Annotated in this window: 108 protein-coding genes, 3 tRNA genes, 1 rRNA gene and 3 pseudogenes (1 of these 115 cut by a window edge); 23 read left to right on the top strand and 92 right to left on the bottom strand. The window is 71.4% G+C overall.

The features are described 5' to 3' along the window. The 6 genes and pseudogenes from ACFSJS_RS12045 to ACFSJS_RS12020 form a co-directional block, all read left to right on the top strand. Positions 1-44 carry the 3' end of a mobile element transfer protein gene (locus ACFSJS_RS12045; protein ID WP_380899346.1) on the top strand. 148 nt of this gene lie to the left of the window's left edge, so 44 of the gene's 192 nt are visible here — the last part of the coding sequence; its start codon lies beyond the left edge, outside the window; the stop codon is at positions 42-44. Positions 45-56: 12 nt separating this feature from the next. Next, positions 57-251 carry a hypothetical protein gene (locus ACFSJS_RS12040; RefSeq protein ID WP_162466063.1) on the top strand — a complete coding sequence of 65 codons (195 nt, stop codon included), beginning with the start codon at positions 57-59 and terminating at the stop codon, positions 249-251. Positions 252-267: 16 nt separating this feature from the next. Continuing rightward, on the top strand, positions 268-528 hold the full coding sequence (locus ACFSJS_RS12035) for a SpdD protein (protein WP_380899345.1): 261 nt from the start codon (positions 268-270) through the stop codon (positions 526-528). A gap of 139 nt (positions 529-667) precedes the next feature. Then, complete coding sequence (locus tag ACFSJS_RS12030; protein WP_380899344.1) at positions 668-1,993, top strand: replication initiator; 1,326 nt, start codon at positions 668-670, stop codon at positions 1,991-1,993. Next, entirely contained in the window at positions 1,986-2,168 is a 183-nt protein-coding gene (locus ACFSJS_RS12025) for a helix-turn-helix domain-containing protein (RefSeq protein ID WP_380899343.1), read from the top strand. The genes ACFSJS_RS12030 and ACFSJS_RS12025 overlap by 8 nt, the downstream gene beginning before the upstream one ends. Further along, positions 2,168-2,896, top strand: a pseudogene (locus ACFSJS_RS12020) (site-specific integrase); the annotation flags it as partial. The gene ACFSJS_RS12025 and the pseudogene ACFSJS_RS12020, both read left to right, overlap by 1 nt. A 267-nt stretch (positions 2,897-3,163) precedes the next feature. Here ACFSJS_RS12020 and ACFSJS_RS12015 read toward each other — a convergent pair. Next, on the bottom strand, positions 3,164-3,592 hold the full coding sequence (locus tag ACFSJS_RS12015) for a DUF4259 domain-containing protein (protein ID WP_380899342.1): 429 nt from the start codon (positions 3,590-3,592) through the stop codon (positions 3,164-3,166). Positions 3,593-3,611: 19 nt separating this feature from the next. Further along, positions 3,612-10,631, bottom strand: coding sequence for a polymorphic toxin-type HINT domain-containing protein (locus ACFSJS_RS12010; RefSeq protein WP_380899341.1), 7,020 nt, complete (start codon positions 10,629-10,631; stop codon positions 3,612-3,614). A 790-nt stretch (positions 10,632-11,421) separates the two neighbouring features. Between ACFSJS_RS12010 and ACFSJS_RS12005 the strand changes: the two genes are divergently transcribed. Then, positions 11,422-14,484 (top strand): DNRLRE domain-containing protein, encoded by a 3,063-nt coding sequence (locus tag ACFSJS_RS12005; RefSeq protein WP_380899340.1) that lies wholly within the window; start codon positions 11,422-11,424, stop codon positions 14,482-14,484. Positions 14,485-14,560: 76 nt separating this feature from the next. Here ACFSJS_RS12005 and ACFSJS_RS12000 read toward each other — a convergent pair whose 3' ends face one another. The 4 genes from ACFSJS_RS12000 to ACFSJS_RS11985 form a co-directional block, all read right to left on the bottom strand. Then, complete coding sequence (locus ACFSJS_RS12000; protein ID WP_380899339.1) at positions 14,561-15,670, bottom strand: GuaB3 family IMP dehydrogenase-related protein; 1,110 nt, start codon at positions 15,668-15,670, stop codon at positions 14,561-14,563. Between the two features lie 193 nt (positions 15,671-15,863). Continuing rightward, positions 15,864-17,366: an IMP dehydrogenase gene (gene guaB / locus ACFSJS_RS11995; RefSeq protein ID WP_380899338.1), complete on the bottom strand. Its 1,503-nt coding sequence runs from the start codon at positions 17,364-17,366 to the stop codon at positions 15,864-15,866. Positions 17,367-17,556: 190 nt separating this feature from the next. After that, complete coding sequence (locus tag ACFSJS_RS11990; RefSeq protein WP_380899337.1) at positions 17,557-18,153, bottom strand: sigma-70 family RNA polymerase sigma factor; 597 nt, start codon at positions 18,151-18,153, stop codon at positions 17,557-17,559. A gap of 357 nt (positions 18,154-18,510) precedes the next feature. Beyond that, a complete protein-coding gene (locus ACFSJS_RS11985) occupies positions 18,511-19,122 on the bottom strand; it encodes a response regulator transcription factor (protein ID WP_003948568.1) in 612 nt (203 codons plus the stop codon). Between the two features lie 387 nt (positions 19,123-19,509). On the opposite strand from ACFSJS_RS11985, the gene ACFSJS_RS11980 reads away from it, so the two are divergent. The 3 genes from ACFSJS_RS11980 (at position 19,510) to ACFSJS_RS11970 (ending at position 21,558) form a co-directional block, all read left to right on the top strand. Beyond that, positions 19,510-19,818 carry a WhiB family transcriptional regulator gene (locus ACFSJS_RS11980; RefSeq protein ID WP_380899336.1) on the top strand — a complete coding sequence of 103 codons (309 nt, stop codon included), beginning with the start codon at positions 19,510-19,512 and terminating at the stop codon, positions 19,816-19,818. A gap of 217 nt (positions 19,819-20,035) precedes the next feature. Continuing rightward, on the top strand, positions 20,036-20,731 hold the full coding sequence (locus ACFSJS_RS11975; protein ID WP_380899335.1) for an MOSC domain-containing protein: 696 nt from the start codon (positions 20,036-20,038) through the stop codon (positions 20,729-20,731). Positions 20,732-20,787: 56 nt separating this feature from the next. Continuing rightward, positions 20,788-21,558: an SDR family NAD(P)-dependent oxidoreductase gene (locus ACFSJS_RS11970; RefSeq protein ID WP_380899334.1), complete on the top strand. Its 771-nt coding sequence runs from the start codon at positions 20,788-20,790 to the stop codon at positions 21,556-21,558. Positions 21,559-21,744: 186 nt separating this feature from the next. Here ACFSJS_RS11970 and groL read toward each other — a convergent pair whose 3' ends face one another. Beyond that, positions 21,745-23,370 (bottom strand): chaperonin GroEL, encoded by a 1,626-nt coding sequence (gene groL, locus ACFSJS_RS11965; RefSeq protein ID WP_380899333.1) that lies wholly within the window; start codon positions 23,368-23,370, stop codon positions 21,745-21,747. Positions 23,371-23,477: 107 nt separating this feature from the next. Next, positions 23,478-23,789 (bottom strand): co-chaperone GroES, encoded by a 312-nt coding sequence (gene groES / locus ACFSJS_RS11960; protein ID WP_031510287.1) that lies wholly within the window; start codon positions 23,787-23,789, stop codon positions 23,478-23,480. 309 nt (positions 23,790-24,098) lie between these two features. Between groES and ACFSJS_RS11955 the strand changes: the two genes are divergently transcribed. From ACFSJS_RS11955 to ACFSJS_RS11935, 5 genes are all read left to right on the top strand, one after another. Then, on the top strand, positions 24,099-25,301 hold the full coding sequence (locus ACFSJS_RS11955) for a class I SAM-dependent methyltransferase (RefSeq protein WP_380899332.1): 1,203 nt from the start codon (positions 24,099-24,101) through the stop codon (positions 25,299-25,301). Positions 25,302-25,519: 218 nt separating this feature from the next. Continuing rightward, a complete protein-coding gene (locus tag ACFSJS_RS11950) occupies positions 25,520-26,779 on the top strand; it encodes an MFS transporter (RefSeq protein ID WP_380899331.1) in 1,260 nt (419 codons plus the stop codon). A gap of 50 nt (positions 26,780-26,829) precedes the next feature. After that, positions 26,830-27,387 (top strand): TetR/AcrR family transcriptional regulator, encoded by a 558-nt coding sequence (locus ACFSJS_RS11945; protein WP_380899671.1) that lies wholly within the window; start codon positions 26,830-26,832, stop codon positions 27,385-27,387. A 167-nt stretch (positions 27,388-27,554) separates the two neighbouring features. Then, positions 27,555-29,255: a phenylacetic acid degradation protein PaaN gene (gene paaN, locus ACFSJS_RS11940; RefSeq protein ID WP_380899330.1), complete on the top strand. Its 1,701-nt coding sequence runs from the start codon at positions 27,555-27,557 to the stop codon at positions 29,253-29,255. A gap of 50 nt (positions 29,256-29,305) precedes the next feature. After that, positions 29,306-30,523, top strand: coding sequence for a LuxR C-terminal-related transcriptional regulator (locus ACFSJS_RS11935; protein ID WP_380899329.1), 1,218 nt, complete (start codon positions 29,306-29,308; stop codon positions 30,521-30,523). Between the two features lie 34 nt (positions 30,524-30,557). Here ACFSJS_RS11935 and ACFSJS_RS11930 read toward each other — a convergent pair whose 3' ends face one another. From ACFSJS_RS11930 to tsaB, 7 genes are all read right to left on the bottom strand, one after another. Next, entirely contained in the window at positions 30,558-31,457 is a 900-nt protein-coding gene (locus tag ACFSJS_RS11930) for an SDR family oxidoreductase (RefSeq protein ID WP_380899328.1), read from the bottom strand. Continuing rightward, positions 31,447-32,655: an FAD-dependent monooxygenase gene (locus ACFSJS_RS11925; protein ID WP_380899327.1), complete on the bottom strand. Its 1,209-nt coding sequence runs from the start codon at positions 32,653-32,655 to the stop codon at positions 31,447-31,449. The genes ACFSJS_RS11930 and ACFSJS_RS11925 overlap by 11 nt, the downstream gene beginning before the upstream one ends. A 2-nt stretch (positions 32,656-32,657) precedes the next feature. Next, positions 32,658-39,872, bottom strand: a complete 7,215-nt coding sequence (locus ACFSJS_RS11920) for an amino acid adenylation domain-containing protein (protein WP_380899326.1) — start codon at positions 39,870-39,872, stop codon at positions 32,658-32,660. Positions 39,873-40,603: 731 nt separating this feature from the next. After that, a complete protein-coding gene (locus ACFSJS_RS11915; RefSeq protein WP_380899325.1) occupies positions 40,604-40,870 on the bottom strand; it encodes a hypothetical protein in 267 nt (88 codons plus the stop codon). Continuing rightward, entirely contained in the window at positions 40,867-41,970 is a 1,104-nt protein-coding gene (gene tsaD / locus ACFSJS_RS11910) for a tRNA (adenosine(37)-N6)-threonylcarbamoyltransferase complex transferase subunit TsaD (RefSeq protein ID WP_380899324.1), read from the bottom strand. Before tsaD ends, ACFSJS_RS11915 begins: the two co-directional genes overlap by 4 nt. Then, positions 41,963-42,466 (bottom strand): ribosomal protein S18-alanine N-acetyltransferase, encoded by a 504-nt coding sequence (gene rimI / locus ACFSJS_RS11905; protein WP_380899669.1) that lies wholly within the window; start codon positions 42,464-42,466, stop codon positions 41,963-41,965. Before rimI ends, tsaD begins: the two co-directional genes overlap by 8 nt. A gap of 68 nt (positions 42,467-42,534) precedes the next feature. Continuing rightward, on the bottom strand, positions 42,535-43,221 hold the full coding sequence (tsaB, locus tag ACFSJS_RS11900; RefSeq protein ID WP_380899323.1) for a tRNA (adenosine(37)-N6)-threonylcarbamoyltransferase complex dimerization subunit type 1 TsaB: 687 nt from the start codon (positions 43,219-43,221) through the stop codon (positions 42,535-42,537). A 200-nt stretch (positions 43,222-43,421) separates the two neighbouring features. Here tsaB and ACFSJS_RS11895 point away from each other — a divergent pair, with 200 nt between their 5' ends. Further along, the gene (locus ACFSJS_RS11895) at positions 43,422-43,994 is read left to right on the top strand and encodes a hypothetical protein (RefSeq protein ID WP_380899322.1); all 573 of its coding nucleotides are present in this window, start codon (positions 43,422-43,424) and stop codon (positions 43,992-43,994) included. A 168-nt stretch (positions 43,995-44,162) separates the two neighbouring features. Then, complete coding sequence (locus ACFSJS_RS11890) at positions 44,163-44,756, top strand: DUF6328 family protein (RefSeq protein WP_380899321.1); 594 nt, start codon at positions 44,163-44,165, stop codon at positions 44,754-44,756. Positions 44,757-44,769: 13 nt separating this feature from the next. On the opposite strand, the gene ACFSJS_RS11885 is transcribed toward ACFSJS_RS11890, so the two are convergent. From ACFSJS_RS11885 to ACFSJS_RS11850, 8 genes are all read right to left on the bottom strand, one after another. Then, entirely contained in the window at positions 44,770-44,997 is a 228-nt protein-coding gene (locus ACFSJS_RS11885) for a hypothetical protein (protein WP_380899320.1), read from the bottom strand. Positions 44,998-45,244: 247 nt separating this feature from the next. After that, the gene (gene tsaE / locus ACFSJS_RS11880; protein ID WP_380899319.1) at positions 45,245-45,838 is read right to left on the bottom strand and encodes a tRNA (adenosine(37)-N6)-threonylcarbamoyltransferase complex ATPase subunit type 1 TsaE; all 594 of its coding nucleotides are present in this window, start codon (positions 45,836-45,838) and stop codon (positions 45,245-45,247) included. Continuing rightward, positions 45,795-46,952: an alpha/beta fold hydrolase gene (locus tag ACFSJS_RS11875; protein ID WP_380899318.1), complete on the bottom strand. Its 1,158-nt coding sequence runs from the start codon at positions 46,950-46,952 to the stop codon at positions 45,795-45,797. The genes tsaE and ACFSJS_RS11875 overlap by 44 nt, the downstream gene beginning before the upstream one ends. A gap of 7 nt (positions 46,953-46,959) precedes the next feature. Next, positions 46,960-48,069: an alanine racemase gene (gene alr, locus ACFSJS_RS11870; RefSeq protein WP_380899667.1), complete on the bottom strand. Its 1,110-nt coding sequence runs from the start codon at positions 48,067-48,069 to the stop codon at positions 46,960-46,962. Between the two features lie 194 nt (positions 48,070-48,263). Then, a complete protein-coding gene (locus tag ACFSJS_RS11865; protein ID WP_380899317.1) occupies positions 48,264-49,748 on the bottom strand; it encodes an NAD(P)H-hydrate dehydratase in 1,485 nt (494 codons plus the stop codon). Between the two features lie 29 nt (positions 49,749-49,777). Continuing rightward, positions 49,778-50,146 carry a holo-ACP synthase gene (locus ACFSJS_RS11860; protein WP_380899316.1) on the bottom strand — a complete coding sequence of 123 codons (369 nt, stop codon included), beginning with the start codon at positions 50,144-50,146 and terminating at the stop codon, positions 49,778-49,780. A 40-nt stretch (positions 50,147-50,186) separates the two neighbouring features. Next, positions 50,187-52,034 (bottom strand): glutamine--fructose-6-phosphate transaminase (isomerizing), encoded by a 1,848-nt coding sequence (glmS, locus tag ACFSJS_RS11855; protein WP_380899315.1) that lies wholly within the window; start codon positions 52,032-52,034, stop codon positions 50,187-50,189. A 35-nt stretch (positions 52,035-52,069) separates the two neighbouring features. Then, entirely contained in the window at positions 52,070-52,351 is a 282-nt protein-coding gene (locus ACFSJS_RS11850; RefSeq protein ID WP_380899314.1) for a hypothetical protein, read from the bottom strand. Positions 52,352-52,582: 231 nt separating this feature from the next. Between ACFSJS_RS11850 and coaA the strand changes: the two genes are divergently transcribed. Beyond that, positions 52,583-53,647 carry a type I pantothenate kinase gene (gene coaA, locus ACFSJS_RS11845; RefSeq protein WP_380899313.1) on the top strand — a complete coding sequence of 355 codons (1,065 nt, stop codon included), beginning with the start codon at positions 52,583-52,585 and terminating at the stop codon, positions 53,645-53,647. A 232-nt stretch (positions 53,648-53,879) separates the two neighbouring features. Here coaA and glmM read toward each other — a convergent pair whose 3' ends face one another. The 4 genes from glmM to ACFSJS_RS11825 form a co-directional block, all read right to left on the bottom strand. Then, positions 53,880-55,238 (bottom strand): phosphoglucosamine mutase, encoded by a 1,359-nt coding sequence (glmM, locus tag ACFSJS_RS11840; protein WP_380899312.1) that lies wholly within the window; start codon positions 55,236-55,238, stop codon positions 53,880-53,882. 276 nt (positions 55,239-55,514) lie between these two features. Further along, on the bottom strand, positions 55,515-56,018 hold the full coding sequence (gene rpsI, locus ACFSJS_RS11835) for a 30S ribosomal protein S9 (RefSeq protein WP_380899311.1): 504 nt from the start codon (positions 56,016-56,018) through the stop codon (positions 55,515-55,517). A 39-nt stretch (positions 56,019-56,057) separates the two neighbouring features. Next, a complete protein-coding gene (gene rplM, locus ACFSJS_RS11830; RefSeq protein WP_162466266.1) occupies positions 56,058-56,501 on the bottom strand; it encodes a 50S ribosomal protein L13 in 444 nt (147 codons plus the stop codon). Between the two features lie 253 nt (positions 56,502-56,754). Continuing rightward, on the bottom strand, positions 56,755-58,374 hold the full coding sequence (locus tag ACFSJS_RS11825) for an ABC-F family ATP-binding cassette domain-containing protein (RefSeq protein ID WP_380899310.1): 1,620 nt from the start codon (positions 58,372-58,374) through the stop codon (positions 56,755-56,757). Positions 58,375-58,426: 52 nt separating this feature from the next. Here ACFSJS_RS11825 and ACFSJS_RS11820 point away from each other — a divergent pair, with 52 nt between their 5' ends. Next, a complete protein-coding gene (locus tag ACFSJS_RS11820) occupies positions 58,427-59,284 on the top strand; it encodes a hypothetical protein (protein WP_380899309.1) in 858 nt (285 codons plus the stop codon). A gap of 232 nt (positions 59,285-59,516) precedes the next feature. On the opposite strand, the gene ACFSJS_RS11815 is transcribed toward ACFSJS_RS11820, so the two are convergent. The 33 genes and pseudogenes from ACFSJS_RS11815 to rpsJ all read right to left on the bottom strand — a co-directional run bounded on the left by ACFSJS_RS11815 (position 59,517) and on the right by rpsJ (position 79,410). Further along, positions 59,517-60,458 (bottom strand): D-alanyl-D-alanine carboxypeptidase family protein, encoded by a 942-nt coding sequence (locus tag ACFSJS_RS11815; protein ID WP_380899308.1) that lies wholly within the window; start codon positions 60,456-60,458, stop codon positions 59,517-59,519. 86 nt (positions 60,459-60,544) lie between these two features. Beyond that, positions 60,545-61,414: a tRNA pseudouridine(38-40) synthase TruA gene (truA, locus tag ACFSJS_RS11810; RefSeq protein WP_380899307.1), complete on the bottom strand. Its 870-nt coding sequence runs from the start codon at positions 61,412-61,414 to the stop codon at positions 60,545-60,547. A gap of 171 nt (positions 61,415-61,585) precedes the next feature. After that, positions 61,586-62,131 carry a 50S ribosomal protein L17 gene (gene rplQ, locus ACFSJS_RS11805; RefSeq protein ID WP_380899306.1) on the bottom strand — a complete coding sequence of 182 codons (546 nt, stop codon included), beginning with the start codon at positions 62,129-62,131 and terminating at the stop codon, positions 61,586-61,588. A 211-nt stretch (positions 62,132-62,342) separates the two neighbouring features. Continuing rightward, positions 62,343-63,365 (bottom strand): DNA-directed RNA polymerase subunit alpha, encoded by a 1,023-nt coding sequence (locus tag ACFSJS_RS11800; protein WP_380899305.1) that lies wholly within the window; start codon positions 63,363-63,365, stop codon positions 62,343-62,345. 136 nt (positions 63,366-63,501) lie between these two features. Next, positions 63,502-64,128 carry a 30S ribosomal protein S4 gene (gene rpsD / locus ACFSJS_RS11795; protein WP_380899304.1) on the bottom strand — a complete coding sequence of 209 codons (627 nt, stop codon included), beginning with the start codon at positions 64,126-64,128 and terminating at the stop codon, positions 63,502-63,504. Positions 64,129-64,156: 28 nt separating this feature from the next. Then, positions 64,157-64,561 (bottom strand): 30S ribosomal protein S11, encoded by a 405-nt coding sequence (rpsK, locus tag ACFSJS_RS11790; RefSeq protein WP_004571845.1) that lies wholly within the window; start codon positions 64,559-64,561, stop codon positions 64,157-64,159. A gap of 64 nt (positions 64,562-64,625) precedes the next feature. Continuing rightward, entirely contained in the window at positions 64,626-65,006 is a 381-nt protein-coding gene (gene rpsM / locus ACFSJS_RS11785) for a 30S ribosomal protein S13 (protein WP_380899303.1), read from the bottom strand. Between the two features lie 204 nt (positions 65,007-65,210). Further along, a complete protein-coding gene (gene rpmJ, locus ACFSJS_RS11780; protein WP_009740505.1) occupies positions 65,211-65,324 on the bottom strand; it encodes a 50S ribosomal protein L36 in 114 nt (37 codons plus the stop codon). A 61-nt stretch (positions 65,325-65,385) separates the two neighbouring features. Beyond that, positions 65,386-65,607 (bottom strand): translation initiation factor IF-1, encoded by a 222-nt coding sequence (infA, locus tag ACFSJS_RS11775; protein WP_003948620.1) that lies wholly within the window; start codon positions 65,605-65,607, stop codon positions 65,386-65,388. Between the two features lie 217 nt (positions 65,608-65,824). Then, positions 65,825-66,661, bottom strand: coding sequence for a type I methionyl aminopeptidase (gene map, locus ACFSJS_RS11770; protein ID WP_380899302.1), 837 nt, complete (start codon positions 66,659-66,661; stop codon positions 65,825-65,827). Between the two features lie 165 nt (positions 66,662-66,826). After that, positions 66,827-67,501 (bottom strand): adenylate kinase, encoded by a 675-nt coding sequence (locus ACFSJS_RS11765; protein ID WP_380899301.1) that lies wholly within the window; start codon positions 67,499-67,501, stop codon positions 66,827-66,829. Beyond that, complete coding sequence (gene secY, locus ACFSJS_RS11760) at positions 67,501-68,817, bottom strand: preprotein translocase subunit SecY (RefSeq protein ID WP_380899300.1); 1,317 nt, start codon at positions 68,815-68,817, stop codon at positions 67,501-67,503. The genes ACFSJS_RS11765 and secY overlap by 1 nt, the downstream gene beginning before the upstream one ends. A 905-nt stretch (positions 68,818-69,722) precedes the next feature. Continuing rightward, entirely contained in the window at positions 69,723-70,178 is a 456-nt protein-coding gene (rplO, locus tag ACFSJS_RS11755) for a 50S ribosomal protein L15 (RefSeq protein WP_155071600.1), read from the bottom strand. Position 70,179: 1 nt separating this feature from the next. Then, positions 70,180-70,362: a 50S ribosomal protein L30 gene (gene rpmD / locus ACFSJS_RS11750; protein ID WP_380899299.1), complete on the bottom strand. Its 183-nt coding sequence runs from the start codon at positions 70,360-70,362 to the stop codon at positions 70,180-70,182. Continuing rightward, complete coding sequence (rpsE, locus tag ACFSJS_RS11745) at positions 70,362-70,967, bottom strand: 30S ribosomal protein S5 (protein ID WP_279557039.1); 606 nt, start codon at positions 70,965-70,967, stop codon at positions 70,362-70,364. The genes rpmD and rpsE overlap by 1 nt, the downstream gene beginning before the upstream one ends. Positions 70,968-71,010: 43 nt before the next feature. Beyond that, positions 71,011-71,394: a 50S ribosomal protein L18 gene (gene rplR / locus ACFSJS_RS11740; protein ID WP_380899298.1), complete on the bottom strand. Its 384-nt coding sequence runs from the start codon at positions 71,392-71,394 to the stop codon at positions 71,011-71,013. 3 nt (positions 71,395-71,397) lie between these two features. Continuing rightward, a complete protein-coding gene (gene rplF / locus ACFSJS_RS11735) occupies positions 71,398-71,937 on the bottom strand; it encodes a 50S ribosomal protein L6 (RefSeq protein ID WP_380899297.1) in 540 nt (179 codons plus the stop codon). A gap of 24 nt (positions 71,938-71,961) precedes the next feature. Next, positions 71,962-72,360 (bottom strand): 30S ribosomal protein S8, encoded by a 399-nt coding sequence (rpsH, locus tag ACFSJS_RS11730; protein WP_155071596.1) that lies wholly within the window; start codon positions 72,358-72,360, stop codon positions 71,962-71,964. Positions 72,361-72,585: 225 nt separating this feature from the next. Further along, a complete protein-coding gene (locus tag ACFSJS_RS11725; RefSeq protein ID WP_004571834.1) occupies positions 72,586-72,771 on the bottom strand; it encodes a type Z 30S ribosomal protein S14 in 186 nt (61 codons plus the stop codon). Positions 72,772-72,774: 3 nt separating this feature from the next. Then, positions 72,775-73,338: a 50S ribosomal protein L5 gene (gene rplE / locus ACFSJS_RS11720; RefSeq protein WP_380899296.1), complete on the bottom strand. Its 564-nt coding sequence runs from the start codon at positions 73,336-73,338 to the stop codon at positions 72,775-72,777. Beyond that, positions 73,338-73,661, bottom strand: a complete 324-nt coding sequence (rplX, locus tag ACFSJS_RS11715) for a 50S ribosomal protein L24 (RefSeq protein WP_155071594.1) — start codon at positions 73,659-73,661, stop codon at positions 73,338-73,340. The genes rplE and rplX overlap by 1 nt, the downstream gene beginning before the upstream one ends. Positions 73,662-73,664: 3 nt before the next feature. After that, positions 73,665-74,033 carry a 50S ribosomal protein L14 gene (gene rplN / locus ACFSJS_RS11710; RefSeq protein WP_055718836.1) on the bottom strand — a complete coding sequence of 123 codons (369 nt, stop codon included), beginning with the start codon at positions 74,031-74,033 and terminating at the stop codon, positions 73,665-73,667. Positions 74,034-74,134: 101 nt separating this feature from the next. Beyond that, positions 74,135-74,422: a 30S ribosomal protein S17 gene (rpsQ, locus tag ACFSJS_RS11705; RefSeq protein ID WP_380899295.1), complete on the bottom strand. Its 288-nt coding sequence runs from the start codon at positions 74,420-74,422 to the stop codon at positions 74,135-74,137. After that, positions 74,422-74,646, bottom strand: coding sequence for a 50S ribosomal protein L29 (gene rpmC / locus ACFSJS_RS11700; RefSeq protein ID WP_155071592.1), 225 nt, complete (start codon positions 74,644-74,646; stop codon positions 74,422-74,424). Before rpmC ends, rpsQ begins: the two co-directional genes overlap by 1 nt. Continuing rightward, on the bottom strand, positions 74,646-75,065 hold the full coding sequence (gene rplP, locus ACFSJS_RS11695) for a 50S ribosomal protein L16 (protein ID WP_031510592.1): 420 nt from the start codon (positions 75,063-75,065) through the stop codon (positions 74,646-74,648). The genes rpmC and rplP overlap by 1 nt, the downstream gene beginning before the upstream one ends. Before the next feature lie 5 nt (positions 75,066-75,070). Continuing rightward, the gene (gene rpsC / locus ACFSJS_RS11690) at positions 75,071-75,889 is read right to left on the bottom strand and encodes a 30S ribosomal protein S3 (protein WP_380899294.1); all 819 of its coding nucleotides are present in this window, start codon (positions 75,887-75,889) and stop codon (positions 75,071-75,073) included. After that, positions 75,889-76,236 carry a 50S ribosomal protein L22 gene (gene rplV, locus ACFSJS_RS11685; RefSeq protein WP_159668538.1) on the bottom strand — a complete coding sequence of 116 codons (348 nt, stop codon included), beginning with the start codon at positions 76,234-76,236 and terminating at the stop codon, positions 75,889-75,891. The genes rpsC and rplV overlap by 1 nt, the downstream gene beginning before the upstream one ends. Positions 76,237-76,282: 46 nt before the next feature. Next, a complete protein-coding gene (gene rpsS / locus ACFSJS_RS11680) occupies positions 76,283-76,564 on the bottom strand; it encodes a 30S ribosomal protein S19 (RefSeq protein ID WP_093660601.1) in 282 nt (93 codons plus the stop codon). A 14-nt stretch (positions 76,565-76,578) separates the two neighbouring features. Further along, entirely contained in the window at positions 76,579-77,415 is an 837-nt protein-coding gene (gene rplB / locus ACFSJS_RS11675) for a 50S ribosomal protein L2 (RefSeq protein ID WP_380899293.1), read from the bottom strand. Between the two features lie 39 nt (positions 77,416-77,454). Further along, a pseudogene (gene rplW / locus ACFSJS_RS11670) lies at positions 77,455-77,766 on the bottom strand (50S ribosomal protein L23); the annotation flags it as partial. Positions 77,767-77,777: 11 nt separating this feature from the next. Beyond that, positions 77,778-78,431 (bottom strand): 50S ribosomal protein L4, encoded by a 654-nt coding sequence (gene rplD, locus ACFSJS_RS11665; RefSeq protein ID WP_380899292.1) that lies wholly within the window; start codon positions 78,429-78,431, stop codon positions 77,778-77,780. Between the two features lie 8 nt (positions 78,432-78,439). Beyond that, a complete protein-coding gene (gene rplC / locus ACFSJS_RS11660) occupies positions 78,440-79,087 on the bottom strand; it encodes a 50S ribosomal protein L3 (RefSeq protein ID WP_380899291.1) in 648 nt (215 codons plus the stop codon). A gap of 14 nt (positions 79,088-79,101) precedes the next feature. After that, positions 79,102-79,410: a 30S ribosomal protein S10 gene (rpsJ, locus tag ACFSJS_RS11655; RefSeq protein ID WP_279557032.1), complete on the bottom strand. Its 309-nt coding sequence runs from the start codon at positions 79,408-79,410 to the stop codon at positions 79,102-79,104. 840 nt (positions 79,411-80,250) lie between these two features. Here rpsJ and ACFSJS_RS11650 point away from each other — a divergent pair. Further along, positions 80,251-80,751 (top strand): SUKH-3 domain-containing protein, encoded by a 501-nt coding sequence (locus ACFSJS_RS11650; protein ID WP_380899290.1) that lies wholly within the window; start codon positions 80,251-80,253, stop codon positions 80,749-80,751. Positions 80,752-80,824: 73 nt separating this feature from the next. Here ACFSJS_RS11650 and ACFSJS_RS11645 read toward each other — a convergent pair whose 3' ends face one another. Continuing rightward, positions 80,825-82,051: a hypothetical protein gene (locus ACFSJS_RS11645; protein WP_380899289.1), complete on the bottom strand. Its 1,227-nt coding sequence runs from the start codon at positions 82,049-82,051 to the stop codon at positions 80,825-80,827. A gap of 456 nt (positions 82,052-82,507) precedes the next feature. Here ACFSJS_RS11645 and ACFSJS_RS11640 point away from each other — a divergent pair, with 456 nt between their 5' ends. After that, positions 82,508-82,690: a hypothetical protein gene (locus ACFSJS_RS11640; protein WP_380899288.1), complete on the top strand. Its 183-nt coding sequence runs from the start codon at positions 82,508-82,510 to the stop codon at positions 82,688-82,690. Positions 82,691-83,028: 338 nt separating this feature from the next. Here ACFSJS_RS11640 and ACFSJS_RS11635 read toward each other — a convergent pair whose 3' ends face one another. The 23 genes and pseudogenes from ACFSJS_RS11635 to ACFSJS_RS11525 form a co-directional block, all read right to left on the bottom strand. Beyond that, entirely contained in the window at positions 83,029-83,262 is a 234-nt protein-coding gene (locus tag ACFSJS_RS11635; RefSeq protein ID WP_380899287.1) for a hypothetical protein, read from the bottom strand. Between the two features lie 16 nt (positions 83,263-83,278). Further along, on the bottom strand, positions 83,279-84,004 hold the full coding sequence (locus tag ACFSJS_RS11630; RefSeq protein ID WP_380899286.1) for a contact-dependent growth inhibition system immunity protein: 726 nt from the start codon (positions 84,002-84,004) through the stop codon (positions 83,279-83,281). 394 nt (positions 84,005-84,398) lie between these two features. Next, positions 84,399-84,710 (bottom strand): hypothetical protein, encoded by a 312-nt coding sequence (locus ACFSJS_RS11625; RefSeq protein WP_380899285.1) that lies wholly within the window; start codon positions 84,708-84,710, stop codon positions 84,399-84,401. A 147-nt stretch (positions 84,711-84,857) separates the two neighbouring features. Continuing rightward, positions 84,858-85,070, bottom strand: coding sequence for a hypothetical protein (locus ACFSJS_RS11620; RefSeq protein ID WP_380899711.1), 213 nt, complete (start codon positions 85,068-85,070; stop codon positions 84,858-84,860). Between the two features lie 44 nt (positions 85,071-85,114). Continuing rightward, positions 85,115-85,468 (bottom strand): annotated as a pseudogene (locus tag ACFSJS_RS11615) (SUKH-3 domain-containing protein); the annotation flags it as partial. Positions 85,469-85,549: 81 nt separating this feature from the next. Further along, on the bottom strand, positions 85,550-85,936 hold the full coding sequence (locus tag ACFSJS_RS11610) for a YwqJ-related putative deaminase (RefSeq protein ID WP_380899284.1): 387 nt from the start codon (positions 85,934-85,936) through the stop codon (positions 85,550-85,552). Further along, positions 85,929-86,402: an SUKH-3 domain-containing protein gene (locus tag ACFSJS_RS11605; protein WP_380899283.1), complete on the bottom strand. Its 474-nt coding sequence runs from the start codon at positions 86,400-86,402 to the stop codon at positions 85,929-85,931. Before ACFSJS_RS11605 ends, ACFSJS_RS11610 begins: the two co-directional genes overlap by 8 nt. A 552-nt stretch (positions 86,403-86,954) precedes the next feature. Further along, positions 86,955-87,290, bottom strand: a complete 336-nt coding sequence (locus ACFSJS_RS11600; protein WP_380899282.1) for an STAS domain-containing protein — start codon at positions 87,288-87,290, stop codon at positions 86,955-86,957. Positions 87,291-87,555: 265 nt separating this feature from the next. Beyond that, entirely contained in the window at positions 87,556-88,113 is a 558-nt protein-coding gene (locus tag ACFSJS_RS11595; RefSeq protein WP_380899281.1) for a hypothetical protein, read from the bottom strand. A 278-nt stretch (positions 88,114-88,391) separates the two neighbouring features. Then, positions 88,392-89,585 carry an elongation factor Tu gene (gene tuf, locus ACFSJS_RS11590; protein ID WP_380899280.1) on the bottom strand — a complete coding sequence of 398 codons (1,194 nt, stop codon included), beginning with the start codon at positions 89,583-89,585 and terminating at the stop codon, positions 88,392-88,394. A gap of 226 nt (positions 89,586-89,811) precedes the next feature. Further along, a complete protein-coding gene (gene fusA, locus ACFSJS_RS11585; RefSeq protein WP_380899279.1) occupies positions 89,812-91,932 on the bottom strand; it encodes an elongation factor G in 2,121 nt (706 codons plus the stop codon). Between the two features lie 39 nt (positions 91,933-91,971). Then, the gene (gene rpsG, locus ACFSJS_RS11580; protein WP_031510640.1) at positions 91,972-92,442 is read right to left on the bottom strand and encodes a 30S ribosomal protein S7; all 471 of its coding nucleotides are present in this window, start codon (positions 92,440-92,442) and stop codon (positions 91,972-91,974) included. Positions 92,443-92,444: 2 nt separating this feature from the next. After that, the gene (gene rpsL / locus ACFSJS_RS11575; RefSeq protein ID WP_003948652.1) at positions 92,445-92,816 is read right to left on the bottom strand and encodes a 30S ribosomal protein S12; all 372 of its coding nucleotides are present in this window, start codon (positions 92,814-92,816) and stop codon (positions 92,445-92,447) included. Positions 92,817-93,212: 396 nt separating this feature from the next. Continuing rightward, positions 93,213-93,713 carry a DUF1707 and DUF4190 domain-containing protein gene (locus tag ACFSJS_RS11570; RefSeq protein WP_380899665.1) on the bottom strand — a complete coding sequence of 167 codons (501 nt, stop codon included), beginning with the start codon at positions 93,711-93,713 and terminating at the stop codon, positions 93,213-93,215. A gap of 379 nt (positions 93,714-94,092) precedes the next feature. Then, a complete protein-coding gene (locus ACFSJS_RS11565; protein ID WP_380899278.1) occupies positions 94,093-97,992 on the bottom strand; it encodes a DNA-directed RNA polymerase subunit beta' in 3,900 nt (1,299 codons plus the stop codon). Between the two features lie 141 nt (positions 97,993-98,133). After that, a complete protein-coding gene (gene rpoB, locus ACFSJS_RS11560) occupies positions 98,134-101,619 on the bottom strand; it encodes a DNA-directed RNA polymerase subunit beta (protein WP_380899277.1) in 3,486 nt (1,161 codons plus the stop codon). Positions 101,620-102,094: 475 nt separating this feature from the next. Continuing rightward, entirely contained in the window at positions 102,095-102,487 is a 393-nt protein-coding gene (rplL, locus tag ACFSJS_RS11555; protein ID WP_380899276.1) for a 50S ribosomal protein L7/L12, read from the bottom strand. Between the two features lie 91 nt (positions 102,488-102,578). Beyond that, positions 102,579-103,133 (bottom strand): 50S ribosomal protein L10, encoded by a 555-nt coding sequence (rplJ, locus tag ACFSJS_RS11550; protein WP_380899275.1) that lies wholly within the window; start codon positions 103,131-103,133, stop codon positions 102,579-102,581. Between the two features lie 697 nt (positions 103,134-103,830). Continuing rightward, complete coding sequence (rplA, locus tag ACFSJS_RS11545) at positions 103,831-104,550, bottom strand: 50S ribosomal protein L1 (RefSeq protein WP_380899274.1); 720 nt, start codon at positions 104,548-104,550, stop codon at positions 103,831-103,833. A 275-nt stretch (positions 104,551-104,825) separates the two neighbouring features. Further along, positions 104,826-105,260: a 50S ribosomal protein L11 gene (rplK, locus tag ACFSJS_RS11540; RefSeq protein WP_330118307.1), complete on the bottom strand. Its 435-nt coding sequence runs from the start codon at positions 105,258-105,260 to the stop codon at positions 104,826-104,828. 174 nt (positions 105,261-105,434) lie between these two features. Continuing rightward, positions 105,435-106,268, bottom strand: a complete 834-nt coding sequence (gene nusG / locus ACFSJS_RS11535; RefSeq protein WP_380899273.1) for a transcription termination/antitermination protein NusG — start codon at positions 106,266-106,268, stop codon at positions 105,435-105,437. Between the two features lie 73 nt (positions 106,269-106,341). Next, the gene (gene secE, locus ACFSJS_RS11530; RefSeq protein WP_380899663.1) at positions 106,342-106,611 is read right to left on the bottom strand and encodes a preprotein translocase subunit SecE; all 270 of its coding nucleotides are present in this window, start codon (positions 106,609-106,611) and stop codon (positions 106,342-106,344) included. Positions 106,612-106,732: 121 nt separating this feature from the next. Then, positions 106,733-106,805: transfer RNA gene (locus tag ACFSJS_RS11525), tRNA-Trp, on the bottom strand. Positions 106,806-107,046: 241 nt separating this feature from the next. Here ACFSJS_RS11525 and ACFSJS_RS11520 point away from each other — a divergent pair. Together ACFSJS_RS11520 and ACFSJS_RS11515 are read left to right on the top strand one after the other, a co-directional pair. Then, positions 107,047-108,285, top strand: coding sequence for a pyridoxal phosphate-dependent aminotransferase (locus tag ACFSJS_RS11520; RefSeq protein WP_380899272.1), 1,239 nt, complete (start codon positions 107,047-107,049; stop codon positions 108,283-108,285). Between the two features lie 136 nt (positions 108,286-108,421). Then, complete coding sequence (locus ACFSJS_RS11515) at positions 108,422-109,471, top strand: adenosine deaminase (RefSeq protein ID WP_380899271.1); 1,050 nt, start codon at positions 108,422-108,424, stop codon at positions 109,469-109,471. A 25-nt stretch (positions 109,472-109,496) separates the two neighbouring features. On the opposite strand, the gene ACFSJS_RS11510 is transcribed toward ACFSJS_RS11515, so the two are convergent. The 8 genes from ACFSJS_RS11510 to rrf form a co-directional block, all read right to left on the bottom strand. Continuing rightward, on the bottom strand, positions 109,497-110,552 hold the full coding sequence (locus ACFSJS_RS11510) for a UDP-N-acetylmuramate dehydrogenase (RefSeq protein WP_380899270.1): 1,056 nt from the start codon (positions 110,550-110,552) through the stop codon (positions 109,497-109,499). Between the two features lie 79 nt (positions 110,553-110,631). Further along, complete coding sequence (locus ACFSJS_RS11505) at positions 110,632-111,066, bottom strand: MaoC family dehydratase (protein ID WP_380899269.1); 435 nt, start codon at positions 111,064-111,066, stop codon at positions 110,632-110,634. 5 nt (positions 111,067-111,071) lie between these two features. Beyond that, complete coding sequence (locus ACFSJS_RS11500) at positions 111,072-111,545, bottom strand: FAS1-like dehydratase domain-containing protein (protein WP_380899268.1); 474 nt, start codon at positions 111,543-111,545, stop codon at positions 111,072-111,074. 174 nt (positions 111,546-111,719) lie between these two features. Next, on the bottom strand, positions 111,720-111,884 hold the full coding sequence (rpmG, locus tag ACFSJS_RS11495) for a 50S ribosomal protein L33 (protein ID WP_003948671.1): 165 nt from the start codon (positions 111,882-111,884) through the stop codon (positions 111,720-111,722). 92 nt (positions 111,885-111,976) lie between these two features. Next, positions 111,977-112,049, bottom strand: a tRNA-Met gene (locus ACFSJS_RS11490). Positions 112,050-112,096: 47 nt separating this feature from the next. After that, positions 112,097-112,169 (bottom strand) — tRNA-Thr (locus ACFSJS_RS11485). 73 nt (positions 112,170-112,242) lie between these two features. Continuing rightward, positions 112,243-112,953, bottom strand: a complete 711-nt coding sequence (locus ACFSJS_RS11480; protein WP_380899661.1) for a DegT/DnrJ/EryC1/StrS family aminotransferase — start codon at positions 112,951-112,953, stop codon at positions 112,243-112,245. Positions 112,954-113,057: 104 nt separating this feature from the next. Continuing rightward, positions 113,058-113,134, bottom strand: a 5S ribosomal RNA gene (rrf, locus tag ACFSJS_RS11475); the annotation flags it as partial.

The following is a 113,134-nucleotide window of genomic DNA, read 5'->3' as shown; positions in this document are numbered from 1 at the left end:
CCGCCGAGCTGGCCGCCCGTACCCACCGCTGCCCCGTCCGCTGACCGGAGGTTCCCGTGACCGTCTCCCTGCCCCTGGTGGCCGTCCTGGGCGTCATCGCCTGGGCCGCGATCAAGTTCCTCGGCATCCGCTTGTGGGTCGTCGTCGTGATCGCCCTCTTCGGCTTCTACCTCTCCCAGACCTTCCTCGCCCCCGCCATCGACACCGGCACCCGCACCGGGGTCGAGGTCGTCAACGGCACCACCGACTGACCAAGGAGAACCCGCCATGTTCCTGCGCCCGCAGTTCCCCACCACACCGCACCTCCCGGCCGCCGCCGAGCACGGCCAGCCGCCGGCCTGCTCCTGCCACCCCGCCCCGGCCCGGCGGCCCGTGCTGCCCCCGGCCACGACCGGCGCGGTGGCCGCCGTGCTCGTGGGCGGCGTGGTGCTGACCGCGCTGTTGGCGGCCGTCGCCGTGACGGCAGTGTCCGTGGCCGCCGCGGCCCTCGTCCTGCGCTCCCTGCTCGCCTCCGGGCACCGCCGCTGAACGGCCGGTCGGGGCGGCCTCGATACCGCCAAGCATCCCGCCGCCCCGACCGGCCTCACTCCCTCGTCCGACCCGCAAGCCAGACAAGGAGAAGCCCATCATCCCCCGCACCACCGCACCGCCGCCGAAAGAACTCGGCATGCTCGCTTCCTGGGGCAGCCTGCCCGGCCTGGTCCGGCAACTGACCGGGCTGGGCGGCTGCGCGCGCCCGATCCGGCTGTCCGGCTACCGCGCCGAACACGCCCTCAACACCACCACCGGCGAGATCGGCCCCGAACTGCACCGCCTGGACTCCACCGACCTCCCGGCCGGTCACCTGCTGGTGCGCTGCAACAACCGCCGCACCACCCGGTGCGCCACCTGCGCCGAGACCTACCGCCGCGACACCTACCACCTGATCACCGCCGGACTGCGCGGCGGCAAGGGCACCCCGGAGCAGGTCGCCGCGCACCCGCGCGTGTTCGCCACCTTCACCGCACCCAGCTTCGGCCCGGTCCACAACCGCCCCGACTCCGGCCGCTGCCGCAGCGACGCCCGCCACCCGGCCGACGATCCCGCCCTCGGCACCCCGCTCGACCCCGAGCGGTACGACTACGAAGCGGCCGTGCTGTGGAACGCGCACGCTGGGGCCATCTGGCGGCGCTTCTCCATCTACCTGCGCCGGGAGATCGCCAAGCGCGCCGGACTCACCCAACGCGCCTTCCGCCAGTACGCGCGGGTGTCCTTCGCCAAGGTCGCCGAGTACCAGAAGCGCGGCGCGGTCCACTTCCACGCCGTCATCCGCCTCGACGGCCCCACCGGCGGTGACACTCCGCCGCCCTCCTGGGCCAGTGCCGAGCTGCTGACCGACGCCATCCGCGCCGCCGCCTCCGCCGCCCGGATCACCGGCCCGTCTCTCGACGGACGCGAGCACACCTTCGCCTTCGGCCGCCAGCTCGACATCCGCCCGATCCGCTCCGCCGACCTCGACGGCGGCACCGAGCTGACCGGCCGGGCCGTCGCGGCCTACATCGCCAAGTACGCCACCAAGGGCGCCGAGACCGCCACCGGCACCCTGGACCGGCCGCTGAAGTTCCTCGCCGAGCTGGCCGCCCTCGACCTCACCGACCACGCCCGGCGCATGATCCGCACCGCCTGGACCCTCGGCGCCCGCAAGGACCTGGAACATCTGCGGCTGCGGGCCTGGGCCCACATGCTCGGCTTCCGCGGCCACTTCTCCACCAAGACCCGCCGCTACTCCACCACCCTCGGCGCACTCCGCACCGCCCGCGCCGAATGGCAGCGCCTCCAAGCCGCCATCGCACGCGGCGAGACACCCCACGACCCGGCCGCCGAGCCGGAGGAGACCACCCTCGTCCTCGCTCACTGGGCCTTCGCCGGCACCGGCCTCACCGCGGGCGAGCAATGGCTGACCGACGCCCTCACTCCCAACACCAGCACGGAAGGAGAGAACGCCCATGCCTGACGAGGAACTGCTGACCGTGCCGGAGGGGATGGCCCGGCTCCGGCTCGGCCGGTCCACGGTCTACGACCTGATCCGCTCACGCCGCCTGCCCTCCGTCACCATCGGCCGGTCCCGGCGCATCCCCGCCTCGGCGCTGCGGGAGTTCATCTCGCACCGACTGGCGGAGGCCGCCTGATGGCTACTTCGAAGAGAAAGACCCGGGCGAACGGTGACGGAACCATCTACCAGCGCAAGGACGGCCGCTGGGAAGCCGCCGGCCACGTCCTCGCCCCCGGAAACACCCGCAAGCGCGTCCGCGTCTACGGCACCACCCGCAAGGAAGCCCTGGCCAAGCTCACCGAGAAGATCACCGCCAGCAACCGCGGCCTCCCCATCCCCTCCGCACAGGGCAGCGTGGCCGCGTACCTGACCTACTGGCTGGAGAACGTCGCCTTCCACCAACTCCGCGAGAACACCCACACTCGCTACACCGCCTGCGTCAACCGGTACCTGATCCCCGGCCTGGGCAAGAAGAAGCTCACCAAGCTCACCGCCAAGGACATCCGCACCTGGCTCAACCAGCTCCGCACCACCTGCCAGTGCTGCACCCGCCGCATCGACGCCCGGCGCGACCAGCCCCGCTGCTGCGCAATCGGCCAGTGCTGCTCCAAGCTGCTCTCTCCGCTGACGCTCACCTACATCCACTCCGTACTCAAGTCCGCCCTGGAGCACGCCGTCCGCGAGGAGGAGATCCCACGCAACGTCGCCCGCAACGTCCGCACCGGCACCCCACAGCCCCGGCGCTTCGAACCCCTCACCGCCGACGAAGCCCGCCAGTTCCTCGCGGCCACGGGCGGACACCGGTTGCACGCCCTGTTCGAACTCGCCCTCCACACCGGACTCCGCAAAGGCGAACTCCTCGGCCACGCCCACATCGGCGTCACCGCCACCGTCTACGCCCACGTACGCCTCCGCCTCCAACGCGAAGCCATGACCGCCCTAGGCGACGCCCTCAACCGCCCCTGACTCCACGCACGGGCGCACGGCAACGGCGGCGAACACCCCCGGTGTTCGCCGCCGTTGCCGTCAACTACTGCCGTCAGCGCGGAGCGATCCGGTCAAACCGGATAACCCTTGCCGCCGGGATTCGCGAACGTGAATTCACCTGCCTGGTCCGTAGGGGGCCGAGACCTATCGCGACCCACCACCGTGGGCGGATCGCAACAGCGCCTTCACGCGATCCAACTCTGCTCGCGCCTCTTCCCTTTCTTCCTCATTCACCCAACTCCGCCAGAATGATTCATTCTCCGAGAAGACGCTTTCCAGTGCCCGCATCGCAGAAGAAGCGAGGGCCGAGTCGATTGGCTTTGGTAGCCAATCAGTAACTCCCGAGTAATCCTCACTCCATTCCAGGGAAGCGCCGGCCGGAAGGTTGGCTGCAACGACCGCAGCGGCCGCCATTACCTCTTCTGGAAGAGCATCGGAAGAACCGCCTTCGGATGCTGCGCAGAATGTTGTCGTGACGGCCGCGAGCCGCCCGGACGCAGGCTTTTCCTCCAGTTCGTCCAGGTAGTCTTCCGCAGTATCGCTATCAAACGGACCCGGTCCCCAGGTTCCCATCGCAGACTCCAGTCGAGTGCTACGGCAAGTAGCCGCCTATTGGTACGTCGATTTCAGGGTCTCTTCGATTAAGCAGAGTTCCCCCTCTGGCCTTCACGCCTTCCATCATAGTCTGCTCCATCCGACGGATCGCCGTCTTGCTCGTTCCGCTAGGCAGAGTGAAATAGGTGACGTTGGCTATGTCGTCCGCCTTGTATCCAGCTTTCCGAACCGCATGCTTGGAACGCATCGACTTATTCACTCGCTCCCGAATGCTTGTCGTGGAGCTTCCGACGTAGGTTGTCCCGTCCTTAAGATGGATCGAGTACACGCCCGGCGCGGTCGGCACGCCAAACTTGGTTCCCGGACCGCAGTTTGCATTGTGAACGAGGACCGGCGTATCACCCGCCAGCACATAGTACGTGTGGAGGTCGGCAACGGTGAGGTTGTGGACGGTGACGTGCCGGGTCCGGCGTTCGACGGCGGTGATCTCGACTCGGGTGCCGGCGCCGGTTTCCAGCCACTGGCCGACCTTCAGGTCGGTGGCGTCGATCCATTCGCCGAGTTCGGGGAGCCAGAACGGGTGACCGTCGGTGGCGGTGAGAGCGGAACTCTTGTTCCCCTCTTCTCCGTCGGTGTCGACGGTGACACGAACGAGCTTTTTCTCCCCTTCGCCGCTTATCTCGGCCGTAACGGCCTTGGCCGTGGTCTCGCCGGTTTCGGGGTCGGTGGCGAGGACCAGGTCACCGGTCTCCAGTTCCTCGATGGATTTGGTGCTGCCATCGGCCATGAGGACCGCCGTCCCGGGAACGAAGCTGTTGCAGGTCCCCTTGCCCAGCCCCTTCCTCGTGGTGACGAGTGAGGCGACCAGGATGGCGAGGTCGGCGGTGGACTCGGCACTCCGCCCGCTGGTGAATCCGACGGCTATCTCCTTGCCACTCCCCGCCATCGCAGAGAGCTGGCCGATGATGTTGCGCAGGTTCAGCGGGTGGTACTTGATGAATTTGTCCCATACCGCCTGGCACTTCAGGTCGGTCAGGCAGCTCCAGCCGTCGGCGATGTTGCCGCCGACGAACTGGAGTCCGCCGACCACGAACTCCGCCGCACGTCCCTTGCCGTGGGAGAGGAGCCTTTCGAACCAGTTCCGACCTCCGCTGTCCCCCTTGATGGGCGACGCCGTGTGTTCGGCCGTGTAGTAAGTGGTGCTGTTACCGGTCCCCAGGCCGCGACTGACGGTCACCGTGGTGACGCTGCCGTTCTTGTCCTTCGTCCTGGTGGTGTGCTCCCAGAGCCAGCCGTCCTCGTTCTTCGTCCAGCTTTCGATCCCACCATTGCAGTAGGGGGTGCCACCACAGGCGCCATCGGGGTGAAGGCCGGTGGGATCGGAGAGGGTGACCGGACTGTTGTTGGCGTAGGCGTAGCCGTTCATCTGCATCGGATCGGCGATGTCGATGAGCGGATCGGCCGAGATGAAGCGGCCGACGACGGGGTCGTACTCGCGGGCGCCGATGTGGGTCAGGCCGGTGGCCGGGTCGTCGATGCCGGTGCCGAGGAAGGAGCGGCGGCCGGGCCAGTCGGCGGATTCGGTGCCGCGGGGATTGCCGAACGGGTCGAACTTGCGCCGCTGGACGGTCATCGCCGCGTCCAGGGTGACGGAGGTCGTGGCGGTACCGTGGTGGTCGCTCAGCAGCACCGTCAGCTCGTGGTCGTCCGGGTCGGAACTGCCACCGGTGGAGCGCACCACGGTGGGGGCTCCGGGGTGGCTGTAGTAGCGGCGCGCCTCGATCGCGTTGCCGGTTGCGCCCACGGTGACCTCGGCGTCGCCGAGGAAGAGGGTCGCACCGGTGGCGGTCTTCTCGACCAGCCGGTTGCCGTCGGCGTCGTGGAGGTAGGAGATATCCGCCGCGCCGTCGCCACTGGTGTCGACGGCGGTGAGCTTGTTGTCCGCGTTCCAGACGAGAGTCTGAGTGTCGCCTCCGACGGTGCGTTCGATGGTGTTGCCCGCGTTGTCGTAGGCGTAGGTCGACATCGACTCGACCGTGCTGCCGGCGGCCTTGGTCACCGCGTCGACGCGGGTGAGGGTGTGGGGCTGAACCTCGACCGGCCCGGTCGTCCCGGTCGCGGGAAGGGTGGTGCCGTAGGTGTAGGTGTAGGTGTCGTCCAGCGCCGGGTCGGTCAGGTCGTGGTCGACCATCGAGGTGCGGTTGCCGATGGCGTCGTAGGCGTAGGTGTGCCAGTAGCCGTCCCCGTCCGGCCCGGTGGCCGTGTCGCCGGCGGCCGGCCCGGAGTCCACCGCGGAGGTCTCGCGCGGGCAGGTACCGGACGCGGCGGTCCATGCGTGGCGGAGCCGGCCGAGCGCGTCGTAGGTGAAGCACTGCCGGTCCGTGGTCACGCCCGGCCGGGTGTCGGTGACGGAGGTGACGTTGCCCACGGTGTCGTAGCCGTACCGCGTGTCGGTCAGCCGGTGGGGGCCGGCCTTCTCCCGGTCGGTGACGGTGCGGGACAGGCGGCCGGTGTCCGGGTCGTACTCGGCGGTCGACCACACCCGGTTCGGGGCCTCACCACTGACCGTGCGCAGCACCTCGCCGAACGGGCTGTGGATGGTGTCGGCGGTGTACCAGGAGTGTCCGGAGGTGGAGACCGGCGAACCCTCGCCGTCGTACCGGGTGACGACCTTCTCCTCGGACAGACCACCGGGGGTCGCGGGAAGCGTGGTGGTGAGTGGCCGGCCGGTCGCCGTGTAGGTCTGCCGGTAGGCGTAGGTGCCCGCCAGCCCCCGGGTGTCAGGGGTGTCGGGGATGACGATCTCGGTGCCGGTGGGCCGGTACTCGGAGTCGTAGCCGGTGACGGCGGTGACGACGGCCGCGCCGCCGGTGTACCGGGTCGCGGCCACCGGCAGCCCCTTGCCGCCCGGCAGCGTGTCGTACGTCCACTCGGCCACCAGCGGACCTGCAGCCGTGCCCTCGCGGACGGCAGTCGCGCGGCCGAGCACGTCGTAAGTGGTGACGCGCACGTTGCCACGGGAGTCCTCGGAGCGGACCCGTCGATCCAGGGTGTCGTAGGTGAAGGAGGACGTACCCATGTCGGGGTCGCGGGTGGAGGTCACCCGACCGCGGGCGTCGTAGACGTGGGTCCACTCGTTGCCGTCGTGGTCGGCGACCCCGGTGTGGTTGCCCCGGGCGTCGTAGGTGTGGCGGGTGTCTGTCCACTCCGTCAGGCCCGGGTCGGTGAAGTGCCGGACGAGTTCGGTGCGGCCCAGGGCGTCGGTCCAGGTCTTGACGGCTTCGCTGCCCCGCAGGGCGGTCAGGCCGTCGGCGGACATGCCGGTCCGGACCAGCGTCCACTCCCCGCCGTACGCGGTGGTGGCCGAGTGCTGTGGTGTGCCACGGTGGAGGGTGGTGGCCTTCACCGGGCGGCCCAGGCCGTCGTACGCGGTTTCGGTGGAGTGAGGAACGCGGAAGACGGATTCGGGGATGAACGGTTCGGTCTCCGGCTCGCCCCCGGCGAGGTAGCCGTTGCGGGTCTCGGCGACCACGCCGAGGGAGTTGTATCGGGTGTCGGCGACGATCCGCCCTCCGCCCAGCGCCTCGGTCTGCACCTGGAGCGGGCGCAGCAGGCCGTCGTAGAGGGTGACGGAGTCGGCGTAGGTACCGTTGTCCCGCAGGGTGCGGGTGGTCACCGCCGGCGGAGCGTCCTCGTCGATCTGGTAATCGAAGGTGTGGGCGGCCCTGTCCGAGGCGGGGTCCTGGGAGGCCGTCCACACGGCGGTGGTACGTCCCAACGGGTCGTACGTGGTGGTGACCGTGCGTCCGTTGGCGTCGGTGGCCTCCAGCGTCGTGCCGCGCCCGGGGTCGACGGTGGCGGTGGTGATGTGCCCGGCGGGGTTCGTCGTGGTGGTGGTGAAGGGCACTCCGGTGCCCGGGCCGAAGGAGGTCGCCGCCTGGTTGCCCTGGGCATCGGTCACCGTCAGCAGGCGACCCATGAAGTCGAAGGTGTTGCGGGCGCTGGTGATCCAGCCGGTACCGTCCCCGTTCACGGTGTCCACCTGGTGCGGCAGGCCCTTCACCGGTGCCCGGCCGAAGGCGTCGGGAGCGTCGTAGGAGGTGCGGGTGTCGGAGATGATCCGGCCGCCGCCGACGGAGGCGGCCTGCTCACAGGTACCGACCGTCGTCCGGCTCCGGGAGGGCAGTCCGATCAGGTGCCTGCCGGTGTTGTGCACGTAGGAGTGGACGGTGCACTGCCGGTCGCCGACGGTGTGGCCGCCTTCGCCGTCGGGGGTGAGGGTGTGCCGGTGGACGGTCTCGGTCAGGCCGTGGACGTCGTCGACGGTGGTCACCGTGCGTACGGTGCGTTCGCGTCCCCCGCTGATCGTTTCGGTCTTGTCGGTGCGTCCGGTACCGGTGCGCCAGGCGTCCAGGGCCGGAAGCCCGTCGCCGAGTGCGCGGGTTGCGAGCTTTTTCGCCCACGGCCACGACACCGTGCGGGAGACGATTTCGCCGCCCGCCCTGTCGTAGGTGATGGTCTCGGCCACCCGTCCCTGGTAGGGGAAGAGGTCTTCGGCGATGACCTCGCCGGCGGAGTCGGTGACGGTGACGGCCGTGCGGCCCGCATCCTTGGACATGCCCCGGAAGTAGCGGGTACGGGTCTGGGTTCGCTCGGTGGCGTCCAGCTCACCGGTGCGTTCGGTCAGCCCCCTGCTGACGACCACCGAGGCGTAGCCCCGCCACTGGCTGAAAGTACGCAGCTCCGGCTTGGAGAACTCGTCGCGGTCCTTGGCCCAGGCGGCGCCGCCCTCATAGGTGTAGGTGGTGACGACGTCGGGTTGGCGGGCGACACGGTCGCGCTCCGCCACCTTGGTGACGACGTACTTGTTGAACCACTCGATCTCCGGTTCCTCCAGTTCCGAGTCCGGGGACCAGTGGACGGGAAAGCAGCGGGTGTCGTTGGTCTTCGGGTCGGGCGCGGCACCGACGGGACACGGCCGGGAGTAGGTGATCTTGATTTCCCCGCCGGTCTCGGTGCGGATGGTCTCCACCCGCAGCCGGTCGAAGTCGGGGGTCGGGTCGGCGGTGGAGCGCGCGACCCGGTTGGGCATGTCGGCGACGTTGGGGAGGAACGTCACCGGCGGCAGCGTGATGCTCTCGCCGTCGGGCCCGTGGCCGGTGCGGGTGATCGACTCCAACCACAGCGGCGGGTGGGTGTCGGTGCGCTGCTTGGGGAAGGAGTGCTCCAGCGTCCAGTGGTCCACCTTCGCCAGGCTCGTGGAGCCCTCGGTGCGCTGAGCGTAGGTGGTCACGGCCTTCAGCCGATGGCGGGTCCAGAAGGTCGGCGAGGAGACGTAGCAGTTCTTGGTGTCGGCCTTGCAATGCAGGGTGGAGGGGGTGTCCCACCAGGGTTGCTTGTCCCCGTGGTTGTCGGAGTCGAAGTCGGCGTCGGAGCAGTCGACCTCGCCCTCGGTGATACAGCGCTCGGCGGTGGAGAACACCACCCGCCCGGCGGGGGCGCCGGTCAGGGCGCCGGCGCGCAGACCGTACTCGATCTTCTCGGGATGGCCGCCGCGGACGTAGGAGACGTGCTTCTTGTATCTGCCGTTCTGGGCGTAGCGGTTGGTCTCCCTGGCCCAGTCGACGACCATGGCGTTGCCGTGCACGTCCTCGACGTAGTCCAGGTTCCAACGCCAGGCCTGGGTGCAGGAGGAGTCGGCGAAGGAGGTGGCGTGGCAGGGCTCCCCGGCGTGGTTGCCGAAGACGGGAACGGTGAAGACGGAGTCGGTGCCGGGGCGGGTGCCGTCCCCGTCCACATCATGACGGCCGAACCAGTAGCGGGTGCCGTCCCGGGTGGTGACCACCCAGTACTCGCCGTCGTCGTCGCCGTTGCCGAGCGCGGAGTTCTTCCTCAGTTCCACCCTGGATCCGTCGTCGGTGGCCGGGATCCACCTCTCCTCGGGGCCGCCGTCACCCTGGACGACCTCACGGACCAGTTCGGTGGTGGTGCCGCCCATCGACATCACCACGCTGGGACCGGCCCAGCACAGGTCGGACTTCTCCTCGTGATCGGCGTTGTCGTTGTTCGGGGTGCCGTCGAGATCGTCGGAGCAGGGCCGGTAACGGCGCTCGATGAACCCGGGGTGGTAGTCCCAGCCGTCCCCTACCCAGGAGGCCTGGCCGTTGGCCACCGACGTCTTTCCGTCCACCGCCTGGGACGAGTAGGAGAAGGCGATGGCAGGCGCCGGTCCGGCCGGGGTGGGCGGGACGGTCAGCGGGTACGTCCAGGAGAAGCCGCCCCCGGATCCACCAGCGGTCCAGGTCCCGCTCGGGGAGAGGCTCGTGGCCCTGTAGGTGCCGCCCGCGCCCTCGCCCGAGTCGGTGGCGGCCAGCACGACCGGGCCGCCGCCGGACTGGGTGGACAATCCCGGTGCTCGGGCCGTGGCCGGGTCGATGGTGGCGCGTACGGTGTCCGTACTGGGGTCGTTGGTGCTGGGCACCTCCACGGGAGTGGTGCACTCCTCCAACTCCGGCGTGGTGAGGAAGCACTCGGGCAGTTGCTCCAGCTTCAGCCGCGTCGCCCACTCGGTGCCGTACAGGTCCTCGAACCGCGAGTAGTCCAGCGCCACGTCCACGGGTGTGGCACCGGTGTCCGGCGGGGTGACGGTGATGACGGCTCCGTCCACCCCCGCGGTCTCGGTGGTGGTACGCGACTCCAACTCCACGTTCCAAACGCCCGAGGGCTCAGGCGGGGTGGGTTCGGTCCCCGTGGGAGTCGCCCTGCCCAGACTGACCGGCAGGTCGCCGGCCGGTACCAGTTCCCCGCCGGCCGTGTCGAGTGCGACGTCCGCAGTCCCGCCGGGTGGTACGTCCGTTTTCGTCGGCTCGTATTCCACCGGCGGTTCCATCCCGCCCGCCCACTCCCCGTACTCGGCGGCCGCCGCCTCGTCCAGTCCCGCCTCGGCGTCCTGCTGGAGAGCCGTCAACGCCGGCCCGTTGCGCAGGTTGCCGTCCGGGGGGATGGCCCACGCCTCGACAGGCAGCAGGGTGACGGTCATCAGTGCCGCGACGGACACGCCCGCGCCCTGCACCACGCGGTGCCCGCGCGCCGGGCGTCGTTGCCCCCATCCCGTACGGCGCAGCCGATCCCGCATCAGGAACGTGAACACAGCGGACCCCCCACGACGGCCGCGCAGGCCTTCGGGGCGCCCACACAGAGAAAACACAAAGAACGGCGAGCACTATGCACGTCCGCCTCATATGGAATCCACCCTCGCATATCTCTTGTGACATCAATCACTCAGGGAGCGAGGGGTGGCCGCAGGCTCCGCTTTCGATTCATCCACCGATATTCCTGTTGACACCGGACCGAATAGTTTACTCCGGACCAAAAGCCAAGGAAAGTGATTATCGGCGATAAAACGCCCCTACATAAATCAAGACATTCCCTGTATTGGCGATCCTGTCTTGCCGGCGGATGGAACCGGTTCCCTCTCGGGCTCCCCGCGCGGCATCCGAAGCCACTTGCCGCTGCCGTTGCCCGCCTCCTTTCCGTCGCGTGACGAAAGTGTGGAGATGAGTCATGCTCTGCGTCGCACATCACCGCGCGCGGAGTGTTACCGGGCGCACGGATCGGCATCACCGAGGGCATCGTGGACTCCCGGCGCCCACGGGGGGAGTAGGGAAACCATGGCCACCGTGGAAGGCGCACGAGAGACAGGGGCGGAAGGAAACAGGAAACGGGCCGGAGAAAAACTCCGAAGCGGTTCCGAGGACTCGTTCCGGCGAAGGCTCGCTCGTTCCCGGAACCGCGGCACGGCGATCGTCGCCACCCTGCTGGCCGCCGCCGTAGCCGTTCCTCTGGCCGTGAACCGACCCGACCGGGGAAACGACATCCCCGTGCCCCGCGTCGCCCACAAGGACGGCGGCGCTCCCATGGGCGCGGCCGAGGCCGTGCGTCGGGCCGAGGAGACCGGCAAGGAGGTGGAGGTGACCGCGGAACGCACCGCCGACTCCACCACCTGGGCGCGCCCGGACGGCCTGATGCGCACCCGTATCCACAGCGACACCTTTCGTGCAGAGGTGAACGGCGAGTGGAAGGCGATCGACACCACACTGGAGAGGGTGAGGGACGGTTTCTCGCCCAGGGCTGTCAACGACCCCCTCGTCTTCAGCGCGGGCAGCGCCGCCGGCACGCGCACCCAGTTGACGGCCGCGGGCGAGGACTCCGCGGTTCAATGGAGCGAGTTGGTCCGTTTCATCACCGCCGACCACGAGATCACCGTCGACTGGCCGGGTCCGCTGCCCGCACCGGTGGTCGACGGGCCGCGCGCGCTCTACCGGGACGTCCGGCCCGGCATCGACCTGCTGCTGACCGCCCGTGACAGCGGCTACTCCCAGCTGCTGGTCGTTCATGACCGCGAGGCGGCCGGCGACCCGCTCCTGGAGACGATGCGGCACCGACTGGCCTCCCCCGACCTCGACTTCCGCCTCGACCATGGGTCCGGCGTTCTCAGCGCGGTCGACGAGGACGGCGAGGAGATGGCCACGGCCCCCACCCCGTACGTCTGGGACTCCGCAGGAGAGCCCGCCGTCACCATCGGTGAGGAGACACCGGAAGGAGGCACCGAAGGCGACAGGGACGGCAACGGGGCATCACAAGACACCCTGGCCCTGCCGGGAGTCTGGGGCCCGCAGCCCGGCAGCCACGACGCGGTGCTGGGCACCGACCTCGACGACGACGGCGTCCTGACCGTCTTCTCCGACCGGGAGTTCATGGCGTCCGAGGAGACGGTCTACCCGGTCTTCATCGACCCCTCCCTGACGGGGCGGAAGAAGAACTGGACGCTGTTGTACCAGCCGTACCCCGACTCCAGCTTCTGGAACGGCCAGAACTTCAACGACGGTACCAACGAGGCCCGCGTCGGCTACGAATCCACCACCAGGGGTCTGTCCCGTTCGGTGTTCACCTTCGAGCTCCCCGGGAACCTGCACGGGGCGACCGTCAAGTCCGCCCACTTCCGGGTCCTGCAGACCTACTCATGGGGCTGCACCGGGCACAAGTACAACCTCTGGCTCACCAGGTCCATCTCCAGCTCCAGCACCTGGAACAGGCAACCGAGCTGGACACGTGTCCTGTCCAGCGCCACCACCGGGCACGGCTACAAGAGCTCCAGCTGTCCCGACTCCTGGGTGAAGATGGACATCAGATCCGCCGCCCAGGACGCCTCCGACGGGAAGTGGAGCACCGTCACCCTCGGCCTGCGCGCCGCCAGTGAGACCGATGCCCACCACTGGAAGAAGTTCCGTGCCAACGGTGAGAACTCCCCTTTCATCGAGGCCGTCTACAACCGCAAGCCCAACCAGCCCACCGCCCTGACGATGACGCCCGGCCCGGACTGCGACCTCACCAGGCCCTACTCGACGGTCGGCAAGTCCGATCTGACCTTCCGGGCCAGAGGGTCGGACCCCGACGGCCGCCTGAGCTCCCTCCACTTCCTGGTCTGGCCCAGCGGGGAGTACGACACGAAGATCGTCGACTCCGTCATGGCCGTCGACAGCGACGGTTACGCCAACACCGCCCCCATCCCCTGGGAGAAGTTCACCCATGGGACCACCTACTCCTGGGGCGTCCGCTCCCAGGACCCCGAGAACGCCGTCTCCGCCTATGCCCCCAGCGGCAGTGAACCCTGCCGCTTCACCGTCGACCACAAGGGGCCGCCCTCCCCCACCGTGACGTCGACCGACTTTCCGTCCGCGGACGGTACCGACGACACCTGGTCCACAGTCCGCTTCGGCACCGGCGGCACCTTCACCTTCGGCTCCGACGGGGCGAGCGACGCCACGAGGTACGAGTACAGCTTCAACTGGACCGGCTTCGGCTCCACGGCCACCCCCGCCGTCCGCGGGGGCGACGTCACCATCGCCGTCGAACCGCCCCAGGCCGGCCCGAACATCCTCTACGTACGGGCCGTGGACCCTGTGGGCAATACCTCCGGGCAGACCGCCCACCGCTTCTACGTCACCCCCCGCACTGGCCTCGACGCCCCGGGAGACACCACCGGCGACGGCTATCCCGACCTGTTGGCCGTCACCGACACCGGCCGGCTGAAGGCGTACCCGGGCAGCCCCAGCGGTGACCTGCACTCGGGCATGGACGCCTCGTACAGCACCAGCGGCGGCAACCCGACGCCCACCCCGGACAGCTACTGGACCGGCGCCCTGATCACCCACCACGGCGACTGGTTCCCCGGCGACGGCATCCAGGACCTCGTCGCCCGCGTCGACGGGGAGCTGTACGTCTACCCGGGGGACGGCTACAGCGGCTTCGACGTCACCCGGCGCCAGAAGATCCTGCTGCCGCCGGGCGCCCCCTCCTCCGACCGACTCACCCAGATCCTCTCGGTGGGCGACGTCGACGGCGACGGACACCCGGATCTGTTCGCCAACGCCGGTCCCCAGCTGTGGATCTTCACCGGCTACAGCGGCGGCGCCTTCGCCGCCGCCCATCAGGCGGCCCACAGCACCTGGGACGGCCGCGACCTCGTCCTCGTCGGCGACGTCACCGGCGACGAGGCGGCGGATCTGGTCTACCGCTCCCGCAGCACCGGACGGCTCTACCTCCGCGAGGGGAAGCCGGACACCGACGGCACCGGTACCGACCTGCTCTCCCTGGGACTGGCCGCCTCCTCCCGCACGGGCGACGACACCGTCTACGGGCAGGCCGAGTGGGACCCGGACTCCGTACCGCTTCTCGTCGGCACCCCCGACGCCGACGGTGACCGGACCCCCGACCTCTGGGCGCTGTCCGCCCCCAGCGGCGACGTCCACCTCCACCCCGGCGGCCCCACCGCCTACGGCACGCCCCGCAAGGTCATCAGCGCGCCCGCGGAAGGCACCGACTGGACCCGGCCCGTGAGCATCGGCTGACGGATCCCGGGCGGGGAGACGGGAAGGGGCCGGGCCGGTGGTGCGCACCACCGGCCCGGCCCCGCCGCGTGCCGTGTCAGCGGGAGACGGTGACCTCCACGCGCTGGAACTCCTTGAGCTCCGAGTAGCCGGTGGTGGCCATCGCGCGGCGCAGCGCGCCGAAGAAGTTCATGTGGCCCTCGGGGCTGTGCGAGGGGCCCAGCAGGATCTCCTCGGTGGTGCCGACCGTGCCCAGGTCCACGCGCTTGCCGCGCGGCACGTCCTCGTGGACGGCCTCCATGCCCCAGTGGTGGCCCCGGCCGGGCGAGTCGGTGGCCCGGGCCAGCGGGGAGCCCATCATCACCGCGTCCGCACCGCAGGCGATCGCCTTGGGCAGGTCGCCGGACCAGCCCACGCCGCCGTCGGCGATGACGTGGACGTACCGGCCGCCGGACTCGTCCAGGTAGTCGCGGCGGGCGGCGGCCACGTCGGCCACCGCGGTGGCCATCGGCACCTGGATGCCCAGCACGTTGCGGGTGGTGTGCGCGGCACCGCCGCCGAAGCCGACCAGCACGCCCGCGGCACCGGTGCGCATCAGGTGCAGCGCGGCGGTGTAGGTGGCGCAGCCGCCGACGATGACGGGGACGTCCAGCTCGTAGATGAACTGCTTGAGGTTGAGCGGCTCCGCGGCCGAGGAGACGTGCTCGGCGGAGACCGTCGTGCCGCGGATGACGAAGATGTCGACGCCCGCGTCCACGACCGCCTTGGAGAACTGCACGGTGCGCTGCGGCGACAGCGCGGCGGCCGTCACCACGCCCGAGTCGCGGACCTCCTTGATCCGCTGCCCGATCAGCTCCTCCTTGATCGGCTCGGCGTAGATCTCCTGGAGCCGGCGGGTCGCGTTCGCCCCGTCCAGCTCCCTGATCTCCGCCAGGAGCGGCTCGGGGTCCTCGTAGCGCGTCCACAGGCCCTCGAGGTTGAGCACCCCCAGGCCGCCCATCTCCCCTATGCGGATCGCGGTGCCCGGCGAGACGACCGAGTCCATCGGCGCCGCCAGGAACGGCAGCTCGAAGCGGTAGGCGTCGATCTGCCAGGCGATCGAGACCTCCTTCGGGTCCCGGGTGCGGCGGCTGGGCACCACGGCGATGTCGTCGAAGGCGTACGCGCGCCTTCCGCGCTTGCCGCGGCCGATCTCGATCTCAGTCACGTGCTGTGCCCTTCCTACGGTCTACGTCACCAGTATCCCCGAGCGGGGTTCCGGTACCGCACGCCGGGGCCGTCCCGGCCCCGGGCACACCCCCGGGCCGCCGTCCTCGTCCGGGCGGTCGCGCGACCGGGGCGCCCCGGGGGGGGGCGGACGGGTGTCGGCCTCCCCCGGGGCGCCCCGGTGCGGCTGCGGCTCAGCGCCGCGAGTAGTTCGGTGCCTCGGTCGTCATCTGGACGTCGTGCGGGTGGCTCTCCTTGAGCCCGGCCGCGGTGATCCGCACGAAGCGGCCCTTGGCCTTCAGCTCCGGGACGGTGCGGCCGCCGACGTAGAACATCGACTGCCGCAGGCCGCCGACCAGCTGGTGCACCACGGCGCCCAGCGGGCCGCGGTAGGGCACCTGGCCCTCGACGCCCTCGGGGATGAGCTTGTCGTCGGTGCCGACCGCCTCCTGGAAGTAGCGGTCCTTGGAGTACGACTTGGCCTGGCCGCGCGACTGCATCGCGCCCAGCGAGCCCATGCCCCGGTAGGACTTGAACTGCTTGCCGTTGATGAACAGCAGCTCGCCCGGCGACTCCTCGCAGCCCGCCAGCAGGCTGCCGAGCATCACGGTGTCGGCGCCGGCGACCAGGGCCTTGGCGATGTCGCCGCTGTACTGCAGGCCGCCGTCGCCGATGACCGGGATGCCGTGCTCCCGCGCGGCGAGCGCGGCCTCGTAGATGGCGGTGACCTGCGGGACGCCGATGCCGGCGACCACGCGGGTGGTGCAGATCGAACCGGGGCCGACCCCGACCTTGACGCCGTCGGCTCCGGAGTCGATCAGGGCCCGGGCCCCGTCGCGGGTGGCGACGTTGCCACCGACCACGTCGACCGAGGAGTTGGACTTGATCTTGGCGACCATCTCGCCGACCAGCCTGGAGTGGCCGTGCGCGGTGTCCACGACGATGAAGTCGGCACCCGCCTCGATCAGGGCCTGGGCCCGCTCGAAGGCGTCGCCGGCGACGCCGACCGCCGCGCCGACGATGAGGCGGCCCTCCGCGTCCTTGGCGGCGTTCGGGTACTTCTCGGCCTTGACGAAGTCCTTGACGGTGATCAGGCCCTTGAGGACGCCCTCGCCGTCGACCAGCGGCAGCTTCTCGATCTTGTGGCGGCGCAGCAGCTCCATGGCGTCCGCCCGGGAGATGCCGACGCCGCCGGTGACCAGCGGCATCGGCGTCATGACCTCGCGGACCTCGCGGGAGCGGTCCGTCTCGAAGGCCATGTCGCGGTTGGTGACGATGCCCAGCAGCTTGCCCGAGGCGTCGGTGACCGGCACGCCGCTGATCCGGAAGCGCCCGCACAGCTCGTCCGCCTCGCGCAGCGTGGCGTCCGGGCGGATGGTGATCGGATCGGTGACCATGCCGGACTCCGACCGCTTGACCTGGTCGACCTGGTTGGCCTGGTCCTCGATCGAGAGGTTGCGGTGCAGTACGCCGACGCCGCCCTGCCGGGCCATGGCGATCGCCATGCGGGCCTCGGTGACCTTGTCCATCGCCGCCGAGATCAGCGGGATGTTCACCCTGACGTTGCGGGAGACGTACGAGGAGGTGTCGATGTCCTGCGGGGCCATGTCCGACTCGCCCGGCAGCAGCAGCACGTCGTCGTAGGTCAACCCGAGCGCGGCGAACTTCGCGGGTACTCCGTCGACGTTGTCGGTCATGACGCCTTCCATGGCACCTTCCCCAATACTCTTGCCCGGCGCGGACGTCCATGCTAACGGGCTCGGGAGTACCCCGTGTCCCGCGAGCCGGACCGCCTCCTCCGGATCGTTCGGCCTGCCCCGGACCGCCGTCCGGCCGTGCACCCGCCGCACTCGTGCGGCGGGGCGGCCGGGGCCGGCGGTCCCCCCGTCACTGCTCGGCGAGGGCGCGCAGTCTCGACAGGGCTCGGTGTTGGGCAACACGGACGGCCCCCGGGGACATTCCGAGCATCTGCCCCGTCTCCTCCGCGGTGAGCCCCACCGCGACGCGCAGCAGCACCAGCTCGCGCTGGTGCTCGGGGAGGTTGGCCAGCAGTTTCCTCGCCCACTCCGCGTCGCTGCTGAGCAGGGCGCGCTCCTCGGGGCCGAGGGAGTCGTCGGGCCGCTCGGGCATCTCGTCCGAGGGGACGGCCGTACTGCCGGGGCCGCGCATGGCGGCCCGCTGGAGGTCGGCGACCTTGTGCTGGGCGATGGCCACCACGAACGCCTCGAAGGGCTTGCCCGTGTCGCGGTAGCGCGGCAGGGCGCACAGCACCGCCAGGCAGACCTCCTGGGCGAGGTCGTCCACGAAGTGGCGAGCGTCACCGGGGAGCCGGGTCAGACGTGTGCGGCAGTAGCGCAGCGCGAGCGGGTGGACGCGCGCGAGGAGGTCGTGGGTGGCCTGCTCGTCCCCCTCGACGGCGCGCTGGACGAGGGCACCGATCTCCCCCGGCCCGTCGGCCGCGGGGGACGTCTCGTCGTCGCGCATCGGTCCATCGTGCACCCGCCGCGGCCGTTCGGCCGCACCCCGTCCGCGGTTGTGCGCTGAAGCGTTATGGGCAGGGGCACTCGCTGTCACGTCCTGCGCCCTCCCCTCACGCCTGGCCGTCCGGTCCCCGAGGAACTCCATACATCCAGGATGCGGCACACGGCAGATTACGACACCGGTCCGTCACCCGGAGACCCCGTCGTCCGCGGTCGGCCAGGCCGACGGGGGGCTCCTCCGGACGTGCGGCGGACGGGGCGGGGAGCACCGGGGCTCGCCCGCTCCCGCATCCCGCGCCGTCCGCGGGCAGGAAGGGCGTGTGCACCGGGGGACGGCCCGCCGGACGGGCCGGCCGCCGGTTCAGCGGACGAGGCCCCAGCGGAACCCGAGCGCCACGGCGTGTGCCCGGTCGGAGGCCCCGAGCTTCTTGAACAGCCTCCGCGCGTGGGTCTTCACCGTGTCCTCGGAGAGGAAGAGCTCGCGCCCGATCTCGGCGTTGGAGCGGCCGTGGCTCATGCCCTCCAGCACCTGGATCTCACGGGCGGTGAGCGTGGGGGCCGCTCCCATCTCGGCCGAGCGCAGCCGGCGCGGCGCGAGCCGCCAGGTGGGGTCGGCCAGCGCCTGGGTGACCGTGGCCCGCAGCTCGGCGCGCGAGGCGTCCTTGTGCAGGTAGCCGCGGGCGCCCGCGGCGACGGCCAGCGCCACGCCGTCGAGGTCCTCGGCGACGGTCAGCATGATGATGCGGGCGCCCGGGTCGGCCGACAGCAGGCGGCGCACCGTCTCGACACCGCCCAGACCGGGCATCCGGACGTCCATCAGGATGAGATCGGAGCGGTCGGCGCCCCAGCGGCGGAGGACTTCCTCGCCGTTGGCCGCCGTGGTCACACGTTCCACGCCGGGCACGGTCGCCACCGCGCGGCGCAGCGCCTCTCGGGCAAGCGGGGAGTCGTCGCAGACGAGGACGGAAGTCATGGTCGCCCTCCGCAGCTCATGCGCATCACCTTTGGCCTCCAGGGCTGGTACGAATCGTCACCTGTGCGGTTGACCGCTCCGGACATCCGTCCGGCACTTGTCCGCGTCAACCGCCTCCGCACACTCAACGACGGTCACCCGAAAGAGTTACGGTCTTCGGCGCCCGCTTTCAACACCCTACGTGATCGAGTCGACACGGAGGGACTATCCGGCCCAGATCAGCGGCCGTGTCGTCATTTGCCCTGTTTGGCGGGTTTTCTTTTTATTGGTCGCGTCTGTCATGAGAATCGCCAAGATGCATATTTACATCTACTCATACCGTGGATGTACGGTCGTGACTGTTCTCGACTGGTTCACCAGCATCAGTTCGCTTCGAGAGGACAAGCCATGGCAGATTTCTCCCGTCTTCCGGGCCCCAACGCCGACCTGTGGGACTGGCAGCTGCTGGCCGCCTGTCGAGGAGTCGACAGCTCGCTGTTCTTCCACCCCGAGGGGGAGCGCGGCGCGGCGCGGAGCGCGCGCGAGGCGTCCGCCAAGGAGGTGTGCATGCGCTGCCCGGTCCGCTCGGAGTGCGCCACCCACGCCCTCACCGTGCGGGAGCCGTACGGAGTATGGGGCGGCCTGACCGAGGACGAGCGGGAGGAGCTGATGGGGCGCGCCAGGAACCGGCTGATGAGCACCACGGCCGGCGCGTGACCCGGGCGGATCCGCGCCCGCGCGCGGGACGGCGGCCCCGTCCGCGCGCCCACGCGCCCGGCGGACCGGGGCGGCGAAGGCGCCGCCGGCACCGGCCCGCGCCCCGCCTCCGGGCCGTCCCGCCCCGGCCCCGCCCTCCCGCGGCGCGTACGGACCCGCCGTCCGGCCCCCGGAATCCCGTCGCCGCGCCCCGCGGCGCCCCTCTAGGCTGCCGGGCATGCGGATCCTCTCGGTGAACCTGGCCACCCTCCGCCCCGTCGGCTACACCAACTCCCCCACCGGTGTCACCGGCATCGACAAGCGGCCGGCCGACGGCCCGGTGGCGGTGGCCGCCCCCGGCCCCCCGGGGACGGGCGGCAGCGGCCTGGCCGGCGACGCCATCGGCGACCTGCGCTTCCACGGCGGCGACGACCAGGCCGTGTACGCCTACGCCCGGGAGGACCTGGACGCCTGGGAGGACGAGCTCGGCCGCGAGCTGCCGAACGGCGTCTTCGGCGAGAACCTCACGACCCTCGGCGTCGACGTCAGCGGCGCACGGGTCGGCGAGCGCTGGCGCGTCGGCCCCCGGGTGCTGCTGGAGGTCTCCTGCCCGCGCATCCCCTGCCGCACCTTCGCCGGCTGGCTGGAGGAGACGGGCGTCCCCCCGGCGGAGCGGGGAGCCGGGTGGATCAAGCGGTTCACGCGGGCCGCCGTCCCCGGGACGTACCTCAGGGTGGTCGAGCCGGGGGAGATACGCGCCGGAGACCCGGTCGAGATCGTCCACCGGCCGGACCACGAGGTCTCCTCCGCCTTCCTCTTCCGCGCCCTGACCACCGAGCGGAACCTCCTCCCCCGCGTCCTGGCCGCCGGGGACGCCCTGACGGCGCGCGACCGCGAGGAGGCGCTGAAGTACACCGCGGGGCGCTCTTCCTGACCCGTCCGGCACCCGCGGCCCCCACCGGGCGGGGGCGGGCCGGATAGCGTGCCCACATGACGACTGCACTGATCACAGGAGCCACCTCGGGCATAGGCGCCGCCTTCGCCCGCAGACTGGCGCGCGACGGCCACGACGTGGTGCTGGTCGCCCGGGACGCCGAACGGCTGCGGCGCAACGCCACGGAGCTGCACGACCGGCACGGCATCGAGGCGTCCGTGCTCGCCGCCGACCTGGCCACCGACGAGGGCATCGCGTCCGTCGAGGAGCGGCTGGGCGACCGCCGGCACCCGGTGGACCTGCTGGTCAACAATGCGGGCTTCGGCCACCGGGGCCGCTACCTGGAGGTCCCCGTCGAGGACGAGCTGCGGATGCTCAAGGTGCACTGCGAGGCCGTGCTGCGGCTGACCTCGGCCGCGGCGGAGGTCATGCGGGAGCGCGGGCGCGGCGGCGTCGTCAACGTGGCCTCGGTGGCGGCCTTCCTGCCGCGCGGCACCTACGGGGCCTCCAAGGCGTGGGTCGTGCAGTTCACCCAGGGCGCGGCGCGGGACCTGGGGAGGTCGGGGGTGCGGCTGATGGCGCTGTGCCCGGGGTTCGTGCGCACGGAGTTCCACCGGCGGGCCGGGATGGCCGCGGAGAACGTGCCGGGCTGGATGTGGCTGGACGCGGACCGGGTGGTGGACACGGCCATGACCGACCTGGCCCGGGGCAAGTCCCTGTCGATCCCGGACCCGCGCTACAAGGCGCTGATGGGCATCGCCCGGCTGGCGCCGCGCGGTCTGGTGGGACGCGCGTCCTCCACCACCGGCCGCTTCAGCCCCAGGTGAGCGGGGCCGCGCCGGGCCGCCGGCGGCCCTCCCGGCCACGGCGTCCCGCCCGCCCCGCGCGCTCCGGCGCGGGGCGGGCGGTACGCGGCGAGGGCCCGGCTCCCCCTCCCGCGGCGGGAGGGGGAGCCGGGCCCTGGGACGCCGCGCCCCGTGGCGGGGCGGGCGGAACGGGACCGGACGCCGGTGTCAGTGGGCGTGGCCGTGACCGTGGCCGGCGGCCTCCGGCTCCTCCTCGGCCGGCTTCTCCACGACCAGGGTCTCGGTCGTGAGCAGCAGCGAGGCGATGGAGGCGGCGTTCTCCAGCGCGGAGCGGGTGACCTTCACCGGGTCGATGACGCCGGCCTTCACCAGGTCGACGTACTCGCCGGTGGCGGCGTTGAAGCCGTGGCCCTTCTCCAGCTCGGCCACCTTGGAGGTGATGACGTAGCCCTCCAGGCCGGCGTTCTCCGCGATCCAGCGCATCGGCTCGACCACGGCGCGGCGGACGACCGCGACACCGGTGGCCTCGTCGCCGTCCTTGCCGAGGTTGTCCTCCAGCACCTTGGCGGCGTGGACCAGCGCGGAGCCGCCACCGGAGACGATGCCCTCCTCGACCGCGGCGCGGGTCGCGGAGATGGCGTCCTCCAGGCGGTGCTTCTTCTCCTTGAGCTCGACCTCGGTGGCCGCGCCCACCCGGATGACGCACACGCCGCCGGCCAGCTTCGCGAGGCGCTCCTGGAGCTTCTCGCGGTCCCAGTCGGAGTCGGTGGTCTCGATCTCGGCCTTGATCTGCGCGACGCGGGCCTCGACGTCCTCCGACGTGCCGCCACCGTCGACGATGGTGGTGTCGTCCTTGGTGACGGTCACGCGGCGGGCGGTGCCCAGCACGTCCAGACCGACCTGGTCGAGCTTGAGGCCGACCTCCTCGGCGACCACGGTGGCGCCGGTCAGCGTCGCCATGTCGCCCAGCATCGCCTTGCGGCGGTCGCCGAAGCCCGGGGCCTTGACGGCCACCGCGTTGAAGGTGCCGCGGATCTTGTTGACCACCAGCGTGGACAGGGCCTCGCCCTCGACGTCCTCGGCGATGATCAGCAGCGGCTTGGAGCTGTTGGACTGGATGATCTTCTCCAGCAGCGGCAGGAGGTCCGCGATCGCGGAGATCTTGCCCTGGTGGATCAGGATGTAGGGGTCGTCGAGGACGGCCTCCATGCGCTCCTGGTCGGTGACCATGTAGGGCGACAGGTAGCCCTTGTCGAAGGCCATGCCCTCGGTGAAGTCCAGCTCCAGACCGAAGGTGTTGGACTCCTCGACGGTGATGACGCCGTCCTTGCCGACCTTGTCCATCGCCTCGGCGATCAGCTCGCCGACCTGCTTGTCCTGGGCGGACAGGGCGGCGACGGCGGCGATGTCGGACTTCTCGTCGATCGGGCGGGCGGTGGCCAGCAGGTCGTCGGAGACGGCCTTGACAGCGGCGTCGATGCCCTTCTTCAGGGCGGCCGGGGAGGCGCCGGCGGCCACGTTGCGCAGGCCCTCGCGGACCAGGGCCTGGGCCAGCACGGTGGCGGTGGTGGTGCCGTCACCCGCGATGTCGTTGGTCTTGGTCGCCACCTCCTTCACGAGCTGGGCGCCCAGGTTCTCGTACGGGTCCTCGACCTCGACCTCGCGGGCGATGGTGACGCCGTCGTTGGTGATGGTCGGGGCACCGAACTTCTTGTCGATGACGACGTTGCGGCCCTTGGGACCGATCGTCACCTTGACGGTGTCGGCGAGCTTGTTGACACCGCGCTCGAGGGCGCGACGGGCGTCCTCGTCGAACTTCAGGATCTTCGCCATGGCTGCTGTGGTCCTCTCGGGTCCTCGTCAAAGGAACCGCGCCCCGGCCCCGGACGTCTCGGACGCGGGTACCAGGGCGCGGATCACAAGGCGGTCTTCGCGGTGGCTTACTTCTCGATGATCGCGAGGACGTCGCGAGCGGAGAGGACGAGGTACTCCTCGCCGTTGTACTTCACCTCGGTGCCGCCGTACTTGCTGTACAGCACGATGTCGCCGACCTTGACGTCGAGCGGCAGGCGGTTGCCGTCCTCGAAGCGGCCCGGACCGACGGCGAGGACGGTGCCCTCCTGGGGCTTCTCCTTCGCGGTGTCCGGGATGACCAGGCCGGAGGCCGTGGTCTGCTCGGCGTCGAGCGGCTGGACCACGATGCGGTCCTCGAGCGGCTTGATGGCAACCTTGGAGCTAGTGGCGGTCGTCACGATCCGACCTCCCCCTTCGGAGATCTCACGGGGTTTGGATGTCTGGGGTGGCGACCTGGTAGATCCGTCGTCGCGGGTGCCGGATCTGCCCGTCGCTGGGATTGGCACTCTCCATGGGTGAGTGCCAGGTCCGAGACTATGCGGGCGTTAGCACTCAGTCAACCGGAGTGCCAACGCACGGCGCGTTGCGCGCCGCTGCGCCGGCAGGCCGGCCCCCGTACCGCGTCGCGGCGCCCGTCCGCCGCCCTGCGGGGAGCCGCCGGCCCCGGCCGTTCACCCGCCGGGGGCGGCCGCTGCGATGATGGCCCGGTGCACGCGCCGAACGACCCCGGATCCGACCCCGTCGCCGCCTTCCGCGCCCTGCTGACCGACGAGGGGCAGGCCCTCCTGGCGGAGCTGCGGGACCACGACCCCGGGCGGGAGCTGGCCGTCGCCACCCGGCTGCGCAGGGACCACCCCGCCGCACTGGTCTCGGCGGCCATCGCGCAGGCCCGGCTGCGGCAGCGGGCGGCGGCGAAGTTCGGCCCGGAGGACGCGGGCCGGATGTACTTCACTCCCGACGGCGTCGAGCAGGCCACCCGCGCGAGCGTGGCCGCCTACCGGGCCCGGCGCTTCGCCGCCCTCGGGGTGCGCCGCCTGGCGGACCTGTGCTGCGGCACCGGCGGCGACGCCATCGCGCTCGCCCGCGCCGGGATCGACGTCCTGGCCGTCGACCGCTCCCCGCTGACCTGCGCCGTCGCCCGCGCCAACGCCGAAGCGCTGGGCCTGGCCGACCGCATCGAGGTGCGCTGCGCGGACGTGGCGGAGGTGGACACCGCCGGCTTCGACGCCGTCTTCGCCGACCCGGCGCGGCGCGGCGGGCGCGGCCGGGTCTTCGACCCCGAGGCGTACTCGCCCCCGCTGTCCTGGGCGGTCGGGGCCGCCCGGCGGGCCCCGTGCGCGGCGCTGAAGGTCGCTCCGGGCATCCCGCACGAGGCGGTGCCCGGGGACGCGGCGGCGGAGTGGATCTCCGACGGCGGCGACGTGAAGGAGGCCGTGCTGTGGTTCGGCCTCCCGCCGGGGGAGCCAGGGGTGCGCGCCACGCTGCTGCCCGGCCCCCGCACCCTGGCCTCCGCCGGCCTGCCCGACCCGCCGGCCGGCCCGGTCGGCCGCTACCTGTACGAGCCGGACGGCGCGGTCGTCCGCGCCCATCTGGTGGCGGAGGTGGCCGACCAGGTCGGCGGGCGCCTGATCGACCCGACGATCGCCTACGTCACCTCCGACGAGCCGCGCCCGACGCCGTACGCGAGCGCGTACGAGATCACCGACGTGCTGCCCTTCAACGTCAAGCGGCTCAAAGCGCTGCTGCGGGAGCGCGGCGTGGGCGCGCTCACCGTCAAGAAGCGCGGTTCGGCGGTCGCGCCGGAGGAGCTGCGCCGCAAGGTGAAGCCGTCCGGGCCGAACGCGGCCACGGTCTTCCTCACCCGCGTCGCGGGCGCCCCGTCCATGCTCGTGGGCCGCCCCGTCCGCTGACCCGCGCCCCCCCCCGGGCGGAGCGGCCCCGCCCGGACGCGTCCGCCTCCCCTCCGGCACCGCCTTCCCCGTGCGCTTCCTCCCCGTGACCGACGGTGACGAGGTTGACACGCCGGTCCCGCCGCGGCGTAGAGTGGAAACTGAAACACTCGTTCAATGTCTTGCGGCCGTTCAACTTTTTCTCGGTCGTACCACGCCGACGGACCGGAGGCACTCCCATGGGCAATCCGTACCGCGAACTGTTCCGCGCCCCGGGCTCGGTGGCCTTCTCGGCCGCCGGCTTCCTCGCCCGCATGCCGATCTCCATGACCGGGATCGGGATCATCACGATGCTGTCGCAGATGCGCGGCGAGTACGGGCTCGCCGGCGCCGTCTCCGCGACCTTCACGCTCTCCATGGCGTTCTTCGGCCCGCAGGTCTCCCGCCTGGTGGACCGGGCCGGCCAGGGCCGGGTGCTGCCGCCCGCCACCGGGCTGAGCGCGATCTCCATGGGCGCGCTGCTGCTGTGCGCCCGCTACGACGCACCCATCTGGACCCTCTTCTTCTTCGCCGTGTTCGCGGGCACGCTGCCCAACATGGCCGCCATGGTCCGCGCCCGCTGGACGCACGTCTACCGCGACTCCCCCCGGCTCCACACCGCCTTCTCGCTGGAGTCGGTCGTGGACGAACTGACCTTCGTCGTGGGCCCCGCGCTGTCGGTCGCGCTGTCCACGGCCCTCTTCCCCGAGGCCGGTCCGCTGGTCGCCACCGCGTTCCTCGTGCTGGGCGTACTGCTCTTCGTACCCCAGAAGCGCACCGAACCGCCGGTGGAGCGTCTCGACGCGGCGGGCGGCGGGGGCTCGGCCATCCGCGTCGGATCCGTGCAGCTGCTCGCCCTGATCCTGGTGGCCGGGGGCACCATCGTCGGCACGGTCGACGTGGTCAGCGTCGCGTTTGCCGAGGAGCAGGGCTCACCGGCCAGCGCGGGCATCGTGCTGTCGGTCTACGCCGTCGGCTCCGCCCTGGCCGGCCTGGCCTTCGGCGCGCTGAAGATCGACGTGCCGCTGCCCCGGCTGCTCGCGCTCGGTGCCGCCGGAACGGCACTGACCACCCTGCCGCTGCTGCTGGTCGGGAGCGTGGCGACCCTCTCCGCCGCGGTGTTCCTCTCCGGCCTGTTCTTCTCCCCCACCATGATCGTGGTGATGGGCCTGGTGGAGAAGACCGTACCGCCGTCGAAGCTGACCGAGGGCATGACCTGGGCGATCACCGGTCTGAGCGTGGGCGTGGCGCTGGGCGCGGCGCTGTCCGGTTCGGTGGTCGACCGCTACGGCCCCGAGGGCGGCTTCGCCGTGGCCATCGCCGCGGGCGCCGCCGCCCTGGCGCTCGCCCTGGCCGCCCTGCGGCCGCTGTCCCGCCGGCTCGGCGCGGGCGCCCAGGACGCCCCGGAGGCGCAGGCGGGTCCGGCTCCGGTCGGCGGCACCGTCGACACCCGCCCGTGACCAGGGGATATGGTCTCGTGGTGGACACGGCGACAACCGCGGGAGAGACGGTGGGCGAACCGACCACGGACGGCCGGCGCATCAAGGGCGAGCGGCGCAGGAGGGAACTGATCGAGGCCACCGTCCGCGTGGTCGCCCGCGAGGGGGTGGCCGGGGTGAGCCACCGCGCCGTCGCCCGGGAGGCGGGGCAGCCGTCCACCGCCGCCGCCTACTACTTCAAGAGCATCGACGACCTGCTGACCGCCGCGCTCACCCGCTGCATGGAGGAGGACGCCCGGCGGATGAGGACGCTCGCGGCCCGGGTGGAGGACAGGGGCGCGGGACTGCGCGCGCTGGCCGAGCTGATGTGCACCGTCGTCGCCCACCCCGATCACCTCCTGGCCGAGTACGAGCTGTACCTGCTGGCGGCCCGCCGGCCCGAGCTGCGCGGCCCCACCCGGGACTGGCTCGCCGCCGTGGCCGAGTTCGGACGGTGCTACACCGACGATCCCGTGCGGCTGCGGATCCTGTCGGGCACCATCGACGGCCTGCTGATGCAGGCCCTGCTCACCGAAGAGCCGCCCACCGCCGACGAGTTCGAAGCAGCGCTGCGGTCGGTCCTGCTCTGAGGCCGCCGGCGCGTACCTGCCCCCGCCGCGGCGCGGCGGGGGCAGGTGCCCGACGGCCTGCGATCCGCCTCCTGCACACCCCGCCCACGGGCTTCCAATGTCCTGGAAAGCCCTCTGACACCCTGCCGTCCTCGTGTCATCGTTGGAGCAAATGTAAGGAGCGCACCGTGTTAGCAGACCTGACAGAGAGACACTCGCCCCTCCTCGGCCGGGCCCTGGAAGCCGTCCGCAGCCGTGAGCACTGGTCCCCCTACCCGGAGGCCCCCGACGCGTACCGCGAACAGGACCCCGCCGCGGGCGAGCGCGCGTTCCGCCGCCTGCTGGACACCCCCTTCGAACTCGATCAGCCCGGACGGGACGGCACGGTCGGCCCCTCGCCCGCAGCAGGCGGCGAGACCTCCCCCTACGGCTTCGCGCTGGGCATCTCCTATCCGCACTGCGACCCCGCCGTCCTGCTGCCCGCGATGCGCGCGGCGACGGCGGACTGGCGCACCGCGACCCCGGAGGAGCGGGCGGTGGTGTGCGCGGAGATCCTCGCCCGCATCAACGCCCGCAGCAACGAATGGGCCCAGGCCGCCATGCACACCAGCGGCCACGGCCCCGTCATGGCGTTCCACGCCGGAGCCGTGCACGCGCAGGACCGCGGCCTGGAGGCGGTGGCCGTGGCCCTCGCCGAGCAGATGCGGATACCGGCCGCGGTGGCCTGGCGCAAACCGCTGGACGACGGCCGGACCTTCGCCCTCGACAAGACCTTCACGGCGGTTCCGCGCGGCATCGGCCTGGTCATCGGCAACTCGGTCTTCCCCACCTGGAACGGCTACCCGGGCCTGTTCGCCTCCCTGGCCACCGGCAACGCCGTACTCGTCAAACCGCACCCGCAGGCCGTCCTCCCCCTCGCCCTGACGGTCCGCGTCGCCCGCGAGGTGCTGCGGGACGCGGGCTTCCCGCCCGATCTGGTGTGCCTGGCCGCGGAGCACCCGGGCGAACGGCTCGCGAGGAGGCTGGCGGTCGACCCGGAGGTCCGGATCGTCGACTACGCGGGCACGACGGCCTTCGGCGCGTGGCTGACGGCCAACGCCTCCCAGGCCCGGTTGTTCACGGCCACCTCCGCCGTCAACTCCCTGCTGGTCGAGTCCACGGCCGGGTACCGGGACATGCTGGCCAACCTCGCCTTCACACTCTCCCTGTACAGCGGCCAGCTCTGCACGAGTCCGCAGAACCTGCTGATCCCGCGCGCGGGCATCGCGACCGACGAGGGGCACAAGGACTACGGCGAGGTGGTGGCGGACCTGGGCGACGCCCTGGACGCGCTCCTCGCCGACGACGCGCGCGCCGCGGACATCCTGGGCGCCCTGCTGGGACCGCAGGTGCGCGACCGGGTCGAGCGGGCCGACTCCGGGCGGCTGGGGCCGGTGGCGCACAGGTCCCGTGCCGTGCGGCACCCGCGCTTCCCGGACGCGGTGATCCGCACCCCGGTGGTCGTCTCCCTGGACGCCTCCCGCGCACGGGACCGCGCGACGCTGCTGTCCGAGTGGCTGGGACCGGTGTCCTTCGCCGTCGCGGTCGACTCGGCGGACGACGGCATCGCCCTGCTCGACCGCGCCGTGCGGGAGAAGGGCGCGCTGTCCGTCGGCGCGTACACCACCTCGCCGGAGGTCGAGCGCGCGCTGGAGCACGCCTGCGCCGGCAGCGGCGTCATGCTGTCGTTGAACCTGACGGGCGACTGGTACATCACGCAGTCCGCCGTCTACTCCGACCTGCACGGCACGGGTCTCAACCCGTCGGGCAACTCCGCCTACTGCGACGCGGCCTTCGTGGCCGACCGCTTCCGAACGGTGACGGTGCGCCGCGCGCCCGACACCGTCTGAGCGCACCCTCCCCGCCCGCACAGCAGGTCAGAAGCCAGAAGGAGACATCCGTGTTCGTCACCTCGCACGACCATCCGCTGCGCGGACGAGAGCGCGAGTTGTCACACATCCGCGACGTCCTCGCGCACGGCTGTACCGCGGGAAGCGCCCTGCTCGTGGTGGAGGGGCCCCCGGGGGTGGGCAAGACACGGCTGCTGCACGCCTGTGCCGCGATGGCCGAGGAGATGGGGTACGCCTCCTTCGAGGACGTGCCGGCGGTGCGCCGGACCGCCCCCGGGCCGGGCCGGCGCGCCCGCCTGGCCGCGGGCCGGCGGTTCCCGGCCGGCAGCGCTCCGCTGCTGGTCCTGCTGGACGATGCCGACCGGCTGGGCAGGGAAGCCGTCGACGTCCTGTTCTCCCGGCGCGTGGCGGTGCACGGCGGCCGCACCGTGTCGGTGGCCGCCCTCTGCCGCGGCGGGGGGTCGGACGCGCTGGGCGCTGTGTTCGCCATGCCGGCCAGCCGGCGCGAGCACCTGGTCCTGGCCCCGTTGGCCCCCTCCGCCTGCGCACAGTTGGCGGCCGACATCCTGGGGGCACCTCCCTCGCCCGCGTTGCTCGAATGGGTGGGCCAGGCCGCGGGCCATCCCGCCCTGATCGTCGCGCTGCTGATGGGACTGCGCGAGGAGGAGGCCCTGTGCCTCGTGGACGGCCGGGTCCATCCGGTCGGCACGAAGCTGCCGCAGAAGTTGCGCGCGCAGATCACCGCGACGATGGACACCTTCTCGCCCGAATGCCGCCACCTGCTGCGCATGGCCGCCGTGCTGGGCAGGGTGCTGGAGTACGAGGTGCTGGCGCCGATGCTGCGGGTCTCCCCCTCCGGGCTGGTCCGGCTGCTGGACGAGGCCGTCGGCAGGGGCCTCGTGCACGGCGACGGCACCGGCACGGTCTTCCACAGTGAACTGCTCCGCCGGGTCGTCGCGGACTCGGTGCCCGCCTCGCTGAAGCGTGCGCTGCAACGGGAGGCGGAGGAGGTCCGGCGGTCCCGCGCACCGACGGCTGCTGCCGCGGTGCGCGGGACCGTCCCGCTCAACGACCGGCAGAGCGAGGTGATCCGGCTGGTGGGCGAGGGGCTGACGAACCGGCAGATCGCCAGGCGTCTGGGCGTCTCCCCGCACACCGTCAACTACCACCTGCGCAAGCTGTTCCACAGCTACGGCGTGCGGTCGCGGATCGACCTGCTCAGAGCCGTGGAACAGCAGCGCGGGACGAGCCTGCGGGCCACCGGGTGATCCACCCGGTGGCCCCGCCCGCCCCTGCGGCCGGTCACTCGGTGATCGGCCGCAGGTACCGGTCGAGCGCGGCGTCGGGCAGGACCCGGGCCAGGACGCTCATCCTGCGCACGTCCGCCCCCACCCGGTAGCGGGTGCGCGGCCGCGCGTCGGTCAGTGCCCGTTCGACGGCCCGGGCCATGTCCTGCGGGGTGGTCCTGCTCCCCCGCGCCTGCTGCTCGTTGTTCCGCAGGAAGCGCTCGAACCGAGCCCGGTACAGCTCGACGACCTCGCTCTCTGCCTTCCCCAGGGCCTCCTGGGCGACATCGGAGATCTTGCCCCAGATGGGCGTCATGATGGCACCGGGCTGGATGACGCTCACGTCGACCCCGAACCCGCGCAGCTCACGCCGCAGGACGTCGCTCATCGCCTCCTTGGCGAACTGGGCCGCCGCGTAGGCGCCCAGGTAGGGCACGGCGACGGTGCCGATGCCGGAGGTGACGTTGACGATCCGGCCGCGAGTGCGCCGCAGTTGGGGCAGGAACGCCTGAGCGACCACGAGCTGGCCCACCACGTTGGTGTCGAACTGCCAGCGCAGCCGCTCGGCCGGCACGCACTCCAGCGGCGCCGAGACGCACACGCCGGCGTTGTTGACCAGGCCCCACAGGCCGGTGCCCGCCCCGTCGGCCTCCAGCACCCCGGCGACGTGCTCGGCGGCCTCCGCCACCGACGCCTCGTCGGTGACGTCGATCCGCACCGCGGTGAGGCGGCCGTGGACGGACGCCTCCACCAGTTCCTTGCCGTCCGCCTCCCTGCGCACACCGGCGAACACGCGGAACCCGCGGTCCTCCAGGCGGAGCGCGCAGGCCCGCCCGAGCCCGGTCGAGGCGCCGGTGACCAGGACGGCCCGGCCGTACGGGGCGATCCGTCTCCTGCCGCTCGTCTCAGTGGGCATGGGTCTCCTCCTTGTCCGCCTGGTCGCGGGCGGCACCGTCCGCGACCGGGAAGGTGAGCGAGGACTCCAGCGTCCTGGTCAGTTTGCGCTCCGGCATGAAGCGGAAGTACGCGTCGCGCACCGGGCGCCTTATCGGGTTCTCGGACTGCTCGAAATCGCTGATGGAGCGAGAAGCCGCCACCATGCCGCGGGTGCGCTCGCGCCGCTCGTCCTCGTACCGCCGCAGGGCGTGCGGCAGGTCGGTGGCGCCGCGCAGGTGCCGGGCGAGGACCACCGCGTCCTCGATCGCCATGCCGGAGCCCTGGCCGAGGCTGGTGAGCATGGGGTGCGCGGCGTCGCCGAGCAGGGTCACCGGGCCGCGCCCCCAGCGCTCCAGGAACCTCCGGTCCCGGGAGGGCACGGCCAGGATGGCCTCCTCGGGCGTGACCTCGATGGCCCGGCGCACCTCGTCGGCCCAGCCCTCGAAGGCGCGGGCCACGTCGGCCTTGCCGCCCTTCCAGTCGTGGGACCGGGCGGCGGGCATGTTCTTCGTCCCCCACCAGTAGAGCAGTCCGCCGCCCATGTCCACGAGGCCGAACCGCTGCCCACTGCCCCAGTAGTGCGTGACGGACCCCTTCGTGAAGCGCGGATGGCTGAACGGGGTGAGGGCCAGCCAGCAGACGTAACCGCTGTCCCGGGAGTCCTCCGGACCGACCAGCCGGCGGCGCACCGCGGAGTTGAAGCCGTCCGCGCCGATGAGCACGTCACCGAGCGCCTCGCGGCCGTCCGCGAAACGGACCCGCACCTTCTGTGTGGCGCCGTCCACGGTGAAGTCCTCCGCGGTCGCCCCCAGAGCCATCGGTATGCCCTCGGTGGCCTCCAGCAGCGCCTGCTGGAGGGCCGAGCGCGTGATGAGCACGCTGGGCACACCGAGCCGGCCGATGATGGAGGGGAAGGGGAACTCCCTGATCAGACGACCGCGTGCGGTTCTGACGTGGTACGACTCCAGGGTCTGGCCGCGCCGGGCGAGGCCGAGGTCGAGGCCTGCCGAATCCAGGGCGGCGATGGCGTTGCTCATCACCGACAGTCCGGATCCGGCGGCCTTGAGCTCGGTCGCCCGTTCGTAGATCTCGACGTCGAGCCCGGCGCGGCGCAGGGCCGCGGCGGCCGTCAGCCCGCCGATGCCCGCCCCGACGACGATGGCCTTGTGCTTGGTCATTGTCATTCCCCGATCAGTTCGGTGACGACCCGGACCACGTGAGCTATGTGCGGCTCCTCCATGATCGTCAGGTGGTCGCCCGGTACGTCGATGACGGTGAGTTCCCCGCTGGTCCGCTCCCGCCAGCCGTTGGCGGGGTCGCGGTGCATGGACTCGATGGCCGTGTGCATCGACTCCAGGACCTCCGGAAGCGGCTCGGAGGCGTGGACGAGGACCATGTCCTGGTCGACCACCTCCGGCCGGTAGGCGAAGGCCGCACGCCAGTTGGCCTCGTACACGTGGAAGAGCCTGCGGACCACCGCGCCCGTGCTGCCCGCCGGAAGGACGCCCTCGTCCACCGCGAGCCGCGCGATGAAGTCGAACCTCTCCTCCAGGGTGGTCAGTTCGTCCGGTATCAGCTCCAGGGGCGAGTCGCCGCCTCGCCGGAGCCACAGCAGCTCCCAGAAGAACCAGCCGAGCAGGGCGTCGTCATCGGTGCGCAGCCGGCGGCCGGGGTTGAGCGCGGTGGTGTCCAGCAGGATCAGCCGCTCCACCTCCTCCCCCGCCGCCCGCAGCTGCCGGGCCATTTCGAAGGCGACGAAACCGCCGAAGGACCACCCTCCGACGACGTACGGGCCGACCGGCTGCACGCTCCTCATCCGGGCCACGTAGCCGGCGGCGATCTCCTCGACGCTGCGCAGCGGTTCGGTGCCCGGGTCGACACCGGCCGCCTGGAACGCGTAGAAGGGCAGACCGTCCGGCAGGTGCCTGGCGAACCGCACGTAGCACAGGACGTTGCCCCCCATGGGGTGGACGAAGAACACCGGGCGCCTGTCGCCGTGCGGGCGGATCGGCACCAGCGAGTCGAAGGCGGCGACGGCTCCGTCGCCGCGCAGCCGTGCCGCCAGTTCGGCCACCGTGGGGGCGGCCACGAACTCCGAGAGCGGGATGCCCACGCCGTAGCGCTGCTCGATCAGGACGACCAGCCGCATCGCGGTGAGGGAGGTGCCGCCCAGGTCGAAGATGTTGTCGTGGACGCCGACGGCGGGCAGATGCAGCACCTCGCCCAGGAGCTCGGCCAGGGCCTTCTCGTACTCGTCGCGGGGCGCCGTGGCGCCGGCGGAGTCGGGCACGGTCAGCGGCCGCTCCCGCAGGGCCTTGTCGTCCCGCTTGCCGCTGGGGGTGAGCGGCAGCGCGGGCAGCCACTCGACGTGCGAGGGGACCATGTAGTCGGGGAGGACCGAGCGCAGGTACCTGACCAGCTGTTCCTGGTCGACCCGTTCCGGATCACCGACCAGGAACGCCGCGAGGAAGGAGTCGCCGCCCTCCCTCCGCCGCGCAACGACCGCCGCCTCCGCCAGGCCCGGGTGCTCGGTGCCGAACCGGGTGATCGCCAGTTCGACCTCGGCGGGCTCGACCCGGAACCCGCGCACCTTCACCTGCGCGTCGGAGCGGCCGACGCACACCACGGAGCCGTCCGGCAGCGTGAAACCGAGGTCGCCGGTGCGGTAGAGCCGCTCGCCGGGCGCGCCGGGGCGCGGCACGAACCGCTCGTCGGTCAGCTCGGGCATCTCCGCGTAGCCGCGTGCCAGGCAGGCGCCGCCCAGGTGTATCTCCCCCTTCACGCCCACCGGCACGGGCCGCATCCGCTCGTCGAGGACGAGGACGTCGGCGCCGTCGACGGCCCGGCCGATCGGGGGCAGCGCCGGGAAGAGCGCGGGATCGCCGGTCATGGGGTGCCGGGTGACGACGTGCGATTCGGTCGGGCCGTACTGGTTCTCCAGGACGATCCCGGGAAGCGCCGCGCACAGGGAGCGGATCTCGTCGGTGATCCGCAGCTGCTCGCCGGAGGAGATCAGGGCCCTGAGCGCGCCGGGGACGATCCCGAGTGCCTGCGCCGCCTCGGCGAACTGCTGGAGCGCCACGTACGGCAGGTAGAGCCGTTGGACGCCCTCGCGGTCGAGCAGGCGCAGCAGCGCCGGCATGTCGCGGCGCTCGTCCTCGGGGACGATCAGCAGGGTCCCGCCACCGCAGAGCGTGGAGAAGACCTCCTGGAAGGAGACGTCGAAGCTCATCGGCGCGTACTGCGCGGTGACGCCTCCGACGACTCCGCTGGGGACGTCGTTCTGCCAGGCGACGAGACCGGCCAGTGAGCGGTGCGGCATCTCCACCCCCTTGGGCCGGCCGGTGGAGCCGGAGGTGAAGAGCAGGTAGGCGATGTCCTCCGGGTTGATCCGGGGGTGCGGGGAAGGCTCACCCACCGGTCCGGAGCCGTCGAGGAGGCCCTCCGCCGTGACCATGAGCCGGACGTCCTGCAGGCCGGGGAGGGCCCGGGCGCGCGCGGTGTGGGCGACGACCGCGAAGGGGCGGGCCTGCCGCAGCATGGCCGCGATGCGCTCCTGCGGGTAGTCGGTGTCCAGGGGCACCGCCACGGCACCGGCCCTGAGGACGCCGAGCATGACGGCGACCGCCTCGGGCGAGCGCTCCATGGCGATGCCGATCCGGCTGCCGGGCTCCGCTCCGATCGCCCTCAGGCGGCGGGCGGCCCGGTCGGCCGCCGCGTCGAGTTCGGCGTAGCTCCAGCGCCGGTCGCGGAAGACGAGAGCGGTCGCCTCCGGGGTCCGCGCCGCCTGTGCCTCGAAGGCGCGCACCACGTCCGGGGGGCTCCCCGCCGGCTGCCTCCCCACCGGCGCGGGCTCGGCGAGGAACCCGAAGTCGACGGGCTCGTCCGGGTGGTGGACGACGCGGTGCAGGATCCGGACGAGGGCCTGCGCGTAGAGCTCGGCCTGCGCCGGGGTGAAGATGCGGCCCTGGTGGTCCAGGCGCAGCCAGACGCGGTCCTCGACCGGCTCGACGAAGACGTTGACCAGCAGGGAGAAGTTGGTCTCCTCCCAGGTGCGGAAGTCCAGCGAGCGGATGCCGGGCAGGGAGTACACCTCGGCGAGCTGGTGGAAGTGGATGTAGTTGAACGCCGTGTCGAGGACCGTGGTGCCGAGGTCCTCCTGAATGGCGCTGAGGGGGTAGCGGCGGTGCGGGTGGCTCTCCTGCTCCCGCCGGAAGGATTCGCGCACCACCGACAGCCAGCTGTCCTTCGCGGTGTCCAGCCGGACCGGCATGGTGTTCAGGAACAACCCGGCGATGCGGTCGCCCCCCTCGTGCTCGGGCCGCCCGTGGGTCACCAGGCCCGTGGTGACGTCCTCGCTGCCCGAGAACAGCCGCAGGGCGAGCAGGTGCGCCGTGAACAGCACCGACTTCACGGGCACGGTGCGGTTCCGGGAGAACTCCCTGACGGCGGCCACGAGCTCGGCGGGCAGGTCGACGCGCCGGGTGATCAGCTCCTCGGAGCCGGGCGCCTCGTGCGGGGCGAAGGCGTCGAACTGGGGCGGGGCCGCCCCGTCGAGGTGGCGGCGCCAGTAGGCACGGGTCTCCTCGGACTCCAGCGCTCGGCGCTCGACCGCCACGTGGTGCGCGGGCGAGGGCAGGTCCGCGCCGGGGACCGGGTCGATGTCCTGCCCCATGGCGTGGGCGTAGTCCTGGAGCAGCTCCCGCAGGAGGTTGGCGACGCTGCCGCCGTCGAGGAGGGCGTGGTGGAAGCTGAGCACCAGCTCCACGCTCTGCGGCAGGACGTGGACACGCAGGTGGTACAGCGGGGCGCGCTCGAACACGTACGGGTGGTGGCGGCGCTCCTCGACGTGCGAACGGATCTCGGCTTCGGCGTGCTCGCCGGGCAGGTCGCGCAGGTCGATGACGTCGAGGGCCCTGTCGACCTCGGTGTCCACGATCTGCAGGGGCTCGGAGAAGCCGCCCAGGTCGAAGGAGGAGCGCAGCACGGGGTGCCGCGCGACGAGCCGGTCGAAGGCGGACGTGAAGCGTTCCGCGTCCCAGTCCATGGCGAAGCTGTAGCGGAAGACGTCGCGGTAGACGGCGGACTCCTGCTGGGCCTGGCTGTGGTAGATCAGGCCCAGCTGGAGCCGGGTGAGCGGGTAGGCGTCCTCGCGCCCCTCCAGGCGGGCCCGGTCGACGCCGGAGACCAGTTCGAACGGGGCGAGGACCGGGGCGGAGTCCGCGGCGGGGCCCGTGCCGACCAGGGGCGCGAGTTCCGCGACGGTGGGATGGCGCACGAGGTCGCTGAGTTCGAACCGGAGGCCGCGCCTGTCGGCCAGGGCACGGACCCGGAGCATCAGGATGGAGTCCCCGCCGAGCGCGAAGTAGTCGTCGTGGACGCCGACCCGCTCGACGCCGAGGACCTCGGCCCACACCGCGGCCATGGCCTCCTCCACCGCGTTGCGGGGGGCGGTGTGGGGACGCGGCCCCGGTCCGCCGGCCGCGGGGGCGGGCAGCGCGCGCCGGTCGGCCTTGCCGTTCGGGGTGAGGGGGATGCGGTCGATGCGCACGAAGTGGGTCGGCATCATGAAGTCCGGCAGCCTGCGCGCCAACCGGGTACGGAGTTCGAGCGGGTCGAGTTCGCTCCCGGCGACGTAGTAACCCACCAGGTGGGTGCCGCGGACGTCGTCCCTGCGGTCCACGACGATGGCGTCCCGCACCCCGCCGACGGAGGCCAGGGCGTTCTGCACCTCGCCGAGTTCGACCCGGTTGCCCCGGATCTTGACCTGCCCGTCGATGCGTCCCAGGTACTCGATGTTCCCGTCGGCCAGCAGGCGGGCCAGGTCTCCGGTGCGGTACATCCGGCCGTCGGGGTCGAACGGATCGTCGACGAACTTCTCGGCGGTCAGCTCCTGCCGCCCCAGGTATCCGCGGGCGACCTGGACGCCGCCGATGCACAGTTCGCCGGGCACGCCGATCGGCTGCGGCCGGTCGTAGGGGTCCACCACGTACAGGCTGGTGTTGTCGACGGGGCGGCCGATGGGCACGCGGCGCACGGGGTCGCCGGGGGCGGACGGGCAGTCGTAGTACGACACGTCGACGGTGGCCTCGGTCGGCCCGTACAGGTTGACCAGCCGGGGGCCGGGGCCCTGCGGGAAGCCGGGGCCGAAGATCCGGTTGAACTGCTCCACACGGGTCGGCGGCAGGGCCTCGCCGCTGCAGAAGACACGGCGCAGGGACGCTGCCTGCGCACGGAGCCCGGGGTCGTCCTCCAGCAGGTCCAGGAACGGGCCGAGCATGGAGGGGACGAAGTGGACGACCGTCACGCCCCGTTCGGCGATCGTCCGGAGGATCGTCCGGGGGTCGCGCTCGCCGCCGGGGGGCAGCAGGGCGAGCTCCGCGCCCTCGACGGCCCACCAGAACAGTTCCCACACCGACACGTCGAAGGAGACGGGGGTCTTCTGGAGCAGGACGTCGCCCACGCCGATCGGGTAGCGGGACTGCATCCAGGCCAACCGGTTGACCACCGAGTGGTGCTCGACCATGACCCCCTTGGGCAGACCGGTGGAACCCGAGGTGTAGATGACGTACGCGATGTCGCGCGCGGAGGCGGCCGGCGCCGGGCGGCCGTCCGGGGCGTCGCCGACGGCCGGATCGTCCACGCGGTGGACGACCGCGTCGCCGTCGAGCCCGGGGTCGGGGGAGCCGGGGCCGGTGAGCACGGCCTTGGCCCGGCTGTCGCGGAGCAGGAACCGGATGCGCTCCTCCGGGTAGCCGGGATCGACCGGCACGTAGGCGGCGCCGGCCTTGAGGATGCCCAGCAGGGCGGGGACGGTGTGCGGCCCGCGCTCCAGCAGGAGGGCGACCCGGTCACCGGGCGCCACGCCTCCGGCGCGCAGGGTGTGCGCGATGCGGTTCGCGCGCTCGTCGAGCTCGGCGTACGTCAGTTCGGTTCCGTCGGCGGCCCTGACTGCGGTGCGGTCCGGCGTGCGCGCGGCCCGCTCCTCGACGAGGCCGTGCACGGTCATGTCGTCGCGGTAGGGGGTGGTCGGCCCCCGCTGGAGGCGGGCCAGCTCGTCCTTCTCGGCGTCGGTCAGCACCGGGAGGGCGGGGGCGGGGGTGTCGGGCTGCTCGACGCCGGCGCGGATGAGGGTGAGCAGGTGGCCGGCCACCTGCTCGATCGGGAAGTCCTCGTCGAAGACGTCGCGCGCGTAGTCGAGGTCGACCCGCAGGTCCGCGTCGTCGTCGAAGGCGCGGATCATGACGGACAGGGCGTCCTGGTCGTGCACCGGGGCGGTGATCACGGTGTCGCGGTCGGCGTCGGGGAGCGCGTCGGGACGCGGATAGCGCAGGTACGACAGGGTGATGTCGAACAGCTGCCGGGAGCCCGCGCGGTCGGCGGGCAGCTCACGCAGCACGTCGCCGAGGGAGAGCCTCTCGTGCGTGCGCAGGGAGGCGGTGTGTTCGCGGACGGTCCGGGCGATGTCGCGCAGGGGGGCGTCCTGGGGCACGGCGACACGCAGCGGCAGGTTGTTGGCGAACTGGCCCGCCGTCCCCAGCTCCGCCTCGGTGCGCCGGTTGAGGAAGGGAACTCCGAAGACGACCTCCTCGGAGCGGTGGACGCGCGAGAAGTAGGCCGCGAAGGCGGCGGCGACGAAGGCGAACGGGGAGTTCCCGCCTTCGCGGACGCGCCTGACGAGCGCGCCGTCGATGGTGAAGGTGTGATGGCCGCGCCGGGCGGTGCCGCCGCGCGGGCGGTCGGCGGAGCGCTGGAACAGCGCGGGGGCCACGCCGTCCAGGAGTTCGCGGTGAAAGGCACGGTCCCGGGCCTGCTCGGCGGAGTCCTGGTACGCGGCGTCCGCCTCGATGAATCCGCGGTAGGAGGGGGGCGCTCCGGACGGGGCGGGGTCCGCGGAGACGCCCGTGATCCGCGCGTACTCCTCCCACATGCTGCGACTGACCAGGTTGAGCGTCCACGCGTCCGCGATCAGGTGGTGGGCGTTGAGGTGGACGTGGGTGACGTCGATGCTCTCGCGGAGCAGCGCGGCGGTGAACAGCCGGGCGCCGCGTAAGGGGAACGGCCGAGCGAAGGAACGTTCCTTCCACTGGCGGCAGGCCAGCTCCGGTTCCGCTTCGGCGGACAGGTCGACGAGTTGCACCCAGCTGTCGTCGTCGCCGTCACCGTCCTCCATCCACTGGAAGGGGATTCCGTCCCGCTCGTCGAACCGGAGCAGGAAGGCGTCGCTGCGGCGCAGCGTGCGCGCGAGGGCCGTGCGCAGTGCCTGTGGGTCCAGCTTCCCGTCGAGCCGTTCATCGAGAACAACATTGAACTGGGGGTCATCCGGCGTGCGGGATTCAACCGCCCATATGTCGCGCTGATACGAGGTAAGTGGGAGAGCGCGGTGGTCAACCACAGCATTTCCTTTCCTCTATTCACAGCTTACCGAAGCCGGCCTTATGGAATTGAATTCCGCAGGCATCCTAGGCATATTCCAATGCCCTAGGCGACTACCTAAACGAGTAGGGCCCACTACCTGCGCGGGTAGCGGCGCCTTCCGAAATCCGCCGGTGGCGGCCGGGGCGCTGCGCAGCTTTGCGCCAAGGCGAACAGCGTCTTTCCGCAGAACCAGGAAACCCCGCACACCCGGTGACATACGACCGCCGCGGGCGATGCGTGATCCTCGCCACACACGTCGGTGCGGCGGGACGGGCGGGCAGCACCGGCACCACCGCGGTCCGTCTTGTCCCTCCTGTCCGGCGCGCCCGCGGTCCGGCCCCACCGCTGCGGCATGGGCGGCCGGCGATTCCAGCACCGAAGCCGCCCGGTTTTCCGCGGCCCGCCCTCCGGCCAACGCGGCCACGGCGCAGACCCCGGCCGCCGAAGAATCGACGAAAACCACCGGCCCATTCCCCGATTCCCGCGCTATCCCTCCGGGCGGTCAATTACGGGCGGGACCCCACCGAGCGGGCCGTGTTTTCACGGCACGGATCTCGCCGCAGCCGATCGCCTCCGCGGCCGCGTCACCGGTCCCGCCGGCCTCCGGCGGCACGGCGTCCCCGGCCGGCGCCGGAACGGCCGCGAGCGGTGGCACCGCACGGCCGGGTCCGTCGGTGGACGGGCGGCGCGGGCCGGACGCGGGCCCGCTCACCGGGCGCCGTGCGCGTCCGCCCTCTCGAAGCGCCAGCGGTGGACCGGGCGGTGCAGCAGCTCCTCCGGCGGGGAGGGGAGTTCGGGCAGGTCGGCGTCGTACGGGGCGTCCCACCAGGTGACGACCAGGACGCGGTCGGCGGGCGCCGTGAAGGTCTCCCGGCGCTGCGGGGCGGGGCGGAGGGGCTGGGCGCGGACCCACTCCAGCAGCTCCGCGCCGCGGCCCTCGGCCGCACGCGCCTCCCACATCAGGGCGACGGTCACGAGGGGAGGTTCCCCGCGCTCGCCTCGTGGACGTGGGCGTGCCCGCGGCCGTGGGAGGTGCCCGGGACGTGCGGCTCGGTGACCGGCAGGGAGGAGTCGGCCGGCAGGTCCCAGTCGGAGGGGGCCCGGTTCCGGGCGACCATCTCCGCTCCCAGGGCCGCGACCATCGCGCCGTTGTCGGTGCACAGCTTGGGGCGCGGCACCCGCAGGGTGATCCCGGCGGCCTCGCAGCGCTCCTCGGCCAGGGCGCGCAGCCGCGAGTTGGCCGCGACGCCGCCGCCGATCATCAGGTGGTCCACGCCCTCGTCCTTGCAGGCCCGGATCGCCTTGCGGGTGAGCACGTCGACGACGGCCTCCTGGAAGGAGGCGGCCACGTCGGCGACCGGCACCTCCTCGCCCGCGCTCCGCTTCGCCTCGATCCAGCGGGCGACGGCGGTCTTCAGACCGGAGAAGGAGAAGTCGTAGGGCGCGTCGCGCGGGCCGGTGAGCCCGCGCGGGAAGGCGATGGCGCCGGCGTCGCCCTCGCGGGCGTACCGGTCGATGACGGGACCGCCGGGGAAGCCGAGGTTCAGCACCCGGGCGACCTTGTCGAACGCCTCGCCGGCCGCGTCGTCGATGGTGGCGCCCAGCGGCCGGACGTCGGAGGTGATGTCGGCCGACAGCAGCAGCGAGGAGTGGCCGCCGGAGACCAGCAGGGCCATGGTCGGCTCGGGCAGCGCGCCGTGTTCGAGCTGGTCGACGCAGATGTGGGAGGCGAGGTGGTTGACGCCGTACAGCGGCTTGCCCAGCGCGTAGGCGTACGCCTTCGCCGCCGAGACGCCCACCAGCAGCGCGCCGGCCAGGCCGGGTCCGGCGGTGACGGCGATCCCGTCGAGGTCGCTCGCGGCGACGCCGGCCTCCTTCAGGGCGCGCTGGATGGTGGGGACCATGGCCTCCAGGTGGGCGCGGCTGGCGACCTCGGGCACCACGCCGCCGTACCGGGCGTGCTCGTCGACGCTGGAGGCCACCGCGTCGGCGAGCAGGGTGTGCCCGCGCACGATGCCCACACCGGTCTCGTCGCAGGAGGTCTCGATGCCGAGTACCAGGGGTTCGTCAGCCATGGGTCGTCGTTCCTCGGGGTCGCGTGGGGCCGGCCGCGGCGGCCGGGTCGGGGTCGGGGTCGGCCGGACGGCGCATCACCAGGGCGTCCACGTTGTCCGGCTGGTAGTAGCCGCGGCGCAGGCCGACCGGTTCGAAGCCGAAGCGCTCGTAGAGGCGCTGGGCGCGGACGTTGTCCACCCTCACCTCCAGCAGGACCTCCCGGCACTCGAACTCGGTGGCGGCCCTGAGGAGTTCGGTCAGCAGGCGGGAGCCCAGCCCGGTGCCCCAGCGGTCGCGGGCCGCGGCGATGGTCTGGACGTCGCCGGTGTCGCCGGCCGCCGCCAGACCGGCGTAGCCGGCCACGCGCCCGCCGGCCTCGGCGACGACGTAGCGGCGGGTGGCGCGCGGGCCGCGGGCGTGGGCGAGCTCGGACCAGAACAGGGCGGGCGACCAGGCGTCGTGCGGGAACAGCTCCCGCTCCAGCTCCAGCACCGCCTCGATGTCCCACCAGCGCATCTCGCGGAGGACCGGCTCGTGCGGGACGTCCTGCGCGCCGCTGCCCGCGGCCGGGGTCGCGGGGCCGGTCACCGGGGCGTGACCACCTTGTAGTTCGCGGGCACCTTGGCGTCCGGCCGCCTCAGGTACAGCGGCAGCGGGGGCAGGAACCCCCGCTCCTCCCCCTGCCCGGCGCCCGCCGCGAGCCGCTCGGCGGCCAGCGCCGCCAGCGCGGCGGCGGAGGCGTGTTCGGGCAGGTCCTCGCGCACCCCGGTGAAGGTCTCGGCGTACATCCGCGCGCCCAGGCCCACCGCGGGCGCCCCGGCGACCGTCCCGGCGATGTCGGCGGGGCGGTCCACGGACGGTTCGCCCAGGCGGGTGCGGGCGTCGGCGTAGCGCGCCCAGTACACCTCCTTGCGGCGGGCGTCGGTGGCGACGGTGAAGGGGCCCTCCAGGCCGGCCGTCCCGGCGGCGTACGCGATGCCGTCCAGGGTGCACAGGCCGTGGACGGGGATGCCGCGGGCCGCGGCGAGGGTCGTCGCCGTCATCAGGCCGACCCGCAGCCCGGTGTACGGGCCGGGGCCGACGCCGACGACGATGCCGGTGACGTCCCCGAGCGCGGCGCCCGCCCCGGTCAGGACGCGGTCGACGGCCGGCAGCAGCAGTTCGCCGTGGCGGCGTGCGTCCACCTCGTCGGAGGAGGCGAGGACGCGTCCGCCGTCGTGGAGGGCGACGGTCACGGCAGGGGTTGCGGTATCCAGAGCGAGCAGGAGCACGCTTTCAGCCTACGGCTCTCCGGGAACCGCCTGTCGCCGGAGGCCGTCGGCCGCACGGCCTCCGCTACGGACTGCTACCGTCGGGCTTACGATCTGACCGGCCGGGTGGACCGGCCGGGGGTCGCCGCGTCCCGCGGCGGCCCGGTGGTTCGGGTGGTCCGGCGGGCGGTCGGACGCGAGTACCGGAGGCGGACGAGACGGTGGCACCGAGCAGCGCGGGGACGGTCGTGGCCGGACTGACCGCGGCAGCACTCGCCGCCGTCGGCTTCCTGGCCTACCAGGCGGACGCCGCCCAGGAGCGGCGCTCCGGCGGGCCGGACCGCAAGCCCGCCGCGTCGTCCTCCCCCTCCCCCGGCGCGGCGGAGGCGAAGGAGCGCGAGGAGCGCGCGCGGACGGCGCTGCCGCCCGGCTCGGGCACCGGTGAGCGGGTCGTCTACTCCGTGGGCTCGGACCGGGTCTGGCTGGTCGGGGCGAACGAGGCGGTCACGCGCACCTACGAGGTCGTCCCCGGTGCGGTGGATCCGCAGCCGGGCGAGTACACCGTGACCTCCCGCACCGAGCGCGTCACCGGGTCCGACGGTGTCCCGGTGGCCCACGTGGTGCTGTTCACGCAGGTGGACGGGGTCGTGGTGGGCTTCAGCGCGGCCGTGGACGGATCGCTGCCCGAGGGCCCCCCGAAGAAGGGCACCGGAGGAATCCGTTCCGGTTCCGCGGACGGCGAGGCGATGTGGCGGTTCGCGACGGCCGGCACGAAGGTCGTCGTCGTCCCCTGACCCGCCGGCCGGGAGCCGTCCACCGCACCGGCCCGCCGGCCCCCCTCCCCCGGCCCCCTCCCCGGCGCCTTCCCCCCCACCGCCCCCGGGAACGGGCGGTCACGTTTGCCCGCAGGGTCGTTCGAACAGACGGTGAACAGGCGACCAAGCGGCTGACAAGGGGACGACATGGCGTTCGGAGCGAACAGAACCTCCGTGGGCGAGCAGGGGGGCGGACGGAGTTCCGCAGGCCGGACGGTCCAGGAGGACCCTCCGGCCTCGCACGTCCGGTACGAGGAGCGGCACGAGACGGAGAAGGAGCGCGCGGACCGGCGGTGGACGGAGCTCCTCCAGGAGGTCCGGGTGGCCCAGATGGGCATCCAGATCCTCCTGGGCTTCCTGCTGAGCGTCGCCTTCACCGAGCGCTTCGAGGACATCGGCGCGACCGACCGCACCATCTACGTGGTCACCGTCATGCTGGGATCGGCGGCGACCGGGACGCTGATCGCCCCCGTCGCCCTGCACCGCTTCGTCACCGGGCACCGCATGAAGCCGCAGACGGTGGAGTGGGCCTCGCGGCTGACCATCGCCGGGCTGGTGCTGCTGCTGTGCACGGTCACCTGCGCGCTGCTGCTGATCCTGCGCGTGGTGCTGCACAACGGCATGGCCTGGTGGCTCGTCGGCGGGCTGTTCCTGTGGTTCGTGGCCTGCTGGTTCCTGCTGCCGGCCTGGGCCCGCCACGTGGGCCCGGGCCGCAACGGGACGGCCGGCGGCGGACGGTGAGTCCGCCGGGGCGTCAGGCGGCCTCGGCCCCCGCGTCCGGGCCCTCGTCGCTCCCGGCGCGTCCCGCGGTGTCGGAGGGGGAGGCGGAGGCGGGCGGTGTGGAGACCGCGTCGGCCGCCGCGCAGGAGGCGAGCAGATCCCGCATCGGCACCGCGCCGCGGGCCGCGTCCGGCGCCTTCGGGGGCTGCTGTTCGGACCCGGCCCCCGTGCCGTCGCCGGGCTGCCGCTCGTGGGCCTCCATGGCTCCTCCTGTGGCTTCTGGGGAGGGAGTGGTGAGGCAGACCTAACCGCCCGTGTCGGTCTCCATGTGAACACGCCGGAGGCACCGCACGCAACATTTTGCCGACACCGTGTCGGAACGCGGCGGGCACCGTCGGCCCGTCGGCCGACGGTGCCCGCGGAGCGGGCGGGACGCAGGAGCGCGGGGCCCGGAGGCGGGGGGAGCGGGGACGCGCGGGCGCCGGGAGCGCCGGGCCCCGCCCCCTGCCCTACCCGGCCGGCGGCCGCGGCGCCCCGGAGGGCTCCCCGAGCACGCCCAGCTCCTCCCCCGCCCAGCGGACGCCGATGCCCGTCACCGTGACCGTCCGCACGTCGTGGTCGGCGGGGGCGCCCGCCGCATCGCCCGCTCCCCCCACGGCGCGTTCGATGACCACGTGCAGCCGGTCCTCCGACAGCTCCTCGACCCTGCCCTCGCCCCACTCCACGGCCACCACCGACTCCGGCAGCGACACGTCCAGGTCGAGGTCCTCCATCTCCTCCAGGCCGCCGCCGAGCCGGTAGGCGTCCACGTGGACCAGCGCGGGCCCGTCACCGAGCGGGGGGTGCACCCGGGCGATGACGAAGGTCGGCGAGGTGACCGCGCCGCGCACGCCCAGCCCCTCGCCAAGCCCGCGCGTCAGGGTGGTCTTGCCCGCGCCCAGCTCCCCGGTGAGCAGCACCAGGTCGCCCGGGCGCAGCAGCCCGGCCAGCCGGCGGCCCAGCTCCCGCATGCGGTCGGGGGTGTCGACGGTGATCCGTACCGTGCTCTCGGGGCGGGCCTCAGGGGCCGTCGCCCCCGCGGTGGGGTGGTGCGGTGTCTCCATGGTTCCGGATGGTACGCGCCAGCAGCCCGGCCAGCCGGTCGCCGACCAGGCCGGGCTGCTCCAGCATCACCAGGTGCCCGGCGCCCTCCGCGACCACCAGGTCGGCGTGGGGCAGCGCCTCGGACATCACCTCGCTGTGCTCGCGCGGGGTGAGCAGGTCCCGGTCGCCGGTGAGGATCAGGGCGGGCCGGTCGGCGCCGAAGGCGGCCAGCGCGGCGGTCTTCTCGTGCTCGGCGAAGGCCGGGTAGAAGTCCGCGACCACGTCGACCGGGACCGACTCGATCAGCCGCTCCGCGAAGCGCGCCACCCCGGGATCGACGTCGCGGCTGCCGAACGAGTACCGCCTGATCAGGCCCGCGAAGAGGTCGGCGGTGACCCGCCGGCCCCGCTCGACCAGCTCGGCCCGCGCCGCGAGGGTCCTCAGCACGCCCGGCGCCATCCGCCGCAGGGCGCGCGCCCCGGCGGCGGGCAGGCCGTAGGTGGCCTCCGCCAGGCCGCCCGCCGAGGTGCCCAGCAGGGCCACGGCGGCGACGCGCTCCGCGACGTACCCGGGGTGGTGGTGGGCGAGCGCCATCACCGTCATCCCGCCCATGGAGTGCCCGACGAGGACGACGGGGCCCTCGGGGACGGCGGCGTCCAGGACCGCCTTCAGATCGCGTCCGAGCCGGTCTATGCTCACCGGCTCCCCGACGGGGCCGCGTCCGGAGCGCCCGTGGCCGCGCTGGTCCCAGTAGACGGCGCGCAGGGCGGGCATGGGGGGCGCGGTGTGCGCGGTGCCGCGCAGGGCGGCGCGCTGGAAGTGCCAGACGTCCTGGGTCAGGCAGTAGCCGTGGCTGAAGACGACGGTGGGCGCCCCCTCGGGCACCCCCTCGCCGGGCTCGTCGACCTCGTAGTACAGCTCGGTGCCGTCGTCGGCCGCCGTCCGCCCCGGGGTGCCGCGCAGCGAGCCGTAGGGCGCCGCGACGTCCAGGGCCAGCCACGCCCGGCGGCGCACGGCGCGGTGGACGGTGAGCCGTTCGACGGCCATCCCGGCGGCGGCTCCCGCCGCGGCCACGCCCAGCACCGCGCCGGCCAGTCCCGCGCGGCGCGCCCATCCCCCGCCCGTCTGCGCCATGGCCGGGTCACACGTCCCCGTTGAGGTGGACGCGCGGCACCCGGGCGCCGATCCGCGTCACGATCTCGTACCCGATGGTCCCCGCCGCGCGCGCCCAGTCCTCGGCCGTCGGCTCACCCGCGTCACCGGGCCCGAACAGCACCGCCTCGTCGCCGGCCTCGGCGGTGTCGCCGCCGAGGTCCACCACGAACTGGTCCATGGCCACCCGTCCCGCGACCGTCCGCCACTTCCCGGCCACCAGCACCGGGCCGGTGCCCGAGGCGTGCCGGGGGATGCCGTCGGCGTAGCCGGCCGGAACGAGGGCCAGGGTGGTCTCGCCGGGGGTGGTGTAGTGGTGGCCGTAGCTCACCCCGTGCCCGGCCGGGACGCGCTTGACGATGGCCAGCCGGGCCCGCAGCGTCATCACCGGCCGCAGTCCGAAGTCCGCGGGCACGCCGACCTCGGGCGAGGGCGAGAGCCCGTAGAGCGACACCCCGGTGCGCACCAGGTCGAAGTGCGCCTCGGGGAGCGTGAGCGTGGCGGGCGAGTTGGCCATGTGCCGCACCTCCGGTGCCAGCCCGGCACGTTCGGCGACGGCCAGCGCCTCGCGGAAGACCTCCAACTGCGCGGCGATCGACGGGTGGCCGGGCTCGTCGGCGCAGGCGAAGTGCGACCACAGGCCCGTCACCCGCACGGTGCCCTCCGCCTCGGCGGCCCGCGCGGCGGCGACCAGGCCGGCCCAGTCGGCGGGCTGGCAGCCGTTGCGGCCCAGCCCGGTGTCGACCTTCAGGTGGACCCGCGCGGTGCGGCCGCAGGCGCGGGCGGCCGCCGTGATCTCCGCCAGCGCCCAGGGGGCGCTCGCCGACACGTCGACGTCCGCCTCGATCGCCTCGCGCCAGGGCCCGCCGGGCGTCCACACCCAGCACAGCAGCCGGCCCCGGTCCCCGGCGGCGCGCAGCGCCAGCGCCTCCTCGGGGGTGGCCGTGCCCAGCCACGCCGCCCCGGCCCGGCGCGCGGCGCGGGCGCAGGGGAGCAGGCCGTGGCCGTAGGCGTCGGCCTTGACCACGGCCATCAGCTCGGCCCCGGCCGCCCGCGCGCGCAGCGCGCGCACGTTGCCGCGCAGCGCCTCCAGGTCGATCTCGGCGCAGACCCGGTGGCTCCGGCCGGTCCGGTGCCCGCCGTCCGGGCTCTCCGGGCCGGCGGGGGCCGCGGGGAAGGCGGAGGGTTCGTGTGCGACGTCCACGCCCACCAGTGTCTCAGGTGCCGCCCCCCGGCCACCTCCCCGCACCGGGTCCGGGCGCGCGCCCCGCGGCCCGGTCGCCCCGGCGCGGATCAGCGCGGCCCGTCGGCGACGTCCTGCCAGACGCGGCGCAGCTCCTCCGCCACGTCCGACGCGGTGACCGGCGGCGCCGCCCGGCGCCCGGCCAGGCCGTGGAGGTACGCCCCGACGGACGCCGCGTCCCGGGCCGGCAGCCCGGCGGCGAGCAGCGAGCCGGCCAGCCCGGACAGGACGTCGCCGCTGCCGGCCGTGGCCAGCCGGCCGGTGCCGGTCGGGTTGACCAGGACCGGCTCCCCCTCCTGCGGTCCGGCGACCACCGTGGTCGAGCCCTTGAGCAGCACCGTCGCCCGGTACCGCCGGGCCAGCTCCCGGGCCGAGGCCAACCGCGCCGACTCGACCTCCTCGCGCGGCACGCCGCCCAGCAGCGCCGCCGCCTCCCCGGCGTGCGGGGTGAGCAGGGTGGGGGCGGTGCGGGAGCGGACCTGCCCGGCGTCCATCAGGCGCAGCCCGTCGGCGTCCACCAGCACCGGCACGTCCGAGGCCAGGACGTCGCGCACGGCCTGTACGGCCTCCGCCCCGTCTCCGAGGCCGGGGCCGACGACCCACGCCTGGACCCGGCCCGCCGCCGAGGGCGGCCCGGCGGAGACCAGGGACTCGGGGAAGCGGGCGGTCACCGCGCCGGCGGCGGGCCCGGCGTAGCGCACGGCGCCCGCGCCGCCGCGCAGCGCACCCGCCACGGCGAGCACGGCCGCGCCCGGGTAGCGGTCCGAGCCCGCCGCGACGCCGGTGACGCCGCGCCGGTACTTGTCGCTCTCGGCGGACGGCCGCGGCAGCAGCGCGGCCACGTCCCGGTGCTGGAGGGCGCGGGCCACCGGGGTCCCGCCCTCCAGGTACGGGCCCAGGCCGATGTCCACCAGGTGCACGGCCCCGGCGTACCCGCGCGCCGGATCCACCAGCAGCCCCGGCTTGTAGGCGCCGAAGGTCACCGTCGCCGCCGCCCGCACCGCCACGCCGTGCACCTCGCCGGTGTCGGCGTCCACGCCGCTGGGCAGGTCCACGGCGACGACCGGCACCCCGGCCGCCCGGACGGCCTCCCACACCTCCACCGCGTCCGGCCGCAGGCCCCCGCGCCCGCCGATGCCGACGACGCCGTCCACCACCAGGTCGGCCCGCGCCACGAGGCCGGGCAGGTCGGCGGGGGCGCCCTCCACCGCGGCGGAGGGCGCCGCCACGGCCCGGCCCCCGGCCGACCGCAGCGCGGCCAGCCCGGCCTCGTGGGCCCGCTCGGGGCTGAGCAGCACCGCCGTCACCCCGGCGCCGCGCCGGGCCAGGTACGCGCCGGCGAACAGGGCGTCCCCGCCGTTGTCACCGCTGCCGACCAGCAGGACGACCCTGCTGCCGTAGGTGCGTCCCAGCATTCCGGCGCAGGCGGCGGCCAGCCCGGCGGCGGCGCGCTTCATCAGCGCACCGGCCGGCAGCCGCGCCATCAGCGCGCGCTCGGCCGCCCGTACGGTCTCCACGCTGTAGGCATCCCTCATGCCCTCAGTCTGACCGCCCGGGGACCCGGTCACCCCTCGGCGATCACCACGGCGGTCGCCACCCCCGCGTCGTGGCTGAGCGAGACGTGCCAGTGCCGCACGCCCAGCTCGGCGGCGCGGGCGGCGACCGTCCCGGTCACCCGCAGCGAGGGGCGCCCGGAGGCGTCGGCCACCACCTCCGCGTCCGTCCAGTGGAGCCCGGCGGGCGCCCCCAGCGCCTTGGCCAGGGCCTCCTTGGCGGCGAACCGCGCCGCCAGGGAGGCCACCCCGCGCCGCTCCCCGTCGGGCAGCACCCGCTCCCCGGCGGTGAACAACCGCTCGGCGAGCCGGGGGGTGCGGGCCAGCGCGCCGGCGAACCGGTCGATCGAGGTGACGTCGGTCCCGACTCCGACGATCACGCGCGGCCCTCCGTCCCCCGCGGGGGCCCGGGGTCCGGGCTCACTCCACCGTCACCGACTTCGCCAGGTTGCGCGGCTGGTCCACCTCGTTGCCGCGGGCCGTGGCCAGCTCGCAGGCGAAGACCTGGAGCGGCACGGTGGCCACCAGCGGCTGGAGCAGGGTGGGCGTGGCGGGGATGCGCACCAGGTGGTCGGCGTAGGGGACGACCGCCTCGTCGCCCTCCTCGGCGATGACGATGGTCCGCGCGCCCCGGGCCCGGATCTCCTGGATGTTGGAGACGATCTTGTCGTGCAGCACGGAGCGGCCGCGCGGCGACGGCACGACCACCACGACCGGCAGGTCGTCCTCGATCAGGGCGATCGGGCCGTGCTTGAGCTCGCCGGCGGCGAAGCCCTCGGCGTGCATGTAGGCCAGTTCCTTGAGCTTGAGCGCGCCCTCCAGGGCGACGGGGAAGCCCACGTGGCGGCCGAGGAAGAGCACGGTGTTCTTCTCCGCCAGGGAGCGGGCCAGCTCCCGCACCGGCTCCATGGTGGCCAGGACCTTCTCGACCTCCGTGGAGATCTGGGACAGCTCGCGGATCACCGAGTGGATCTCGTCGCCCCACTTGGTGCCGCGTACCTGGCCCAGGTAGAGGGCGACGAGGTAGCAGGCCACCAGCTGGGTCAGGAACGCCTTGGTGGAGGCGACCGCGACCTCGGGCCCGGCGTGGGTGTAGAGCACCGCGTCGGACTCGCGCGGGATCGTCGAGCCGTTGGTGTTGCAGATGGCCAGCACCTTGGCGCCCTGCTCGCGGGCGTGGCGCAGCGCCATCAGGGTGTCCATGGTCTCGCCGGACTGGCTGATGGCGACGACCAGGGTGCGCTGGTCCAGGATCGGGTCCCGGTAGCGGAACTCGCTGGCCAGCTCGGTCTCGCAGGGGATGCGCGTCCAGTGCTCGATGGCGTACTTGGCGATCATCCCGGCGTGGTAGGCGGTGCCGCAGGCCACGATGACGACCTTGTTGACCTCGCGCAGCACGTGGTCGGGGATGTGGACCTCGTCCAGGGCGAGCCGGCCGGACTCGTCGATGCGGCCCAGCAGGGTGTCGGCGACCGCCTTGGGCTGCTCGGCGATCTCCTTGAGCATGAAGTAGTCGTAGCCGCCCTTCTCGGCGGCCGAGGCGTCCCAGTCGACGTGGTAGGAGCGCACGTCGGCGGGGGCGCCGTCGAAGTCGGTGACCGTCACCTGGTCCCGCTTCAGCTCCACCACCTGGTCCTGGCCCAGCTCGATGGCCTGGCGGGTGTGCTCGATGAACGCGGCGACGTCGGAGGCGAGGAAGTTCTCGCCCTCGCCGACGCCCACCACCAGCGGGGAGTTCCGGCGGGCGCCGACGACGGTGTCCGGCTCGTCCGCGTGCACCGCGACGAGGGTGAAGGCGCCCTCCAGGCGGCGGCACACCTGCCGCATCGACTCGGCCAGGTCGCCGCAGGAGGAGAAGTTCTCGGCCAGCAGGTGGGCGACGACCTCGGTGTCGGTCTCGGAGACCAGCTCGTGGCCGCGCTCGGCCAGCTCGGCGCGGAGCGCGGCGAAGTTCTCGATGATGCCGTTGTGGACGACCGCGACCCGCCCGGAGTTGTCCAGGTGCGGATGCGCGTTGGCGTCGGTCGGCCCGCCGTGGGTGGCCCACCGGGTGTGGCCGATGCCGGTGGAGCCACTGGGCAGGGGACGCTCGTCCAGCAGCTTGCCGAGGTTGGCCAGCTTCCCGGCCTTCTTGGCGGCGGCCAGGCCGCCGTCGGCGAGGACGGCCACGCCCGCCGAGTCATAACCGCGGTACTCCAACCGCTTCAGCCCCGCGATGACGACGTCGAGGGCGGACTGCCCTCCCACATAACCAACGATTCCGCACATGTGCGCAGCCTACGGGGCGCAGGACGGGATCGCGGTCAGCGCCCTCCCGTCATCCGGTCGACGGCGTCCCGGAGGATCTCCAGGTACTCCGCCTCCTCGCGGTCCGGCCTGCCGCCCGCGCGGTGCGTCTCCAGCACGTCGCGCGGGTGCTCGCCCAGGTCCTCGTCGGGCAGCTCCTCCAGGAGCTCCTCCCACACCCGGGCCGCGCGCGCCTCGGCCCGGGCCCGCTCCCCGTCCGGGCGGCGTCCGGCGGGCCGGGGCCCGCGGCGGGCCAGGCGGGCGGCGGCCGCGCGGAGGGTCCGGAACGGCGACGGCATGGGGCCTCCTGCGGGCCTGGGCCCGCGGAACCGGAGCGGGGACGGGAGCCGGTGCCGCCGGGCGGGAGCGGTCCCGCACCGGGCGGGAACCGAGGGGGACAAACGTGCGAACACGGGCAACGTACCGGCGTCTTCCCCGCCGCGTACACCCCCGCCCCCGCCCCGGCGCTGTGCTGCTGATCACACGGAATCGGGCGTGAGCCCGGCCGTGCGCGCACCGACAATGGGCGCGTGTCCACCCCCGTCGCCTCCCCCGCCTCCCCCGCCGCGTCCGGTACGGCGCCCGCCGCCGCGCCCGCCGCCTCCGCCCCGGGGCCGCACCAGCAGCGCCGGGGCCGGCCGTCCGACACCAGCCCCTTCGTCGACCTCTCCCGCGCCGAGTGGAGCGCGCTGCGCGACAAGACGCCGCTGCCGCTGACCGCCGACGAGGTCGAGGAGCTGCGCGGGCTGGGCGACGTCATCGACCTCGACGAGGTCCGCGACGTCTACCTGCCGCTGTCGCGCCTGCTCAACCTGTATGTCGGCGCCACCCACGGGCTGCGCGGGGCGCTCAACACCTTCCTCGGCGACGCGGGCGGCGGGCACGGCGCCCAGCGCGGTACCCCGTTCGTCATCGGGGTGGCGGGCAGCGTGGCGGTGGGCAAGTCCACGGTGGCGCGGCTGCTGCGGGCGCTGCTGGCCCGCTGGCCCGAGCACCCCTCGGTGGAGCTGGTCACCACCGACGGCTTCCTGCTGCCCAACGCGGAGCTGCACCGGCGCGGGCTGATGGCGCGCAAGGGCTTCCCCGAGTCCTACGACCGCCGGGCGCTCACCCGGTTCGTCGCGGACGTCAAGGCGGGCCGGGAGGAGGTCACCGCCCCCGTCTACTCGCACCTGATCTACGACATCGTCCCCGGCGAGGTGCTGACGGTGCGCCGCCCCGACATCCTCATCGTCGAGGGCCTGAACGTCCTCCAGCCCGCGCTGCCCGGCAAGGACGGGCGCACCCGGCTCGCGGTCGCCGACTACTTCGACTTCTCCGTCTACGTGGACGCGCGCACCGAGGACATCGAGCGGTGGTACCTGGGCCGCTTCCGCAAGCTGCGCGAGACGGCCTTCCAGGACCCGTCCTCCTACTTCCGCCGGTACACGCAGGTCTCGGAGGAGGAGGCGCTGGAGTACGCGCGCGGCATCTGGCGGACGATCAACCGGCCGAACCTGGAGGAGAACATCGCCCCCACCCGGGGCCGGGCCGGCCTGATCCTGCGCAAGGGCCCGGACCACAAGGTCCAGCGGCTGTCGCTGCGCAAGCTCTGAGCGGGGCCGGCGGCGGGGGCGGTCGGCGGACGGGCGGTCAGCGGACGGCGCCCGCCCGCGGCCGGTGGCGGAGGCAGGGACGCGGACTGCGCGAACCACTCCCGGCCCTCCCGCTCGAAGACCCGCAGCGCGGGCGCGTGGCCGGCCCGGAGCCGCTCCGGTGTCCACCACGGCCGAACGGCGTACGCGCCCGCCTCCGGCGCCCGGGGCGCCGGGGCGGGCACGGGGGTGCTCAGCCCAGCGCGGACTTGACCTCGTCGGCCAGCCGCCCGGCCACCGCGCGGGCCTGCTCCAGGTCCGCGGCCTCGACCATCACCCGCACCAGCGGCTCGGTACCGGAGGAGCGCAGCAGCACCCGGCCGGTCGCACCCAGCTCCCGCTCGGCCTCGCCCACGGCCGCGGCCAGGCGGGCGGAGGAGCCCACCCGGCTCTTGTCCACGTCGCGCACGTTGATCAGCACCTGCGGCAGCCGCTCCATGACGCCCGCCAGCTCTGCCAGGGGGCGGCCGGTGGCGGCCACCCGCGCGGCCAGCATCAGGCCGGTGAGGGTGCCGTCGCCGGTGGTGGCGTGGTCCAGGACGATGACGTGCCCGGACTGCTCGCCGCCCAGCGAGTAGCCGCCCTTCTTCATCTCCTCCAGCACGTAGCGGTCGCCGACCGCCGTCTGGAGCAGTTCGACGCCCTCGCGCTCCATGGCGAGCTTGAAGCCCAGGTTGGACATCACCGTGGCCACCACGGTGTTCCTCCGCAGCGTCCCGGCCTCCTTCATGCCCAGCGCCAGCACGCTGAGGATCTGGTCGCCGTCCACCTCCCGGCCGCCGGCGTCCACGGCCAGGCAGCGGTCGGCGTCGCCGTCGTGCGCCACGCCCAGGTCGGCGCCGTGCTCGACGACGGCCGCGCGCAGGCCGTCCAGGTGGGTGGAGCCGCAGCCGTCGTTGATGTTGAGGCCGTCGGGCTCGGTGGCGATGGTGACCACCTCGGCCCCCGCCCGCGCGAACGCCTCCGGGGAGACCCGGGCCGCCGCGCCGTGCGCGCCGTCGATGACGACCTTGAGCCCGTCGAGCCGGTTGGGCAGCACCCCGACGAGGTGGGCGACGTACTTGTCGAAGCCCTCGTCGTACTCCTTCACCCGGCCCACGCCGGCGCCCGTGGGCCGGTCCCACGGCTCACCGGAGGCGTGTTCGCGGTAGACCTGCTCGATGCGGTCCTCCAGCTCGTCGGCGAGCTTGTGGCCGCCGCGGGCGAAGAACTTGATGCCGTTGTCGGGCATGGGGTTGTGGCTGGCCGAGAGCATCACGCCCAGGTCGGCGCCGAGCGCGCCGGTCAGGTACGCCACGGCCGGGGTCGGCAGCACGCCCACCCGCAGCACGTCCACGCCCGCGCTGGCCAGCCCGGCCACCACGGCGGCCTCCAGGAACTCCCCGGACGCGCGCGGATCACGTCCGACCACCGCCACCGGGCGGTGGCCCCTGAACGTGCCCGCCTCGGCGAGCACGTGCGCCGCCGCGACCGACAGACCGAGCGCCATTTCGGCGGTCAGGTCGGCGTTGGCGACCCCGCGCACACCGTCCGTACCGAAGAGTCGTCCCACCGTGGTTCCTCCGAGTTCCGAGCTGAGGGCCGGGCGCGCCGCGGCCCGGCTCATCCAGATGTACGCCCAGATATACGCCCCCTGGCCGCGGCAGTGGCGCGGCCGCGCACCCGACGTGCCGCCGTACCCCCCAGCGGGGGCCGGGCAGTGGCCCGGACGGACCGCGTCCGGGCGGTGGCGCCGCGTGGCCGCAAGACGAGCGCCCCGACGCACCGGGAGGGTGCCGTCGGGGCGCTCATCAGCGGTCTCGGCGAACGCGTACAGGCGTTGCGTCGATCAACGCTTGCTGTACTGCGTGCCCTTGCGGGCCTTCTTCAGACCGGCCTTCTTCCGCTCGACCGCGCGGGCGTCGCGGGTCAGGAAGCCGGCCTTCTTCAGCGGGCCGCGGTTGTTGTCCACGTCCGCCTCGTTCAGCGCGCGGGCCACACCCAGGCGCAGCGCGCCGGCCTGGCCCGAGACGCCGCCGCCGCTGATGCGGGCGATGACGTCGTAGCGGTTGTCCAGCTCCAGAACCTTGAACGGCTCGTTGACTTCCTGCTGGTGGACCTTGTTCGGGAAGTAGGCCTCAAGGGTGCGGCCGTTGATCTTCCACTGTCCGGAGCCCGGCACGATGCGCACGCGGGCGATGGCATTCTTGCGGCGCCCGGTGCCGGCACCCGGCTGGGGCTCACCGAAACGGGACGCGAGGGACTCGGTGGAGTACTCCTCGACACCCTCGGGCGTCTCGGTGGTGTACTGCTCGACCTCTTCGATCGGGGTCTCGGCGGTGGTCTCGGCCACGGTTCTCCTCAGCTCTCTTCAGTCTTGGTGGTGGCCGGACTACTGCGCGACCTGGGTGATCTCGAACGGGACCGGCTGCTGGGCAGCGTGCGGGTGGTTCTCGCCCGCGTAGACCTTCAGCTTCGAGAGCATCTGACGGCCCAGGGAGTTCTTCGGGAGCATGCCCTTGACGGCCTTCTCCACGGCCTTCTCCGGGTTGTTGCGGAGCAGGTCGTCGTAGCGGACGGACCGCAGACCGCCCGGGTAGCCGGAGTGGCGGTAGGCCAGCTTCTGGGTCCGCTTGTTGCCGGAGAGGTGCACCTTGTCGGCGTTGATGATGATGACGAAGTCACCAGCGTCAACGTGCGGCGCGTACACCGGCTTGTGCTTGCCCCTCAGAAGGGTGGCGGCCTGGGAGGCCAGACGGCCCAGGACGACGTCGGTGGCGTCGATGACGTGCCACTGACGCTGGACGTCGCCGGGCTTGGGGCTGTACGTACGCACGGTCGTAGCCTTCGCTTCTTCAGTGAGTGTTTCCTGACAAGGTCACCGGAGATCACGACAGCCTTGACGCGCGCCGGTGACGCAAGCCGGTGCGGGTCGCTGGTCATCGTCCAGGTGGACCAGGCGTAACGGCCTCTCACGTGAGAACGAGCAAGCCAATACGCACAACGAACCAGCAGGATACCGGCCACCCTCCGTACGGGTCAAAAACGCCCCCCGCGCCCCGGTCGGCCCGGCGGCGCGGACACCCCCCTCAGCGCGCCCGCGCCACCCGCCCCTCGTCCCAGACCGGCTCGGGCACCTCCCGGACCCGGCCGTCCGCGCCGAAGACCAGGAAGCGGTCGAAGGAGCGGGCGAACCAGCGGTCGTGCGTCACCGCCAGCACCGTCCCCTCGTACCCCTCCAGGCCCTGCTGGAGGGCCTCGGCGCTCTCCAGGTCCAGGTTGTCGGTGGGCTCGTCCAGCAGCAGGGCCGTGGAGCCGGCCAGCTCCAGCAGCAGGATCTGGAAGCGGGCCTGCTGGCCCCCCGAAAGCTTCCCGAAGGGCTGCTCGGCCTGGCGGTCCAGCTCGTAGCGGCGCAGCGCGGACATCGCCGCGCCCCGGTCCCTCGCGTGCTCGGTCCACAGGACGTCCAGCAGGGTGCGGCCCTCCAGCTCGGGGTGCGCGTGCGTCTGCGCGAAGTGGCCGGGCACCACCCGCGCGCCCAGCTTCCACGTCCCCGTGTGCGCCACGTCACCGCCCGCCAGCAGCCGCAGGAAGTGGGACTTGCCCGAGCCGTTGGAGCCGAGCACCGCGACCCGCTCCCCGTAGAAGACCTCCAGGTCGAAGGGGTTCATCAGGCCGGTCAGCTCCAGCCCGGCGCAGGTGACCGCCCGCACCCCGGTCCGCCCGCCGCGCAGCCGCATCCGGATGTCCTGCTCGCGCGGCGGCTCCTGCGGCGGCCCCGCCTCCTCGAACTTCCGCAGCCGGGTGCGGGCGGCCTGGAGCCGGGAGGACAGGCCGTCGTTGTAGGCGGCCTTCTGCTTGAGGGTGTTCACCAGCTTCTTGAGCTGGGCGTGCTGCTCGTCCCAGCGCCGCCGCAGCTCCTCGAAGCGCGCGAAGCGCTCCTTGCGCGCCTGGTGGTACGTGGCGAAGCCGCCGCCGTGCACCCACACGTCCGATCCCGAGGGGCCCGGCTCCACACTGACGATCTTCTGCGCCGCCCGCGCCAGCAGCTCCCGGTCGTGGGAGACGAACAGGACCGTCTTGCGGGTCTCGTTCAGCTGCTCCTCCAGCCAGCGCTTGCCGGGGACGTCGAGGTAGTTGTCCGGCTCGTCCAGCAGCAGCACCTCGTCCGGGCCGCGCAGCAGCGCCTCCAGGACCAGCCGCTTCTGCTCGCCGCCCGACAGGGTGCGCACCTTCCGCCACTGCGCCTTCTCGTACGGCACCCCGAGCGCGGCCGTGGTGCACACGTCCCAGGCGGTCTCGGCCTCGTAGCCCCCGGCCTCGGCCCAGTCGGCGAGGGCCTGCGCGTACTGCATCTGCGCGGCCTCGTCGTCGACCTCCATGATCCTCAGCTCGGCGGCGTCCACCGCCCGCGCCGCCTCCGCGACGCGGGGCCGGGCCACCGACACCAGCAGGTCGCGCACCGTCCGCTCGTCCCGCACCGACCCCACGAACTGCGGCATCACCCCGAGTCCGCCGCCGACCGCCACCGTGCCGCCGTGCGGCTCCAGCTCCCCCGCGACCAGCCGCAGCAGCGTCGTCTTCCCGGCGCCGTTGGCCCCCACCAGCGCCACCGAGGCGCCCTCGCCGACCCGGAACGAGACGTCGTTCAGGAGCACCCTCCCGTCGGGCAGGTAGTACTCCAGGTGCGCCGCCTCCACGTGTCCCATGCCCCGACTGTGACCGGGCCGGGCCGCCGGGGCAAGCGAATATGATGCGCCCATGAGCTTTGGGCAGGGGGGACCGGGCTGGGGCCCGGGGGGACCGGGCGGGCCGCCGTCCACGCCGGACTGGGCCGCGCTCGCCGAGCGGAGCGAACGCCGGCGCGCCCGGCGCCGGCTCTGGCTGCTGGCCGGGGGCGGCGTGCTCGCCGCCGGCGCCGTCGCCGCGATCGTCGCCACGGCCGTCGTCAGCCAGGACGGCTCCGGGCCCTCCGACCGGCCGTCCCGGGCGCTGCCCTCCGCCGGGACCCTGCCGCCCGACCCCGAGCAGCCGGAGCCGGCCTTCTCCTCCGAGCCGCCGCCTCCCCCGCCCCCGGACCCGCGCGAGATCCTCTCCGACCCCGCGCGGGACACGGCCCCCCTCGGTGCCGGCACCCTCTTCCCCGGCGCGTCGATGGCGGTCGAGGGCCGCACGTACGCCAAGGGCGCCGCCGCGTCCACGAGGAACTGCGCCGCCGGCACCCAGGGCGCCCTCGGCGCCGTCCTGGCGGACAACGGCTGCCGCGAGCTGATCCGGGTGACCTACCGGCGCGACGGCGTCGCGGCCACCGTGGGCATCGCGGTCTTCGGCAGCGACGAGGCCGCGCGGAGGGCCAAGGAGCAGGCCGGGCCCAACGTCGCCTCGCTGCCCGGCGCGGGCGTCCCCGTCTTCTGCCGCGGCGGCGTGACCTGCCACACCTCGGCCAACGCCCTGGGCCGCTACGCCTACTTCACGATCTCCGGCTACACCAGCGGCAAGGACGTCACCGCCTCCGACACCGCCGCCCGCCAGGCCGGCCGCGACGCCGCGGCCCACGCCTTCACCCGCATCCTCCAGCGCGGCCGGGACCAGGCCGCGGCCTCGGTGGCGGGCGGCTGAGGGCCCCGGGCGCGGGGCGCGCACCCGCCGGGACGGCCCGAGAGGGTCGCCTGCGCCCGTCCCGGGCCCTCGCGCGCGGGTCGGCCCCCGCCCCGGCCACGGTGCCCCGGCGGGTCCTCCCGTCCGCTCCTCCGCCGGCCGGGGACCTGTCGGGAAGTGGCCGGAAACACACGCGCGAAGGTCCGGCCGCCGACGGTCGGACGGCCGGACCCCGGGCCCGGATGCGGCTGTGTCAGTCCTGCTGCGCTCCCGCCGGGAGGCTGCGCAGGGTGACCTTGGTGGGCGTCTTCTGCTTGAAGGCCCAGTCGAGCATCCGCGTCGCGTCCCGGTAGCGGTCGGAGCTGTTCAGGATGACGCCGACCACCGTGCGCCCGTCACGGGTGGCCGCGAAGACCAGGCAGGGGCCGGCCTTGGAGCCCGTGCCCGTCTTGATCCCGATCACGCCCTTGTACGAGCCGAGCAGCTTGTTGGTGTTGTACCAGGTGTACGTGCGTCCGTTGGTCGCCTTCTGGACCGTCTTGGGGGCCTTGACCACCGCCCGGAACGTGGAGTTCGCCAGCGCGTGCCGCGCCAGCTTCGCCAGGTCGCGCGGGGTGGAGTGGTTCCTGCCCGTCTTGGAGATGCCGTCGAAGGAGTCGAACCTCGTGTTCTTCATCCCCAGGTCGGCGGCCTTCTTGTTCATCTTCGCGATGAACGAGGTGGCGCGCGCCTCCGTGGTGGCGCCGCTGCCGAAGGTGTCCGCCAGGGCGTAGGCCGCGTCGCAGCCCGAGGGCAGCATCATCCCGTACAGCAGCTGCCGCACGGTGAGCTTGTCGCCCGTCTTCAGGTCGGCGGTGCTGGCGCCGTACCTCGTCACGTAGTCGCGGTAGGCCTTCTTGACCGTGACCTTGCGGTTCAGGTCGACGCCCTTGGTGGTGACGACGACCGCCGCCGCCATGATCTTGGTGGTGCTGGCCATCTCGCGCCGGGTGTCGGCCGCCTTGCCCCACAGGGTCCGGTTGGCGCCGCTGTCCAGCACGAAGGCGCCCTTGGCGGCTATCCCGGACGGTCCCCCGGCCGCCTGGGCGGGTGCCGCCAGCGGTCCCGCCACGAGTACGGCGCCGGCCACCGCCGCCACCGCGCCCGCCCGGCGGGCCCCCCTCGTTCGAAGTCTCAATGGATGCTCCGTCGTCATGGTCGTCGGGCCCGCGTGGCGCGGGCCCGACTACTGGACGACCGAGCGGTGGCGGTGGTTGCGCACCGAAACCGGCCACAATTCCGTCAGCAGCAGCCCGCTCCGGCCACCGCCCCGGCACCCGGGAGCGTGCGCCGGTTGCGCGCCTCCAGATTGCGCGCCGCCAGGAGCTCGTCCGCCGGGTAGCCGACCTCCTCCAGGGTGAGACCGTGCGGCCGCACCACGTGCACGGCCGAATCCCGCACTCCCGCCGCCAGCACCTCGCCCGGCCAGGCGGGCGGACGGTGGCCGTCGCCGACGAAGAGCAGCGCGCCGACCAGCGAGCGCACCATGTTGTGGCAGAAGGCGTCGGCGACGACCCGCGCCTCCACGATTCCGTCCGGCCGCCGCTCCCAGCTCAGCTCCCTGAGCGTCCGTATGGTCGTCGCGCCCTCGCGCCGCTTGCAGTACGCGGCGAAGTCGTGCTCCCCCAGCAGCCGCCGGGCGGCCTCGTTCATGGCGTCCACGTCCAGCGGCCAGTCGTGCCACAGGACGTGACCGCGCCGGAGCGGGTCCACCCCCGACGGGTGGTCGCAGACGCGGTAGGCGTAGCGGCGCCAGATCGCCGAGAAGCGGGCGTTGAAGTGCGGCGGGGCCTGGACGATCCGGTGGACCCGCACGTCCTGCGGCAACCGCCCGGCCAGCCGGCGCAGCAGCTTCTCCCGGTGCTCCTCCCACAGCCCGGCGGGCAGGTCGACGTGGGCCACCTGGCCGCGGGCGTGCACCCCGGCGTCGGTGCGGCCGGCGACCGTCAGCTCGAAGGGCTCCTCCGAGCGGGTCACGATCCGCAGCGCCTCCTCCAGTTCGCCCTGCACGGTGCGGCGGCCGCGCTGCCGCGCCCAGCCGGAGAACTCGCTGCCGTCGTAGGACAGGTCCAGCCGGACCCGTACACGTCCGGGCTCCACGTCGTCGCTCACGCCGGTGTTCCTCTCGAAAAGCGCTGGGGTCGGGGCCGGGCTCCGGGGCGGGAGCGTCCGCGCCCCGGGCCCGGCGCCGGGCCCGGGGCCCATACGGCGGCGGACCCGCTCCCGGGAGGGGAGACGGGTCCGCCGCTTCGTGCTCGTGGCACTGGAGTGGAAGAGGGAGCCTCAGGCGTCCTTCTTCTCCTCGGCCGGAGCCTCGGACTCCTCGGCCTTCTCCTCGGCCGGGGCCTCGGCGGCCTCGTCCGTGGCGGCCTCGTCCTTCTTCAGGCTCTGCGCGGCCTCGTCGCCCGCGGTCTCCTTGGCCGAGCGCTTGGTGGCGGCCTCGGCCTCGCCGACGGCCTCCTGCTGCACGGTCAGGGCCTCGACCAGCTCGATGACGGCCATCGGCGCGTTGTCACCGCGGCGGTTGCCGATCTTGGTGATGCGGGTGTAGCCGCCCGGACGGTTCTCGTAGCGGGGGCCGATCTCGGCGAAGAGCGTGTGCACGACGCTCTTGTCGAGGATCGTCCGCATCACCTGGCGACGGTTGTGCAGGTCGCCCTTCTTCGCCTTGGTGATCAGACGCTCCGCCACCGGGCGCAGCCGGCGGGCCTTGGCCTCGGTGGTGGTGATGCGGCCGTGCTCGAAGAGGGCGGTGGCGAGGTTCGCCAGCATGGCCTTCTCGTGCGCGGCGCCGCCGCCGAGGCGGGCGCCCTTGGTGGGCTTCGGCATGGTTCCTTCTCCTCGTGTCTGCACCGGCCGTACCAGGTACCGGTGTCAGTGTCCGCACGGGCTTGTGCCCGCCGGAGCCCGGGGCGCGCGGTGCGGCCCCGGAAGCGTGGGCCGACCGGGTGCGGCGGGAGCGCCGCACCCGGCCGGGGATGCCGTCGGGCACCGGTCGACGGTGCCGTCCGACGTCGGTACCCGGGATGCCCCGGGTGCCTCAGTACTGCTCGGTCTCGACGAACCCGGAGTCCGCGTCGTCGTCGGCGCCGAAGGCGTCGGCGGCGGCGGTCGGGTCGAATCCGGGCGGGCTGTCCTTCAGGGTCAGGCCCATGCCGGCCAGCTTCGCCTTGACCTCGTCGATCGACTTGGCGCCGAAGTTGCGGATGTCGAGCAGGTCCGCCTCGGAGCGGGCCACCAGCTCGCCCACCGAGTGGATGCCCTCGCGCTTGAGGCAGTTGTAGGAGCGGACGGTCAGCTCCAGCTCCTCGATCGGCAGGGCCAGGTCGGCGGCGAGCGCGGCGTCCGTCGGGGACGGGCCCATGTCGATGCCCTCGGCGTCGACGTTCAGCTCGCGGGCCAGGCCGAACAGCTCGACCAGGGTCTTGCCGGCGGAGGCCATGGCGTCGCGGGGGCGCATGGACTCCTTGGTCTCGACGTCGACGATCAGCTTGTCGAAGTCGGTGCGCTGCTCGACACGGGTCGCCTCGACCTTGTAGGTGACCTTGAGGACCGGCGAGTAGATGGAGTCGACCGGGATGCGGCCGATCTCCTGGCCGGCCTGCTTGTTCTGCACCGCGGAGACGTAGCCGCGACCGCGCTCGACGGTCAGCTCCATCTCCAGCTTCCCCTTGCCGTTCAGCGTGGCGAGGACCAGGTCGGGGTTGTGCACCTCGACACCGGCGGGCGGGGCGATGTCGGCGGCGGTGACCAGACCCGGGCCCTGCTTGCGCAGGTACATCACGACCGGCTCGTCGTGCTCCGAGGAGACGACCAGGCCCTTGATGTTGAGGATCAGGTCGGTGACGTCCTCCTTGACGCCCGGCACGGTGGTGAACTCGTGCAGGACGCCGTCGATCCGGATGCTGGTCACGGCAGCACCGGGGATCGAGGAGAGGAGCGTGCGACGCAGGGAGTTGCCGAGGGTGTAGCCGAAGCCCGGCTCCAGCGGTTCGATCACGAACCGGGAACGGAACTCGTCCACGACCTCTTCGGTCAGTGAGGGGCGCTGAGCGATCAGCATGGGGATGTGCCTCCAGTCTTCGGCAACCGCTATTTGATGCCGAGCACCGGGCGGAGCCCGGTTTCCTACTGCAAGGGTACGGGCGGTGCGACCCGTGCGGGCCGCACCGCCCGTGACCGTGAGCCGGTACTCCCGGTTACTTGGAGTACAGCTCGACGATCAGCTGCTCCTGCACCTGGGTGTCGATCACCTGGCGCTCGGGCAGCGAGTGGACGAGGATCCGCAGCTGGGAGGGGATGGCCTCCAGCCACGCCGGAACGGTCTTCTCCCCGGCCTCACCCTGGGCCACCTGGAAGGGGGCCAGGGTGCGGGAGGACGGACGGACCTCGACGATGTCGTTGGGAGCGACGCGGGCCGACGGGATGTCGGTCTTGCGGCCGTTCACCATGATGTGCCCGTGGCGGACGAGCTGACGGGCGTGGTCGCGGGACTTGGCGAAGCCGGCCCGGTAGATCACGTTGTCCAGACGGGACTCGAGGATCTGCAGCAGGTTCTCACCCGTCTTGCCCTGCTTGCGGTTCGCCTCGTTGAAGTACCCGCGGAACTGCTTCTCCAGGACTCCGTAGATGCGAGCGGCCTTCTGCTTCTCACGCTTCTGCAGCAGGTACTCGCTGTCCTTGGTGCGCCCGCGCCCGTGCTCACCCGGGGGGTAAGGACGGATCTCGATCGGGCACTTAGCGCTCTCGCACTTGGCTCCCTTGAGGAAGAGCTTCTGCTTCTCCCGACGGCAACGCTTGCAGTCGGCCCCGGTGTAACGCGCCATGTTCGTGTATCTCCTACTTCAGCCTGGATCAGACGCGGCGACGCTTCGGCGGGCGGCAGCCGTTGTGCGGGGTCGGGGTGACGTCCTGGATCGAGCCGACCTCGAGGCCGGTGGCCTGGAGGGAGCGGATCGCGGTCTCACGGCCGGAACCGGGACCCTTGACGAACACGTCGACCTTGCGCATGCCGTGCTCCTGCGCGCGACGGGCGGCCGACTCGGCGGCCATCTGCGCGGCGAACGGCGTCGACTTGCGAGAGCCCTTGAAGCCCACGTGACCGGCCGAAGCCCAGGAAATCACGTTGCCGGTGGGGTCGGTGATGGAAACGATGGTGTTGTTGAACGTGCTCTTGATGTGAGCGTGCCCGTGGGCGACGTTCTTCTTCTCCTTGCGGCGCACCTTCTTGGCGCCGGCCGTACGGCCCTTCGGAGGCATGTATCTCTCCCGTGGAGGTGGTCGGTCCTACAGTCCGGACCACTGGCGGTGTGTCCGGTGAGGACTACTTCTTGCCCGGCTTCTTCTTGCCGGCGATCGCGCGACGCGGGCCCTTGCGGGTCCGTGCGTTGGTGCTGGTGCGCTGGCCCCGGACGGGCAGGCCGCGGCGGTGGCGCAGGCCCTGGTAGCTGCCGATCTCGACCTTGCGGCGGATGTCGGCCTGGATCTCGCGGCGGAGGTCGCCCTCGGTGCGGATGTTGGCCTCGACGTACTCGCGGATCCGGACCAGCTCGTCCTCGGTGAGGTCGCGGACGCGGGTGTCGGGGTTCACACCGGTGCTGGCCAGCGTCTGCTTGGACAGCGTGCGGCCGATGCCGAAGACATAGGTGAGGGCGACCTCCACGCGCTTGTCGCGCGGGAGGTCAACGCCTTCGAGGCGTGCCATGAACGTGGCTCCTGGTTTCTTGTCGGAGGTCTTCCGCAGCACCGTTCCCGTAGCAAGTACGAGCCGGGTCCCCGGCCTCCGTCCGGGGGTGTCGTCCCCACCGGCGTCGACGGATGTCGCGGCGGGGGGTCGGGTGTCTGCGTATCTACTTGTTCGCTTGCGTCGCGCGAAGACCGCGAGAGGTGCGAGGCTTCAGGTCGTGCGTCAGCCCTGGCGCTGCTTGTGGCGCAGGTTTTCGCAGATGACCATGACCCGGCCGTGGCGGCGGATCACCTTGCACTTGTCGCAGATCTTCTTGACGCTCGGCTTGACCTTCATGGGATGTGAGGTTCTCCGGGTCAGGCCACCACCCCGCGGGAGGGCGGAGTGAGGGCGAGATCTACTTGTAGCGGTAGACGATCCGCCCGCGCGTCAGGTCGTAGGGAGACAGCTCCACCACGACCCGGTCGTCGGGAAGGATACGGATGTAGTGCATCCGCATCTTGCCGCTGATGTGCGCGAGGACCTGGTGCCCGTTCTGGAGCTCCACCTTGAACATCGCGTTCGGGAGAGACTCGACGACGGTGCCCTCGATCTCGATGGCCCCTTGTTTTTTGGCCATGCTTGAGCGCTTCACCTTCCGGGATCGGCTACCTGGGTCAGCCCGTGGGTGCGCGCAGGCACACATGGACCGACGAGCCAGTCTACGTCACGGCCCGGTGAAACACGAATCGGGGATGTATGCCCAGGACGGAAGATCCTTATGCGGTTCCGAGGCGGCCTCCAGGACGGCGGCACGGCGCCCGGCGCGGGAGGACCGGCGCACCCGCCGCCCGCCCTCAGTCCAGCGGGTCGGGGGCGGTGGTGATCCCGTACTCGGCCAGCTTGGCCCTGCCGCCGTCCGGCGCGGTCAGCACCAGCGGACCCTGCTCCGTGAGCGCCACCGAGTGCTCCCAGTGGCAGGCCCAGGAGCCGTCGTCGGTCTTGACCGTCCACTCGTCCTCCAGGACGTGGGTCCTGGCGGTGCCCAGGCTGACCATCGGCTCGATCGCCAGGCACATGCCCGGCACCAGCTTCGGGCCGCGGCCGCGCCGGCGGTCGACGTAGTTCAGCAGGTGCGGGTCCATGTGCATCTGGCTGCCGATGCCGTGGCCGCCGTAGTCCTCGATGATCCCGTAGCGGCCGGAGGCCGGACGGGGCTGGCGGCGGATGTAGCCCTCGATCGCCTTGGAGACGTCCACCAGCCGGTTGCCCTTGCGCATGGCCGCGATGCCGGCCCACATGGACTCCTCGGTGACCCGGCTCAGCTCGTGCAGCTCGGGCGCGTGGCCCTCGCCGACGAAGACGGTGATCGCCGCGTCGCCGTGCCAGCCGTCGACGATCGCCCCGGCGTCGATGGAGATGATGTCGCCGGACTTTAGGACGGTCTCCCGGTCCGGGATGCCGTGGACGACGACGTCGTTGACCGAGGTGCAGATGTTGCCGGGGAAGCCGCCGTACCCCAGGAAGTTCGGCTTGGCCCCGTGGTCGGCGAGCACCTTCGCGGCGACCTCGTCCAGGTCCTTGGTCGTCGCGCCGGGCACCGCCGCCTTGCGGCACGCCGCGTGCATCGCGGCGACGACCAGCCCGGCCGCGCGCATCTTCGCGATCTGCTCGGGGGTCTTGATCTCCACCATGACGGCCGACGCCTTCCAGCTTGCGCTTCCACGACAACGTTCACCCGGTTCGGCGGCGTGCGCCGCCGGCCACCGGGCCCTGTCCCTACACGATACGGCCGCGGCACCCGTGGGGGCGCCGCGGCCTCACCGCCGTTCCTTCCGGGGCCCGTGCGCCCCGTAACCTCAGCCCTGGGCCGGGGAGGCTCCGGGGCCGCGTCCGAGCGCCTCCATGGCGCGCGCGGTGACCTCCGCCACCTTGCCGAGCGCCGAGATCGTCACGACCAGGCCCTGGGCCTTGTAGTAGTCGATGATCGGCTCGGTCTCGGTGTGGTAGACCTCCAGCCGCTTGCGGACGGTGTCCTCGTGGTCGTCCTCGCGCTGGTAGAGCTCGCCGCCGCAGACGTCGCAGACGCCCTCGGTCCGCGGCGGGCTGTACTGGACGTGGAAGATGTGGCCGCTGTCGTTGCGGCACATCCGCCGTCCGGCGATCCGCTTGACCACCTCGTCCTCGGGGACCTCCAGGTCCAGCACCGCGTCCAGCGTCACGCCGGCCTCGCGCAGGATGTCGTCCAGCGCCTCCGCCTGGGAGAGGTTCCGCGGGAAGCCGTCCAGGAGGAAGCCCCCGGCGGCGTCCGGCTGCTCCATGCGGTCCTTGGCCATCCCGATGGTGACCTCGTCGGGCACGAGCTGCCCCGCCCGCATGTACTCCTGCGCCTTCTGCCCGAGCCGGGTGCCCTGGCTGATGTTGGCGCGGAACAGGTCGCCCGTGGAGATGTGCGGGATGGACAGGTTCTCGGCCAAGTACGCGGCCTGCGTGCCCTTGCCCGCGCCAGGCGGTCCGACGAGGACGATTCGCATCAGCGGAGGAACCCTTCGTAATGGCGCTGCTGAAGCTGGCTCTCGATCTGCTTCACGGTCTCCAGACCGACACCCACGATGATCAGGATGCTGGTCCCGCCGAACGGGAAGTTCTGATCCGCGTTGAACATCACCAGCGCGACGGTGGGCACCATGGCGATCAGACCCAGGTAGAGCGAACCGGGCCACGTGATGCGGTTCAGCACGTAGCTCAGGTACTCGGCGGTGGGGCGACCAGCCCGGATGCCCGGGATGAACCCACCATACTTCTTCATGTTGTCGGCGACTTCTTCGGGGTTGAAGGAGATGGCGACGTAGAAGAAGGCGAAGAAGACGATCAGGACGAAGTACGTGACCAGGTAGATCGGTGCGTCCTGCGCCTGGAGGTTGTTCCTGATCCAGTCCGCCCAACCGGCCTGGGAGTTGCTGAACTGGACGACCAGCGCCGGGATGTACAGCAGCGACGAGGCGAAGATGACGGGGATCACGCCCGCCTGGTTCACCTTCAACGGGATGTAGGTGGAGGTGCCGCCGTAGGAGCGGCGGCCGATCATCCGCTTGGCGTACTGCACCGGGATGCGGCGCTGCGCCTGCTCCACGAAGACCACGAGTGCGACCATCGCCAGACCGCACAGGATCACGATGCCGAACTCGATCCAGCCGCCGGCCAGGTCGCCCTGCTGCTTGATCGCCCACAGGGAGCCGGGGAAGCCCGCCGCGATCGAGACGAACATCAGGATCGACATGCCGTTGCCGATGCCGCGGTCGGTGATCAGCTCGCCCATCCACATGATCAGTGTGGTGCCGGCGGTCATCACGATCACCATGGAGATGGTGGTGAAGATCGAGTCGTCCGGGACGATCTGGTCGCGGACACTGCACTGCGCGAAGAGGCTGCCGCTGCGGGCCGTCGCCACCAGGCCGGTGGCCTGGAGGACGCCGAGCGCCACGGTGAGGTAACGGGTGTACTGCGTGATCTTCGCCTGGCCGGACTGTCCCTCCTTCTTGAGGGCCTCCAGCCTGGGAATGACCACCACCAGCAGCTGCAGGATGATGCTCGCCGTGATGTACGGCATGATCCCGAGCGCGAAGATGGTCAACTGCAGCAGCGCGCCACCGCTGAACATGTTCACCAGGCCGAACAGGTCGGACTGCCCGCCCTGGGCCTCTTTGACGCAAACCTGGACGTTCTGGTAGCTGACTCCCGGAACCGGGACGTGCGCTCCCAGCCGGAAGAGCACCATGATGCCCAGCGTGAACAGCAGCTTCTTGCGGAGGTCGGGCGTCTGGAAAGCCCGAGCGAACGCGCTGAGCACGGTACCTCCTGCGTCTCCCGCATTGCGCGGGAGGTGACGATATGTTGAAGGATCGGATACGTGGGTGGTGGCCTGCTGAGGGCAGACCTCCAGGGAGAGTAACAGCGCTGGCCACCCTACAGGCGACGGCCGTGACACGGAACTACGTACCGGAACTACTCCGACCGTCGGCGTAGCCGGCCGGAGGCCGCCGGGGAGGCCGCCGACCGGACTGTCGGCCCGGGGGGCCGCCGGACGGTGGGAGCGCTCCCTCCGGTGTGTGCCTCCACCGGTCGGCCGGTTCCCTTCGCCGGTGCTCCCCCGGGCGGGACGGCCGTGCGCATTCCGCACCTCCCGCCCCGCCGGGCCCCGCGCCCCGAGGACCGGCCCGGGCGACGGCGGGGAGGGGGCGGGAGGCCGCCGCGGCCGGCTCGTCCCCCGGCTTCCGCTTCGCCCGGCCGCCTTCCGCCGCGGCCCGGAGGGGCCGCCGGAGGACCTCGGGGAGGAACAGGTCGCCGCGGTTCCCGTGTGCTACGGCAGGGACTTCGTCCGAGCGGCCTGGTGGCCGCGGCGCCTCCGGTCCCCTTCCGCTCCGCCGCGCGCGGGGCGCGGGCGCGGCGAAGCCCGAACGCCCTTCCGCACTCCCGGCGGGCGCCACCCGTCCGAGCCCGGCACCGGATGGACGATCGATTCCGACCGCCGCTTTTCGGCCATCGCCGCGCCCTCCCCTCACCTGCGCGCCCCGCTCTCCGGCGGTCCGGGGGCGGGGCGGCCCCGCAGCGAGCCGGAGAGGACGGGTCCCGTCCCGGGGCCGCGCCGCGAGACGGCGCCCCGCCCCGGGCACGGAGCCGGAGAAGGCCGAAGGGCCGGGCGCCCCCCGACGGGGACGCCCGGCCCTTCTCGCTGCGGCCCGCGGGCCGCCTCGATCAGACGAGCTCGGTGACGGTGCCACCGGCCGCGGTGATCTTCTCCTTGGCGGAGCCGGAGACCTTGTCGACGGTCACCTGCAGCGCCACGGAGATCTCCCCGTTGCCCAGGACCTTCACGAGCTGGTTCTTGCGCACCGCACCCTTGGCGACCAGGTCCTCGACGGTGACCTCGCCACCCTCGGGGTACAGGGCCGCCAGCTTGTCCAGGTTGACGACCTGGTACTCGGTGCGGAAGGGGTTCTTGAAGCCCTTCAGCTTGGGCAGCCGCATGTGCAGCGGCATCTGCCCGCCCTCGAAGGCCTCCGGAACCTGGTAGCGGGCCTTGGTGCCCTTGGTGCCACGACCGGCGGTCTTGCCCTTGGACGCCTCACCGCGGCCGACGCGGGTCTTGGCGGTCTTGGCGCCCGGGGCAGGCCGGAGGTTGTGGACCTTCAGCGGCTTCTGCTCCGCCATGTCAGTCGACCTCCTCGACCGTCACGAGGTGGCGGACGGTGTGCACCATGCCGCGGATCTCGGGACGGTCCTCCTTGACGACCGTGTCGTTCACGCGGCGCAGGCCGAGGGAACGCAGGGTGTCGCGGTGGTTCTGCTTGCTGCCGATGTAGGACTTGGTCTGGGTGACCTTCAGGCGAGCCATCAGGCGCTCACCCCAGCCCGGGCCCGCAGCAGAGCGGCGGGGGCCACGTCCTCCAGCGGCAGGCCGCGGCGGGCGGCGATCTCCTCGGGGCGCTGCAGGCCCTTCAGAGCGGCCACCGTGGCGTGCACGATGTTGATGGGGTTCGACGAGCCGAGCGACTTGCTCAGCACGTCGTGGATGCCCGCGCACTCCAGGACGGCGCGCACCGGGCCGCCGGCGATGACACCGGTACCGGGCGAGGCCGGCTTGAGCAGCACGACACCCGCGGCCTCCTCACCCTGGATCGGGTGCGGGATGGTGCCCTGGATCCGGGGGACCTTGAAGAAGTGCTTCTTGGCCTCCTCCACACCCTTGGCGATGGCGGCCGGCACCTCCTTGGCCTTGCCGTAACCGACACCCACGGTGCCGTCACCGTCGCCCACCACGACCAGCGCGGTGAAGCTGAAGCGACGACCACCCTTCACAACCTTGGCGACGCGGTTGATCGCGACGACCCGCTCGACGTACGCGGTCTTCTCGGCGGCCGCGCCACCGTCCCGCCGGTCCCGTCGGTCCCGCCGCTCGCCGCCACCGGCGCCGCCACCGCGGCGCTGGGGTCCAGCCATTGGAATTACCTCTCTCTATGCGTCCGCTTGCGTGGGGACCGGCTCAGAACCTGAGCCCGGCCTCGCGGGCGGCGTCGGCCAGGGCGGCGATCCGCCCGGCGTACTTGTTGCCGCCGCGGTCGAACACGACGGCCTCGATGCCCGCCGCCTTGGCGCGCTCGGCGACCAGGGCGCCGACCTGCTTGGCCAGAGCGGTCTTGTCGCCCTCGCCGCCGCGGATCGAGCTGTCCAGCGTCGACGCCGAGGCGAGCGTGTGGCCCGCGATGTCGTCGATGACCTGCGCCACCATGTGACGGTTGGAGCGCGTCACCACCAGGCGCGGACGCTCGGGCGTGCCCGACACCTTCTTGCGGACGCGGATGTGGCGCCGCTTGACAGCGGCGGCCTTGCGCGCGCTGCCCTTGGCGATCTTCACACCGTATGCCATGGCTTACTTACCAGCCTTTCCGACCTTGCGGCGGATGACCTCGCCCGCGTACTTCACGCCCTTGGCCTTGTACGGGTCGGGCTTGCGCAGCTTGCGGATGTTCGCGGCGACCTCGCCGACCTTCTGCTTGTCGATGCCCTCGACGCTCAGCTTGGTCGGAGACTCCACCTTGAAGGAGATGCCCTCCGGAGCCTTCACCGTGATCGGGTGGCTGTATCCCAGGGAGAACTCCAGGTCGGAGCCCTTGGCCTGGACGCGGTAACCGACACCGCTGATCTCGAGCTGCTTGCTGTAGCCCTGGGTCACGCCAGTGATCATGTTCGCCACCAGCGTGCGGGACAGGCCGTGCAGGGCCTTGTTCCGGTTCTCGTCGTTCGGGCGGGTGACACGGATCGTGCCGTCCTCACCCTTGGCGACCTCGATGGGCGCGGCGACGGTGTGCGAAAGGGTGCCCTTGGGGCCCTTCACGGCGACCGTCCGGCCATCGATGGTGACGTCCACACCGGCGGGAACCTGGATGGGGAGCTTGCCGATACGCGACATGAGCCTTACCTCCGTTCCCTTCCGTTACCAGACGTAGGCGAGGACTTCCCCACCCACGCCCTTCTTCTGAGCCTGCTTGTCGGTGAGGAGCCCGTGGGAGGTGGAGATGATCGCCACGCCCAGGCCGCCGAGCACCTTCGGCAGGTTGGTGGACTTTGCGTAGACCCGCAGACCCGGCTTGCTGATGCGCTTGATGCCGGCGATCGAGCGCTCGCGGTTCGGCCCGAACTTGAGCTCCAGGACGAGGTTCTTGCCCACCTGGGCGTCCTCGACCTTCCAGCCGGTGATGTAGCCCTCCTGCTGGAGGATCTCCGCGATGTGCGACTTGATCTTGCTGTGCGGCATCACGACGGTGTCGTGGTAAGCCGAGTTCGCGTTTCGCAGACGAGTCAGCATGTCTGCGATCGGATCGGTCATGGTCATGTGATGGCCTTCGGCCTCTCTCGCCGGGGTTTCCTGTCTGCTCCGTCCCTCTCCTCCGTCCGCGTCCGGAAGGACACGACGGGGCGGGTGCGGTGCGGGGACCTACGGCGTAGTAAGACGGTCATGGGCGGCGAGCGCCCAACCCACAAGCCTAGGGCACGCGGGGAGGGCGTTCGCCGGCCAGGATGCTCTTACCGAGAGTTCCTTCGGTCCGCTCGCGCGGACTTACCAGGAGCTCTTGGTGACGCCCGGCAGCTCGCCGCGGTGCGCCATCTCACGGAGGCACACACGGCACAGGCCGAACTTGCGGTAGACGGAGTGGGGTCGGCCGCAGCGCTGGCACCGCGTGTACGCGCGGACCGCGAACTTCGGCTTGCGGGCGGCCTTGGCAATCAGAGCCTTCTTCGCCACGGCTCACGCCTCCTTGAAGGGGAATCCGAGGTGACGCAGCAGGGCGCGACCCTCCTCGTCGGTGTTCGCCGTGGTGACCACGGTGATGTCCATGCCCCGGACCCGGTCGATCTTGTCCTGGTCGATCTCGTGGAACATGACCTGCTCCGTGAGACCGAAGGTGTAGTTGCCCCTGCCGTCGAACTGCTTCGGCGACAGACCGCGGAAGTCGCGGATGCGCGGCAGCGCGAGCGACAGCAGGCGGTCCAGGAACTCCCACATCCGGTCACCCCGGAGGGTGACGTGGGCACCGATCGGCTGACCCTCGCGCAGCTTGAACTGCGCGATGGACTTCCGGGCCTTGGTCACGGCCGGCTTCTGGCCGGTGATCGTGGCGAGGTCGCGAATGGCGCCCTCGATCAGCTTGGAGTCGCGGGCGGCCTCGCCCACACCCATGTTGACCACGATCTTGGTGAGACCGGGGATCTGCATGACGTTCTCGTACTTGAACTCGTCACGCAGCTTGCCCACGATCTCCTCGCGGTAGCGCGTCTTCAGACGCGGCTGCACGTTCGTGGCGGTAGTCATCAGATGTCCTCACCGGTCCGCTTGGCAACGCGGATCTTGTTGCCGTCCTCGTCGAAGCGGTAACCGACGCGGGTGACGACCTTCTTGCCGTCCTTCTCCACGACGAGCTGGACATTGCTCACGTGGATGGGGGCCTCGGTCGTCACGATGCCGCCGGTCTTCGAGCCGCGAGCGGTCTGGCCGGCCTTGGTGTGCTTCTTGACCCGGTTGACACCCTCGACCAGGACGCGGTCCTCGCGGGGGAAGGCCGCGATGACCTTGCCCTGCTTGCCCTTGTCCTTGCCGGTGATGACCTGGACCAGGTCGCCCTTCTTGATCTTCATCGGTTACAGCACCTCCGGCGCGAGGGAGATGATCTTCATGAACTTCTTCTCGCGCAGCTCACGGCCCACCGGGCCGAAGATACGGGTGCCGCGGGGGTCGCCGTCGTTCTTCAGAATGACGGCGGCGTTCTCGTCGAAGCGGATGTACGAGCCGTCCGGGCGGCGGCGCTCCTTGACGGTGCGCACGACGACCGCCTTGACGACGTCGCCCTTCTTCACGTTGCCACCGGGGATCGCGTCCTTGACGGTGGCGACGATGACGTCACCGATACCCGCGTAGCGGCGGCCGGAGCCACCGAGAACACGGATGCAAAGGATCTCCTTCGCTCCCGTGTTGTCGGCGACGCGCAGTCGCGACTCCTGCTGGATCACGTCTATCTCCTGATCGTCTGCCGGTTCCCGGTGGGTGCGTGCTGTGCCGCACGCACCTCACCGAGCCTGGCGGAACTCGTCCCGAGGAGGGATCTCGGGGATTACTTGGCCTTCTCGAGGATCTCGACGACGCGCCAGCGCTTCGTCGCGGACAGCGGCCGGGTCTCCATCAGGAGGACGCGGTCGCCGACGCCCGCGGCGTTCTGCTCGTCGTGCGCCTTGAGCTTGTTCGTACGGCGGATGACCTTGCCGTACAGGGCGTGCTTGACGCGGTCCTCGACGGCGACGACAACGGTCTTGTCCATCTTGTCGCTGACGACCAGACCCTCACGGGTCTTACGGAAGCCGCGCTCCTGCTTTGCAGTCTCAGTCACATTCGTCTCGCTCATCAGGCGCTCTCCACCGTCTCGATGCCGAGCTCGCGCTCACGCATCAGGGTGTAGATCCGGGCGATGTCCTTGCGGACGGCCTTCAGCCGGCCGTTGTTCTCCAGCTGTCCGGTCGCCGCCTGGAAACGGAGCTTGAAGAGCTCCTCCTTGGCCTCGCGCAGCTTCACGACGAGCTCGTCGTCGCTCAGCTCGCGCAGCTCGCTCGCCTTGGTACCGGCCGCCATCACGACTCACCTGCCTCGCGCCGCACGATCCGGCACTTCATCGGAAGCTTGTGAGCAGCGCGGGTAAGCGCCTCACGAGCAATCTTCTCGTTCGGGTAGGACAGCTCGAACATCACCCGGCCGGGCTTGACGTTCGCGACCCACCACTCCGGCGAACCCTTACCGGAACCCATGCGGGTCTCGGCGGGCTTCTTGGTCAGCGGACGGTCCGGGTAGATGTTGATCCACACCTTGCCGCCACGCTTGATGTGACGGGTCATGGAGATACGAGCGGCCTCGATCTGCCGGTTCGTCACGTAGGCGCCGGTCACGGCCTGGATGCCGTACTCGCCGAAAGCAACCTCGGTGCCGCCCTTGGCCATGCCCTTGCGCTTCGGGTGGTGCTGCTTGCGGTGCTTGACCCTGCGGGGGATCAGCATGACGGTCAGGCCTCCTTCCCGGCGGAGCCGGTGCTCTCGGCGGCCGGAGCGGCAGCAGCGGTGCCCTCGGCCTTGGGAGCCTCGGTCCGGTCCTGCTGCGGCTTGCGGCCGCGACGCTCGCCGCGGCGCGGACGGTCACTGCCGCGCGACGGGCGGTTGCCGGCGCGGGCGGCGGCGTTCTCGGCGCGGACCTCGGCGATGTTCTTGACGTCGCCCTTGTAGATCCAGACCTTCACACCGATCCGGCCGAAGGTCGTCTTGGCCTCGAAGAAGCCGTAGTCGATGTTGGCACGGAGGGTGTGCAGGGGCACACGGCCCTCGCGGTAGAACTCGGTGCGGGACATCTCGGCGCCGCCGAGGCGGCCACCGCACTGGATCTTGATGCCCTTGGCGCCGGCCTTCATCGTGCTCTGCATCGACTTGCGCATGGCACGGCGGAAGGAGACGCGGGAGGACAGCTGCTCGGCGACGGCCTGGGCCACCAGCTGAGCGTCCGTCTCCGGGTTCTTCACCTCGAGGATGTTGAACTGGATCTGCTTGCCGGTCAGCTTCTCCAGCTGACCGCGGATGCGCTCCGCCTCGGCGCCGCGGCGGCCGATCACGATGCCCGGGCGGGCGGTGTGAACGTCGACGCGGACGCGGTCGCGGGTGCGCTCGATCTCCACCTTGGAGATGCCGGCCCGCTCCATGCCCTGCGTGAGCAGGCGGCGGATCTCGACGTCTTCCTTGACGTAGTCCTTGTAGAGCTTGTCGGCGTACCAGCGGGACTTGAAGTCCGTGGTGATGCCGAGCCGGAACCCGTGCGGGTTGATCTTCTGGCCCATTACCGGGTTCCTTCCTTGCTGCTGACGACCACCGTGATGTGGCTGGTCCGCTTACGGATCCGGTAGGCGCGGCCCTGGGCGCGCGGCCGGAACCGCTTCAGGGTCGGACCCTCGTCGACGTACGCCTCGGAGACGTACAGGCTGTCGACGTCGGTGTGGTCGTAGTTGTGCGCGGCGTTGGCAATGGCGCTGTCCAGCACCTTGCCGACGGGCACGCTCGCGGCCTGCGGGGCGAAACGCAGGACCGCCTGAGCCTCCGTGGCATCCATGCCACGGATGAGGTCCACCACGCGGCGGGCCTTCATGGGCGTGACGCGGATGTACCGCGCCTGGGCCCTGGCTTCCATGGTTGTCCCTTCGGTGTCAGTCATTGGTCTTCGCTTGTTCCGCAGATCAGCGACGACGCGACTTGCGGTCGTCCTTCTCGTGGCCGCGGAAGGTGCGGGTCGGCGCGAACTCGCCGAGCTTGTGGCCGACCATCGACTCGGTGACGAACACCGGGACGTGCTTGCGGCCGTCGTGCACCGCGATCGTGTGGCCCAGCATGGCCGGGACGATCATGGAGCGGCGGGACCAGGTCTTGATGACGTTCTTGGTGCCTGCGTCGTTCTGGGCGTCCACCTTCTTGATCAGGTGGTCGTCGACGAAAGGCCCCTTCTTGAGACTGCGCGGCATCGAAAACCCGCCTCCTAGCGCTTCTTGTTCGTCTTGCGGCGGCGGACGATGTACTTGTTGCTCGCCTTCTTCGGCGAGCGAGTACGTCCTTCCTTCTTGCCCCACGGCGAGACCGGGTGACGACCACCGGAGGTCTTGCCCTCACCACCACCGTGCGGGTGGTCGACGGGGTTCATGACCACACCGCGGACGGTCGGGCGGACGCCCTTCCAGCGCATACGGCCGGCCTTGCCCCAGTTGATGTTCGACTGCTCGGCGTTGCCGACCTCGCCGACGGTGGCGCGGCAGCGGACGTCGACCAGGCGGATCTCACCGGACGGCATGCGCAGGTGGGCCATGCGGCCCTCCTTCGCCAGCAGCTGCACGGAGGCACCCGCGGAGCGGGCGAACTTCGCGCCGCCGCCGGGCCGCAGCTCGATGGCGTGGATGGTCGTACCGACCGGGATGTTGCGCAGCGAGAGGTTGTTGCCCGGCTTGATGTCCGCGCCGGGGCCGTTCTCGATCCGGTCGCCCTGCTTCAGGCCGGCCGGAGCGAGGATGTAGCGCTTCTCGCCGTCGGCGTAGTGCAGCAGCGCGATGCGCGCGGTCCGGTTGGGGTCGTACTCGATGTGCGCGACCTTGGCCGGCACGCCGTCCTTGTCGTGACGACGGAAGTCGATCACGCGGTAGGCGCGCTTGTGGCCACCGCCCTGGTGGCGGACGGTCACACGACCGGCGTTGTTACGGCCGCCCTTGCTGTGCAGGGGGCGGACCAGCGACTTCTCCGGCGTGGACCGCGTGATCTCGACGAAGTCGGCGACACTGGCGCCACGACGGCCCGGAGTCGTCGGCTTGTACTTGCGGATACCCATTTCTCAGTCCTCGTCCGATATCGGACGGCTCGACCTCCGTTAGGAGACCGGGCCGCCGAAGATGTCGATACGGTCGCCCTCGGCGAGGGTCACGATGGCGCGCTTGGTGTCGGCGCGCTTGCCGTAGCCGGTCCGAGTGCGCTTGCGCTTGCCCTGCCGGTTGATCGTGTTGACCCCGGTGACCTTGACCGAGAAGACCGCCTCGACGGCCTGCTTGATCTGGGTCTTGTTGGCGCGCGGGTCGACGATGAACGTGTACTTGTTCTCGTCCAGCAGCGCGTAGCTCTTCTCCGAGACCACCGGGCGGATCAGCACGTCGCGGGGGTCGGTGAAGGTCTTGCTGGTGACGGTCGCCTCACTCATCAGGCGTCGCTCCCTTCGCGCTCGACGGCCTGGCGGCCGGCCACGAAGCTCTCGAAGGCGGCCTGGGTGAAGACCACGTCGTCGGAGACGAGCACGTCGTAGGTGTTCAGCTGGCCCGGCTCCAGGATGTGGACCTGGGGCAGGTTGCGGGCGGAGAGCCACGCGGCCTCGTCGGTCCGCTCGGCGACCAGGAGCACGTTCTTGCGCTCGCTGAGCTTGCCGAACAGCGCCTTGGCGGCCTTGGTGGACGGGGTCTCGCCCTCGATCACGCCGGTGACGACGTGGATGCGGTTGTGGCGCGCCCGGTCGGAGAGGGCACCGCGCAGGGCGGCGGCCTTCATCTTCTTCGGGGTCCGCTGCGAGTAGTCGCGCGGCACGGGACCGTGCACGACGCCACCGCCGGCGAACTGCGGCGCGCGGGTCGAACCCTGGCGGGCGCGGCCGGTGCCCTTCTGGCGGTACGGCTTCTTGCCGCCGCCGCGGACCTCGCCGCGCGTCTTGGTCTTGTGCGTGCCCTGGCGGGCAGCGGCCAGCTGTGCGACGACGACCTGGTGGATCAGCGGAACGCTGACCTGCGCGTCGAAGATCTCCGAGGGGAGCTCGACGGTCCCGGCCTTGTCGCCTGCCGGCGAAAGGATGTCAATGGTGCTCATCGGTTACCTCAGGCCCCCTTGGCCGCGGTACGGACCAGGACGAGGCCGCCGTTCGGACCGGGAACCGCGCCCTTGATGAGCAGCAGGCCCTTCTCCGCGTCAACGGCGTGGACGGTCAGGTTCTGGGTGGTGACCCGCTCGTTGCCCATGCGGCCGGCCATGCGCAGGCCCTTGAACACGCGGCCCGGGGTGGCGCAGCCACCGATGGAGCCGGGGGAGCGGTGCTTGCGCTGCGTGCCGTGACCGGCGCCGAGACCGGCGAAGCCGTGGCGCTTCATGACACCGGCGGTGCCCTTGCCCTTGCTCTTGCCGGTCACGTCGACCTTGACGCCGGCCTCGAACACGTCGGCGCTGACCTCCTGGCCGAGCGTGTACTCGCTGGCGTCAGCGGTACGCAGCTCCACCAGGTGGCGGCGGGGGGTCACGTCGGCCTTGGCGAAGTGGCCCTTGAGGGGCTTGTTCACCTTGCGCGGGTCGATCTCGCCGAAGGCGATCTGGACGGCCTCGTAGCCGTCCTTGTCTGCGGTACGCACCTGGGTGACGACACAGGGGCCGGCCTTGACGACGGTGACCGGGACGACACGGTTGTTCTCGTCCCAGACCTGGGTCATGCCGAGCTTCTCGCCCAGGACACCCTTGATCTGCTTGGTGGTCATCTCTACCGGGCCTCTCAGAGCTTGATCTCGATGTCGACGCCGGCCGGCAGGTCCAGGCGCATCAGCGAGTCAACGGTCTTCGGCGTCGGGTCGAGGATGTCGATCAGGCGCTTGTGGGTACGCATCTCGAAGTGCTCGCGCGAGTCCTTGTACTTGTGCGGCGACCTGATGACGACGTACACGTTCTTCTCAGTGGGCAGCGGCACCGGGCCCGCGACCGACGCACCAGTACGGGTCACCGTCTCGACGATCTTCTTCGCCGAGGTGTCGATGACCTCGTGGTCGTAGGCCTTGAGCCGGATGCGGATCTTCTGTCCCGCCATGGCTACTTCGTGGTCCTGTCTCTCGTCACGCTCTGGGACCCGGCGAGACCTTGCCCTCCTCCGACCCACGCGGTCGGGCGTGTCGCATCCCTGCCACCATGGAGATCCCTGGGATTTCCCTGTCGTGGGGACGCGGCGCGAGGACCGCGGAACCGGGGGAGGAAACCCACCGGGCGCCTGGCTGGTACCCCGCCCACGCTTCCCGGAAGATTCCCGTACTTCCGCCCCTGATGAGGGGCGACGAATACATTGGGACTCGCTTCCGGTCCTCCCGGCGGGAGGCGCGCAGCATCGGCACTCAACCGAGCAACCCGGACAGTCTGCCACACGGGGCCGCGCCGATGCCAATCCGGCCCATGACGGTACCCCGCGGCGGCTCTCCTCAATCACACCGCCCCGGCCACCCGCCGGACCCGGCGCCTCATTGGTCGGATCATCGCCCCGGGCACCGCGCGGTGCCCCTGAGCACCCCTGTGCGATGCCTCTGTGCACGGATGCCTCTCCCTGCGGAGGTCGGACGGTCCTGTGATCCGGGGGTTCCACACCAAAGGGCCGCATCCCCGCACCCTGCGTGCCCGCCGTGGAGCCCTCGGCCCTCGGCCCGTGCAGCGGTCGACGGCTCGGCAAAGAGGCCGAGGCCTGGTTCCGGCGGTACGGCCGGAGCCGGAGCATGACTTCGGGGAGGCGGGCGCCCTTGCCCGGAGATTCAGAAAGAGGCGGCCGAACGCGGGGTCTCCCGTGCTCCCCCGGAGCACGACGGGCCCGCCGTCCGGCGGCCCGAAGCATGGGACGAACGGTTCGGCACCGTCCACCACCACGCAACGGCGAAGGAGCCCTCCTGTGAGACCCCCGCTCCCCCGGCGGACGATCGCCGACTGGCTGCGCGCGGGCGGCTGGTTCCCCGGCCGGGACGAGGCGGACCGCCTCGTCCGGTGGCGGGTGGACGACTCGGCGCGCCGGGGGTTCCCCCTGCGGCCGTCCGAACGGGCCCTGCGTTTCCTGCGGTCGTTCGCACCGCTCGCATTCCCCCTCCCCCTGGCCCCGGAGAGGAGGTTTGTCGCCGACCCGGCCGTGGGGTACGAGGGCGACGCGGAGCAGATCACGGACCTCGCCGAGTACCTCGGGCGGGACCTCTTCCCCGTGGGCCACGAAACCGCCGAGAACGGCCTGGTGCTCGCCGACGACCTCGGCCGGTTCTTCCACCTCCACCACACCGGCCCGTCGTTCCTGGGCACCGGCGAGACGCAGGCGCTGTCGAGCCTGATGACCGGCGACCAGGGCCCGGTGGAGGACCACCGCGCCCCGGAGGCTCCCGATACCGCGGCAGGCGGGGACGCGTAAGGGCACCATGCCCGGCCGGAGCCACGGGAGTGGACGGCGGTGATCAACACGAACCGGATCCCCGCCTCTCGGGTCAGTACACGCGGCGCTCGCCCCTGAGCACCTCGGTGAGGACGGTCGGCGCGCCCGGCGAGAAGAGGTTCTGGATCTGCAGCGTCTCCATCACGTCGAGAGCCATGCCGGCGACACCGACGCCGTTGATCACAGCGTTGACGCACGCTTCGACATCGTCGGGGGTCCCCTCCCCCGGGCGCAGACTCATGCAGATCCTGAACTTCTCGGAGGCATGGACGAAGGACAGGGAGAACAGGAAGAAGACGTACAGCACGAGCGGCGTGTATTCGATGCGATCCCGCTCGACCGCTTTGTCGAATGCCTGGGCGACCAGCAGGGCCGCGTCGAGCACCCCCGGTTCCAGGAGGGCGGCCACCGCCTGTGCGATCCCATGGGCCGAACGGTCGACCCACGACAGGTCGTCGGCCTGGCCCGGGCGCGGGCCGCCGGAAGCCGTCAGCTCCTGGAGGAAGCTGCCGTACTCGACACAGTGCGCGCGCGCCCTCTTGAGGATGTCGACGGCGTAGTTCAGGGCGACGCTGGGGTGGATCTCCTCGGAGCCGGCCCGGTCGAGCGCCGCCTGCCCGTCGAACAGCAGCTCGGCGGCTTCCCTCTCGCGCCGCAGTTCGTCGTGCCTGCTGTCCGGGAGCCCCGCGCCGTACCTCTTCTGGGCGGCCGTCACCTCCGCCCCGAGGTTCTCCCCGATGGACCGCCAGGTGGCGCCCAGGGCCCGCATCTCTGCTACGAGTTCGCGGACGGTCGATTCTGTGGACCTGCGCAGGAGGCGCGCCGCCTTCAGGCAGGCCAGGATTCCGATCCACTCCCGGGTGGGGCGGAAGAGGGAGCGGGGCGTGCCGACGTGCGTGACGAACAGCGTCCGGCGGACGAGCCGGCGTGCGACTCCGGTCTCGCCCCGCTCCTCGCACCACTCCGGGGAGAGGCAGGAGGGACCGGGACGGGAGAGCGTCAGACCGGAGTACGCCTTGTGCGCCGCGCTCTTCCCGATGTCGAGGGCATGGCCGATCACCTTGAAAGGGATCCCGCGGGCGACCGCCTCCGCCGCGATGTTCCTCTCCTGCCTCCTCAGCTCCTCCTCCAGACGAATCGCAGCCCGCAGGTAGCCGGCGCACGCCTCCCGCCGCGAACGCTCCTCCGGCGCTCCCTCCGACGTCCGCTGCGGGGACTCCTGACCGAGCGCCGCCACGCCCTGCCGGGCGTGGAAGTCGTACATGTCCATCGTCAGCACCCAGAGACGGGACGTGCAGGGTGTACCGGCCCAGCCGGCATCGTCGCCTGTGGACAACATGCTCCGACGCTAGCCCCCGCCCCCGTCCGCACGGGCACGGTTCCACTTTTGCTCCACGCTCATCGGGCGGAGGAGCGTTTCCGACGGCCGGCCCGTCCCGCTCCGCCCGGCGGACGGAGCGTCTCCGGTCCATCGCCCGCCCCCTGGGACCTGCGACGAGGCTCCAGCGCGGCGACGCGCGCCGGACCAGGCCCTTCCGGGCCCGTGTCAAGGCCGGTCCGCTCGACGCCGGACGGGTCCACCGCAGGTGGACGCCTGCGGCATGACCGCGTCCGCGGGCCGACCTACCGTCTCCGGCATCCCGCGGACGACCCGCCCCGACGCCGCCGGAGCAAAGCTCCCGCCGAAGGGGCCGTCCCGCCGAATTCCTTGTGCATCGGACACGAAGGAGTGCTCATGCGGTCCACCGACACACCCCAGCCATCGGCAGAGTCCGGCCGACCGCGTAGGCGGACCCGGCGCGCCTCGGTACGGCGCTACGGCCGGATGATCACCTGGTCCTTCCTGCGCGGGGCGGCGACCGCCGCCGGCAGCGCTCTGGTCGGCCTGCTCGTCCTCTGGGTCCAGCACCACCACTGATACCGGAAGCCCGCGTGGGGAGCCGACGGCGGGACAGGACGAGACTCCTGCCCGTCGTACGCGCCGTGCGTCCTGGACACGCGCCGACCACACCCGTCCACCGAAGGGCACCTGCCGACTCCGCCCCGGATCAGGACTCCTCACGTCGAGTCCCCGCCCGTTGTCCCCTGCGACGAACAGGGGGATTCCCCGAACCCACCTCCGGGGAACCGGAAAGACGCTTCCTTTCCCCTCCACCCAGCGCCCCAGGGTGCACCTTGGGGCGCTGGGCATCAGCACACGGCCCGAAGGCCCGTCTCCTGATCACCCTGCGGACGGTGCCCCCAGGAGAGTCGGCCTCAACTGGCGCCCATGCCGCGCTCGGGCCAGGACCCGGACTCGCCGTAAACCCAGTTGATCTTCCGAGAAGCCTTGAGGAACAGATAGTCGGTGTTCTCGTCGTCCGGACTCGACCTGCGGGTCCCTTTGTCGATCGTCAGGGAGCGGACCATCTCCGTGGGATCCTCCCCGAAGGCGTAGCGGACGCTGGAATCCTTCTCGGACAGCTTGGTGAAATACACAAGTGAAGCCATGGTCACCACTCGGCGTTCACGCGGAAACCCGGGCAACGATGTCGGCGATGTCCCTGAACCACTGGCGTTGCGCCACTCCCGTGGGCGGCTCGATCGCAAGCCCCAGCGCCTCGGCGGCTTCGGCCAGACGGTCGTCGGTCCCCGCAGGACGCAGGAGCGTTCTCATCTCGTCGACGAGCTGCCTCCGCTCCTCCCTCTCCGCCGCTGTGATGTAGTCGTCGATGGCTTCTCTGCGCGACGAGTACCTGTGAGGAAACGCCTGGCTGAGGTGCGCGCCCAACAACCTGTGCACAGCCGGGAAGCGCGCCTTCCAGTCCACCGGCTCCGTCTGACTCGGCGGAACCGTCCGCCTGGGGCTGCTGAGGATGCGCATGACCTCGTAGGTCAACTCCACGAGCTTTCCGTCCCCGACCGCGAGGGTGTGGCTCACCGCCGTCCGGATCTTGTCCACGAAGTCTCCTGGCAGGCGCAGGTGATACTTGAGCAGGTAGAACCCGAGGTCCCCGCGCCAGATCCACTCGCCATCGGTGTGGACGGATCCGCCTCCCAGGATGATTTCACCGGAACCGAGTATGTCTTCGGTGACCCCCATGGAGGCAAATACTTCACGCCCACCCCTCAGGTAGTCGGCGGCTTCCTCCTCCAGAACTCCGGGGTCGTCCGCCAGGAATTCTCGGATGGACCCGTCAGGAGTCCCTGCGCTCGTCGGCCAGAATTCTTCATAGAAGCCGAGAATTTTCATCGGTGACACACCTCTCAATTGTCATTCCGTGATGGGCGGGAAAGCCCTCCGGCACCCGTCATGAAAAATCACCGGCTCCTGGCCGGGGCAGTCTGGGGAAGAAGCCCACCTCGTCCGCCGGAACCTGGACAGGGACGCCGAGTCGATTCGCCGGAGCCTGAGCCGCGGGCATCTCCCCACTTCCTTACTCGCCTGGTTCAGCTCCGGCCGTCCGGTGTCACCAGCCAGTAGGAGCCGCCTACTCGCCGACCACATCGACCACCCCGTCGCGTGCCGGGCGTGAGCCTCTGCCTCGGCGAGAGTGTTGACGGGCTTGTTCAACGAGAAGTCCCGGCGTTCACACAGACGGCGGCCGGGGAGTGCGCCACTCGCGCTTGACGATCAGATCTCCGCCTCACATGTCGTCCAGCCAGGCAAGCGGGTCCTCGGCCTGGTAGTACTCGGCGTTTGCATCCGGCTCGACCGGACCGGAGAGGCCATGATGAGGGCCGTGCGTGACTGCATGGTCAAGGGTTACGAGCCTCTCATCGGGGCCCTCGAACTCCCCGACCCGGATGACCGCCACGTCCTCGCGGCGGCCATCCGGGCAAAAGCCCAACTCATCGTCACGTTCAACCTCGAGGACTTCCCTCACGACGCTCTGTCGGCAGGGGACGTGGAAGCCAGGCACCCCGACGTGTTCATCGAGGACCAGATCGATCTCCACCGTGTACGTGCTGTCCTTGGGACGGTTCGGCGGAAGTGGATCGAGGCCAGGGGCATGCCCGGGTCCGGCGGCGGAAGCACCGAGACGGCGAGTTCCGCGCCGCGCAGGGCGGCGCCGGCCACCTCCAGGGCCTCGCAGACCCCCGCGTCAGGAGGTCCGCGTTCTCCCCAGCGTGGCGGGGTGCAGGTCGAACCGCCCGTCGAAGGCCACCGCCCCGAATCCGCGCAGCGTCGTGACCAGGACGCACAACGCCCGGGCGCCGTGGACACCGTGGCGGTGCAGGACGTGGACGGCGACCGTGGCCACCCGCAGCGCGTCCCCACCGGACCGTTCCCACTCCGGGGAAGCCGCCACTGCCACCGGCGGCCCTCCAGCCGGTGCGGCGCGTGCCCGTGCGCCAGTGCTTCGAGACCGGTTGCCGGCAAGCCGCCCAGCAGCCACCATCCGCCGTGGTCCACGGCGAGGGGACGGCCCGACCCGTCCACGGCGAGCAGCGAGTCGCCGTCCGTGCGGCCGAAGGGGAAGAGCCGGACGCCGAGCGCCCGGGCCGGCTCGCCGAACGCGCGGTGGGCGTGCCGTGCCAGGGCGGGGTCGACGACGGCTCCCGTGGCCGCGCAGTCCCTTCCCGGCCCGACCGCCGTCACACGCAGGCCGTAAAACTCGCACAGCGCCCGCTCGGCGGCGTCGAAGAGCCCCCCGGACGCCTGCGGGCCCCGGTTCGGGGGGACGACGCTCAGCACCTCCAGCAGCGCCGTCATGCCTGCCTCCGCACGTTCCTGCCCGGACTCCAGCCGCCCGCCCGCAGCGCCGGACGCTCCACGGGCCACCCCCTCACGGGTTCACGCGCTCAGGACCTGCACGGACAGCCCCTCCAGGAGGGCCGTGCACGAGCGGCACGCCGGCGTGGGCTGCCCGTGCTCGGGGGCGCCGTGCTCACGGATCTTCCGGGACATGATCGCCGAGCCCTCGGAGTGCGGACGCGCCTCGTCGAGGGTGGTCGTACGGCCGTCGCCGCGCTCCTGGTCCAGACGCCACAACCGGTCGGAGACGAGTGCGGACCCGGCGCAGTACCCGATGACCGGCTCCCGGCGCTCCGGAGGGAGGGAGTCGTAGAACCTCCGTACCGCCGGGTGCAGTTCGGGACTCCCCTCCCCCGTCAGGTTGGTCCGGCTCACGGCCGTGCCCCGGATCAGCAGGGAGGCGGCGCCGGGAACGCCGTCAGACACAGAAGTCCTCCGCGTCCTGGGTGTCACCCTTCTTGAAGTTCCAGACGGCCTGCAGGGCTTCGTCGGCCAGGTAGTAGTTCCCCGTGTGGTGCATGACGAAAAAACGCCCCCGGCCGTCCACCAACATGACGGCCCCGTCGTAGGAGTCGTACCCCACGGGGAAGAGTTCTTCCCCCAACTCGCGGGAGAACTCCCCGATCTCCTCGGCACCTCCCTTGCAGGGAAATCCGGGATCTGCGAGGAAATAGTTCTCCGGACTCTCGTGGAGGAGTATTTTCAGGCCCCCGTAGTTCCGGACGAAGGCACGCGCATGCCCCGAGGGGGCGTAGGAGATTCCGTACTCGGCCGCCTGCTCCCGGGCCTTCCGGATGAGCGCGTCCGCTTCGGCACCGACATCACGTTCCGGGCTCCACCCGTACCGACGAAGCCAGGATTCAACCTCCTGCCGAGGCAGAGGGGACTTCATCGGCCTTCCATCCTCTCCTGTCTCCTCACCTGTGGGCCGCCGCTCCGAGAACGGGGAGCATGTGCTCACGGGAGGTGCACGGCGGCTTGCGGCGCTCGGAGCGGCCGTCGCCGCCCCCGCCTCCTCCGCCGGGGAGCGGGCCTCCCGGCCGCCCCCGGTCCCCCCTGCCGCCGGGAGCATCGGGGGTGCCGACCGTGGCGAACCTGCCCTTGGTGCGCCTCTCGTTCTCCTGGTGGGCGCCCACGATGCTGCACACGCCTTGGGGAGGGCGCCGCCGAGGTGGTCGTCCCCGTCCACGTTGGGCCGGCCCACGCCGATGAGGTCCAGCACCGCGTCCGCGCCCCCGGGCAGCACATACCCCACCGCCCAACTCCCTCCGCCAGAGCGTGAGTCCGTCACGCGGTCCTTCGGGCGCCATGCCGGAGAGGGGTGACGGAGGGCGACGGGAAACAGGGTCCGGCCGCGGCCGAGCGGCTGCGGGGGACGGGGCTTCCCGGAGCCGGCTCCGCGGTGCGGTCCGGCTCCGGGCCCAGCGCCCGGACGCCGGTGTCCTCACGCCCCGGCGGCCAGGTACGCGCGCGCCTGCCGCAGGGTCGGGAAGGACGGCAGCAGTTTCCCGGCCCCCGTGACCTCTATCAGCCGCACCAGCGAGGGCGGCGGCGCGACGAGCGCGGTGGGGCGCTGCGCGGCGACCCCGATGAAGACCCCCAGCAACTGGCAGTCGCCGAAGACCAGGTCGGCGGTGTCGACCGCCACCGGGCCCTGGTGCACGCGCAGCATCGTCCGCACGGCGGCGGACACCTGCTCGACGGTGGTGAAGTCCACCTCTCCCCGGATCGACAGGTACCACAGGGGACCGTACGGTTCGGACGCAGCGACGACCCCCACAATCCCTCCCCCCTCCGTCGGGCTGCGGCCGCCCCTGCCGCGTCCAGCCCCCGGGCTCTGCCCGGGCGAGGATCGCCGGCGCAGGGACCCGCATACCCGGACATCCTCCCAGAACGCGCCTCTGGCATATGCACCACGGGCCCTGTCCGGCCGGGACTCCCGACCCTCCGGGGCGGCGGCCCGCGTCGCGGAGTCCGCTGCGGGAAGCTCCGGAGGACCGCGGCGTCCGCGGCCTCCCCGGCGGGCGGGCCCGCGGCGCCGTCCGCTACCTCACCTCGTACGTACAGCCGGAGATGTCCTTGCCGTTCCCGTTGTCGTCGACCTTCTTCCCATCGACCTTGATGACGCACGACGCGGCGGTGAACTCGCCGTTGTCGCCCATCACGGTGCCCGGCACGATCGTCACCGGGACGCCGGCCTTCCGCTCGGCCTCCGTCAGGGACAGTTCGACCGTCCTGCTCCACGGGAGCGTGGCCTGCTCGGTGGCGTCGGTGTCCGCGGTGTAGTGGATCTGCGTCTTCCCCTCGCCGTCGACCTCGAGGGTCACCGTGCGCGTGACCTCGCCACCGCCGGCTCCCCCGCCGCCCGTGCCGCTCCCGCCGCTGCCCCGGTCACCGCCCGTGCCGCCCTCCCCGGAACCGCCGGAGCCGCCGGAGCCGCCGGAGCCCTCCGCGCCCTCGCTGCGGCCGCCGTCCGGCTGCTGTGCGGACGCCCCGGCGGCTCCGTCCTTCTTTCCCGCCGCATCGCCGTCCGCGCCCCCGCCGCAGCCCGCCAGCAGGACGGCGGCCGCCACCGCGGCCAGTCCGGTGACCGTCTTGCGCATGTCTCGCCCTCCGTCGGTCCGATTCCGGTCCGGCGATCCTAGTCGGCGCCTCGCGCCTCGGCGCGGCCCGGCGTGAGGAGGACCGGTGGAGAGCGCGGCCGGAGGCGGGAGCGTGTCGGGAAGCCCCCGTGCCGCCGGGTGTGGGCCGCCTCCCGCTCCCGCCGGCTGGCGCCGCGCGTCCCGGCCGGGACCGGAACGCGGAGAGGGCCCGTACGACCTCGCGGTCGTACGGGCCCTCTCGCCGGCCGGAGCCGGTGAATCCGCCTAGGCGGACCGGGTCACTTGACGATCTTGGTGACCTGGCCGGCGCCCACGGTCCGGCCACCCTCGCGGATGGCGAACTTCAGGCCCTCCTCCATGGCGACCGGCTGGATCAGCTGGACGGACATGGTGGTGTTGTCGCCCGGCATGACCATCTCGGTGCCCTCGGGGAGGGTCACGACGCCGGTCACGTCCGTGGTACGGAAGTAGAACTGCGGGCGGTAGTTGTTGAAGAACGGGGTGTGGCGGCCACCCTCGTCCTTCGACAGGATGTAGGCCTGGGCCTCGAACTCGGTGTGCGGGGTGACCGAGCCCGGCTTGATGATGACCTGGCCGCGCTCGACGTCCTCGCGCTTGATGCCGCGGAGGAGGAGACCGACGTTCTCACCGGCCTGGCCCTCGTCCAGCAGCTTGCGGAACATCTCGATGCCGGTGACCGTGGTCTTGGTCTTCTCTTCCTTGATGCCGATGATCTCGACTTCCTCGTTCACCTTGAGGACACCGCGCTCGATACGGCCGGTGACGACCGTACCGCGACCGGTGATGGTGAAGACGTCCTCGATCGGCATCAGGAACGGCTTCTCGACGTCGCGCTCCGGCTCGGGGATCGACTCGTCGACGGCCTTCATCAGGTCGAGGACGGACTGGGCCCACTGCTCGTCGCCCTCGAGCGCCTTCAGCGCCGAGACGCGGACGACCGGAACCTCGTCGCCCGGGAACTCGTACTCGGAGAGCAGCTCACGGACCTCGAGCTCGACGAGCTCCATGATCTCCTCGTCGTCCACCATGTCGGCCTTGTTCAGGGCGACGACGATGTACGGAACGCCGACCTGGCGGGCCAGGAGCACGTGCTCCTTGGTCTGCGGCATCGGGCCGTCGGTGGCGGCGACCACGAGGATGGCGCCGTCCATCTGAGCGGCACCGGTGATCATGTTCTTGATGTAGTCCGCGTGACCCGGGCAGTCGACGTGGGCGTAGTGACGGGACTCCGTCTGGTACTCGACGTGCGCGATGGAGATGGTGATACCGCGCTGACGCTCCTCGGGAGCCTTGTCGATGTTCTCGAACGCCGAGACCTCGTTCAGGTCGGGGTAGGCGTCGTGCAGCACCTTGGTGATCGCCGCGGTAAGGGTGGTCTTACCGTGGTCGATGTGACCGATGGTGCCGATGTTGACGTGCGGCTTAGTCCGCTCGAACTTCGCCTTCGCCACTGGGGTCCTCCTGTGGACTGGTGCTGTACTCCCCCGCGCTCTGCGGAAGGGGTTCAGGTGGTCGTGCCGAACCGGTCAGGACCCCGAGGGGGACGCCCTTGACCGTTTCGAATCTGGGTGGGCGGGCCGCCGGGCACCCGCCACCGGACGGACGTGCCGTCCGGCGGCGGGGACCCGAATGCCTTGTGCTCCAGCCTAATGGGTGGATAGCGACGCGAAATGTGCGCTACTCGCCCTTGGCCTTCGCGATGATCTCCTCGGCGACGTTCCGCGGAACCTCGGCGTAGGAGTCGAACTGCATCGAGTAGCTCGCGCGACCGGAGGTCTTGCTGCGCAGGTCACCGACGTAACCGAACATCTCCGACAGCGGAACCAGGCCCTTGACGACCTTGGCGCCGGCGCGGTCCTCCATGGCCTGGATCTGGCCACGGCGGGAGTTGATGTCACCGATCACGTCGCCCATGTAGTCCTCGGGCGTGGTGACCTCGACGGCCATCATCGGCTCCAGCAGGGCCGGGCTGGCCTTGCGGGCGGCCTCCTTGAAGGCCATGGAACCGGCGATCTTGAACGCCATCTCGGAGGAGTCGACGTCGTGGTAGGCGCCGTCGAGCAGCGTCACCCGCACACCGGTGAGCGGGTAGCCCGCCAGCACGCCGAACTCCATGGCCTCCTGGCAGCCGGCGTCCACCGAGGGGATGTACTCCTTGGGGATGCGGCCACCGGTGACCTTGTTGACGAACTCGTAGCCGTCGCCCTCGAGAGGCTCGACCGAGATCTGCACCTTCGCGAACTGGCCGGAACCACCAGTCTGCTTCTTGTGCGTGTAGTCGACCTTCTCGACGAGCTTGCGCAGGGTCTCGCGGTAGGCCACCTGCGGCTTACCGACGTTCGCCTCGACCTTGAACTCGCGCTTCATGCGGTCGACCAGCACCTCAAGGTGCAGCTCGCCCATACCCGCGATGATGGTCTGCCCGGTCTCCTCGTTGGTCTTGACCTGGAAGGACGGGTCCTCCTCGGCCAGACGCTGGATGGCGACACCCAGCTTCTCCTGGTCGCCCTTGGACTTCGGCTCGATGGCGACCTCGATCACCGGGGCCGGGAAGTCCATGGACTCCAGGATCACCGGAGCGTTCGCGTCGCAGAGGGTCTCGCCCGTGGTGGTCTGCTTCAGACCCATGACGGCGATGATGTCGCCGGCACCCACGCTCTCGATCTCCTCACGCTTGTTCGCGTGCATCCGGTAGATCTTGCCGATGCGCTCCTTCTTGCCCTTCACGGAGTTCAGCACCTGCGTGCCGGACTCCAGGCGGCCCGAGTAGACCCGGACGAAGGTGAGCTTGCCCAGGTGGGGGTCGCTCATGATCTTGAACGCCAGGGCGGAGAGCGGCTCGTCCTCGGACGGCTTGCGCTTGATGACCTCGTCGGCGTCGGACGGCGACTGGCCCTCGATGGCCTCGATGTCCAGCGGCGAGGGCAGGTAGCGCACGACCGCGTCGAGCAGGGGCTGCACGCCCTTGTTCTTGAACGCGGTACCGCAGAACACCGGGGTGACGGTGGTGCCGTCGCCCTTGCCGGAGTTGATGGTGATGCGGCGGATCGCCGCGTACAGCTGCTCCTCGGAGAGCTCGGCGCCCTCCAGGTACAGCTCCATCAGCTCCTCGTCGTTCTCCGCGACGGCCTCGAGCAGCTTGCCGCGCCACTCCTCGGCCTGCTCCGCCATGTCGGCCGGGATGTCGACGATGTCGTACATCTCGCCCTTGGCGGCCTCGGCCGACCAGACCAGCGCCTTCATGCGGACCAGGTCCACGACGCCCTGGAAGTCGGCCTCGGCGCCGATCGGGAGCTGCATGACCAGCGGCTGCGCGCCGAGGCGGTCGACGATCATGTCGACGCAGCGGAAGAAGTCGGCACCGGTGCGGTCCAGCTTGTTGACGAAGCAGATCCGCGGAACGCCGTAGCGGTCCGCCTGGCGCCACACGGTCTCGGACTGCGGCTCGACGCCGGCCACCCCGTCGAACACCGTCACGGCACCGTCGAGCACGCGCAGGGAACGCTCCACCTCGACGGTGAAGTCGACGTGGCCCGGCGTGTCGATGATGTTGATGGTGTGATCGACGTTCTCGAGCGGCCAGTGGCAGGTCGTCGCGGCCGACGTGATGGTGATGCCGCGCTCCTGCTCCTGCTCCATCCAGTCCATGGTGGCAGCGCCGTCGTGGACCTCACCGATCTTGTAGCTCACACCGGTGTAGAACAGAATCCGCTCGGTGGTGGTCGTCTTGCCCGCGTCGATGTGGGCCATGATCCCGATGTTGCGGACCCTGGCCAGGTCAAGTGAAGTGGTAGCCATAAGGCTCAGTCTTCTCTCGGTTCTCGATGGGGTAAGCGACTACCAGCGGTAGTGCGCGAAGGCCTTGTTGGACTCGGCCATCTTGTGGGTGTCCTCGCGCTTCTTCACGGCGGCGCCGAGGCCGTTGGAGGCATCGAGCAGCTCGTTCATCAGACGCTCGGTCATCGTCTTCTCGCGGCGCGCGCGGGCGTAGCCCACGATCCAACGCAGCGCGAGAGTGGAGGAACGGCCGGGGCGGACCTCGACCGGAACCTGGTAGGTGGCGCCACCGACGCGGCGGGAGCGGACCTCGAGGGTCGGCTTCACGTTCTCGAGCGCACGCTTGAGCGTGATGACCGGGTCGTTGCCGGTCTTCTCACGCAGGCCCTCCATGGCGCCGTACACGATGCGCTCGGCGGTGGAGCGCTTCCCGTGCAGCAGCACCTTGTTGATGAGGGAGGTCACCAGAGGAGAGCCGTAGACCGGGTCGACGATGACCGGCCGCTTCGGGGCGGGGCCCTTACGAGGCATGCTTACTTCTCCTTCTTGGCGCCGTAGCGGCTGCGAGCCTGCTTGCGGTTCTTGACGCCCTGGGTGTCGAGGGAGCCGCGGATGATCTTGTAGCGAACACCCGGCAGGTCCTTCACACGGCCACCGCGCACGAGCACGATGGAGTGCTCCTGCAGGTTGTGGCCCTCACCCGGAATGTAAGCGGTGACCTCGATGCCGCTGGTCAGACGCACACGCGCGACCTTACGCAGGGCCGAGTTCGGCTTCTTGGGGGTGGTGGTGAAAACGCGCGTGCAGACGCCGCGGCGCTGGGGCGAACCCTCGAGTGCGGGCGTCTTGTTCTTCTCGACCTTGTCCTGTCGGCCCTTGCGGACCAACTGCTGGATCGTAGGCACCGTTTCTCCGGTTTCTGTGTGCCAGTCTCGGTACAACTAACCCGGGCCACTCGCCGACCCACGCGGTCGGGCGTGTCGAATGCTGCACACTCCCGTCAGCACGGGGCCCTCTGGGTGAGAAGCATGCAGATTTCGGTCTCCCCGCTCTCACTTCCCGCGCGGCTTCGGCGCGTGTGAGAGCGCAGGGGATACCCCAGGCACAAGGTCAGAGCGTACCTACCGCATCGGCTCCGGTCAAAACAAATGCCCATGCCACCGTAGTGGCAGCGGGAGGGGAGCGGAAGGGCGCACCGACCGCTTCCACCGGCTCCCGACGGCCGCTCCGGCGCACCGTGCGAACCCCCGCGAGCCCGCCCGGAGACGAGGCGGCCGCCGGGCCGCCGCGCCCGGCGCCGACTAGAGGCCCCCGGTTCCGTTCCCGGCCACGAGCAGCACCAGGGCGAGCACGAGGAGCAGCGCGCCGAATCCGATCGCCATCCAGCCCAGGACGAGGCCGGCCACCGCCATGCCGTCCCCCTTCTCCCCCGTCCGCCGGATCTCCGCCCGCGCCTTGTGGCCCAGGATCACGGCGGGGATGGCGGTGAGCCCGTAGAAGGGGGTGAGGATGCCGCAGATCATCGCGCCGACGGCGGAGTTGTTCGTCTGGGGAGGGGGCGGCAGGAAGGTGCGCGGCACCGCGCCCTGGTACGGCTGCGGGTACTGCTGCGGTCCGGGCGGGGGCACCGCCATCGGCCCCTGCGGCAGATCGGCCACCAGGGCGTGGAGCTCGCCGTACGTCTGCGCCTGGTGCGCCCGGGCCATCCGCTGCTCGTACTCGGCGTGGGAGAGCCGGCCCTCGGCGTACCCCGCCTTGAGCACGTCGATCGTGCGCTCGCGGTCCGCGTTGGACGCTCTCATCATCGGCATCTGCGCCGGCTGCGGCACCGCTTGGGGCACCTGCTGCGCCGGCTGCGGCACGGGCATCCCCGGGCCCGCCTTGTCCGGCCCCCGGTACACCGGGGGCTGATCTCCCTGCCACGGACCGAAACCCACCTGGACACCTCCCGGGACGCCTCCCGTACGGGTCCCCATCATCCAGGACGCAGCGGGGCTCCGGACAGTTCCCCGCACGACGGGTCGTTTCCCGTACCGCGGACGCGCGCCGCCGTACGGCGGCCCTCCCCACCGCGCCCGGAGGGGCCGGGAACGCCGCTGGGCGGCCGTCCCGTACGGGACGGCCGCCCAGCGGCGACTCGGGGGCTGCGGGCTCCGCGGAACCCGCAGCCCCCGGTGCGACTCAGCCGTTGTACGGACCGTAGTCGTAGTCCTCCAGCGGGACCGCCTGGCCGGAGCCGGTGCCGAAGGGCGAGTAGTCGATGTCGTCGTAACCGACGGCCGAGTACATCGCGGCCTTGGCCTCCTCGGTCGGCTCGACCCGGATGTTGCGGTAGCGGGACAGACCCGTACCGGCCGGGATGAGCTTACCGATGATGACGTTCTCCTTGAGGCCGATCAGGGAGTCCGACTTGGCGTTGATCGCCGCGTCGGTCAGGACCCTGGTCGTCTCCTGGAAGGACGCCGCCGACAGCCAGGACTCCGTGGCCAGCGAGGCCTTGGTGATGCCCATCAGCTGCGGACGGCCGGAGGCCGGCTGACCGCCCTCCGCCACGACACGGCGGTTCTCGCTCTCGAACTTCGAGCGCTCCACCAGCTCGCCGGGCAGCAGCTCGGCGTCGCCGGACTCGATGATCGTCACCCGGCGCAGCATCTGCCGGATGATGATCTCGATGTGCTTGTCGTGGATCGACACGCCCTGCGAGTTGTAGACCTTCTGGACCTCGCCCACCAGGTGCACCTGCACCGCGCGCTGGCCGAGGATGCGCAGCACGTCGTGCGGGTTGGTGGCGCCGACCGTCAGCGGCTGGCCGACGTCGACGTGGTCGCCCTCGGAGACCAGCAGGCGGGCGCGCTTGGAGACGCCGTAGGAGGTCTCGTCGGAGCCGTCGTCCGGAGTGACGACGATCTTCTTGGTCTTCTCCGTCTCCTCGATCCGCACGCGGCCGGCGGCCTCGGAGATCGGGGCGACACCCTTCGGGGTACGTGCCTCGAAGAGCTCGACGACACGCGGCAGACCCTGGGTGATGTCGTCACCGGCCACACCACCGGTGTGGAAGGTGCGCATCGTCAGCTGGGTGCCGGGCTCACCGATGGACTGGGCGGCGATGATGCCGACGGCCTCGCCGATGTCCACCAGCTTGCCGGTCGCCAGGGAGCGGCCGTAGCACATGGCGCAGGTGCCGACGGCGGACTCGCAGGTGAGGACCGAGCGGGTCTTGACCGTCTCCACGCCGTGCCGCACCAGCTCGTCGATGAGCACGTCGCCCAGGTCGGTGCCGGCCGGGGCCAGCACCTTGCCGTCGACGACGACGTCCTCGGCCAGGCAGCGGGCGTACACGCTGGTCTCGACGTTGTCGGCCTTGCGCAGCACGCCGTCCGCGCCCTTGGACGCGATCACGAGCTTCAGTCCGCGGTCGGTGCCGCAGTCCTCCTCGCGGATGATCACGTCCTGCGAGACGTCCACCAGACGACGGGTCAGGTAACCCGAGTCGGCGGTGCGCAGCGCGGTGTCCGCCAGACCCTTGCGGGCACCGTGCGTGGAGATGAAGTACTCCAGCACGGACAGGCCCTCGCGGAAGGACGCCTTGATCGGCCGCGGGATGGTCTCGTTCTTGGCGTTGGACACCAGACCGCGCATACCGGCGATCTGGCGCATCTGCATCATGTTTCCTCGGGCGCCCGAGTCGACCATCATGAAGATCGGGTTGGTCTTCGGGAAGTTCTCCGCCATGGCCTCGGCGACCTCGTTGGTCGCCTTCGTCCAGATGGCGATGAGTTCCTGGGACCGCTCGTCCTTCGTGATCAGGCCGCGCTCGTACTGCTTCTGGACCTTCTCGTCCTGCGCCTCGTAGTTCGCGATGATCTCCTTCTTGGCCTCGGGGACCACGACGTCGGAGATCGCGATGGTGACGCCGGAGCGGGTCGCCCAGTGGAAACCGGCCGACTTCAGGTTGTCCAGCGCCGCGGCGACGACGACCTTGGGGTAGCGCTCGGCGAGGTCGTTGACGATCGCGGAGAGCTGCTTCTTGCCCACGGTGTAGTCGACGAACGGGTAGTCCTCGGGCAGCAGCTCGTTGAAGAGCGCGCGGCCCAGGGTGGTGCGCAGGCGGAACGGGTCGCCCGGCTGCCACTCCGGCTCGCCCTCCTCGGGCGCCGGCGGGGTCCACCCGCGGGGCGGCACCGAGCCGACGGGGAAGCGGACGTCGATCTTCGCCTGGAGCGACAGCTCCCGGGCGTCGAACGCCATGATCGCCTCGGCGACGGAGTTGAACGACCGGCCCTCGCCCTTGACCTCGCCCTCGATCTCGTCGGTGGTGAGGAAGAACAGGCCGAGCACCATGTCCTGGGTCGGCATGGTGACCGGGCGGCCGTCGGCCGGCTTGAGGATGTTGTTCGAGGACAGCATCAGGATGCGGGCCTCGGCCTGGGCCTCCGCGGACAGCGGCAGGTGCACGGCCATCTGGTCACCGTCGAAGTCCGCGTTGAACGCGGTGCACACGAGCGGGTGGATCTGGATGGCCTTGCCCTCGACCAGCTGCGGCTCGAAGGCCTGGATGCCCAGGCGGTGCAGGGTCGGCGCGCGGTTCAGCAGCACCGGGTGCTCGGCGATGACCTCTTCGAGCACGTCGTACACGACCGTGCGGCCGCGCTCGACCATGCGCTTGGCCGACTTGATGTTCTGCGCGTGGTTGAGGTCCACCAGGCGCTTCATCACGAACGGCTTGAACAGCTCCAGCGCCATGGCCTTGGGCAGGCCGCACTGGTGCAGCTTCAGCTGCGGGCCGACGACGATGACGGAACGGGCCGAGTAGTCGACGCGCTTGCCCAGCAGGTTCTGGCGGAAGCGGCCCTGCTTGCCCTTGAGCATGTCGGACAGCGACTTCAGCGGGCGGTTGCCCGGACCCGTCACCGGCCGGCCGCGGCGGCCGTTGTCGAACAGCGCGTCGACGGCCTCCTGCAGCATGCGCTTCTCGTTGTTGACGATGATCTCGGGGGCACCGAGGTCGAGAAGCCGCTTCAGGCGGTTGTTGCGGTTGATGACGCGGCGGTACAGGTCGTTGAGGTCGCTGGTCGCGAAGCGGCCACCGTCCAGCTGCACCATCGGGCGCAGGTCCGGCGGGATGACGGGCACGCAGTCCAGCACCATGCCCTTGGGGCTGTTGCGGGTCTGCAGGAAGGCGGAGACGACCTTGAGGCGCTTGAGCGCACGGGTCTTCTTCTGGCCCTTGCCCGTCCGGATGATCTCGCGGAGCTTCTCGGCCTCCTCCTCCAGGTCGAAGGTCTCCAGGCGCTTCTGCAGCGCCGCGGCACCCATCGAGCCGTCGAAGTAGGTGCCGAAGCGGTCGCGCAGCTCGCGGTAGAGCAGCTCGTCGCCCTCGAGGTCCTGGACCTTGAGGTTCTTGAAGCGGTTCCAGACCTCGTCCAGGCGGTCGATCTCGCGCTGGGCGCGGTCGCGGATCTGCTTCATCTCGCGCTCGGCACCGTCGCGCACCTTGCGGCGGGAGTCGGCCTTGGCGCCGTCGGCCTCCAGCTCGGCCAGGTCGGACTCGAGCTTCTTGGCCCGGGCCTCCAGGTCGGCGTCGCGGCGCTGCTCGATCTGCTGGCGCTCCACGGAGACGTGGGCCTCCAGGGAGGGCAGGTCGCGCTGACGGCGCTCCTCGTCCACCCACGTGATCATGTAGGCGGCGAAGTAGATGACCTTCTCCAGGTCCTTCGGGGCGAGGTCCAGCAGGTAGCCCAGACGGGAGGGCACGCCCTTGAAGTACCAGATGTGGGTGACGGGGGCGGCCAGCTCGATGTGGCCCATCCGCTCACGGCGCACCTTGGCGCGGGTCACCTCGACGCCGCAGCGCTCGCAGATGATGCCCTTGAAGCGGACGCGCTTGTACTTGCCGCAGTAGCACTCCCAGTCCCGGGTGGGGCCGAAGATCTTCTCGCAGAAGAGTCCGTCCTTCTCCGGCTTGAGGGTGCGGTAGTTGATGGTCTCCGGCTTCTTGACCTCGCCGTGGGACCACTGACGGATGTCGTCAGCGGTGGCCAGGCCGATTCGCAGCTCGTCGAAGAAGTTGACGTCGAGCACTCTCGTCAATCCCTCTCAGGGTTTGTGCCCCTCGTGTCGGCAGGACCGGGGGGCTCTGTGGTGGTCTGAACGGGGGTCCCGGGGAGGCCGGGGAACCGCCCTCCCTCCCGTCGGGAGGGGAGCGGTGCCCCGGCCGGCCCGTCAGACCTCTTCGACGCTGCTCGGCTCGCGCCGGGACAGGTCGATGCCGAGCTCTTCCGCGGCGCGGAAGACGTCCTCGTCGGTGTCGCGCATCTCGATGGACATGCCGTCGCTGGACAGCACCTCCACGTTGAGGCACAGGGACTGCATCTCCTTGATGAGCACCTTGAAGGACTCGGGGATGCCAGGCTCGGGGATGTTCTCGCCCTTGACGATGGCCTCGTAGACCTTCACGCGGCCGGTGACGTCGTCGGACTTGATGGTCAGCAGCTCCTGGAGGGCGTACGCGGCACCGTACGCCTCCAGCGCCCACACCTCCATCTCACCGAAGCGCTGGCCGCCGAACTGGGCCTTACCGCCCAGCGGCTGCTGGGTGATCATGGAGTACGGACCGGTCGAGCGGGCGTGCAGCTTGTCGTCGACCAGGTGGTGGAGCTTGAGGATGTACATGTAACCGACCGAGATCGGGTCCGGGAACGGCTCGCCGGAGCGGCCGTCGAAGAGCCGGGCCTTGCCGGAGGGCAGGACCAGCCGGTCCCCGTCGCGGTTGGGCAGGGTGGCCTCGAACAGACCGGCGATCTCGTCCTCGCGGGCACCGTCGAACACCGGGGTGGCGACGTTGGTGCGCGGGGCGACGTCGTCGGCGCCGATCGCGGCCAGCCGCTTCTTCCACTCCTCGTCGAGCCCCTCGACCTTCCAGCCCTGGGAGGCGAGCCAGCCCAGGTGGATCTCGAGGACCTGTCCCGGGTTCATGCGGGACGGGACGCCGAGCGGGTTGAGGATGACGTCGACCGGGGTGCCGTCCTCCATGAACGGCATGTCCTCGATCGGCAGGATCTTGGAGATGACGCCCTTGTTGCCGTGGCGGCCGGCGAGCTTGTCACCGTCGGTGATCTTGCGCTTCTGGGCCACGTAGACGCGGACGAGCTGGTTGACGCCCGGAGGCAGCTCGTCGCCCTCCTCGCGGTCGAAGACGCGGACGCCGATGACCTTGCCGGTCTCGCCGTGCGGCACCTTCAGCGAGGTGTCGCGGACCTCGCGGGCCTTCTCACCGAAGATCGCGCGCAGCAGGCGCTCCTCCGGGGTCAGCTCCGTCTCGCCCTTCGGCGTGACCTTGCCGACCAGGATGTCGCCGGCCTCGACCTCGGCGCCGATGCGGATGATGCCGCGCTCGTCGAGGTCGGCCAGGACCTCCTCGGAGACGTTCGGGATGTCCCGGGTGATCTCCTCGGGGCCCAGCTTGGTGTCGCGGGCGTCGACCTCGTGCTCCTCGATGTGGATCGAGGAGAGGACGTCGTCCTGCACGAGGCGCTGCGACAGGATGATCGCGTCCTCGTAGTTGTGGCCCTCCCACGGCATGAACGCCACGAGCAGGTTCTTGCCGAGCGCCATCTCGCCCTCGTCGGTCGAGGGGCCGTCGGCGAGGACCTGGCCGGTGACCACGCGGTCACCCTCGTCCACGATCACCTTCTGGTTGAAGGAGGTGCCCTGGTTGGAGCGGAAGAACTTGGCGACCCGGTACGTGGTGTACGTGCCGTCGTCGTTGGCCACCGTGATGTAGTCCGCGGAGACCTCCTGGACCACGCCGTCCTTCTCGGCCTTGATGACGTCACCGGCGTCGACCGCGCAGCGGTACTCCATGCCGGTGCCGACCAGCGGGGCCTCGGCCCGGATCAGCGGGACGGCCTGGCGCATCATGTTCGAGCCCATGAGCGCGCGGTTGGCGTCGTCGTGCTCCAGGAACGGGATCATGGCGGTCGCGACCGACACCATCTGGCGCGGCGAGACGTCCATGTAGTCGACCTCGTCGCCGGGGATGTAGTCGACCTCGCCGCCGCGGCGGCGGACCAGGACGCGGCTCTCGGCGAACCGCATGTCCTCGGTCAGCGGCGCGTTGGCCTGCGCGATGACGTAGCGGTCCTCCTCGTCGGCGGTCAGGTAGTGCACCTCGTCGGTGACCACACCGTCGACCACGCGGCGGTAGGGGGTCTCGACGAAGCCGAAGGCGTTGACCCGGCCGTAGGAGGCCAGCGAGCCGATCAGACCGATGTTCGGGCCTTCGGGGGTCTCGATCGGGCACATGCGGCCGTAGTGCGACGGGTGCACGTCGCGGACCTCGAAGCCCGCCCGCTCACGGCTCAGACCGCCCGGGCCCAGCGCGGACAGGCGGCGCTTGTGGGTCAGGCCCGACAGCGGGTTCGTCTGGTCCATGAACTGGGAGAGCTGGCTGGTGCCGAAGAACTCCTTGATGGAGGCGACGACCGGCCGGATGTTGATCAGGGTCTGCGGCGTGATCGCCTCGACGTCCTGGGTGGTCATCCGCTCGCGGACGACGCGCTCCATGCGGGCCAGGCCGGTGCGGACCTGGTTCTGGATGAGCTCGCCGACGTTGCGCAGGCGGCGGTTGCCGAAGTGGTCGATGTCGTCGGTCTCGACGACGATCGTCTGGCCGTTCTCGCCGACCGTCTCGGTCTCGCCCGCGTGCAGCTTGACCAGGTACTTGATCGTGGCGATGACGTCGTCGACGGTCAGCACGCCGGCGTCCAGCGGCTGGTCGCCGCCGAGCTTCCGGTTGATCTTGTACCGGCCGACCTTGGCCAGGTCGTAGCGCTTGGGGTTGAAGTAGAGGTTCTCCAGCAGCGTCTGCGCGGCCTCACGGGTCGGGGGCTCGCCCGGACGCAGCTTGCGGTAGATGTCGAGCAGCGCGTCGTCCTGACCCTGGGTGTGGTCCTTCTCCAGGGTGGCGCGCATGGACTCGTACTGGCCGAACTCCTCCAGGATCTGCTCGTTGGTCCAGCCGAGCGCCTTGAGGAGGACGGTGACGGACTGCTTGCGCTTGCGGTCGATGCGGACGCCGACCATGTCGCGCTTGTCGATCTCCATCTCCAGCCAGGCACCCCGCGAGGGGATGATCTTGGCGGAGAAGATGTCCTTGTCGGAGGTCTTGTCGATGGTGCTGTCGAAGTAGACGCCCGGCGAGCGCACCAGCTGCGAGACCACGACACGCTCGGTGCCGTTGATGACGAAGGTGCCCTTGTTGGTCATGAGCGGGAAGTCGCCCATGAAGACCGTCTGGGACTTGATCTCGCCGGTCTCGTTGTTGGTGAACTCGGCGGTGACGAAGAGGGGCGCGGCGTAGGTGAAGTCGCGCTCCTTGCACTCGTCGATCGAGTTCTTCGGCGGCTCGAAGCGGTGGTCGCGGAAGGTCAGCGACATCGACCCCGAGAAGTCCTCGATCGGGGAGATCTCCTCGAAGATCTCCTCCAGACCGGACTTGGTGGGGACGTCCTCACCGCGCTCCAGCGCCGCCTCGACGCGAGCCTTCCAGGCGTCGTTGCCGAGCAGCCAGTCAAAACTCTCGGTCTGCAGCGCGAGGAGGTTCGGAACCCCGAGGGGCTCCTTGATCTTCGCAAAGGAGATACGCAGCGGGGCGGTGCTGGCGCCGTTGTTCGAATGGGCGGTCGAGGCGTTGCGCGAGGCGGCCAAGAGGGGGTCCTTCCGAGGGCTCGGACTCACTACGCGCATACCGTGCCCCTGGTGACGGGCAGGGGGCAGTTAATAGGCAGCGCAAAGGGTCAGTGTAGCCACATGGCCCACTGATGTCCAGTGCACATTCCGGAGACCGGCACGAGGTACCAATCTCTCCCTCCGGGAGGGGCGAACCCCTCGTTGTTCAACGCCTGCCGCAAGGTTTCCCACTTCGCCGGCGATCCATGCCTCGGACCGTGGATCGTGTGACGCCGCGTCCTGAGAATTGCGCGCTACGTGCGGTTCGTCAAGGCCCCGCCTCTCCGGGATCACTGGAGAGGAGGAGGCCGGACAGCGGTGATCACCTTACCTCCCCCTCCTCGCCAGGCGATACGCCCATCGCGGAAACGACCGAAGGCGACCACCCGCATGGGTGATCGCCTTCGGAAGGTGAGGAGTCAGCGGACTCCGCAAGTGACCGGGGTCACTCGGTTCACTTGACCTCGACGGAGGCGCCGGCGCCCTTGAGGGCCTCGGCGGCCTTGTCGGCGGCCTCCTTGTTGACCTTCTCCAGGACCGGCTTCGGGGTGCCGTCGACCAGGTCCTTGGCCTCCTTCAGACCGAGGGAGGTCAGCTCGCGCACGACCTTGATGACCTGGATCTTCTTGTCGCCGGCGCCGGTGAGGATGACGTCGAACTCGTCCTTCTCCTCCGGGGCCTCGGCGGCACCGCCGGCGGCGGCACCACCGGCGGCGGCGGCGACGGCGACCGGGGCGGCGGCCTCGACGTCGAACTTCTCCTCGAAGGCCTTCACGAACTCGGAGAGCTCGATGAGGGTCATCTCGCTGAACTGCTCGAGCAGCTCTTCCTGGCTGAGCTTCGCCATGGTGGCGGTCCTTCCACTAAGTCGGCTGGTGCCGGGGTGTTCATGTCGGCGGGCGTACAGGGGCCCGCTGCGACCGAGTGCGCCGGAGGGGTTACTCGGCCTCGGCGGGAGCCGGCGTACCGGCACCGCCCTGCTCCTCCTGCTTGGCGCGAAGGGCGTCCGCGGTGCGGACGAACTTCGACAGCGGGGCCTGGAAGGTCGCCGCGGCCTTCGCCATGGACGCCTTCATGCCACCGGCCAGCTTGGCGAGCAGCACCTCGCGGGACTCGAGGTCCGCGAGCCTGTTGATCTCTTCGGCGTTGAGCGCCTTGCCCTCGAGGACACCGCCCTTGATGACGAGCTGGGGGTTGTCCTTGGCGAAGTCACGCAGGCTCTTCGCCGCCTCGACCGGGTCACCGGTCACGAAGGCGACAGCGGTGGAGCCGACGAAGAACTCGTCGAGCTCGGTGACCCCGGCCTCGTTGGCCGCGATCTTGGTCAGCGTGTTCTTCGCCACACGGTACTGAGCGTTCTCACCGAGAGAACGGCGCAGGTCCTTGAGCTGTGCGACGCTGAGACCGGTGTACGCGGTCACAACGGCGGCATTGGAGTTCTGGAAGTTCTCCTTGATCTCCTCGACAGCTGCGACCTTGTCGGGACTCGCCATGAGCCTCGGCCCTCCTTTCCGGGTGATGCGATCCTCGACCGTGCCTTTCGGCAGGTCATGACGCCGGACCGCCCACGTCGGGCGCACGAGGAAGGGGACTTGCGCAAAACGAAACGCCCCGGCGCAGGCGCACGGGGCGTGACTCGACCGGAACCACGTCCGGGAGTCCTCCATGTCACCTGCGCAGGTCGCCCGCTCCAAGCGGATCCTTCGGCCGCCGTGCTCCGGGTTCTGCGGGAGATCCCGGCGGGCACGGCAACGACCAGCGGTCTTTGGCTTCCGTCGAAGAGTACGCGAACGCCGCCGCGACAGGCAAATCAGACCGCCGGAGGCCGGCCGGGGCCCCGCCCGCCGGGACGGGTCCCGGTTCGCGGCCCCCAGGCCGCCGACCGCCGACCGGACCGGCTCCCGGCCGCCGGAGCCGTCCTCCGGCGCCTCCGGGTCCACCCCTCGCCCGCGGCCCGCCCGCGCAGCCGGCGAGGACCGCGGCGGCGGCCGGCCCCGCGGCCCCCGGCGCGGTCCTGCCCGCCGGGCGCGCGGTCTCCTCGTGCCGGTGTGGCGTCCGGTGCGTTCGCCGTGCCGGCCCGCGCACGGCGAAGGGCCGTGTTCCGCCTCGTATCGAGGCGGAACACGGCCCTTCGGGCTCATGCCTGCGGCCCGGGCCCTGCGGCCCCGCGCCCCCGGTGGTCGCGTCCGGTCAGACGGCGACCTCCTCCTCGGCGAGGAGGTTGCGGGTGCGGTTGGGGTCGATCTGGATGCCGGGGCCCATCGTGGTGGTGATGACGGCCTTCTTGACGTACCGGCCCTTGGCCGCGGACGGCTTGAGCCGCAGGATCTCCTCCAGCGCCGCCGCGTAGTTCTCCACCAGCTGCTTCTCGTCGAACGAGACCTTGCCGATGATGAAGTGGAGGTTGGCGTGCTTGTCGACGCGGAACTCGATCTTGCCGCCCTTGATGTCGGTCACGGCCTTGGCCACGTCCGGGGTGACGGTGCCGGTCTTCGGGTTCGGCATCAGACCACGGGGACCGAGCACGCGGCCGAGGCGGCCGACCTTGCCCATCAGGTCCGGGGTGGCGACGACGGCGTCGAAGTCCAGACGGCCCTTGGAGACCTCGTCGATCAGTTCGTCGGAGCCGACGATGTCGGCGCCGGCGGCTTCCGCGGCCGCGGCACGGTCACCGGTCGCGAAGACCAGGACCCGGGCGGTCTTACCGGTGCCGTGCGGGAGGTTCACGGTGCCGCGCACCATCTGGTCGGCCTTGCGCGGGTCGACGCCCAGGCGCATGGCGACCTCGACGGTCGCGTCGAACTTGGTCGGGGAGGTCTCCTTGGCGAGGCGGACGGCCTCCAGCGGGGCGTAGAGCCGCGTCCGGTCGACCTTGGCGTCCGCACTGCGGAGAGCCTTGCTGCGCTTCACTTCTGCTCCAGTTTTCTTGTTGCGGAGTCGTGGTCCAGGGGGCCAGCGCCTGACCCTGCCACTTTCCTTCTTCAGGAGGCTCGGTTCGCCTCGGGACGCCCGTGCCCGGTACCGGTGCTCCTCGGACTTCGCTCTCCCCCGGTCACCGCCGGGAGGTCCACACGCTGTGTCCTCGGGCGCTCCCGGCCCCGGCGCGCCCTCCGGCTCGCTCACCGGCGCGGGGACGCCGTGCGGCGGAGCGGGCCGTGTGCTTCGCGGGTACCGCGGAGCGGGGCTCAGCCCTCGACGGTGACGCCCATGGAACGCGCGGTGCCGGCGATGATCTTCTCGGCGGCGTCCAGGTCGTTGGCGTTGAGGTCGGGCATCTTGGTGGTGGCGATCTCACGCACCTGCTCGCGCGTGATCTTCGCGACCTTCTTGGTGTGGGGCTCGCCGGAGCCCTTCTCGATGCCGGCGGCCTTGAGGATCATCTTCGCGGCCGGCGGGGTCTTGGTGATGAAGGTGAAGGAGCGGTCCTCGTAGACCGTGATCTCCACCGGGATGACCCAGCCGCGCTGCGACTCGGTCGCGGCGTTGTAGGCCTTGCAGAACTCCATGATGTTGACGCCGTGCTGGCCCAGCGCGGGGCCGACCGGCGGAGCCGGGTTCGCGGCGCCGGCCTGGATCTGGAGCTTGATGAGCCCCGTGACCTTCTTCTTCTTGGGAGGCATGCTCTCTCCGGGTCCTGAGTGAGAGGTGATGACTGCCCCGCCGGGTGCGCGCACCCGCACGGAGGCATACCGCACCACGATAGCCCGTATCGCAGCACGTTCTGAAACCGGCCAGGTCAGACCGTCCTCGGGGACGGTCCGACCTGGCCGAAGTCGGTGACCGGAAGAACCGGGTCAGTTCTTCTGGATCTGGTCGAAGCTCAGCTCGACCGGGGTCTCGCGACCGAAGATCTCGACGAGGCCCTTGACCTTCTTGGAGTCGGGGTTGATCTCGTTGATCGTCGCCTGGAGCGTCGCGAACGGACCGTCGGTGACGGTGACCGAGTCGCCGACCTCGAAGTCCAGCACCTGGACCTCGACCTTGCGGCTCGGCGCCGGCATCCCGGCCTCGGCGGCCGCCTCCGCGGCGGCGCGCTCCTCGGCCTCGGGGGCGAGCATCTTGACGACCTCGTCCAGCGTCAGCGGGTACGGGTCGTAGGCGTTGCCGACGAAGCCGGTCACGCCCGGGGTGTTGCGGACGACGCCCCAGGACTCGTTGGTCAGGTCCATGCGCACCAGCACGTAGCCGGGGAGCTTGTTCTGACGGACGTTCTTGCGCTCGCCGTTCTTGATCTGGACGATCTCTTCCTCGGGGACCTCGGCCTGGTAGATGAAGTCCTCGACGTTCAGCGAGACGGCCCGCTGCTCCAGGTTGGCCTTCACGCGCTTCTCGTAGCCCGCGTAGGTGTGGATGACGTACCACTCGCCGGGCAGTGTGCGCAGCTCCTCGCGGAGGGCGGCGACCGGGTCGGCCGGCTCCTCCTCCGCGGTCTCCTCCGCCTCCTCGGCCTCACCGTCGGTCTCGGCGGTCTCCTCCGCCTCCCCGGTCGGCTCGTCCTCCCCGGCGACGTCGGCAGCTTCGGCCCGGTCGACGCCGTCCTCCGCCTCGTCCACCGTCTCGACGGCGTCGGGCGCGGTGTCGTCGCCCTCGGCAGGGTCGACGGCGTCGTTCAGGTTCGGGTCAGACACGGTGGCTGCTTCTTCCTGGCTTCAAGGGGTCGAACATGCGGAAAGGTGCCTCGGAGGGGCACTCCGCGGGCGATCAGCCGAAGACGTACTTGACGACCTCGGTGAACCCCCAGTCAATCACGCTCACCAGGCCGATGACGACGACCACGAAGATGATCACCACTGTGGTGTAGGTGGAGAGCTGCCGCTTGGTGGGCCAGACGACCTTGCGGAGCTCCGCGACGATCTGGCGGTAGAACAGCGCGAGGCGGCCCAGAGGGCCCTTCTTCCCGCGCTTTCCGCGCCGGGGCTTGCCGTCGTCCTGCGACCGCCCGGGCTCTGGGACCTCGATGGAGTCCGTGATCTCCGCCACTCGCGCTCACCTGATCCGGGTCTGGCCGCGTGCCGTGCCGCGTCCGGCCCGGCCGTACGGCGGTGCGTCCAGTACGTACACGTGCACGCATCCCTGGTTCAGATGCGTGAAGCAGGGCCGGAGGGACTTGAACCCCCAACCGCCGGTTTTGGAGACCGGTGCTCTACCAATTGAGCTACGACCCTTTGTCGCTCCCCAACCTACCGCATCCGAACGGTGCCGCGGAGTGCGCGGTTCGGCGTGATCGGTCGGAACCAACGACGGTGAGTGTACGTGCTTCACGCCCCGCCGTCGAACACGTAACCCCGGATCTCCCCAACCTCCCGGATCGTCCCCGCCGGCCGCCGCGGCCCCACCGTCCCCTTCCGGTGCCTTCCGGTCCAAACCGGTGTGCCGGTGCGCGGCGGGGTCTGCGACGATGCCCCCATGACCGCTGCAACCCCTGGCAACCAGTCACCCGCCGAGCGCCGGGTCTCGGCCCGGATCGGCTCCATCTCCGAGTCCGCCACCCTCGCCGTCGACGCCAAGGCCAAGGCCCTCAAGGCCGCCGGGCGGCCGGTGATCGGCTTCGGTGCGGGCGAGCCCGACTTCCCGACGCCCGACTACATCGTCGAGGCCGCCGTGGAGGCCTGCCGGAACCCGCGCTTCCACCGCTACACCCCGGCCGGTGGGCTCCCCGAGCTGAAGGAGGCCATCGCCGCCAAGACGCTGCGCGACTCCGGCTACGCGGTCGAGGCCTCCCAGGTCCTGGTCACCAACGGCGGCAAGCAGGCGATCTACGAGGCGTTCGCCGCGATCCTCGACCCGGGCGACGAGGTCGTCGTCCCCGCCCCGTACTGGACGACCTACCCCGAGTCGATCAAGCTCGCCGGCGGCGTCCCGGTCCCCGTGGTCACCGACGAGACCACCGGCTACCGGGCCTCCGTCGAGCAGCTGGAGGCGGCCCGCACCGAGCGCACCAAGGTCCTGGTGTTCGTCTCCCCCTCCAACCCGACCGGCGCGGTCTACTCCCGGGAGCAGGTCGAGGAGATCGGCCGCTGGGCCGCCGAGCACGGCCTGTGGGTGCTCACCGACGAGATCTACGAGCACCTCGTCTACGGCGACGCCGAGTTCACCTCCCTGCCGGTGGTCGTCCCCGAGCTGGCCGACCGCTGCATCGTGGTCAACGGCGTGGCCAAGACCTACGCCATGACCGGCTGGCGCGTGGGCTGGGTCATCGGCCCGAAGGACGTGGTGAAGGCCGCCGCCAACCTCCAGTCGCACGCCACCTCCAACGTCTCCAACGTCGCCCAGGCCGCCGCGCTGGCCGCCGTCTCCGGCGACCTGGAGGCCGTGGCGCGGATGCGCGAGGCCTTCGACCGGCGCCGGAAGACGATCGTGCGGATGCTGAACGAGATCGACGGCGTCACCTGCCCCGAGCCCGAGGGCGCCTTCTACGCCTACCCGTCGGTCAAGGGCGTGCTCGGCAGGGAGATCCGCGGCAGGCGGCCGGCCACGAGCGTGGAGCTGGCCGAGGTGATCCTGGAGGAGGCCGAGGTCGCGGTCGTGCCCGGCGAGGCGTTCGGCACCCCCGGCTACCTGCGGCTCTCCTACGCGCTGGGCGACGAGGACCTGGTCGAGGGCGTCTCCCGGATCCAGAAGCTGCTGGCCGAGGCGAAGGCCTGAGCGGCCCGGTCCCTCGGCGCGATGGCGGGCGGGCCCGCCGGGAGGTCTCCCGGCGGGCCCGCTCGCGTGTTCGCCCCGCGCCCCGATCGGGGCGGCCGGCTTCCGGGCGTCTCGCGGCATGCGGCAAGATCTGGGAATGGAGAGTGTGCGCGACGTACGCAAGCTGCCGAAGGCCCACCTGCACCTGCACTTCACCGGATCGATGCGCTCCGACACCCTGTTGGAGCTCGCCGACCGGTACGGCGTCCACCTGCCCGACGCCCTCAGCAGCGGCCTGCACCCGAAGCTGCGGGCCACGGACGAGCGGGGCTGGTTCCGCTTCCAGCGGCTGTACGACATCGCACGGTCCTGCCTGCGCACCCCCGAGGACATCCGGCGGCTGGTCCGCGAGGCGGCCGAGGAGGACGTGCGGGACGGCTCCCGCTGGCTGGAGATCCAGGTCGACCCCACCTCGTACGCCCCCCGGCTGGGCGGGCTGATCCCGGCGCTGGAGATCATCCTGGACGCGGTGGAGAGCGCGAGCCGGGAGACCGGGCTGGGCATGCGGGTGCTGGTGGCCGCCAACCGCGTCAAGCACCCGCTGGACGCCCGCACCCTGGCCCGGCTGGCGGTGCGCTACGCCGACCGCGGGATCGTGGGCTTCGGGCTCTCCAACGACGAGCGGCGCGGCTTCGCCCGCGACTTCGACCGGGCCTTCGCCATCGCGCGCCGGGGCGGGCTGCTGGCGGCCCCGCACGGCGGCGAGCTGGCGGGACCGGACAGCGTCGCCGACTGCCTGGACGACCTCCGCGCGGGCCGCATCGGGCACGGGGTGCGCGCCGCCGAGGATCCGCGGCTGCTGGCGCGGCTGGCCGACCAGGGCGTGACCTGCGAGGTCTGCCCGGCCTCCAACGTGGCGCTGGGCGTGTACGACAAGTACGAGGACGTACCGGTGCGGACGCTGTTCGAGGCGGGCGTGCCGATGGCGCTGGGCGCCGACGACCCGCTGCTGTTCGGCTCGCGGCTGGCCGCGCAGTACGAGATCGTGCGGCGGCACCACGGCTTCACCGACGCCGAACTGGCCGAGCTGGCCCGGCAGTCGGTGCGCGGCTCGCGCGCCCCGGAGGACGTCCGCAGGGCGATCCTCGCGGACATCGACGCCTGGCTGGCCGCGGAGCCCGGGGAGCCGCACGGAGCGGCCGCCTGACAGCCCCTGACCGGCCGGAGCGGTCCTACAGGGAGCAGCCGACGGTCACCGGCTCGTTGACGAGCGTCACGCCGAAGGCCGCGTACACGCCGTCGCGGACCTCGCGGGCCAGGGCGAGCAGGTCGGCGGTGGTGGCCGAGCCCCGGTTGGTCAGGGCCAGGGTGTGCTTGGTGGAGATCCGGGCCGGACCCTCGCCGTACCCCTTGGTGAAGCCCGCCTTGTCGATCAGCCAGGCGGCCGAGGTCTTCACCAGGCCGTCGCCGGCCGGGTAGGCGGGCGGCACGGCGTCGGGGCCCAGGCGGTCGGCGACGCGGGCCAGGAAGGCCGCGTGCTCGGCCTCGGTGAGGACGGGGTTGGTGAAGAAGGAGCCGGCGGACCAGGTGTCGTGGTCCTCCGGGTCGAGCACCATGCCCTTGCCGGCCCGCAGCTTCAGGACCGTCTCGCGGGCCCGCTCCAGCGGCACCCGGTCGCCGACCGAGACGCCCAGCGCGCGGGCGGTCTCGGCGTAGCGCAGCGGTGCGGAGAGCCCGCCGGCGTCCTCCAGCACGAAGCGGACGCGCAGGACGACGAAGCGGGTGGGGTCGGCCTTGAAGCGGCTGTGCCGGTAGGAGAAGCCGCACTCGGCCGCGGGGAGGGTGACGACGCGGCCGCCGCGGCGGTCGTAGGCGACGACCTCGGTGATCGTGGCGGAGACCTCCTGGCCGTAGGCGCCGACGTTCTGGATGGGGGTGGCGCCGGCGGAGCCGGGGATGCCGGCCATGCACTCGACGCCGGCCAGTCCCGCCTCGACGGTGCGGGCCACGGCGTCGGACCAGTTCTCGCCCGCGGCCAGCTCCAGGCGGGTGCCCTCCAGGCGGAAGCCGGTGGTGGCGATGCGCAGGGCGGTGCCGTCGAAGCCCTCGTCGGCGATGACGAGGTTGCTGCCGCCGCCGACGACCAGCAGCGGGGTGCCGGCGGCGTCGGCGGCGCGCACCGCCTCGACCACCTCCTCGTCGGTGGTGGCCGTCACCAGGCGGGCGGCCGGGCCTCCCAGGCGGAAGGTGGTCAGCGGGGCGAGGGGCGCGTCGTGGAGTTCCTGCACGGGCCCAAGCGTACGAGAGCGGCCGCGCGTCCCCGCACGGCCGCTCCCCGTCGTCCCCGCGGTGTCGCGGCGCCCCGGGTCAGGCGAGCCGGACGACGGCGCGGGACATGCCCAGCACCTTCTGGCCCGCGCTGGTGGCGGTCAGGTCCACCCGGACGGTGCGGGCCTCGTCGTCCAGCTTCTCGGCGACCTTCCCGGTGACCTCGATCACGGCGCCCTCGTCGTCGTCGGGGACGACGACGGGCCGGGTGAACCGCACCCCGTACTCCACCAGCGCGCCCGGGTCGCCGGTCCAGTCGGTGACCACGCGGGCGGCCTCGGCCATGGTGAACATGCCGTGGGCGATGACGCCGGGGAGCCCGACCTCCCGGGCGAAGCGCTCGTTCCAGTGGATCGGGTTGAAGTCGCCGGAGGCGCCCGCGTACCGCACGAGCGTGGCGCGGGTCACGGGGAAACTCCGCGCGGGGAGTTCCGTGCCGACGCCGACCTCCGCGTAGGCGATCTTCGCTGCCATCTCCGTCACTCCCCCTGCTTCCCGTCCCCGGCGTCCCCGGCGGAACGGGCCACCAGCTTGGTCCAGGCGGTCACCACGTGCTCGCCCTTCTCGTCGTGCACCTCGCCGCGGATGTCCAGGACCTCGTTCCCGGCCATGGACCTGACCGACTCGATGGTGGAGGTGACGGTGAGGCGGTCGCCGGCGCGCACCGCGCGCGTGTAGGCGAACTTCTGGTTGCCGTGGACGACCCGGCTGTAGTCCAGTCCGAGCTGCGGGTCCTCCACGACCGCCCCGGCCGCCTTGAAGGTGATGGCGAAGACGAACGTGGGCGGGGCGATCACGTCGGGGTGGCCCAGCGCCCGGGCCGCCTCCGGATCCGTGTACGCGGGGTTGGGGTCCCCGATGGCCTCGGCGAACTCGCGGATCTTCTCCCTGCCGACCTCGTAGGGCTCGGTGGGCGGATAGCTCCGCCCCACGAAGGACTGGTCGAGCGCCATGGCCCGGTACCTCCATACGGCTTGCTGGTGGCTGCTCCGGGACGCTTCCCGCCGGGCCGCCGGGATGGCTGCGCCGGCGCTCCGCGGCGTCCCGAACGCCGTGAGGCCGCCCCCGCAACGGGGGCGGCCTCACGGTCGTGTGTCTGTGCGCGCGGCGGCCTGGCCGGTCGCGGGTTATCGCGTCTCGCGGTGCGCGGTGTGGGCGTTGCAGCGCGGGCAGTGCTTCTTCATCTCAAGACGGTCCGGGTTGTTGCGCCGGTTCTTCTTGGTGATGTAGTTCCGCTCCTTGCACTCCACGCAGGCCAGCGTGATCTTCGGGCGGACGTCGGTGGCAGCCACGTGAGTGCTCCTTGACGGCTGGGACGGGTTTAACGCAGAAAGAGTAGCCGATCGGAGGACCGACCCCGCAATCGGCTACTGAGTGAGGTAAGTAGCGGTGACCGGACTCGAACCGGTGACACAACGATTATGAGCCGTTTGCTCTACCGACTGAGCTACACCGCCGCGATGCGGGTGGCTCCCGTCGAAGGACGGGAAGCCTCACACATCAGAGCCCCAATACGGAATCGAACCGTAGACCTTCTCCTTACCATGGAGACGCTCTGCCGACTGAGCTATTGGGGCGAGCCAGCGGTATAGATCATACCCGACTCCCGGGGCCGTCCCGACCACCCTTCCGCCCCGCCGCCTCCGGCCTTCAGCAGGCGGGCTCCATCAGCAGCCCGCCCAGTGCGTTGCAGGCCGAGACGATCCTCTGGAGCTCGCGGCGGGACATGGAGGCGTCCAGCGGAAGCGCCAGGCACTCCCCCACCGCGCGTTCGGTCTCGGGCAGCCACACGTCCGTCCGGAACTCCGGCAGCCTGTACAGGGGGGCTGTCACCGGAACGTGGCACTCCACCCCTCGGGCCCTCAGCGCGTGCCTGAAGGCGTCCCGGTCGGGGCGCCCGTTCCCCGGCACCCGCACCACGTACTGCTCGTACGCATGCCGGACGCCCGGCACGACGGAGGGGACGACCACGCCCTTCAGACGGGCGTTCAGGAACTCGGCGAGCTGCCGGCGCCGGACCTCCTCGACCGACGGAGGCGCAGGCGGCTCCCCGTCCGGGTCGATGACGTGGATGCCGTGCCGCTGCGCCAGCAGACGCATGGACGCCGTGTCGGCGGTGCGGCCGAAGAGATGGACGGGCACCACGGCCGCGGTCCGCTCGCTCAGCGCCGCGGAGACGGAGGCGGGATCGAGGCAGAGGCTCTCCGGGTCGATGTCCGCGAAGACCGGCAGCGCTCCGGCCCGGCGGACGGCGGCCGCCACCCCGGGGTCGCAGTACGCGGGCACGACCACCTCGTCCCCGGCGCCTATCCGGCGTGCCTCGAACTCGGAACGGAGCGTCCCGCTCAGCGTCGTCCCCATCATGCGCACGATGCTGACGGCGCCACGTGAACTTCCGGTGACACAACGCAGAAGAGCCGTGGTACCCGGATCAAATGTCCGGGTACCACGGCTCTCAACAGATTGTTCGGCGGCGTCCTACTCTCCCACACGGTCCCCCATGCAGTACCATCGGCGCTGAAAGGCTTAGCTTCCGGGTTCG

Origin of the sequence: Streptomyces desertarenae (genome assembly GCF_042681365.1) — a bacterium.
GTDB lineage: Bacteria > Actinomycetota > Actinomycetes > Streptomycetales > Streptomycetaceae > Streptomyces > Streptomyces desertarenae.
Note: the sequence above shows the minus strand (reverse complement) of the source record. Positions and strands in the feature narration are given on the sequence as shown.

Excerpts from the sequence above, each read along its gene's own strand:
- ACFSJS_RS12035 (WP_380899345.1), top strand. The coding sequence starts at position 268 with ATGTTCCTGCGCCCGCAGTTCCCCACCACACCGCACCTCCCGGCCGCC.
- ACFSJS_RS12030 (WP_380899344.1), top strand. The coding sequence starts at position 668 with ATGCTCGCTTCCTGGGGCAGCCTGCCCGGCCTGGTCCGGCAACTGACC.
- ACFSJS_RS12025 (WP_380899343.1), top strand. The coding sequence starts at position 1,986 with ATGCCTGACGAGGAACTGCTGACCGTGCCGGAGGGGATGGCCCGGCTC.
- ACFSJS_RS12015 (WP_380899342.1), bottom strand. The coding sequence starts at position 3,592 with ATGGGAACCTGGGGACCGGGTCCGTTTGATAGCGATACTGCGGAAGAC.
- guaB (WP_380899338.1), bottom strand. The coding sequence starts at position 17,366 with ATGACCGACAACGTCGACGGAGTACCCGCGAAGTTCGCCGCGCTCGGG.
- ACFSJS_RS11990 (WP_380899337.1), bottom strand. The coding sequence starts at position 18,153 with ATGCGCGACGACGAGACGTCCCCCGCGGCCGACGGGCCGGGGGAGATC.
- ACFSJS_RS11985 (WP_003948568.1), bottom strand. The coding sequence starts at position 19,122 with ATGACTTCCGTCCTCGTCTGCGACGACTCCCCGCTTGCCCGAGAGGCG.
- ACFSJS_RS11980 (WP_380899336.1), top strand. The coding sequence starts at position 19,510 with ATGGCAGATTTCTCCCGTCTTCCGGGCCCCAACGCCGACCTGTGGGAC.
- ACFSJS_RS11975 (WP_380899335.1), top strand. The coding sequence starts at position 20,036 with ATGCGGATCCTCTCGGTGAACCTGGCCACCCTCCGCCCCGTCGGCTAC.
- ACFSJS_RS11970 (WP_380899334.1), top strand. The coding sequence starts at position 20,788 with ATGACGACTGCACTGATCACAGGAGCCACCTCGGGCATAGGCGCCGCC.
- groL (WP_380899333.1), bottom strand. The coding sequence starts at position 23,370 with ATGGCGAAGATCCTGAAGTTCGACGAGGACGCCCGTCGCGCCCTCGAG.
- ACFSJS_RS11950 (WP_380899331.1), top strand. The coding sequence starts at position 25,520 with ATGGGCAATCCGTACCGCGAACTGTTCCGCGCCCCGGGCTCGGTGGCC.
- ACFSJS_RS11930 (WP_380899328.1), bottom strand. The coding sequence starts at position 31,457 with ATGCCCACTGAGACGAGCGGCAGGAGACGGATCGCCCCGTACGGCCGG.
- ACFSJS_RS11925 (WP_380899327.1), bottom strand. The coding sequence starts at position 32,655 with ATGACCAAGCACAAGGCCATCGTCGTCGGGGCGGGCATCGGCGGGCTG.
- tsaD (WP_380899324.1), bottom strand. The coding sequence starts at position 41,970 with ATGGCTGACGAACCCCTGGTACTCGGCATCGAGACCTCCTGCGACGAG.
- rimI (WP_380899669.1), bottom strand. The coding sequence starts at position 42,466 with ATGCGCTGGTGGGACATCGAGGCGGTGCTGGAGCTGGAGCGGGAGCTG.
- ACFSJS_RS11890 (WP_380899321.1), top strand. The coding sequence starts at position 44,163 with ATGGCGTTCGGAGCGAACAGAACCTCCGTGGGCGAGCAGGGGGGCGGA.
- ACFSJS_RS11885 (WP_380899320.1), bottom strand. The coding sequence starts at position 44,997 with ATGGAGGCCCACGAGCGGCAGCCCGGCGACGGCACGGGGGCCGGGTCC.
- tsaE (WP_380899319.1), bottom strand. The coding sequence starts at position 45,838 with ATGGAGACACCGCACCACCCCACCGCGGGGGCGACGGCCCCTGAGGCC.
- ACFSJS_RS11875 (WP_380899318.1), bottom strand. The coding sequence starts at position 46,952 with ATGGCGCAGACGGGCGGGGGATGGGCGCGCCGCGCGGGACTGGCCGGC.
- ACFSJS_RS11865 (WP_380899317.1), bottom strand. The coding sequence starts at position 49,748 with ATGAGGGATGCCTACAGCGTGGAGACCGTACGGGCGGCCGAGCGCGCG.
- glmS (WP_380899315.1), bottom strand. The coding sequence starts at position 52,034 with ATGTGCGGAATCGTTGGTTATGTGGGAGGGCAGTCCGCCCTCGACGTC.
- ACFSJS_RS11850 (WP_380899314.1), bottom strand. The coding sequence starts at position 52,351 with ATGCCGTCGCCGTTCCGGACCCTCCGCGCGGCCGCCGCCCGCCTGGCC.
- ACFSJS_RS11825 (WP_380899310.1), bottom strand. The coding sequence starts at position 58,374 with ATGGGACACGTGGAGGCGGCGCACCTGGAGTACTACCTGCCCGACGGG.
- ACFSJS_RS11820 (WP_380899309.1), top strand. The coding sequence starts at position 58,427 with ATGAGCTTTGGGCAGGGGGGACCGGGCTGGGGCCCGGGGGGACCGGGC.
- ACFSJS_RS11815 (WP_380899308.1), bottom strand. The coding sequence starts at position 60,458 with ATGACGACGGAGCATCCATTGAGACTTCGAACGAGGGGGGCCCGCCGG.
- rplQ (WP_380899306.1), bottom strand. The coding sequence starts at position 62,131 with ATGCCGAAGCCCACCAAGGGCGCCCGCCTCGGCGGCGGCGCCGCGCAC.
- ACFSJS_RS11800 (WP_380899305.1), bottom strand. The coding sequence starts at position 63,365 with ATGCTGATCGCTCAGCGCCCCTCACTGACCGAAGAGGTCGTGGACGAG.
- rpsD (WP_380899304.1), bottom strand. The coding sequence starts at position 64,128 with ATGGCGCGTTACACCGGGGCCGACTGCAAGCGTTGCCGTCGGGAGAAG.
- rpsK (WP_004571845.1), bottom strand. The coding sequence starts at position 64,561 with ATGCCTCCGAAGGGCCGTACGGCCGGCGCCAAGAAGGTGCGCCGCAAG.
- rpsM (WP_380899303.1), bottom strand. The coding sequence starts at position 65,006 with ATGGCACGCCTCGAAGGCGTTGACCTCCCGCGCGACAAGCGCGTGGAG.
- rpmJ (WP_009740505.1), bottom strand. The coding sequence starts at position 65,324 with ATGAAGGTCAAGCCGAGCGTCAAGAAGATCTGCGACAAGTGCAAGGTG.
- infA (WP_003948620.1), bottom strand. The coding sequence starts at position 65,607 with ATGGCCAAAAAACAAGGGGCCATCGAGATCGAGGGCACCGTCGTCGAG.
- map (WP_380899302.1), bottom strand. The coding sequence starts at position 66,661 with ATGGTGGAGATCAAGACCCCCGAGCAGATCGCGAAGATGCGCGCGGCC.
- ACFSJS_RS11765 (WP_380899301.1), bottom strand. The coding sequence starts at position 67,501 with ATGCGAATCGTCCTCGTCGGACCGCCTGGCGCGGGCAAGGGCACGCAG.
- rplO (WP_155071600.1), bottom strand. The coding sequence starts at position 70,178 with ATGGCGGAGCAGAAGCCGCTGAAGGTCCACAACCTCCGGCCTGCCCCG.
- rpmD (WP_380899299.1), bottom strand. The coding sequence starts at position 70,362 with ATGGCTCGCCTGAAGGTCACCCAGACCAAGTCCTACATCGGCAGCAAG.
- rpsE (WP_279557039.1), bottom strand. The coding sequence starts at position 70,967 with ATGGCTGGACCCCAGCGCCGCGGTGGCGGCGCCGGTGGCGGCGAGCGG.
- rplR (WP_380899298.1), bottom strand. The coding sequence starts at position 71,394 with ATGGCATACGGTGTGAAGATCGCCAAGGGCAGCGCGCGCAAGGCCGCC.
- rplF (WP_380899297.1), bottom strand. The coding sequence starts at position 71,937 with ATGTCGCGTATCGGCAAGCTCCCCATCCAGGTTCCCGCCGGTGTGGAC.
- rpsH (WP_155071596.1), bottom strand. The coding sequence starts at position 72,360 with ATGACCATGACCGATCCGATCGCAGACATGCTGACTCGTCTGCGAAAC.
- rplE (WP_380899296.1), bottom strand. The coding sequence starts at position 73,338 with ATGACTACCGCCACGAACGTGCAGCCGCGTCTGAAGACGCGCTACCGC.
- rplX (WP_155071594.1), bottom strand. The coding sequence starts at position 73,661 with ATGAAGATCAAGAAGGGCGACCTGGTCCAGGTCATCACCGGCAAGGAC.
- rpsQ (WP_380899295.1), bottom strand. The coding sequence starts at position 74,422 with ATGAGCGAGACGAATGTGACTGAGACTGCAAAGCAGGAGCGCGGCTTC.
- rpmC (WP_155071592.1), bottom strand. The coding sequence starts at position 74,646 with ATGGCGGCCGGTACCAAGGCGAGCGAGCTGCGCGAGCTGAGCGACGAC.
- rplP (WP_031510592.1), bottom strand. The coding sequence starts at position 75,065 with ATGCTGATCCCCCGCAGGGTCAAGCACCGCAAGCAGCACCACCCGAAG.
- rpsC (WP_380899294.1), bottom strand. The coding sequence starts at position 75,889 with ATGGGCCAGAAGATCAACCCGCACGGGTTCCGGCTCGGCATCACCACG.
- rplV (WP_159668538.1), bottom strand. The coding sequence starts at position 76,236 with ATGGAAGCCAGGGCCCAGGCGCGGTACATCCGCGTCACGCCCATGAAG.
- rpsS (WP_093660601.1), bottom strand. The coding sequence starts at position 76,564 with ATGCCGCGCAGTCTCAAGAAGGGGCCTTTCGTCGACGACCACCTGATC.
- rplB (WP_380899293.1), bottom strand. The coding sequence starts at position 77,415 with ATGGGTATCCGCAAGTACAAGCCGACGACTCCGGGCCGTCGTGGCGCC.
- rplD (WP_380899292.1), bottom strand. The coding sequence starts at position 78,431 with ATGAGCACCATTGACATCCTTTCGCCGGCAGGCGACAAGGCCGGGACC.
- rplC (WP_380899291.1), bottom strand. The coding sequence starts at position 79,087 with ATGACCACCAAGCAGATCAAGGGTGTCCTGGGCGAGAAGCTCGGCATG.
- rpsJ (WP_279557032.1), bottom strand. The coding sequence starts at position 79,410 with ATGGCGGGACAGAAGATCCGCATCCGGCTCAAGGCCTACGACCACGAG.
- ACFSJS_RS11640 (WP_380899288.1), top strand. The coding sequence starts at position 82,508 with ATGCGGTCCACCGACACACCCCAGCCATCGGCAGAGTCCGGCCGACCG.
- ACFSJS_RS11635 (WP_380899287.1), bottom strand. The coding sequence starts at position 83,262 with ATGGCTTCACTTGTGTATTTCACCAAGCTGTCCGAGAAGGATTCCAGC.
- ACFSJS_RS11630 (WP_380899286.1), bottom strand. The coding sequence starts at position 84,004 with ATGAAAATTCTCGGCTTCTATGAAGAATTCTGGCCGACGAGCGCAGGG.
- ACFSJS_RS11605 (WP_380899283.1), bottom strand. The coding sequence starts at position 86,402 with ATGAAGTCCCCTCTGCCTCGGCAGGAGGTTGAATCCTGGCTTCGTCGG.
- ACFSJS_RS11595 (WP_380899281.1), bottom strand. The coding sequence starts at position 88,113 with ATGCGCAAGACGGTCACCGGACTGGCCGCGGTGGCGGCCGCCGTCCTG.
- fusA (WP_380899279.1), bottom strand. The coding sequence starts at position 91,932 with ATGGCTACCACTTCACTTGACCTGGCCAGGGTCCGCAACATCGGGATC.
- rpsG (WP_031510640.1), bottom strand. The coding sequence starts at position 92,442 with ATGCCTCGTAAGGGCCCCGCCCCGAAGCGGCCGGTCATCGTCGACCCG.
- ACFSJS_RS11570 (WP_380899665.1), bottom strand. The coding sequence starts at position 93,713 with ATGAGAGCGTCCAACGCGGACCGCGAGCGCACGATCGACGTGCTCAAG.
- rplL (WP_380899276.1), bottom strand. The coding sequence starts at position 102,487 with ATGGCGAAGCTCAGCCAGGAAGAGCTGCTCGAGCAGTTCAGCGAGATG.
- rplJ (WP_380899275.1), bottom strand. The coding sequence starts at position 103,133 with ATGGCGAGTCCCGACAAGGTCGCAGCTGTCGAGGAGATCAAGGAGAAC.
- rplK (WP_330118307.1), bottom strand. The coding sequence starts at position 105,260 with ATGCCTCCCAAGAAGAAGAAGGTCACGGGGCTCATCAAGCTCCAGATC.
- ACFSJS_RS11520 (WP_380899272.1), top strand. The coding sequence starts at position 107,047 with ATGACCGCTGCAACCCCTGGCAACCAGTCACCCGCCGAGCGCCGGGTC.
- ACFSJS_RS11515 (WP_380899271.1), top strand. The coding sequence starts at position 108,422 with ATGGAGAGTGTGCGCGACGTACGCAAGCTGCCGAAGGCCCACCTGCAC.
- ACFSJS_RS11505 (WP_380899269.1), bottom strand. The coding sequence starts at position 111,066 with ATGGCAGCGAAGATCGCCTACGCGGAGGTCGGCGTCGGCACGGAACTC.
- ACFSJS_RS11500 (WP_380899268.1), bottom strand. The coding sequence starts at position 111,545 with ATGGCGCTCGACCAGTCCTTCGTGGGGCGGAGCTATCCGCCCACCGAG.
- ACFSJS_RS11480 (WP_380899661.1), bottom strand. The coding sequence starts at position 112,953 with ATGGGGACGACGCTGAGCGGGACGCTCCGTTCCGAGTTCGAGGCACGC.